This is a genomic window from Campylobacter massiliensis (genome assembly GCF_014253065.1).
Classification (GTDB): domain Bacteria; phylum Campylobacterota; class Campylobacteria; order Campylobacterales; family Campylobacteraceae; genus Campylobacter_A; species Campylobacter_A massiliensis.
Genome location: NZ_JACLZK010000001.1, coordinates 748,848 through 864,190, shown reverse-complemented (window position 1 = coordinate 864,190; position 115,343 = coordinate 748,848). Strand labels below are relative to the sequence as shown.

Here is a 115,343-nt window from a genome sequence, read left to right as displayed (position 1 = left end):
TTTCGTTGTTTATCGATCCGTTTAAGATAAATCAAATAACATATAGCAAAATATTAAAAAGTCGAGAGTATCAAACAATCTGTGTAAATCACCCCTAACCCTATAACCATTCATCTAAATTTTACTCATACTTTTCTAAGGTATCACTAAAATAGATACTAAGCTGTGGATATATCTTATCCCAGCCTCTTATTTTACCTATTGTATGAGTGATCGTTATTTGGCTGATTTTGTAACTAGTATAAATTGTGATAAAAGATTATTTATAGCTAAAATGACAGAGCCAGCCATTGTAGATCAAAGGCTTATTAGATTTTCTAATACGAATCATTTAGATATAGACGTTATTCATGCTCTATTAAATAGTATCGTGAGTTTATTTTTTCTCGAAGCAAATGGATTTGGTAGAGGTCTAGGTGCACTAGATCTAAGCTCAAGTAGAATTCACGATTGCTTTAAAATTTTAAATCCATTAAGTTTAACAACAGAGCAACAAACCATCATAAAAGAAAAGTTTGAGCCTCTTACTAATGAACAGATTATAGACTTACATAGTGAGCTAGAAAAAGACATTAGGATAGAATTCGATAGGGCTATTCTAAATATCTATGGAATCGAACACCTGTATGAAAATATCAAAAATTCACTATTGTTCTTGTACGATATGCGCACAAAAGTTTAATTTTATTAGCTCAATTGAAGTGTATATTGCATCATTTGCATTAAATAAACCTAACATATTTTGTAATAAACTAAAATTTGTCTGAATCTGGTCAAGATTTTTAGGTGTGTTTGCTACATAATATCGGCTTTTTATAAAAATTAACGTATAGCGCACATTTTAAAGTTACTAAAAATAATAAAGATTGTGCTGCTTGAAAAAAGTAGAAATATTAACAAAAGTCATTAAATTTCAAAATCCACAAAAGCTCTATCGGCGAGATGGTCAGGTTTAACAATAAGACTTATTTGTTTACGCCCTCGCCGGATCAAAAATCATTTGAAAGTATCGATATAATGGATACCGTAAAGCAATACTACAAACTATTTAAGGCAGTCGTCCCTAAAGGCGAAACGAATATCTAGCATGATATTTTATTACTACAATTGGCTTCCTGGTTTATGCTAAAGAAAAGTCGTTTTTATCCGATATAGTCTCAAAGTATTAAAATGATAAGCGGCTCAAATTTAAACATTTCTACGGCAAATTTCAAGTCAAATTTAACTCCTGCAGATAAAACCGCTAAGACGAATTTGGCGAACGAGCAAACGGAAATTGCAAAAGAACAAGACAAGGCAAAAGAAAAAAGCCAAATCGACGCCCTTATGCATATACCTATTAAAAATGCGGTAGAAAGCATCATAGATATAGACGAGAGCGAAAAAGGCTGGATAACAAAAACCATAGATAAAATAGACGGCATACTCTCTAAGAAATATACTGCGGACGAGAGGCGAGCGCTGTCGATGAAATATCCACCCGAGACCATGGATGGGGCAAAAGATTTGGTGTTACAGCTTTATGCGAATACTCTCAAAAGGTATTCAAAGGATGGCGAGCCGACTATCCAAGGTAAGCTTTTGGGGCTGGGCACCAAAGAGGAACGAGAGGAATTAATCGCTTTTAAAGACTCTTTACCAGAAGGAGCTACGATGAGCGACGTCGGAGCCAATTTGCTGTTAAGAACCGACATCAGTATAGAAGAATTTAAAAAACTCTATGCGGAAGATATCGAGAAAACCACGAAAGCCCACAAAGAAGCCGTAGCAAAAATCAATCAAGAGATGAGAGAATACAACGAAAATTTAGCTAAGCAAAGAGCCGAAGCCAAATTTAAACCCATACAAGCCACAAGTAAAAGCAAAACATACGTAGATAAAGACATCAGACGAGAATTCTTTGAAAATTTCTTAAAAGCCGAACGCAAAAAGGGGACGGATATAACTGAAATTTTAAATCAACTAGCAAAACTAGGCAAATTTGACGTAAAAGCATAAAGGATTAATATGATAAGCGGCGTAAACGGATTTAACGCAAACGTAAATTATGATTTTAGTAGCGCTCATGAGCGAAATTTAAAAGCACGCGAGGAAAAAGAGGCTATAAATTTAACCTCAAATTCGGCGCCGTCTCGATCAAATTTGACCGAACCTATTGATTATTATGCTCTCGATCCTGACGAACTGGACGAAAACGAGCTTGCCGTTTGGGCGCAAAACGTAGAGTTTTCAAGACTAAACGACAAGCAGCAAAATAGGCTTCTTGCTATAAAAATGGGCTTTAAAAAACCGGTATATAAACCTTATGATCCCGTGGTTGTGCGTAAAGCGTATTCGCTAAGCGGCTATACGGAAGATGATAAAATCAGCGTTTGGGGCAAGATAAACGGGCTTGATCCAAACATGAGCAAGGGCGAGGTCGCAGAGCTAAAGAAATTTATAGATAGCACGAAGGTCTTGCAAAGCAATTCAAGCATGGAAAACGATGTTTTTAGCGTAGACGGGTTTATGAGTGCGTTTAATGTGGATCTAGGAAGCTTTGGCGTTGGCCACACAAAAGGTATCGGACTTAAAATGGCGGTCGATATGGCAAAGCTACTAGACTCCGATATGGATTTGGAAAAATTTAAAGATAAATGGCTTGAGGTTGCCGCCGAAAAGATACTAGGAGAGAATGCAAAGGTTAAAATCTCACTCAAAGACGGTAAGTTAAATTTTGACCGGATATCAGGAAAACGACCTGCGGTCTTTTGGGGACAAGAGATGGTAAAACAGGTGAGCTACGCAGACGAAGCAACTAAAAAAGAGTTTTTAAATTTCTTAAAAGATGCATTTAAAAAAGGCGAGAGCATCGCAGACATACTGCAAAATATAGCCCTAAGAGAAAGTGCAGTAAGCGATCAAGCTCCTAAAGAAACACCCGGAGAGAATAAATTTAAACCTATCCAGGCCACGAGTAAAAGCCAAACCTATGTTTATAAAGATATAAAGCGCGAGTTTTTCGAGAATTTCCTAAAAGCCGAACAGGAAAAGGGGACGGATATAATGGAAATACTGCGCAAAGTGGGCAATATTGGCAAGACGGATATTATCGCATAATGCCCAAAATCCATGCGCGAGTAAGGGTTTAAAAAGCATTTTAAATAAATATTTCGCCGAGTTTGGCGGATCGAGCGCTTACAGGGCAAGTGCCTATACGAACAAAAAGCGGACAACTTGGATGAAGTTACGCAAGCTGGTATAGTAGGTTCTGCAGATCTGCGAAAATGGCAAATTTAGCTTTTTTGTAGGCTTGCATGATTATTATGGTCTTTATGGGCTGTATAATTCTAATCGTATTTGTATTGCAGCTTGATATCGCCTCTAAAATCGCAGCCGCCGATAGCATCTTGTAAATTGTAACCCATTCGTAAAAGCAATATTTCCAAATCTTTTGCGAATTTTATCTTTGTAGGATTATTGTGGTATATTTCATTTCTAGCTTTTCTTATTTGCCCTATTTTGGTTATTAGATGTTGGCGTCCGTAAGCCGGAAGTATTTGGGACTTGTATTCTTTCGTACTTGCAAAGATGTGCTCTACCGTATGCCAATATTCATCGCTTAGCTCTTCTAGGTCTATCATATAAAATTTATCGAATATGCCAAATGTTCCTAGATTTTGTAGGTCTTCATTTTTGCAACGCCTTTTTACTATATTTAATATCCTTCCAAGCTCTGGCTTATCTGTTTTAAAGAACCAATCATCGGCGTCTTGGTTGTATAAATTTGAAAAATTGACGGCTAGAGTGCTACGAAGTCCGCTCTCAAAACAGTGCAGCAAGAGAAACTTGGCCTGATGGGTTCTATGTCTTTTATTGTAGATTGAAATTATTAAATCAAATAGATTGAGGTTGTTTAGGTTTGTTTTTGGCAATACGGCGTTAGCTTCTTTGCAGGCTCCAATTAAATATTTAAAATGCAATACCGATATCGCTCTTTTTATTCTGGCCTCAAATTCCTGATCCATAAAGCTATCGTAGCCTTGTTTAAATATATCGTATATTTTTTCATACAAGCTTTGGACTATGTCAAACATCTGCTTCCTAAGTACTTTTTTATATTGATTGTATTATAATCCGCAGTAGCTTAGGGGGTTCTGACGATAGTTCAGGCTAAAACTACCCTAAAGCTTTTATCCTGCAAACTTCTAAAAAAGTTAATCTAAACCTACAAAATATAAACTGCAAGCCCTTGCATCCATTGTAAAAGTATCATTATGTTTAAAAATAGCCACATAATTTGTCGGTACCAAATAAAACTATTGGATTGCTTGGCTGTGGCAAAATATTTTTATTTTTTGACGTTTTTCATTGTTTATGAAGCAAGAGTGAGATATAATTTTAAACTTTTTTGAGATAGTGTTCCACTTTTTTATACAAGTGTTCCACTCTTAAAGGAAATTTTAAAGAAAGGGAAAGATCGGAAGAAACTTTTCCGATGCCTAAAATACGACGTTTTGGTGTCACGGGGGAGACTTGAACTCCCGACCTCCGGCTTATGAGGGATTATTTAAATTCGCACCAAATTACCTAAAAAACGGTATACAGCCAGTATTTCTTTAAATATTTGCTACAGTTTGCTACAATTTTTATCGTATAACGACGATAATGCAATATCTCGTAAAACGAAACGGCATATATCATTTTAGGATAGCCATTCCGCTATATTTAAAGCCGTATTTTGGCAATAAAACCGAATATACAAACTCTACCCGCACGAAACGCTATGATTTAGCCAAAAATCATGCTAAGATTTACTCTAGAATTTTTAGTATGATTAAAAAGGCGGCTAAGATGAATTTGGGTAGCGAATTTATAGAGCACTTAGTGTTTACGCTTTTGGAAGCCAAGGAAGCTAAAAGCATTAAAGAGCATGACTTGCTCGGCAGATATATAAGCATAGACGGATTATTGTCGCTTAATTTATATCTAAAACAAAGCCTTAAGGAAAACAGCTTGCCCGGCACGATATCAAGAGAGGTTGACGAGATATGCAAAAAGCTATCTTGCGCCGATATATCAATCAAGAAAGCTCTACGTAAAAGACTACTAGAAGCTACTATCGACAACATAAATCATATATCTTATAAAATGTCTAAAAATCAAAAACTGCTAAACGAGAAACAACAAGCCTTCGTGCCACTTAATAAAAAACGTAAAAATATAAATTTAAATGACGACGTTAAAAACGAGATAGCCAAAGTTACCGAAAATATAGATATAAGCACCTACCAAGACGATATAGATCTTTTAAAAGATAGCGATCTGGTGCTTCCTTTTACTAAAAAGTCATTAAAAAACAGCGTTTCGGAACTAACCGATTCGATAAATGCCCTGGCTAGGCAAAAAGGAGCATTGACGACGAACGATATCTTTAGGCTGTTTGGGCATAAATTGCTGCCGGACGGAGACGATAAACCAAGCGGAGATTTAAAATTCGGATACGGCAATCTAGGCGACTCTACTTTAGGAGGTTGCGTTAAAGTGTATAAGGCGAGCGATTATGAGGATAGAGGCATAATTTTAAAAGACCTGGAAGAGAGCGACTTGGATGTGGCGCCAGAGCTTACCAATGCCGACGATACTGAATATATTAACGACATTACGTTAAATCAAGCTATTAAATTATCTCAAGGCATTATCGCAGATAGAGCCAAAGCACTGAGCGAACGGCTAAAATCTAGTAAAACCCTAGCTACCGTAGTAAACGAGCATGAAGCCGGAACGGACATAATTACTCTTAAAGCGGCTTTTAATAATTACGTATCTAACACTAGCGTATCTAGTAGCTGGAGCGATAGCACCCTAGGGCTAGTTAATCACGTAGGAAAGCTTATGTTTATGTACTTTGGCGGCGATTCGGACATCAAAAGCATAAAAAGAGACGATTTGCTCAAATTTAGAAATACCTTGCTTAAGCTCCCGACCAAACTCTCTCAAAACAATCTCTATAAAGGCAAAAACTTAGACGAGATCATAGCTATAGCAAAGGATAAGCCGAAAATTTCCAAGTCTACTATCAAAAAATATATAGTTAGAATCTGCGAATTTTTTAAATATTGCTACGACAGCGATTACTTCGCTAAAAATCCCGCCACGGATATTCAAATAACCTTAACCGCCGATGACGTTATAAATAAAAAGCCATACCGAGATAGCGACGTAAACGCTCTTTTAGCCATCGTCGGCGATATTAAGGAAAACGGCGATACGAAAAGTCAAAGAGTAAATAAAGACGAACTGTTTTTCGTAACCCATATCGCAGCGTATTCTGGAATGAGGCTAAAAGAAATAATACAGCTAAATACGGACGATATAATAACCAAAGACGGCGTAGTTTGTTTTAGCTTAAATATGGAGATTGACGTAAATACCGATAGAAGCAAAACTTTAAAAACTAAAAACTCTATAAGAAACGTACCTGCTCACCCTAAATTAAAAGATATCGGACTTTTTGAACTAATAGATAGTAAAAAGAAATCTGGCGCTAAAAACGGTAAGCCCGTAAGACTATTTAATTGCGACAATAAAGACTTTTCGGAGTATTTTAGAAAAAAGATCAACATGAGAGTAATAAAAGACGATAAAACAAGGACGTTTCATTCTCTTAGGCATACTTTTATAAACAAGCTAATTCAAAGCGGCGAGAGGATAGAGCATATAGCGGCTCTAGTGGGTCACGAGCAACAGTATAAGATTACTATGAATACTTACGCAGAGCCCGTCAATATGAAAATTTTAAAAAACTTAGTCGAAAAGATAAATTTTATAGAAGTTAAGGAAGAAGAGGGGTAAAAACGAGTAATGCCCTTTAAATAGACGGACACAACCTAGTTCTTTGCGTAAGAAGCGAATTTTTTGTTTTTAAAAGCTTATGACAAACACAAACGTAATCGTTTGAGAGATTAAGACGTGCCACGATATGTTATTTTACTCCCTTACCCCTCTTTGCTTTGTTTACGCGCTTGCATACCGCAAGGCGACTTCTTTTTAGGGGATATGGTATAATGCTTTAAATCAAATTTGAGGAGACAAGATGACCTCGATTAACATACGAACCGATAATAGTAACCTAATAGAAGCCATAAAAGCTATTTTGCAGCTAGATCCAAAAGCTCAAGTAACCTACGACGACGACCTTGGAGAATTAAGCCTTGCGGATGCGAAACATTTGCAAGAAATTTCCGACGCAGACGATAGGGGCGAGGTAAAATATTATAGCGTTGATGAAATGAGAGAGCGCTCCAAAGAGCATTTAGGAAAGCTCGTCGCGTCGTTATGAAAATAGTTCTTTCGGATAAATTTGGTAATGAGCTGGAAAGAATGCTAAATTTTATCGCTCAAGATAGCCTTAGCAGAGCGACCGAATTTAACGATGCCTTGTATGGCAAAATCCTAGAAATTCCAAGCAGGCCTTATAGCTTTCGCAAGAACAAGCTACTTAAACGAGAGGATACGAGAGACTTAATTTTTAAAGGCTACGTGATAGTTTTTCGTATTAAACCAGATCACATTAAAATTCTGTCTATATATAAGCATAATTTGCCGAATTATTAACCGACTGGCGTAGGTTTAGCGCATCCTCTTAATTATCGCCTCTTAGATAGGGTTTTTGTGAGAGCGGTGAGTCAACGTCGGACTTTTATAAAGAAATAGGTTGAATTACCCGAGTTTGGTTTGGGTTTTTCTACGTGTATATTGGAAATAATTTGGTTTAAGTACAGCCTGCCGTCATTTGTTGCTTTAAAATCTTTAAGTAGGTTAATGTCCGTTTCTTGGAGTATTGTAGCATAATGGTCATAAATTTCTTTGTAAAGCATGTAATCTTTGAGCTCAACTGATTTTTCCGAAATTTCGTCAGAATATTTTTTGAAATTTAAAAAAATCTCCTCCTGAGCTTGGTTTACGTTGTTTATGTATTCATTAATTTTGGAGTTAATGAAAAAGAGATTGTAAGAAAGTCCAAGAATCGAACAAATAGCAAATCCTATGCCGACCATCATTATATCACGCTTAATAGATAACGTTTTCATTGACTCGGCTGTTTTTTGTAAATTAGGTACGACTTGACTTAAAGATTGATTTAGTTTTTCAAATTTAGAAATGGGCAAGGGAGCTTTTTCAATAAGATTATCTATCGTCGTTTTTAAATTCGTTAAGCTAGCTTCCAAATCGGCTAAATATTGTTTGGCTTGCGAATCCGAAAATTTCTCGCTAAGTAAATTCGATACGTTAATTTCTATTTGCGAAACAGTGCTTTTAATTTTATTGTCAGTATCTACCAAACTTTGAGACTTTTTATTGAAGGATTTAGATAGTTGGATATCAAGCTCTTCGAGTTTTTGTGGCAAGTCTAAGATTTTGTGAATCTCTTTGAGACTTGCAGCCAAGGAAATAAGATTGTTTGATGATAAAGCCTGTTTAAGATCGTCTGTAATTGATTTAATTTTGTCAACTAAGGACTGTAGCTCGGTACAAATTAATTCCATGCTTTGATATTCTGGTTGTTCCTGCATGTTATGCTCCTTGTGTCGCCATAGATTTATTTTATATTTTCAGTACTATTTGCACTAGTTTGTTCATTACCATCAATATCCTGCCCCTGAATATTTTTAACTACCTTGGGTTTCTTATTGCTACTTTTTCTGCGGGGCTCTTCAATTTTGCCGCCGCATTCTACCCATGCAGCGTTAAAATATCTACGCGGGAACGTATAGTTAAAGGTTGTATTTATATATTTATATGCCTTTGTCGGATTGGCTCCTTTTTGAATTAGTTTGGTGAGAATTTTCCTAACTCGATCAAGTTCAAAAAAGGCTTTGGGCGTAAACTTCTCATCCGGAATAAAATTATCAAAAGACTCGTCGAGATTTTTTTCTATTTTAGATAAAGTAGAAAATGTATCTTTAAGCATCTTTGGTTCGGACTGTTTGTTTTTATTTTCTTTCATTTAAGTCTCCTTGTTTTAGTTTTTAATACATGTATTATAGCATTTACGGATAATATTTGCAAGTTATAATAAAAAGTGCTATAATAAGTCGTAGATAAGTATAAAAATATATTGTTTTAGGCACGTCAGCCAAATATCCGACAAATCTTTGCTTCGCAAAGATCGGATTTGGCACGCGCCTAGGGGAAGCCCCCTAGAGCCCCTTATTAAAAACAAAAAGCTATTTTTGTTTTTAATAATACTAACTATTTAAACTATGCACTATCATTTATACTTTTAATAGCTAGTATTTTTTGTCGGTTTATGTAGTAGTAAAGGAGCTATATAATGTCCAAAAGTAATAAAAATAAACGACACCATCTTGATATTATTCTTGATGATATTTTATTAGAAATAGTATCTGAACGAGCAATGAAGCTTGGAATATCCAAGAGCATGTATGCTAGACGGTGTATAGAATTAGAAATACAATCTAGTTTTGGTATAGATAATGATGTAAAAGAGCGTCAAAGAAAGCATCTAATGCTCTTAAATAATATTGCAAATAACGTAAATCAAATAGCTAGAGCTAGTAATAAAGTTGCTAAAGATTTTTCTGGTAATAGTATTAAAGCTGAATCGTTATTAAAGCACATCCATTATCAACTAAGCGCTATTTTAAAGCTAACAATTAAAGAATAAGTCATGATTATACGTATAACTAGCGATGCACAATACGGTATCTCAAACTATCTTAGATACGGTTTAAAAAAGGATTCTACTATGACTAGAATGCAGAAAGATACCATAATACCTCTCGAAGGAAATCTTGATGTTTTTGAACAGATTGAGAATTTTATGCATACTCATAAAGACTATAAGAGTGGAAACTATTACCACTTGACGCTATCTTTTTCGCAACAAGATATGGAAAAAATAGATGATATGTCAGACGAATTTCGCCGAGATTTTATGCGTAAACTTGTTCAAGAGACCTTAGACTTCTATTGTAGCGGATATGATTTTGATGAGATAGTATGCTATGCAGAAGCTCATCTTGCCAAGATTAAAACAAATGAAAAAGGCGAAAAAAGATTAGATCATATTCACCTTGCGGTAGCTAAATATTCTCCCATGCTGGATAAGGCTATCAGGTTTAGACCGTTTAACTTAGGCGTAGATAGCGCATTTCAAACATATCTTTGCCAAAAATACGACCTAGATTTGCCGCAAAATAGCCCAAGATTTAACCGCATAAAACCGTTTAAAACAAAAACGGCTATGACTAGAAAAAATCTAGAAATACTATTCCAAGACGTTAAAAATGAAAAAGATATAATAAATTTATGCTGTTCGCTAGGTTTGGAATATACTAAAGTAAACGGTAAAAACGGCGCATATTATAAGATTAAAGCAAACGATATGAAAAAGTATATAAGGCTTTACGGTAAAGGGTTTGAGACCTGCTTTGCGGCCGTAAACCCAAACTATATACCAAAACCTAGGCAAAGTAATAATCTTGAAGTCGTTATTCAAAGGCTTAAGGATACTATGGCTAAGGACGTAATAGCGCGCAAAGGAAAAAGGCATATCAAGGACGAAAAAGAAATTACTATGAATCAAGTCGAAATTCAAGCCCTGACCGAGAACATAGAAATAGCTCAAATACCGTCAGGTATCGGCGAATCTAAACGACCTACCAATGAGGTAGATGGGCAAAAAGATGGCATAAAGGCTGAGTTTTTTGCTAAAATTTCGGCCATTTCTCCGCTAGAGGCGCTGGAATTTGCGCGTACAAAAGATTGGCTGCCGGCTAATTGCGTCTATAAAGAGAATCTTGAAAATCCTAGTAAATTAACTAAATATAACGAAAGAACCAAAAGAACTTCGTCTCCCAGTTTGTATGATTTTTTCGTAAGGGATTGCAAGCTAAGTTTGCCTGAGTTAAACGACGTAGTTAATTATCTTTTTGATGAAAAATTTAGACCGCAAACCGTGGACTTGCAAGATAAACTTCCCGTTTTTGAAATAGGAGTTCAAAAACTACCGCTCGGAGACTTTGATTTGGCGTCAGGCTTTGTTAGCGAAAAAATCGAATCCATGGACGAGCTTGCAGGCGTAATGAAAAACGAGGTATATTCAAATGCAACGTTTCGCTCTTTAACGCAGACGGATATCGAGAAGAAGTATGAGCAGCAGCAGCAAGAGGTGGAGAATGGATACAGGAAGCAAATATCAAAGTATCTAGTAAATAGCGCGCCCCATCTTAAAAAATACGGCTACCGCGGCGCAGAGTTTATAGAGAGCTTTTCTAGCGCTATGTTTTTTGATATAGGTGGTAGTTTAAACGGTAAAATTCGTGACGTTTCTACTGTCACGCTAGCTGGCCTTACCGAAAAGATAAAAAGCTTGCCTTATAAAGCGATGATTGTAGCGACGCAAAGTCGTCAAAGCGATACGGTGACGGAGTTAGAAAACATCAAACAAAAAACCCTTGAAACATCGGCGCGAGACGAGTTATCGCCTATCTACGAAAAGGAAAACAGGCGATTAAAAAAAGAGGGCGAAACCGATAAGATACGTCTAGTCGTTTTTGGGGATACGAATTTTAAATTCGACGTAAAATACAAAGATATCTCTCGCCAAAAGCAGTACATAAAAAGATGCTATCTTGCCGTCCGCAATAAAATAGCCGAGCTTTTTGGCATATCCGAGTATGTAGATAAATATACGAAAGGAGACGTCGCAAGGCTTTATTATCCTTTGGCGCGAGAGGCTTTGGTTTTTAAATATAACGAACCCGGACGCACCCTTGTTCCATGTCTGAAATTTTTCCAAGAAGTAGAACCTACTATCAAACCCCAAATAGATACGGATATCTCACTGCAAACTCAAAAGCTAGCCAAAAGGCAAACCCAAAACCCACAAACGCAAAAGATTAAAATAGACACTTCCTCGTCTCGTGAGATTGCCGCTTTATGCGCTAAATTTAATATCGACGAAGTCGAATTTGCTCCACTGGCACAAGAAGATAAAGCGCCATACGCAAAAGTCGTCGATTTTACGTCGGTTAATAGCGTAGATTTTAAAACCGCACTAGAAGCTTACGGACTTAATCCCGAGTTTAACGCCTCAAAGCAAATTTGCTTAACAAACCGCGATAATCTTTATTTAATCATACCCGCAAATAGCGGACGAGAGCTAATATACGACTATAAAGAGATGAGCGGTCAAGCGATCGACGTCGCTAGGTTCGTCGAAGAAAACGATCCTGCTTCTAATTTTTTCGATAAATTTAAGAGCTTTGCAAGAAAGATGGGACAAGCGGCCGACTTTTTCATCAAAAAGAACATCTCTATGGTAGCTAACGCAATAAATGAGGCGCTAGATCAAGGTATCGTAAAGCGGGAGGCGTTAGAATCTAAGATAAAATCATATTTTACTACGGGGAATTTCACTCCTACTGTACATATGAATTATGGCGCCATATCCGTTGACGGCGAGAGTTTCGAATACGATAGGGATTTAAATTTCGACGGCGAAAAGATAGAAAAACTAAATGGTATTCTTTTTGCACAAGATAGTAAAATGAACGAGACCGACGATTTGCTCGATCATGAGCCGAGCGCTCCAAGCCGCTACGGTCCGGATTTTTAAAAACAAATTTAGAAACATTAAGCCTTGTAGGCGGAGCGTTTAGACACTATTGTTTTTAAGAACTTTAAGTTTTAATATACAAATTTAAACTCATATGGCGCTTTTGGAACTATAACAGATACCGCCAAAGCATACAATAGCGGGTCTAAAATATTAAGGCTTGCCCCTAAATTTCATACGAATTTAAATAAGCAGATTTATATCAAATTTTAATGATAACTTAAAATACACAATAGTAGAATATCATTATCAAAAAATATTTTTGTATTTTTAGAGATAACATTATGTTTTAGGTGTATAAAAACAGTGACTAACTAGGTCAATACAACAACTCAAAGGAGCAAAATTTGAATACGGCAAACCAACAAACTAAAAATTCAAACAACGACTTTCAAAACTCAAATTTGGCAAATTCGGACTCGGGCAAATTTGCGAGGGATTATGATAAAGAGCCGATAGTTATCAAAAACTATGAAGGATTTTTTGTTAAAACATCCGTGTTATGTCCTATGTTTTTCTGTATCACGATTTTAATTATTTTTGATAAGTACCAGGCAAATACTATTTTTGTTACTCTATGGCTGTGTTTTGTATTTTGCTGGATATTTATTCCATACTATTATTATGTCGTTAGGCATAAATTTGAAGTGAAATTTACAAATAATTTTATTGAGTTTTATAAAGACGGCAAGCTTGAACGTAAATCTGCGCGAAATGATTTGGATAAGATTATCGTAAAGCCGTTTTGGAAGCTTGGGCCGACAAAGTCCGACTCGGGTGATAAAATCTTTTATTTTATTATATTTATGGCATTACTCTATGCGATAGGATGGACGCTAGCGTGGCTTTTGGCGCTTTTATATATCTCAAATATTATTTACAAAATTTGCTCTCAGCTGCTTTTGGTCGGTAGTCTTAAGCGTTTTACATTGTTCCCTAGTATTATAGTGGATTATCCGATATACCCAAAATATTTTCTATACAACGGCATTATACTAGCTGGAGAATATTTTATGTTTCAGATTTTTAGCGATGATGAATATCAAGAAATCAAAACCTACTTTTTGGACAGAAAAAATATAGATATCGACGAAATTAAAAAATATTATTTTACTTAAGGAGCATAAAATGACAAGAGAAGAAGTTGCAAAAGTTGAGCTAGATAAAGCTTATGAGAGGCTTTTGAAAAATACAGGTTTAACTAAGCGAATTGGGAAAGCTAAGGATGCAAAAAAGGAGTAAAATTTGAATACAGCAAACGAACAAACTAAAAATTCAAACAGCGACTTTCAAAACTCAAATTTGACAAATTCCAGCTCGGGCAAATTTTCGAGAGATTATGATAAAGAGCCAATAGTTCTCAAAAACTACGAGGAAGCATATCAGGTTTTATTAGTGATTTCGCCGTTTATGATCGGAATGACTACTGCGATATATATATGCGGCAATAATAATTACACTAGCGGCATAGAGATTGTTACGGGATGTATATATGTGCTTTTATTAATACTATTTTTTGTGCTACTGGAATTTATCGGCTATAAAAAAGAACAACCCATTTTAAAGATAAAAAATAGCAGTGTAGAATTTTACGAAAAAGGCAAAAGGGTTTTTGTCTCAAGTCGCGACGACTTAAGGAAGTTTATTTATAAACCATTTTTTTCCGGCAGTAATAGGCCTAGGAGTTGGATATATTTGCTTGCCATAACTCCCCCAGCTTTTTACTTTATTTACATTATGACGTTATCTTCGTATGTTACGTATTTTGCTCTTTGCTTTGCTGTATTTAATCTTCTGGGGATTTTCCTGACTAAATTTTTCTTCTGCCTTATCTTAGGCGGAAGGAATGCTAAATTTTCACCTTTTTTGGTTATTTGTATAGACGAGCCGCACAATAAACCCGGCAGTTTTTGGGGTGTGCCGCACGGTAATTATTTTACGATCACGATAGTCGATAAAGATACGTATAGAGAAGTAAAAGGATACTTTTTATCCAAACACGGCGTAAATATCGATGAGATAGATAAAGTTTATTTTTAATAGAAAGGATTAACAATGAGTAACGATGTAAGCAGTAGAGAGGCCAAAGCAAAGCATGAGCTTGATAAAGCTTATGAGAGGCTTTTGAAAAATGCGGGTTTAACCAAAACTGATCATAGAAGAATCTGGTAAATAAAACATAGTAAAGGAGTAAAATTTGAATACGGTAAACGAACAAACCTCAAATTTAAACAGCAACCTTCAAAACTCAAATTTGATGAATTCAGGCTCGGGCAAATTTGCGAGAGATTATGATAAAGAGCCGATAGTTCTCAAAAACTACGAGGAAGCGTATCAGATTTTGTTAAAAATGATACCTTTTATACTTGGACTGGTTGGCGCGGCGGCTTTGTGTGCCGATTACGATTATACCGGCAGTGTGGATATTGCCGCGGGATGTATGGCTATACTTTTACTAATACTATTTTTTGTGTTAATAAGTTTTATGTACTACAAAAAGGATAAACCGACCTTAAAGATAAAAAACGGCAGTATAGAATTTTATGAAAAAGGCAAAAGTGTTTTTGTCTCAAAACGCGATGATTTAAGGAAGTTTATTTATAAACCGTTTTTTATCGGCAGTGAAAAACCTACGGATTGGCTTTATTGGCTAGCCGTAGCGCCTATAGCTATTTACGTCATTACGCTATCTTCATATGTTGCATATTTTGCTCTTGGTTTTGTTGTATTTAATATTGTCGGGAATTTACTGACTAAGTTTTTTATGTGCCTTGTCTTGAGCGAAGGAAAGGGTATAAAATTTTCATCTTTTCCGATTATCCGCATAGACAAGCCTTATCACAAACCCGGTAGTTTTTGGGGTGTTTCATATAGCAGCTACTACACGATCACGATAGTCGATAAAGAGGCGTATAAGGAAGTAAAAGGATATTTTTTATCCAAACACGGCATAAATATCGATGAGATAGATAAAGTTTATTTTTAATAGAAAGGATTAACAATGAGTAACGATGTAAGCAGTAGAGAGGCCAAAGCAAAGCATGAGCTTGATAAAGCTTATGAGAGGCTTTTGAAAAATGCGGGTTTAACCAAGCTGATAATAGAAGAGTTTGGTAAAATGAAAGATGTAGCTAAAGTTTATGATATTTTGACATCTTTAACAGCAGCCCCACTAGAAGGAGGAGATGCGCTTAAGGAAGGAATAAGGAAATTGAATAATTCCTTTAAGGGTGTGGGCATAGGTTTTACTGCCGTGCAAGACGGACTGAAAGATGGTCTTGATTCAATGATGATTGGTGCATTAGTAGATGTTGGATTAGATTTTGGTGTAGAATTGGCTATAGGGTTTTTCAATAAGCCATTATCTGGGGCAATTGGTTTATTTACTACTGGCATAGGCATCGGAAATCTAATAAACAAAGCAACCGGCTCTCCAGAGTTAGATATCAATAAATGGCTTAAAGAAAGGATAGAAGAACTTCGAGGTGTAACGACCGACCTGCCTGAAATAAAAAACGGTATGATGTATCTAACTATGCGCGACGGTACTATATACGCAAGATCTCTAACCGAAAACGGAATGCATTTTATATCGGGCTCAGATAAACCCGACGTCCTCTTCGGAGGTGCCAACAAAGACATCCTAATAGGACACGGGGGAGGAGATCTTTTAATAGGAGGAGCCGGAGTAGATGATTATTTCGTAAATAACGGCGATATAATAGACGATAGCGATAAAAGAGGAAGGATATTTGATAGCGCAACCCAAAAACAATATACCGGAGGAACGTTTGATAAAAAATCGGGATACTATATCGGGGAGAACGGTTGGTATAAAATAGAAGGAAACGATCTGATAATAAACAATAAGATCACCGTAAAAGGATTTAATAAAGACAACAACGATCTGGGAATAACGCTACTAGAGGCCGACGATATAGCAATAAGCATAAGGGGCAAAACGGTCTTGTCCGAGCAAGGTAACGGAAAACATAGTGAAGGTTATAAGATAGAGCTGAATAGAAGCTTGGAAAAAAATGAATGGATGATAGTAAAAGTCCTAAACGATAACGGCGAAGAGAGATATGTGTTTTACGGGGACGTCCCGAAGGAGTATTATGATGCGCTTTTTTCAAAGAAAGTATATGGCGATACTACATATCTGAGCTGGAACGGAAATACTACGTCCAATGAAGACATAAATGTCGCCGTTAGCGTGAGCGTATATGCCCACTCGGATAATATAAAGGTAAAGTCCATAACTCCGTTGGGAGTAACCATAAAGGACGATGACCGTGACCCAAAAGAGGATCTTCCCGAAACATACGATCCCATAGTAATAGATTTCAATAAAAACGGTATAACATCTACCAAACTCAATAACACGGTGCATTTCGATCATGATAATAATGGTTTTAAAGAAGCTACGGCTTGGATAGAAAAGGATGACGGACTACTGGTACTGGATAAAAACGGTAACGGTAAGATAGATAACGGAAATGAACTGTTTGGAAATCATACCATCTCAAATACCATATACAGATATACGGATAAAAAAGCTACCAACGGATATGAAGCTTTAAAGGCTTATGATCTAAATAATGACAATGTCATAGATGAAAAGGATGAGATATTTAGTAAGCTTAAAATTTGGAAGGATGCAAATTCAAACGGTATAACAGACGAAGGAGAGCTTAGCTCACTTACCCATAACAATATCAAAAGCATAGATTTAAACTATAAAGAGATAGCTATGGATGAGAATTCAAATACGGTAAAGCAAAGCTCTAAAGTTACTCTTAAAGACGGCTCCGTTTTGAATGCCAATGACGTATGGTTTAAAGTAAATTTGGATAAGACAAAAGAAGAAGATATAAATATCCCGCTTGAAATAAGATCTCTTCCTCAGGTCAAAGCATTCGGAAATCTAAATTCACTTCAGATAGCGGCAAGCAAGAGTGATACTTTAGCCGCTATGATAAATCTATATCTGATGCTAAACCCTGAAGATAGAAAGAAACACATAAACGATATAGTCTATGAATGGGCTGGGGTAAATGATATGGACCCAAACTCCAGAACTATATCCATCGATAGCAGGATGGTAAATGTTTATGAAAAGATTACGGGGAAACCGTTTACTTGGCACGGAAACTTTAATGATGAAAATATCAGAATATCTGCCAATATCATCAAAGAAAGATTTGACGTCTTTAAACACTACGTCTACGCAACGATAGAGCTTCAAACTACATATGCCGATATTGATTTGGATACGGAAACTATGAGCTTGGAAAATAATGTAAAACCAAGCTATAAATTCGACGCTTTAAATTCTAAGCTTACTCAACTATATAAAGACAATCGGCATGACGAAATCAAAAACTTAATGGATATAGTCAGAGAGGCCGGCGCATATAAGCCTGTGTTTCAGGAAACTCTAAAAACAAACTTGATAAGTCTTTGCAGCAGTGATAATAAATTCTTATCTCTATGCTTAAATACCTATATTCAAGGAACCGACGATGACAATACGATCAATGGAAGTTTTGAAAACAATTTTATAGTAGGCGGCAAAGGGAATGATATTCTTTATGGTGGAGGCGGAAATGATATATATGCATTTGCTAAAGGCGACGGTAAAGATACTATCTATGATACGGCAGGTAACGATAAAATAGAATTTAAAGAAGGCATAGCTCCTGGCGATGTGAGCTTTAAAAGAGAGTTAGACAAACTCATAATATCAATAAAGAGCGGTAGCGAAGCAGACGGTGACAGCATAACCGTCCAAAATTTCTTCTCCGTAAACCCTGCGATAGGAAATAACACCGTTAGAACGATAACGTTTGCTGATGGAACCGTTTATGATTTCAATAAAATTCTTGAGCTGACTCCGCTAAATTCTACCGATAAAGACGACAAGCTTTATCTAACGGACGATAACGACACCTTTGATGCGGGATCAGGAAATGATGAAATTTGGGGTGGTAACGGAGATGATACATTAAGTGGTGGCAGAGGCGATGATATTCTTTATGGAAATAACGGTAATGATACGATTTACGGAAACGAAGGCAATGACGTCTTGCATGGGGATCTAGGCAACGATACGCTAATAGGAGGACGAGGAAACGATCAACTATACGGAGAAAGTGGCAATGATACCTATATATTCGGCAGAAATTGGGGAAACGATACTATAATAGAAAACTACTATGACCGCAATAATATAATTAAATTTACTGACAATATTACCAAAAACGATTTGGTATTTAACAGAAATGACCGTGATTTGATTATTTCCGATAAAGCCGGCGCTAATTCTATATGCGTAAAAGATGTTTTTTATCTATCTTACGATTATGCACAATTAAATTCAAAAATATCCAAGATAGTATTTGCGGATGGTAGCGAAATCTTGGAAAAAGACTTTATAGATCCGCTATTAATCAATCCAACCGATAACGATGATAAACTGGTGGGGGCTTTTGACGCCAACTATACTATCGATGGAAAGGGTGGGAATGATACTATTATTACAAACAAAGGCAATGATACATTAATAGGCGGAAAAGGCAATGATACTCTTATGGGAGGAGAAGGCGACGATACTTATATTTACAAAAAAGGAGATGGAAACGATATTATACGAGATCTTAACGGCAATAATATAATATATTTTAAAGATATCGGACGAGACGGGATTGAGTTCTTAAAAAATAATGATGACCTAATTATTAAAATAAAAGAGAGCAATGAGACTATAACCATAAAAGATGTATTGCATAGCTACCAAAGAGATTACGTTAATTTTGCTTTTAAATTTATGGATGAAAGTATTATGAACATCCATGACGTACAATTTTCTTTAACCGGAGACGACGAGAATAATGTTTTAAGGGGTTACACTACTAGCGATACCATATACGGCAAAAAAGGAAACGATACTATCTACGGCGGGGCCGGCAACGATACATATATCTACCATAAAGGCGACGGCAATGACATTATATATGATTTGCAAGGTAGCAATATAGTAGAGTTTAAGGATATTAATAGAGATGAAGTGGCTTTTACGGAAAGCCGCGGCAGTCTATTGGTAACGATAAGGGATACTAATGAACAAATAACTATTATGAATTTTTTTAACTCTGAGTCGTCTAGTATGAGTTTCGGGTTTGCCGACGGAACTACTTTAGACAAAAACGCAGCAAAGGCAGCTGCCCTGATAGGCGACGATAAGGATAATATAATCCAAGGATACTATTCCGACGATATACTAAAAGGTAACGACGGAAACGATACGCTTTACGGCGGAGGAGGTAGCGATACTCTAGAAGGCGGTAAAGGAAATGATATCTTAGTAGGCAATACGGGAGTAGATACTTACGTATTTGGAAGAGGGGACGGACAAGACGTTATCTATGCGCTAGACGCCGATTACGGACGATTTAATATAGACGATAAAGGAAATTATAATATTTCATACTACTACAATCAACAAAACTCCAAAGGCACAGATATCATTAAATTTAAAGAAGGCATAACTAAAAACGACCTAATCTTTGAAAGAGCGGGCGCTAATAGGCATGATCTTTTAATAAAAATAAAAGATACCGACGATTCTATTACCGTAAAAGATATGTTTAGCGACGCCGTAAGTTCAAGAGGCATAGATAAAATAGAGTTTGCGGACGGCTCTTTTATGAGTACCGACGATATATACAAAAATACTCCTCTTGTGATAAATAGAGCTGATCAAGAACGAACAAACGGTTCCGTATACTCAGACACCATAATAGGAAACGATCAGAATAATATCGTATACGCCAATGATGGAGACGACACCCTAACCGGAGGCAAAGGAAACGACTACCTAGATGGAGGAAACGGAAACGACATTTACGTATACAATAAAGGCGACGGAAGCGATACTATCTATGATACCGGAGGAGCAGATACTATCAAATTCGGTCAAGGTATCTCTAAACAAGACATAGTTGTCAAACGAAGCGAACGAGTAAATGCTGACGGCCGCAAAGAGTATAGCGATATAAAGATATCCTTTAAAAACTCCCCAAATGATTCCATAACCATAAAAGACATAATCGCTAGCAATAAAGTAACCGAAGAAAATAAAATAGAAACCTTTGAGTTTGAAAACGGTGAAAAGCTAAGCTTTGAAGATATTAAAAAGCTATCTTTAGTGGGTTCAAATGAGAGCGATACCTTGATAGGCTACGTTCATTTCCATAATATAATGAGCGGCAACGAAGGAAACGATAAGCTCTACGGTCAAGGCTGGAACGATACTATGGACGGCGGAGAAGGAGATGATATAATAGAAAGCGGTAGCGGTAACGATACTTTAATAGGAGGAGCGGGTAACGATACTCTAAACGGAGGCATAGGCGACGACGTATATATCTATAATAAAGGCGACGGCAAAGATACGATAATAGACGGGGGTGGAACGGACGTTATAAAATTCGGGCAAGGCATTAATAAAGAAGATTTGATTGCCACTAAAATCGGCAAAGGTTATTATGGAGACATTGTATTAACTTTTGCTAATTCGCAAAACGACTCTATAACCATAAAAAATATAATCTTAGCCGGAGAAATCAATAACGCCAATAAAATAGAAGCCCTTGAATTTGCCAACGGCGAAAAGTTAAAGATTGAAGACATTAAGTTAAACATAATAGGCACCGAAGAAAATGATAATATGCGAGGCTATGACGGTTTTAGCAATATCATTAAAGGCAATGGCGGAAACAATAATATTCAAGGCGGAGCGCTAAATGATACCGTATACGGCGGAGAAGGTGACGATACTATAGACGGAGGAACCGGCAACGATATACTTATGGGAGGCGAAGGAGACGATAGGATTTACGGCGGAGAAGGTGACGATACTATAGACGGAGGAACCGGCAACGACGCTCTTTACGGCGGCGACGGAGAGGATAAGCTGATGGGAGGAGAGGGCAATGATAATCTTTGGGGTGAAAGCGGTAACGATACGCTAATAGGAGGAGAAGGTAATGACGAGCTTTGGGGCGAAAGCGGCGATGATGTCATAGACGGAGGAAACGGTAACGACAATATTCAAGGCGGAAGCGGTAATGATACGATAACGGGTGGCGATGGCGACGATATTATAAAGGGCGAAGACGGTAATGATATCATAGACGGCGGAACCGGCAACGACGCTCTTTACGGCGGTGGCGGAGAAGATACGTATTTATTCGGTAAAGGCGACGGGCAAGATACCGTATCTGCGGATGGGAACGATATTATTAAATTTAAGGCAGGGATCACTCGAGACGATTTAATACTCAGGAGATCAGAATATCAAAAAGACGGTTTTGATGACGGTTTGATATTAACGATAAAGAACTCGTTAGATTCAATTACAATAAAAGACGTTTTTAAAGACGAGAGTAATAGTCAAGGTATCAAAGGCATAGAATTTAACGATGGCTCATCTATGAATCTTGAAGATATAAAAAAAGGAGTACTTATATCTTCCGACTCGGATCAAAAAACTTTTTACGGCTTTAATTCAGACGACACTATCATAGGCGGGGACGGCAACGAATACCTATATGGAAAAGGCGGCAATGATACCTTAATAGGTAATAAAGGAGATGATATTATATCGGGAGGCGACGGGAACGATATTTTAATCGGCGGAGAGGGAAATGACGAGCTGCAAGGAGGCAGCGGAAACGATACCTACGTGTTTGGACGAGGAGACGGCAATGATAAAATCATAAATTACGATAGCGATTCTGGCCAAAACGATATTATCAAATTTGAAGAGGATATAACTAAGGACGATTTGATATTTAAAAGAGTTAGAACATCGGATGGCGTTGGCGATCTTGTTGTATCTATTAAAGGAACAAAAGATTCGATTTGCGTATCGGGTATGTTTAACGTTGTGGATAATAACCATATATTAAACGAGCAATACAAAATAAATAAGATCGAATTTAGCGACGGTTCTTATATGGATTTAGAAGCCATACAGCTAGCCTTAAAAAATAATAACGTTATAATACATAGTAGCTATTTTTGGCGAAACAATGAGGGTAGCGATGAGGATGACGAAATATACGGCGACGATGATAGCAATTATCTGGCAGGTAATAAAGGTGACGATATTTTAATAGGCGGTAAGGGCGCGGATAGGCTTGACGGCGGAGAAGGGGCGGATACTTACGTCTTTGCTAAAGGAGACGGTAACGATATTATATCTGCGGACGGCAACGATATTATTAAATTTAAAGAGGGAATTTCTAAAGATGATCTTTTAATAACTAGGGAATATAGCAACTTAAAGATAAACTTTAAAAATAGCGACGATTCTATTACGGTTTCTGGTATGCTCTATGAAATAGATAGCAATTCTCAAGGAATAAAAGCTATAGAATTTAGCGACGGCTCGTCTTTGAGTCTTGAGGATATAAGAAAAACCGTTCTTGTTAATAATGATTCGGTGGATGCTTATGAAACGATAAGCGGTTTTAACTCCGACGATTTAATAATTGGCAACTCCAAAGATAATGTCATAATAGCCAGGGGAGGCAACGATACCGTTTACGGCAAAGAGGGAAACGATACGATATCGGGCGATGCGGGCAACGACCTTTTAATAGGCGGAGAAGGCGACGATACGTATGAATACAATATGGGAGACGGTAACGATACCATAGATAACACCGGAGGCGGAAACGATACTATATTGTTCTCTTACGGTATATCTAAAGACGACGTCTCATTTAAAAAAGACGGCAACGATCTAATAGTTACCGTAAATAAAGACTCTAGTCAAACCATAAACGTCAAAAATCACTTCCTGGGAGGAGATTATGCTATAGACCAAATCAAATTTGCAAGTAACGGTAGCGTATTGAGCCGTAAAGATATCTTAAAACTAATGAATACCGTTCATCTTACCTCAGAGGGCGGCAACAATAATCTGGTAGATAAAGGACAAAAAGATAACGTTTATACCTATGCGGGAGGCAGAGTAACCATAAGCGACAACGGAGGATACGATAAAGTTATCTTTAAAAACAAGACTTATAGCGTAAACTACAGTAAAAAGGGCGATAATCTTTTGATAAGCGCAAACAAGATAACAGCTTCTAATAATAACGTCCTTGAAGTAAAAGACTTCTTTAAAGGAGCCAATCATATCATAGAAGACTTTGATCTAAGCGAATACTCTTTGGTGACCGCCAGAAGAATATACGAGGACTTTGGCATAACCTATCCCGTAGCTCAAAGCAAACAAGAGGTTCTTACCGGAGGAAAAGAAGATAACGTATATATCTATACCGGGGGAAGAAAGATTATAGACGATAAGGGAGGAAACGATAGGGTCGTCTTTCAAGGATTAGAAGAGGGGCTATTTTATAGACAAAAAGGAAATAACCTACTAATAAGCACGAAAAAGATGACTACGGATAACGAAGACGTCTTGGAAGTCAAGAATTTCTTCTCCAGTAAAAACTCTATAATAGAGGAATTTCAAATAACTGATTACTGGAGCGTATCGGCTAGAAAGATATACGAAGACTTTGATGAGACTTATCCAGCTAGTACCTCTACGCAAAACGCTCCTTTGGCTTTGTTGGGAACCACAAACAAGAATAACGAGGCCAGTCTGAACGACAGCGCATCCGATATGTAGATATGTAAACTAGAATGCCCAAGCAGAACCAGAGCGGTCGGCTTGGGCTAAAATACTACAAATCCAAACCAATAGTGCCCAAGTGGGATACAAATATTCTTTTTACTTTTGTGAATTTTTTATAAAAAAGATGGTAAAATTACAAACGGCTTAAATTTTTGCTACATAAATTTTAAATTTGCTACAAACTTTAAGCTATATTTTATGAAAGGGAAATGCGATATAAAATCGTAGAAAACCCGTATTTTAGGGCTTGTTGGTGTCACGGGGGAGACTTGAACTCCCGACCTCCGGCTTATGAGACCAGCGCTCTAACCAGCTGAGCTACCGTGACGTTAAAGTTCGCAATTATATTCAACGTTTGCTTATATATTGATAAAATATTTTCATTTTTGCGTAGCAGGGCGCCCAAAAGTCAAATTTTAAAATTTAAATTTGCGATTTTCGGGCGCCAATTTGTCAAATTTAAACCAACAAAAATCCAAATTTGAGGCAAAAACGTCAAAAACCAAAATTCGCATTTTCAAGGCGCGGGTTTTGCCGCTCAAATTTGGAGAGTTCAAATTTACTAAAATAGGTCAAATTTGAAACGGCAAAAGCCGAATTTACTTGATAAAATAATCCCCGTCAAAGCTAACCAGCGAGTACTTGCGCTCGCTGCCGATGCTGCTAACTAGCTCGTCCACGTCCAAAAACTCGAGGCTGTCCGCGCCGATATATTCGCACACCTCTTCGGGTGTCTTGTTTGCGCTGATGAGTTCCTCGAAGCTCGGGGTGTCGATGCCGTAGCGTTCAGGGTATTTTAGCTCGGGGCAAGCAACCTTAAAGTGTATCTCTCTCGCGCCCGCGTGACGAAGTAGCTCGACGATCTTTTTGGAGGTCGTGCCGCGCACGATGCTATCATCCACGACGACCACGCTTTTGCCCTTGAGCAGGCTCGCCATCGGGTTTAGTTTAAGTTTGACCTTGAGGTTGCGCATCTCTTGCGTCGGCTCGATAAATGTGCGGCCGACGTAGTGATTACGCACGATAGCTAGCTCAAACGGTATCCCACTAGCGTTTGCGTAGCCTAGCGCCGCCGGCGTGCCGCTATCTGGTACCGGCACGACGAAGTCCGCGTCGATCTTGCTTTTTTTGGCTAGCGTTTCGCCCATTTTCTTGCGCACTTCGTAGACGCTTTTGCCCTCGATGACGCTATCGGGGCGCGCGAAATAAATATACTCAAACGCACAAACCCTAGGCTCCGCTTCAAAAAGACGCACGCTCTCAAACTCGCTTTTGCCCTGCTCGAAAACCAGCATCTCGCCAGGCTCCACGTCGCGGATAAAAGTCGCGCCTACCAAATCAAACGCGCACGTCTCGCTAGCTACGATGTAGCCGCCGTCTTTTAGACGTCCTAGCGAGAGCGGTCTCACGCCCCAACGGTCGCGGATGGCGAAAATTTTGTGACGCGACTGGATGAGTAGGCAGTAGGCGCCTTTGATTTGTTTTAGCGCCGCAACGATACGGTCTTGTAGGTGTTCGCTGTGGCTTCTAGCGATGAGGTGGACGATGTTTTCGGTGTCCATGTTGGTCTGAAATATCGCGCCCTCGGCGATCAGCGCGTTGCGGACTTCGTCCTTGTTTACGAGGTTGCCGTTGTGTACGACCGAGATCGAACCCAGCGCGTAGTTTGCCGCGATTGGCTGGGCGTCGGCGGCGGAGCTTTTGCCCGCGGTGGCGTAGCGGTTGTGTCCGATCGCCATGTCGCCTTTTAGCGCTTCAAAGCTCTTTTTGTTAAAGACCTCCGTCACGAGCCCGCGACCCTTGACGGTCTCGATATGTCCCTCGTCGCATGCGCTGATGCCGCTTGCCTCCTGGCCTCGGTGTTGCATCGCAAATAGCGCGTAGTATGCCGTTCGCGCAGCGTCTTTAGAATTTATTACTCCAACTATCGCACACATTTTTTTTCCTTTTTTTAGGGCGTTATCTTTTTGCCTTATGCTTCGTTAAAATTTAAATTTCAAGCTCGGCAGACTTTATGTCTAGCCTACGCTTAAAATTTAAATTTCGCCTCGCCTAAGTCAAAAATATCGCCGCCGATTTTCTGTAATTTTCAAGAAAATATCAAAATTTAACATAAAAAATAAGGCGAAATATCGCGAGATGAATTTGAAAGTTGCGCAGAAAATTTGGGCGAGGCTAGACGTGCGGTCTGCCGCAAGCCCGAATTTTCAAGCCCTTTCAAAGGTGCTCGCGAGATAAGCCGTTATTGTCTCACAGCCCAAGGCAATCATCTATCCCGTACAGCCCGCTTTGCTGCCCAGCAACCCAAATAGCCGCCTTTATCGCGCCTTTGGCAAATGTCGCGCGGCTAGTTGCGGTATGATTTAGTTCGATAAACTCGCCCTCGTTGTAAAATCCGACCGTATGCCTGCCTACGACGTCGCCGCCTCGCACGGCCAGGATCGCGATCTCGTCCTTGCTGCGAGCTCCGACCATGCCGTCTCTACCCGTTACTAAAACGTCTTTTAGATTTAGCCCTCGAGCTGCTGCTACGCGCTCACCTAGCGTTAGCGCCGTGCCGCTTGGAGCGTCTTTTTTGTGTCTGTGGTGCTGCTCGACGATCTCGGCGTCAAAATCGCGCAAAGCCTTTGACGCAAGCGCCGCCAATCGGTTTAAAACCGCGACGCCAAGGCTCATGTTGGTAGCGTAAAGTATCGGCATCGCCGCGCTTGCTAGCTTGAGCAGGTTCGCGCCGTCCTCGCCAAGACCCGTCGTGCCGACGACTAGCGGTTTTGGGTCGGTGCGAGCGTAGTTTAGCAGATTTATCGCGCCCTCTTTGATCGTAAAATCGATAACGACGTCGCAGTTTGCGAAAAGCTCGTCAAATTTGTCCGTGAGGATAGCGCCCTGGGGCAACGCAAAGTCAAGCGGCTCTATCGTATATGCCGCGCCGAGTTTCGCGTTTGGCTCGTCTTTTAGGCACTGGGTGATCATGCGTCCCATTTTGCCGCTTGCGCCGTGGATTCCTATTTTTACCAAAATTTATCCTTTAAAATTTGGGCTAAATTTAGCATAAATTTTATAAAAAATAAATTTAGCACGGCCGCCGCCTTCGCCGCGCGCGGGCAAAAATATTAAAAATCGCGCTATATAATCGACTTTTTAAATTTAAAGGACGACGATGAGGAAAATTTTATTTTTATTTCTAGCCGTTTTTGCGGCGAGCGTTTTGGCTAAACAAGCGCCGGTTGCGCAGGCGGCTAAAATGCGGCAGGCGGACGCAAATTTGAGCGCGTCAAATTTGACGGCGAAAGATAAAACCGCGCAAAAGCTCAATTTGACCCAGGATCCAGCTATCATCAGCGGCGAGCTAGCAAACGGGCTAAAATACTACGTCAAGGAAAACAAGCAGCCCGCAAATTCGGCATATTTTTATCTAGTCGTAAACATCGGCTCGACCGACGAGCGCGAAAACGAGCTTGGGCTGGCGCACTTTACCGAGCACATGGCCTTTAACGGTAGCCGCGAGTTTAGCAAAAACGAGCTGGTGAAAAAGCTAGAGAGCCTCGGAGTGGCCTTTGGCGCGGATCTAAATGCGCAGACTAGCTACGATCAGACGAGCTATCTGCTGGAAATCCACGTAAACGAGCAAAATTTAAAGGACGTTTTTCGCGTTTTTCGCGACTGGATCGACGGCGTGAGCTTTGACGCAGCCGAGCTGGACAAAGAGCGGGGCATCATCGTCGAGGAGGAGCGCGCTAGAAACACGCCTGCGTATAGATTTTACATCAAAAACCGCGTGCCAGAGCTATACGGCGATAGCATCTACGCTAAAAGGTCGCCTATCGGCGATATGAATATCGTAAAAAACGTCGACGTAGCGACCATAAAGGGCTTTTACGAACGGACGTATCAGCCTAGATTTATGAAATTTATCGTAGTCGGCGACTTTGATAAAAAGCGCATCGAGGAGATGATAAAGCAAAGCTTTAGCTCGGCTAAAAACACGAACGACTACGCGAGCCCCGATAAAACTATCCCTATAAAAAGCGGCTTTAGCGTAAACAACTACGACTCTGCCGAGATCGGGCTAAACTCTATAAATTTGATCTTCACGCAAAAGTACAAATTTGACGACGAGATCCAAAGGCTCAGGCAAAATTTACTCGCAAACTACATCTCAGATCTAGTCGCGATGATATACGAGCAGCGAAATTTAGCCCTGCGCGGGCGATTTTACTCGCCGATAATCGAAGACCAAAACGTGCTTTACGCCTTTGAGATAAACGCCGTCGAGGATGATTTTAGCGGCGCGCTTAGCGATCTGGCGGGCGTTTTAAAGGGTGTGCAGAAATTTGGCTTTAGCCGGGCTGACTTTGAAAGCGCGAAAAAAGATTTTATAAACTCGGCTAAAAATGCCTATCTGCAAGCGGGCAACAAGCGCTCGAGCGTGGTTGCGGCAAATATCGAGGAGACGACGAGGATCGGCGGCGTGTTGCTAGGCGAAAAGGACCTGCGCGACGTTACCTTGGCGCTGCTTGAGGGCATTAGCCTTGAGGACGTAAACGCAGAATTTAGGCGGATACTAGGCATCGACGCAAAAACTTTAAACGTTATTAGCGCCAAAGGAGAGAAGCTAAACGAGGCTAAATTTGATCAAATTTGGGCGGAAGCAAAGCCCTACGATACGTTAGCCTCAAATCAGGCAAAGAGCGAGCTTTTCGACTACGGCGCGTTAAAGCCAAAAAATTTCGTATCAAAAAAGCATAACGAAAAGCTTGATTTTTATCTTTACGAGCTGCCAAACGGCGCGCGCGTGGCATTTAAGGAGGTAAAAACCAAAAAAGACGTCGTCTGGCTAAGCGCGGTTAGTCGCGGCGGCACGTCAAATTTGCCAAAACCAAAGCAGGGCGCGCTAGCAGTAGAGGTCTCAAACGAGAGCGGGGCGGGGGAGTTTAGCAACTACGATCTGGCTAAAATCCTAAGCGGCAAGCAGCTAAGCTATAGTAAATTTATCGATCAGCTTTCACAAGGATATAGCGCGAGCTCGGCTAGTGCGGACTTTGAGTGGCTTTTGCGCGCGCTGTTTTTGGAGTTTAGCGAGCCTAGATTTGACGAAAACGCGCTAAAAAAGACAAAAATCAACGAGCTTGAAAAGCTGGAAAAAACCAAAAATCTGCCCGAGCGCAAATTTCGCGACGAATTTGCGAGATTTTTCTACGAAAACAATCCGCGAACAAACCCGCTCGAGGCCGCGGACATAAACGAGCTGCAGATGAACGACGTAAAAAAGATAGTGAAAGAGAAATTTACTAACGCGGCTTCGTATGATTTTATCGTGGTCGGCGATCTAAATTTGACCGCAGCCGAGCCGCTTTTGCAAAAATATCTGGCAAATTTACCCGCACGCGCACAGCGTGAAAACTTCGTAGATGACGGCGTAAGGACGATTTTGGGCGAGCGGGAGTTTAAGCGAAGCTACCAAACCACGCAGCGAAGCGACGCCGCGATGATAATGAAAAACGAAAACGTGAAGTATTCGCGCCCAGAGTTACTGCGCGTAAACGCCCTATCTGCGGTGCTTTCGATGATGTTGCGCGAGGACGTGCGCGAGGACCGCGGGCAGGTTTACGGCCTGGGCGTGCATATGAATCTCGCAAAATATCCGTACGAAAGCTTCACCGCGCATTTTGGCTTTACGGCTGCGCCTGATAACGTAAACGCCGTGCTGGGCGAGATAAAATCAAACGTCGCCGAGCTAAAAGGCGGCGCGGACGTCAAACGCTATCTGCAAAATTTCAAAAAATCAGCGCTCGTAAAAATGCGCCAATCCTACGTTCAGGGCGAATTTTGGACGCGCGCGCTCATGCGCGAGCTGGTTTTTGGCGATGAGGTTTTGAGCCTGGACGAGTACGAAAAGGCGGTAAATGCGCTCACCGAGCAGGACGTGAAAGACGCAGCGAAGCTCTATCTGGATGAGAAAAACGTCGTGATAAGCGTAAACGATCCCGCCGCGGCGAAGTAAATTTAAGCCTCGGCGGTAAATTTGATTTGCTGCCCGGGCGACGAGCGAAATTTGGCTTTAGATTTGACTAAGGACTGTTAAATTTGAAGCTAAATTTAACCCTCGTCAAACGAAATTTGAGTTAAATTCGCTCAAATTTAACTCAAATTTTCGCTGACGCCTTATCTCCTTTTATCTATTTGCTTTGTAAATTTGAGTTTGAGTCTGATTTACTTCTGTTGCTATCTACGTAAATCACCTGAGCCATGCCGCTTTCGGCTCTACCTATAGCGCTATTTATCCCCTCTTGCTTTTCCATTTCGTTTGCCCATTTGATAAAAGCCCTAATGTCTTTAAACGTAGCATTTTCATCGGGGCAATGCGGATTATAGAAATTTATATCTTTGTCAAATTCTTCTATCTTTTTCGGGTCTATCGGCTTTGGTTTGTATTGTAAAAGGCCGTCTTCATATAGTAGCGAATAAGGAGCATATTTGTATTTATTATTGGTCCTTTGTATCTTTTCTTCGGCCTCTTCGTCTCTACCTTGATTCATTTTATAGATATAGTTTTCTTTATAATCAATCAATCCCTTGCGCTTTTTATAGCACTCCTCATACGCCTTCTTTAGCTCCTCTTTAGTAGGTTGCCCCACGACGTCGTATTTTAAAAGAAGCTCTAGCATGGGTTCGTAGTTTGGGATAGTATCTAGCAAGATATATAAAGATCGCATAAATTCGGAATCGTCTCTTAGTCCGTGAAAAAACGTATTGTGATGATCGTCTAGTTTCGGTCTATACCCGCTAGCAAGGGCAAGCTCGGTCATCTCTACGTAGTTATGGGTTACTATATATCCTATCGGATCGTTTACGTCTTTGGATTCTTTGTTAACTTGATAGTTGTCTTCAAATATTATCTTTACATCGTCTCCGTCTATGATAAGCTTTTCGATATTGTAGTAAAAAGGAGTTTTTCTATACCACTGCACCGCCTTTACTTCATCAAATTTAACCCCGCTATCAAGTAGCAGCTTAGCGGTCTTTGTAGAGTTGTTTTCTATGGCGTAGGCTAGAGGCGAGAGTTTGTAGTTATCTTGCGTGTGAGCGTTTACGCCCATATCTATCAGCCTTTTTGCCGTGACTTCGTCGTCGTAAAAGCTAGCGTACATCAAAGGAGTAACGCCGTCTATGACGGGAGAGTCTACGCTAATGTTATTATCTTGCATAAATTTTAAAATTTGATCCGTTTGCTTTGATTTTAAAAGCTTGCGGAAATTTTCAGCAAATGCGTCGTCCTTTATCTGTTTATCTATATCCCAGTATCTAAAAGCAAAGTCGTCTATCTCCTCTTGCGTTACGTATTTGCTTAGTTCCGAACCGGGGATTATCTTGGTATCGGCGGTAACGACGAAACGGGTGGGGCCGGATAGTTTTTCGTAAATAAAATTTACGAAAACGATGAGGGAAAGAGCGACGAGGCTAAGTGCGAGTTTGTTCAAATTTATCCCTTAAGTCAAATTTGCGAAATATTAGCCAAAGGGCGGTTAAATTTGAGTGAATTTGGTGGCACGGGATTTGAAAAATGCGGGAAAATTTAAATAAAGGCAAATTTGACTAAATTTGAAAGGATAAGGCAAAACTCGGTAAATTTGGGAAAATTTGAAGTATAAAGAAAAAATTTAGCCGAAAAGCTCGGCTAAATTTGAGAAATCTTAGTGTAGGCTCTCGATGTAGCTAAGCACGCTAAGGGCCGCTACTGCGCCATCTCCTGCGGCCACGATGACTTGTTTTGGCGCGTCTTTTCTGATGTCGCCCGCGGCAAATAACCCCGGCACGCTAGTTTGCATCTTTAGATCGACGCTCACTTGGCCGCCATCCTCGGTCTGGCATACGAATTCGCCGTTTTCTTGACGGAGGACGTCGTTGTTTACGTTAAGCCCGACGAATACGAAAACGCCCGGCACTTTTAGGTCGCGCTCGCCATCTTTCGTGTTTATGATTAGACCTGCTAGGCCTGCTTTGTCGCCATAAGCTTGCTTGATCGTGGCGCTCGTGATAAACTCGATTTTAGCGTTAGCGCGGGCCTTTTCTAGCGTGACGGGAGCGGCGCGAAACTCGTCTCTGCGGTGGATGATATAGACGCGCGAGCAGATGTTGGCTAGATACAAGGCCTCCTCGATCGCCGTATCGCCGCCGCCCAGAACCGCGACTTCTTTGTTTTTATAGAAAAATCCGTCGCAAGTCGCGCACGTGCTCACGCCTCTGCCGAAAAACTCGTCCTCGCCCGCAAAGCCTGCGCGGCGCGGAGTGGAGCCGGTGGCTACGATGACTGCTTTGGCCTGCTCTTCTTTGCCGCCTTCAAGCTTGACCGTGAAGCTGCCGTCGGCGTTTTTTACCACGCGCTCGACGCCCGCCATCTCGTGCTTTAGTCCAAAACGTGTGCACTGTGCGACCCACGTGCTCATGAAGTCTATGCCGCTCTCGCCAGGAGCTTTTTGGCCGGGATAGTTTTCTATCTCAGAGCTGCTCGTGATCTGGCCGCCTGGCATACCTTTTTCAAACATTACGACGTTTTTTAGTCCGCCGCGAGTGGCGTAAAGTCCCGCGCTAAGTCCTGCAGGACCGCCTCCGATGATTGCTAAATCTAACATATTTTTTCCTTTAAATTTTATTTATTTTTGAATCTTGTTTATAAATGCCGCCCTTTTGCGCCTTTAGCTCCACGCTGGCGGGCAAAGACGTGATATTTAGGACGTGCATCAGCTTTAAAATCGTATTTATATCCGACGCGACGAAATTTATATTTCCATCGCTAGGCGCGCGTTTTTGGAGTAAATCCACGGCGACGATTTTTAAATCCTTGCTTGAAGTTTTTAAAATTTCCTTCCAATCTGATTGGTTGGAGCTAAAAACCACGAGTAAAAATTTATCGTCCTGCGGCGCGAAAATTTGAGCCTGCTCATAAAAAACCAGTTCGTTAAAATTTACGAATTTATACTGCGAAAATCTGTAATTATTGTAGGCAAATACGCCTGCTACCAGCGCTGCGCCGATAAAAGACGCAAAAACGGAGGTGAGAGGAAGCAGGCTTCCTCCTCGTCTAAAAACCATTAAAGAAGCGAATTTATCTTATCGGCTATGGCTTGTTTTGATTGTGCGCCGACCATTTGCTCTACGACTTCGCCATTTTTGAAAAATAGAAGCGTAGGGATCGAGCGGATGCCAAATTCTACGGCTAGGTCTTGCACCTCGTCGGTGTTTACTTTGCAAATTTTAGCTTTGCCCTCAAACTCCTCGGCTAGCTCGTCGATGACCGGAGCAAGCATACGGCAAGGTCCGCACCAAGGCGCCCAAAAATCTACTAGCGCGACGCCCTCTTTAGCGACGTCGAAATTCGCAGTCGTTAGTTCTACGTATTTTCCCATTTTATTCTCCTTATTAAAGATAGTTGTAATTATACACGAAAGTATCTAAATTTTAGCTAAATAAGAATTTTTACAAACTAATATTTTCTATCCACTTTATTTCGCCCTTTTTTATCGCGATCAAATCGACCTGAAAATCGGCATTTGCACTGTTTTGTAGCAGATAAAAATCGATAGTTTTTAAAATTTTATTAAATTTAGCGGGCGTGAGGCGATACTCGGCCTCATAGTCGCCCTGCGTGGCTTTGATTTCGACGAAGCGCAAAACGCCGTCTCTTTTGGCGATGACGTCGATCTCGCCGAATTTGGAGCTAAAATTTCTAGCAAGTATCTCGCAGCCGTTTTTTAGTAAAAACTCGCACGCCAGATCCTCCGAGCTCTTGCCGAAAAGATACGCCCTAAGTCCCAAATTTTACTCTTCTATCCTCATCATAAAAGGTTTTTCTTTTACGAACTCTTGCTCTTGTAAAATCTCCATAGTGCGTCTGACGTCCTTTTCCACGCTTGTGTGCGTTGTGAAAAATAGTGTCGCATACGGACTTTCGTCCTTTGGTTTTTGTAGCAGACTATCGATAGAGAGGTTGTTTTCGCTCATTAAATTCGTGATTTTAGCCAGCACGCCAACCTTGTCCTCGACCCTGAGCCTAAAATAATATTTCGTGCGAATTTCGCTCGGATCTAGGAGCTCAAGCGCATTTAGCTCAAACGGCGCCTTGTAGCCTAGCATCGGAGATTTGCCGTCTCTGGCGATGTCGATCAGGTCGCTGATGACCGAGCTCGCCGTCGCCGGACCGCCCGCGCCCGGACCGTAAAACATCGTCTCGCCGACTGCGTCGCCCACTACGCTCACGGCATTTGTCACGCCGTCTGTTTTAGCTATCATTTTATCTTTTGGTACTAGTGCCGGATGCACGCGCAGCTCAACCTTGTCGCCTGTTTTTTTGGCGATAGCTAGTAGCTTGATGACGTACTCGAAATCGTTAGCGAAAAAGATATCCTCTGGCGTTATGCCTTCGATACCTTCTATCAGGATGTCTTCGGGGTTGCCGTGCACGCCGTATGCGATGCTGGCTAGGATTAGTAGCTTGTGCGCCGCGTCAAAGCCTCCGACGTCAAATGTCGGATCGGCCTCGGCATATCCTAGCTCCTGGGCTTTTTTTAGCACGTCCGCGAAATTTGAACCCTTGCTCATCATCGAGGTTAAGATATAGTTGCTCGTGCCGTTTAAAATCCCGTTGATGCTTAGGATGTGGTTTGCACTAAGGCCCTCGCGAAGGGCTCTGATGATAGGTATGCCGCCCGCGACGCTAGCCTCAAAGCCAAACGGCGTGTTTTGCGCTAAATTTTGCAAGGCGTAGCGGTGATAGGCTAGTAGCGCTTTGTTTGCCGTTACGACGGCTTTTTTACGCTCTAAAATTTTACTAACGATCCTAAAAGGCTCCTCGACGCCGCCCATAAGCTCGACGAAAACGTCGATATCCTCGCGCTCTAGCACGCTATCTATATCGTCCGTGAGAGGGATGGCGATGTCTCTTTTTTTGCTTAAATTTCTAACGACGCCGATAACCGGAACTATCTCTTCGCCGCATCTTGCCGCGATCAGTTTTTTGTTTTGGAGTAAAATTTTAGCAACGGCTTCTCCGACCGTGCCGACGCCTAAAATGGCTATATTCATGCAAATTCTTTCAGATATTTCTTGACGTTTCGCGCCGCTTGGCGGATACGATTTTCGTTCTCGATGAGAGCAAGGCGCACGTAGTCGTTGCCGCCCTCGCCAAAGCCGATACCCGGGCTCACCGCGACGCTTGCTTTAGTAAGCAGTTGTTTGGAAAACTCGAGGCTGCCGATGTTTCCGACTTGCGGCGGGATTTTTGCCCAGATAAACATACTCGAGCTTGGCTTATGCATCTCCCAGCCGGCACTTGCAAAGGCTTCTAGCATCACGTCGCGACGTTTTTCGTAAATTTGACGGATATCCTCGACGCAGCTTTGATCGCCGTCTAGTGCGACGGTAGCGGAGACTTGGATCGGGGTAAACATGCCGTAATCGACCCATGATTTTATCTTTTTAAGAGCGGCGCAAAGGCGCTTGTTTCCGCACAAAAATCCGACGCGCCAACCGGCCATATTGTAGCTTTTTGATAGGGTGTAACACTCGACGGCGACGTCTTTTGCGCCTTCTACTTCAAATATACTAGGCGTCTTGTAGCCGTCAAAAGTAAGGTCTGCGTAGGCGATGTCCGAGATCACGTAAAAGCGCTCTTGTTTGCTCATCGCGACTAGCCGCTCGTAGAAGCTCTTTTGCACGGTTACGGTCGTCGGATTGTGTGGGAAATTTACGACGACGTATTTTGGTTTTGGCGAGCTTGAGCGGATAGTGTGAAGTAGGTCTTCGAAAAATTTATTTTCGTCAAGCTCAAATTTGTCGTTGTATTTTAGCGGCATCTTCGCCACGCTACCGCCGGCAAATAAAAACGCCTGCGTGTGGATCGGGTAGGCAGGATCCGGCACTACGGCTACGTCGCCCGGGTTTATCACGGCCTGAGCTAGGTGCACAAAGCCCTCTTTACTGCCCATAACGGCGACAGCCTCGGTGTCGGGGTCTAAATTTACGCCGTATTTGCGCTTGTACCAGTTGCAGATGGCTAGGCGTAGTTTGTAGATGCCAGCGCTCGCCGAGTAGCCGTGGGTTTTATCTTTTTGAGCGCTTTCGCAGAGCTTATCGACGATGTGTTGAGGCGTGCGGCCTTCGGGGTTTCCCATCGAAAAGTCGATGATATCTTCGCCCGCTCGGCGTGCGGCCATTTTTATGGCGTTTACCTCGGCAAATACGTAGTTTGGAAGTCGTTCTATCGTATTAAATCTAATCTCGTCAAACATGAATTTCTCCTTATTCTAGGTAGATTTTGAGTCCCCGTTTGATATTTTCTAGGCTAACCGCATCGTCGATCATTATGTATTTTGCATTTTGAGGAAGCGAGACTTTTAGGCTATTTACGGGCTTGCTAGTTTGCTTTTCGTCAAGCAAATTTAAATTTTTATCCAAAATTCTCATGACGGCGGACCAGCGATCCTCTGCGCTAGCGCTTATAACTGCGCTTTTTGCGCCGCTAGCGTCGATTAGATAGGGCTCGAGCGGCTTTGAGAGCTGAACTTCTTGCAAAAACTGTACCGGAGTTTGATTTATAGAGGAATTTGACGCGTCGATAACGTACTCGTAGGATAGCTCGCCTGGTCTGTTGATGTCGGTTATCTCGGTGCCGCTTTCTTTAAGCGCGGCGTAGAGCGAGCCTGGATCCGGGATAAATTTGGTGTCGATCGTCACGCCCCAAAGCACGCCGCCGGCGTTAGAAAATTCGCTCGTTAGGATGTTGTTGTAGCCTAATCCGTTTAGGGCGTCTTTTGCGATCTTCATGATAAGTAGCGGGTCGTTTTGGCGCGAGATAAATTTGATATTTACCTTGACGTTTTGTTTGTAGGATAGACGCAGGAGCGAATTTGACTTTAAAACGTTTGAAATTTTAGCGATATCGGGCTTGCCGCTTGCGTTTAGATATGCCGAGCCGTCGCCAAAGAGCTGAGTCGCTTTTGCGCTATTTTGACCGAGCAGGCCGCCTGCTATATCTACTACGCTGCCCGCAAGGCAAAGGGCCGCGCTAACGGCTAAAAGTACGAGCTTTTTTACCATGATTTGCCCTTGTTTAGAGCTACAAATTCGTCGTATGTGAGCAGCGAAACCTTGTCTTTTTCTATTAAAAATCTTTTTGGCCTATCGTCGCTAAATTTGATCGTTTGTCCGTCTATTTCGAGGTTTATATTGCCATGCCCGGTTACTGCGAGCTGCTTTTTGCCTATTTCGATTGTGAAGCTATTTGTCGTATCTACGGAGCGCTTTTTATTTTCGTCCAAATTTATAACGCCCAGCCACGTTTTTTTGCGCGGTACGATTTTTATCTCTTTGGTGCTTGCCGTCAGATGCCAAATTTTATCGTCGTTTGCTTGCTTTATCTCTTTAGAAGCATCGCTTGATGTATTTTGCTCTTGATTTTGCGTGATATTTTCTTCTTTATTTGTTTGAGCGGTTTCGTTCTTGTCGGTATTTACGCTTAAATTTACTTCCGGCATAGCTAAGGTTGCGGATGCATTTTCTTCGGTTGGTAAAATCGGCTCGAGATTTTTTATGGCATATAGATTTTCGTCATTTGTAGCGTTTTTGCTCTCTTGTTTTGCTTCGTTTAGGTTTTTGGCCGCTTGTTGGACGGCGACGGCTCCCGTGTAGGTAACGCTTTTATTCTTGTCTTCGAAAATGTTTAAAACATTGCTAAGGTGATTACCTTCGTTAAGTACGTATATTACGCCCGCAAGAACCGCAACAAGCGCTAAACCAAGGAGTTTCACGCCTGTATTAGAGTGTTTGCCGTCTGCGGTGTATGCGGATATCTTAGGCGATACGGATATGCTTTTGTGTTCGTTCTTTTGATTGCGCTCGGACATAAACGCCTCATACTCGCTCATCCATTGTGAAAAGTCGATATTTAGCTCGCGCTCTAAAATTTTAATGAAGCCTTTAACGTTTAAACGTACCAATTTTTCAAAATTTTTATCAGCGATGTAGCCTAGGTGCTCGGCCTCTATATGAGTTCTTCTCGAGACTTCGTTTAGTCCCAGCTCTTTTATCAAACTTATATCATTCATTTATAATCCTATCGCAAAGTATGGCAAACGCGGCCGAGACGTTTAGGCTGTCCCAGTCGTTTTTCATTTTTATTCCTACTATTTCGTCGCTTTTGGCAAGGACTTTTTTGTGCAAACCTTCGCCCTCGCTGCCCATCACGAGCGCGACTTTTTGGTTAAATTTGACCTCGTGGGCATTTTTACCGCCGCTTGCCGTGGCGTAAATTTTAAATCCGACTTGTTTTAGCTCGTTTAGCAAGCTAAGCCCGTCCTCTACGAGAGCGATATTTGCCTCGTAGGCCGCACCGCTACTAGCTCGCAACACGCCTTCCATCGCTAAATTTTTAGCGACGACTACGACGCCTCCGCAGCCGAGTGCATGCGCCGTTCGGACGATGGCACCGATGTTTCCAACGTCGCTAAGTCCGTATAAAACCGCTATAAAATTTTGTTTTTTTATCTCGTCGATGCTCTTAAACTCAAACTCTTCGACCTCGGCTAAAAAACCCTGGTGATTGCCGCCGTGTGCGAGAGCTTGAGCTTTTTGATTATCCACGCGTTTTATCGGCGCGCCGACGCCTACGATCTGCGAAAATAGCGCCTTGTCGCACTCCTTGGCGAGATAGACCGTTTTGACGCTTTTTTTATAGTTTTTTATGATGTGCAAAAATAGCTGTTTTCCGTATATTATCATCGCCTGATAATAGCTAAAAATCGGTAAAATTTAGCTAAATTTCGGATAAATTCGTCGCTTGTTTAAGCGCGCATTTGTGTTTTAGCGAGTGAGTTCGGAGTAAATTTCTTTGGCATTTCTGCCGGTGATTTTGGCTAGGAGTTTGGCCTTGGCTTTGGGGGAAATTTCAAGCTCTAAAATATCGTTTTGAGTGATTTTTTCTGATGTAAAATTTGGATTTTTTTGCACTACGACGCACCACTCGCCGCTTAGATTCGCCTCTAGTAGCTTTTTTGCCAACTCGCTTGCCGTGGCTCTAAATTTGATTTCAAATTTTTTCGTCGCCTCTTTTATGGCAAAAATTTCTCTATTCGGCTCAAGTTTAGCAAAGTCTAAAATGAGCGAAAGTATGCGTTTGGGGCTTTCGTAGATGACTGCGGGAAATGGCGAATTTAGCGCATTTTGTACCGCTGCGGCTCGCTCTTTGCCGTTGTTTGGCAAAAATCCTAAAAAGCAAAATTCTTTTTCGCAAAGACCGCTTGCGACGACGGCTAAGAGCGCGGCGTTTGATCCGCTTAGCACTTCGTATGCGATGTCGTTTTTTATCGCGAAATTTACGAGCGCGGCTCCAGGATCGCTGATGCCCGGCATGCCCGCATCGCTTAAAAACGCGATGTTTTTATCAAAAATTTCAAGCTCGATTTTGGATAAAATTTCATCTTCGTTATGCGTGTGTAGCGGGATAAATTTTTGGATATTTATATTTGCGTCAAAACGCGTATTTAGCAGGTTTACGAGAGATTTTGCGACTCTGGTATCTTCGCAAAAGAGTATCTCGCATTCGCGCAAAACGCTCAAAGCGCGAAGCGAGATATCGCTTAAATTTCCTATCGGAGTAGGAATGAAATATAACAAAGGATTATTTTAAGTTATATTTTTTCTTAAATTTATCGACGCGGCCCGCGCTATCTACGATCTTTTCGCTGCCCGTGAAAAACGGATGGCACTCTGAGCAGATGTCCACTCTGATCTCGTTTTTGTTTGACTTCGTAGTGAAGGTGTTGCCGCAAGCGCAAGTTACTTTGCACTCAACAAATTCCGGATGAATTTCTTTTTTCATTTTTTGTCCTTTTATCGTCTGATTTTTTAATTTTCATTTAAAGTAAGGCGAGATTATACAAAAAACTTCGTAAAAAATCAAATTTAAATTAAAATTTTAGCCGCTATGCCTAAAATCGCCGTTTGCGAGCGCAAAATATTTTTTGCTCTCAGTCCGTATTTTTTCGCGACCGCCTCTCGCTCGCTTCCGCTAAATCCCCCCTCGGGCCCGACCGCTAAAATTTCCTTGCCCGCATAGCCGTCTAGATTTTGGCCCTCAAAGTCGATAAGAGCGATGTTTGGGTAAAATTTGGCTAGCTCGTCCAGGCTTTTATAAATTTCAAATTTCATCAAATCATTTCGTCCGCACTGCTCGCACGAGCTTATCAAAATGCGCTCTAGGCGCGAAAAATCGAGTTTAAAGTTTTTTTGCGAAAACTCGCCGTAAAAAAAGACGATTTTAGCTACGCCCATTTCGTTTAGGCTAGGTAGCGTTTTTTCGATCGTTTTTGGATCGATGACGGCCCAAGCTAGCGTTAGATCGCTATTTCGCACTTCCACGTCGTGCGAAAATATTAAATTTAGCTCCGCGCCCCTTTTGTCTAAATTTACGATTTCATAGATGTGATTTTGTCCATCGGTCAAATTTCGCACGTCGATGCGCTCGCCCACCTTAGCGCGCCGCGCCTTCAGGTGCAAAAACGCCTCGCCCTCAAGCCTGATCTGTTCGTTTTTGGCCTCTTTTGAATATAAAAATTTCATCTCACCCCGCTTGCAATTAGTATCAAAACAAAATCGGCCGCGATTTTTAGGCGCATTTTGGCTCTAAAAGCGGCGAAATTTTTAGTTTTCATCGCCGCTTTTAGCCGCTTAAACTCCATCGCCCCAAGCCCGATAAGCAGCGCCCAAACCGCGATCATAACGAGAGCTTTAAGGCTCGGATAAAAGTAAAAAACGCTCATCAAAAGTAGCCCCGTAAGCATCATCGCGGCCAAAAACGCGTAGTAGGTAGGCAAAAACAGCCTGATGCGCTTAGCGTAGGCTGGCGAGTTTACGCCGAAATTTATCAGGCAAAAGTGCGCCGCGACTAGCGCCAAAAGCGCAAAAGCAAGCCCGATGTGAATGGAGCGCGCTAGCTCGTAGAGTTCTGATAGATGCTCGTTAAATTTCATTTTTCGGGCACCGGCTCTGGCGGCATATTTTCGTCGATACTTACGTTTGCGTCGCTTTGCGCGATGGGTACGTCGCTAGGCACGGTGCCTCCAAGATCCAGTGATGCGGGCTCCTTTTTCTCCTCGCAACCGCTAAAAAACAGCGCCGCTAGCGTCAAAATCGCAAGAATTTTCCTCATTTGCGCTAGACCTCCTTTGGATTTACTATTTTTTTGCCTAGCTTGATCTTCTCAAACAGCTCCGCGTCCTCCCACTCGGCTCTAACGCCCTCGGAAAAGACGATCTCGTTCAAATTTACCTCGCCCATTTTGGCGTTATACGCATCCTCTCTGAAGCACTGCGCGTAGCCCGTGTCGGTCTCGTGGACGATGACGCTGTGAAGCTTCACTTCGCGCTCGCCGTTTTGCATCTGCGTGGTTTTTAAAAGCCTATCGATCATCACGAAAAATATCCTGCAAAACTGCTCTGCGGACGGGTTTAGCGGGATCTCGATCCAGCGCGCGGAGTGCTTTTTGAGGTCGTTTTTGTACTCGGCTCCGTCGCCGCTAAATATCGTCGTGCAGTGATCAAAGCTATCGATGATGCAGCCGATGTCGCGCTTCATCAGGCCAAAATCATACACCATTCCCGCGTTATCGAGGAAATTTGACTCGAGTAAAATTTCTGCCCTGTAAGAGTGCCCGTGGATACTGGTTTTGCAGCGTTTTGAGCTACAAAATCTAACGATATGAGCGTTTTCAAATTTAAACATTTTTCTTATTATCATCTTAGCTCCGTTTATTAAATTTTACCGTTTCGCGCCGTAAAGATACGGGTAACGCCGCCTAAATTTAGGCTTTAAACCCCTTCTTTTGCGCCCCAAAGCCTGATATGCAGGCGATCTGAGTAGCTAAAACCGTGCTTGATCGCAAACTGCGCGACGGCTAAGGCGTTTTGCTCGAGGCTTATTTTATCATAACCTTGCGGCATACAAAAGACTTCCGCGTCGCAAATCTCTAAAATACGCGAAATTTGCGCTATGGCCGAGCCGTCTTCCGCGCTTTTTTTATCAAGGACGAATTTATAAAAACTGCCCGTGGCGTTTTGTTTTATGACTTTTAGAGCGCTAGCGTTGATACGCCTAGCCTCGCTCTCGCCGCTATTCTCGAGCTTGACGCTGACGGCAAAGCGGCATCTTTTATAAATCTCAAATTTGGCAAAATCCACCTCGATCGTACCGTTTGTTTCAAAATGCGCCTCGTAGCCCTCGCTAGTCGCAAAATTTAAAAAATCTAGCAAAATTTGATTTTTGTGATGTAGTAGCGGCTCGCCGCCAGTAATTACGATGATAGGCTTTTGGCGTAAATTTGCGCTCAAATTTTGCGTTATTTTTATGAGTTCGTCCGCGCGCAAGATTTTTTGATACGAAAAATGCCCCGTAAAAACTGCGCGGATCGTGTCGCAGCCTGTTAGCGTTTCGCCGGTTTTGGGCGAGACGGCGCGCACTCCAAAGCCTGCGCAGTTTAGATTGCAGCCAGCAAAACGCAAAAAAATCGCCAAACGGCCGCTGCTTGCGCCTTCGCCTTGGATGCTTAGGAAACTCTCGACTAGGTTTAAACTCAAATTTCGCCTTTTAAATTTTGGTCGATTATAGCAAAATTTGAAGGATAGTTTTATGGAGTTGGGCGGATTTTACGTCAAATTTGAGCGGGTTTTGTTAGAAAAACGGCGTCAAATTTACGGATAAAAATATAAAAATCAAGCGCGGTTAAATTTGGTAAAAAGCAGGCTAAACCTACGGCAAATTTGACGTAAATTTAGCCCTGATTTCAGCCGCCCGTTTGGTAAAAGGCGCGGCTTGAGGTCTCGTTTTGAGCGCCGATCGCCCATTTGTTTTCTTTGGGTTTGTTTTGCAACACTTGGCGCAAGATCTCGCTAGCTCCCGCGATATCGCCCTTTCTTACGGCGTCTTTTATGCTCATCGCATCCTCGAAGTATAGGCACGGGATGAGATGCCCCTCGGCCGTGAGGCGTATGCGGTTGCAGCTCTCGCAAAAGTCGTGTTTGTGCGGGTCGATGACGCCAAAAGTATAGCCGTCCTCTAGCTTGTAGATGCTGGCTGGCCCCGTCGGGATCTTTTCGGCTGCTTCGAAGCGATATTTTTTCGCGATGACGTCTAAAATTTCAGCCGATTTCATGCCTTTTAGTTCATCGTTTGCGTGGATGTTTTCCATGTATTCGATAAAGCGAATTTGACAACCCATAGAGCGCGCAAACTCTAGCAAAGAGACGATCTCATCATCGTTTACGCCTCTTAGCGCGACGGTGTTTAGCTTGACTTTTAGCCCGGCTTCAAGCGCAGCGTCAAGGCCCGCTAAAACCTCGTGCAGGACGCTTTTTTGCGCGAGAAATTTAGCCTTTTCAGTTTTTAAGCTATCAAGCGACATATTTATGCGTTTTAAACCCGCGTTTTTTAGGGCTTTTGCGTAGTGTTTGAGCATAAAGCCGTTTGTAGTGATAGCTAGATCGACGTCCGGGCTGTGATCGTTTATCATCGCGATAAATTTGTCCAAGTCCTTGCGCAGTAGTGGTTCGCCGCCGGTTATGCGGATCTTTTTTACGCCTTCGTCTAGGCAGACTTTGACAAATAAAAACAGCTCCTCAAAGCTCAGTAAATTTTCTCTAGGTTCCCAGCTAAACGGAGTTTTAGGCATGCAGTATTTGCATCTAAAGTTGCATCTTTGCGTGACCGAAATACGCAGATAATCAACCGTCCGTCCGTGCCCGTCTATTAACATTTTTCCGCCCTTAAATTTTATCAAAACCATTTAATTTTGATTTGGTTAAAAGGCATTATAGGAAGTTAAGCTTTAAATTTTTTTAAAATTCGCGTATGAAAATAATGTTATTTTTTTATATTTCGCGCCGGGGTTTTAACGCTATATCAGCTCTCGCAGTTTTAGCGTCAGCTCGACCTTGCCCACGCCCACGCACAGCTCTTTTGCGATGCTTTCGACGCTTTTGCCTTCGCTATACATCTGCACGATGCGCTTTTCGTCGTCCTCGCCGTTTGGTGCGGAGATTTTGCTGATACTTTTGGTGCGCTCCTCAAGCGTAAAAAGTCTATCTTGTTGCTGGCTTTGGAAGCTATCTATCGAGCTTTCGATGCCTTGTAGGGTGTTTATTATCGGGGTTATTTTTTGATTTATTTTTTCATTTAGACGCTGTTCGAGGTTACTTTCTAGCTGCACTACGTCAAATTCGGCAGGCTCGCTTTGATTAAAATTCGCAACCTGTTTTTTTACAGCGTGAAGCTCTTGTATCAGGCTTTCGATCGCTTTTTCGTATCTTGAAAATTTCCTCGAAGCCTCTAAATCTTTTATAAAAACCAGCACGAAAAGCACCGTTAAAATCAGCCCGAAAATGACAAATATTATCAAGTCGTTATTCATCGTTCATCTCCTTTAGTTCTCTTATCATAGCGCGCTCTCTGGCCGTCACGTAGCCGTTGTAGTCGCTCTCGTCGCTCTCGTTTATGCGCGTGATTTTGGCGGTTTTCTCATCTAGCGCTTCAAAAAATATCGCCACGTCTCGCTTCGGAAAGATAGGCATAAAAATGCGTCCGTAGTAGCCGGCGCCGTTTTTAAATTTAGCCTCTTTTATCCTAAAATTTTCAAAATTTATCCCGTCTAGCACGCTGGATTGCGCAAGCTCGAGTTTTATGAATTTTTCATTTTTTATGTAGGCGTTTAGCTCGTCAAATTTGCGGTGAAGCTCGACTAGCAGCGTCAGTATCACCTGATCGCTTTCCTTCGTGTCGCCCTTTGCTTTGGCGCGCTTTATCCACGCTCCTAGCGGATCGTCCTCGTTGCCGCTTAGCTTGTCGAATTCGCGCAAAAACTCACTCTCGCGGTCGCCCACTTCCTCAAAAACTATGTCTAAATTTGCCGGAACCAGTCTCATAAGCTAGCCCAAACGAAAACGAAAAAAAGTATGCCCAGATAGCCGTTTAGCGTGAAAAACGCGCGGTCGATCTTGCTAAAATCCCGCCTAACGATGCGGTGTTCGGCTATTAGGATGCCTCCGCAAAGCAAAATGCCCACAAAGGCCGCCGCGCCAAGCCATCCAGCCCACGCAAAAAGCAACCAAAATATCACGGCTGTGGCGTGAAATATCGCCGAGATAAACATCGTAGCCTTTTCGCCGTAAACGCTAGGGATGCTAAAAAGCCCGTGCTCTCGGTCAAATTCGATATCTTGGAGCGAATAAAGCAGGTCAAATCCCGCCACCCAAAACATCACGCCAAGGCAGAGCAGCACGCTAAAAAGCGGTATCTCGCCGGTAACAGCGACGGCTCCGGCGATTGGTGCAAGCCCCAGCGAGAGGCCTAAAACTAGGTGCGCTAGCTCGCTAAAACGTTTAAAAAGCGAATATCCGCCAAGCACCGCCAGGATCGGAAAGCTCAGCCAAAACGCAAGCTCGTTTACTAGATAGGCGACGAGCACGAAGATGGCGGCGTTTGCCGCGATAAAAATTTGCAAATTCGTCTTGCCGATACGTCCGTCCACGCTCGGGCGATTTGCCGTGCGCGGGTTTAGTTTGTCGATATCCTCGTCCTTGTAGCGGTTAAACGCCATCGCGAAATTTCGCGCCGAAACCGCGCAAAGAACGCCCAAAATAAGCAGCTTCCAGCCAAACCAAGCCGTGCCGTTTACCTGCGTGCTCGCCGTTATCATCGCGGTAAATATAAAAGGTAGTGCGAAAATCGAGTGCTTAAAAACGATCAGTTCGTTAATATCTTTTAAAATATTTATAAATTTTTGCATAATCTTCCTGAAATTTTTGCTTTATTTTATCTTATAAAAGCGTAAATTGTGATAAAATTTGAGCCGATTCACGAATTTTAAGGCATTTTTATGAAAGAACTCGCCATCATCGGCACCACCGCTAGCGGAAAAACAGCACTCGCGTTAAAACTCGCAAGCGAATTTAACGGAGTGATTTTGAGTCTTGATTCGCTTTGCATTTATAAATTCATCGATATCGCAAGCGCTAAGCCGACCGCGGACGAACTAGCCTCGGTGCCGCATTTTGGGGTAAATTTGCTCATGCCTGATGAGCATTTTGACGTCGGGATGTTTTTTGAGGTTTATAAAACGGCTCGCGAATTTGCGCAAAAAAACGGTAAAAATTTATTTATAACCGGCGGCAGCGGATTTTATCTAAAGGCGCTGCTATCGGGTCTCACGCCTAAATTTGAGCGCGTAAAAAGCGGTTTAAGCAACGCTCAAATTTACGAGCTCGTTTCAAGCCTGGATCCGGAGTTTGCCGCCAAATTTAGCGCAAACGATACCTACCGCCTGCAAAAGTGGTTTGATATCTACTCGTTTTTGCGCTCTAGCGGGCGAAATGATGCCGTGAGCGCGTATCTGCGCGAAAATACCCTGGCTCCCGTTGCGTCAAATTTGGCGATTTTTGAGCTTAGCTGGGATAGGGACGAGCTGAGGGAGCGTATCAAAGAGCGCACTAGGGCGATGTTTGAGCAGGGTTTGCTGAATGAGGCGCGGGAGCTTTTTGCGCGGTATCCGAAGCGACCAAAGCCGCTAAACTCGGTCGGTCTAAAAGAGTGCGGCGAGTTTTTGCGAGGCGAGATCAAAACCCAGGCCGAGTTAGAGGAGCTCATCTGCACGCATACGGCGCAGCTGGCCAAGCGCCAGCGGACGTTTAACAGATCGCAGTTTGAGGGTAAATTTAGCGGCAGCGTCGGGGAGTGTGAAGAGAAGATCACAGAATTTTTAAAGGGATAAAGTTGCAAATTTTTCGGCTCGTCTTTTGAGTGCTTTTTGCGGAGCTTGCTAAAATTTAGCTCGGCGGACTATCTGTCCAGCCTACGCTAAATTTTATCTACGCAACCCCAAAAATCATCTCAAAATACTTCGCCTTGACTTTTTACGCTCAAATTTGCAAATTTAACTCGAAATTTTACGCACCGAGACCTGCATCTTGACGGTGCTAAATTTGGTTTAGTCAAAATTTAGCGCGCTGCGCGTTTTTTAAATTTAAGCCGCTAGCTTTAATGAAATTTGCAGTTAAATTTAGTAAAATCGGCAAAAATTATTTAGACACGATAGGCATAGTTTTAATAGATGTTTCTTACTTGCAAAATAGCGGATCGTGGTTGCTATGATAAAATAAAAGGCGAAGTATCGCATGGCTAGACTAGGCGGCTGAAAATTTTGTGACGGGAGTTACCGTGCTGGTAATGACCGAGCGAAATTTTAAGACAACGACGTATAGCGCCGCGAGACGAGCCGTAGAAAGGTAAAATGTTAGTTCATATTTGCTGCTCGGTCGACAGCCACTATTTTCTGCAACGCCTGCGCGCCGACCGTCCGCACGAGCGTCTCATCGGCTATTTCTACGACCCCAACATCCACCCGTACAGCGAGTTTTTGATGAGGTTTCGCGACGTAAAAAGAAGCTGCGAAAAGCTAGGCGTCGAGCTTATTTGCGGCGAATACGAGTACGAGGCGTGGCTTGCGGGCGCAAAGGGACTTGAAAACGAGCCCGAAAAGGGCAAGCGCTGCGCGTATTGCTTTGATTTTCGCGTGGGAAATTCGGCTAAAAAGGCCGTCGAACTCGGCGAAAAAACCATCACCACTACGTTGCTGATGAGTCCGAAAAAGGACTTCTTGCAGCTTGAATCCGCGCTAAATAAAGCCGCCGGCGAATACGGCCTTGAAGCCTTTGCTGTGGACTACCGCGCGGGCGGCGGCACGAACGCGCAGTTTGAGCTTGCTAAAAAAGATAAACTCTATCATCAAAACTACTGCGGCTGTATTTTCGGGCTTAGCAAGCAGCGCGAGGCGCAAAAACTGCCGCTTAGCGAGCTTATGAGCGAGGTTAGCGGGCGCGTGATGCCGGGCGGCATCGAGGAGCGTCTGGAGCTTTATGAAAAGGTGCGAGAGTGCGATGCTGCGGGCGCGCCGTTTCATCTGTCGCGCAAGTATTTTCTAAACTACCGCTTGCTGCGCGCCTACGTCAAATTTGACAAAGCCGCCCTGCCGTCGTATTTTTTGCTCTACTCGCATTTTAAGCGCGAAAACGTCAAATTTAGCGTGAGCGAGTCGGCTCAAATTTGCGACGAGCTGCGAGACGGCGTGACGCTGCTAAATTTGGCTAAATTTAACGAACTTTCGGGCGAAAAATTCGCTAGCGTAAACGAACTCTGCCGCCGGCCTATCGCCGTATCTCGCGAGCTGGAAATCCGCCGCGAGCTGTGCGGAGAATTTAGCCAAAATCCTATAATCGTGCTGGACGAAATTCGCGCCGGCAGATACGAAATTTACGCCAAAGACGAGCTTTATAACGATAGCCGCGAGGTTTTGGTAACGCAAATTTGAGCTAAATTTGGCGCACTCGAGATAAAAAGCGAGCGCGAAAATTTATCCGCTAAATTTTGCCCCGGCCGAATCAATAATCTTTTTCTTAGCAAAATTTGGCTAAAATCGGCTTTAAATTTTACTCACAAGGTTTAAAGTGATCGACATCGTTGAAATCCAAAAAATACTCCCGCATAGGTATCCGTTCCTGCTTATCGACCGAGTGACCGAGCTAGAGCCCGCTAAACATATCGTCGCGTATAAAAACGTAACGATCGGCGAGCCCGTGTTCCAGGGGCACTTCCCGGGTCATCCGATATATCCTGGCGTGATGATCATCGAGGGCATGGCGCAGGCCGGCGGCGTGCTCGCGTTTAAGAGCATGAGCGACGAGCATCAAGCGGGCATCGAAAATAAAGTCGTTTATTTTATGAGCATCGACGGAGCGAAATTTCGCCATCCGATACGCCCAGGCGACAGGCTCGAGTACCGCCTCGAGGTGCTAAAGCACAAAGGTAACATCTGGGTACTAAAAGGCGAAGCCTATGTGGACGGCACGCTAGCGTGCGAAGCCGAGCTAAAAGCAATGATCGTAGATAAATAAGCGAGCCAAAATGAGAAATATCCATCCGCAAGCCGTCGTCGAAGACGGCGCAAAGATCGGCGAGGACGTAACGATCGAGGCCTATGCCTACGTCAGCAAAGACGCCGTGCTAGGCGACGGCGTACTCGTAAAGCAAGGCGCTAGGATCGTGGGCGACACGCATATCGGCGAGGGCGGTAAAATTTACAGCTACGCCATCGTGGGCGACATCCCGCAGGACGTGAGCTACCGCGCCGAGAAAAACACCGGCGTTCGTATCGGCAAAAACGCCACGATCCGCGAGTTTTGCACGATAAACTCGGGCACGCACAAAGGCGACGGGATCACGCGTATCGGCGATAACGCATTTATCATGGCCTACTGCCACGTCGCGCACGACTGTATCATAGGAAACAGCGTCATCCTAGCAAACAACGCGACTCTAGCCGGTCACGTGGAGCTTGGAGACTACAGCGTCGTGGGCGGAATGACGCCTATACATCAGTTCGTGAGAGTCGGCGAGAGCTGCATGATCGCTGGTGCTAGCGCGCTATCTCAGGACGTCGTGCCGTTTTGCCTGGCTGAAGGCAACCGAGCCTACATCAGAAGCTTAAATTTGGTCGGTATCAGGCGCAGGTTCGACAAAGACACGGTCGAAGAGATAAACAGAGCGTATAAATTTTTATTTAGAAAAAGCGGGGATCTAAAGGCCGCGGCTAGCGAGCTTTTAGAGAGAGCACAGATAGAACAGGTGCGAAACATGTGTGAATTTATACTAAGCACCAAGCGCGGTATCCCATTAGCAAAAGGAAGAGAATAATGGCGAGAAAATGTAATTTTTGCGGCGAGGTAGAGTCTGCCGAGAGGAGACTGCTGGCCGATATAAACGGGACTGCGTTTATATGCGAACACTGCATCACTGCCGCTTACAAGGTGCTTTACGGCGAGGAGAGCCGCGAGCAAGAAAAAGAAGAGCGAACTAGAGACTATCAAAATTTGACGCCAAAAGAGCTAAAGGCGGTGCTAGATAACTACGTCATCGGTCAAGATAAGGCCAAAAAGGTCTTTAGCGTCGGCGTTTACAACCACTACAAAAGAATTTTTAGAAAAGGCGAGATCGAGGACGATACGGAGATCTCAAAATCAAATATCTTACTAGTCGGCCCTACCGGTAGCGGCAAGACGCTGATGGCGCAGACTCTGGCTAAATTTCTAGACGTACCTATCGCTATCTGCGACGCTACGAGCCTAACGGAAGCGGGCTACGTTGGCGAAGACGTGGAAAATATCCTGACTCGTCTTTTGCAGGCCGCGGACGGCGATGTAAAGCGCGCCGAGCAGGGCATAGTTTTCGTCGATGAGATAGATAAGATCGCCAGAATGAGCGAAAATCGCTCAATCACTCGCGACGTGAGCGGCGAGGGCGTGCAGCAGGCGCTTTTAAAAATCATCGAGGGTAGCCTCGTAAATATCCCTCCAAAAGGCGGCAGAAAGCATCCTAATCAGGAATTTATCCAGATAGATACTTCAAACATCCTATTTGTTTGCGGGGGCGCGTTTGACGGACTAGCCGACATCATAGAGCGCAGGATCGGTAAAAACGTGCTGGGCTTTGGTCAAGATAAACGCTCAAAAGACGACAAGGAAAATTTGCTAGACGCGCTTGAGAGCGACGATTTGGTGCATTTTGGACTAATCCCGGAGCTAATCGGCAGGCTTCACGTAGTCGCCACGCTAAATAAAATTACCGAGGACGATATGGTGAGAATTTTAACCGAGCCTAAAAATGCGATACTAAAGCAATACCAAAAGCTTTTCGCGATAGATAGGGCAAATTTAAAATTTGACGACGAAGCCCTAAAAGAGGTCGCAAAACTAGCTATCGAGCGAAAAACGGGAGCCAGGGGGCTACGAAGCATAATGGAAGAGGTGATGACCGATATAATGTACGAACTGCCGGAGCTTGCGGGCTACGACGTAGTAATCACCAAAGAGGTCGTGAACGGCAAAGAAAAGCCGATTTTTGTAAAAAACAATAAAATAAGCGCATAAGGATACAGATGATTTTAGACCAGTTAATAGGATTTTTTTCGAGCGATATGGGTATCGACCTAGGCACGGCAAACACGCTAGTTTTGGTAAAAGATAAAGGTATCATCATAAACGAACCGTCGGTCGTCGCGGTACAGCGCGAAAAATACGGCAAGCAAAAAATATTAGCCGTCGGCCACGAAGCAAAAGAGATGGTTGGTAAAACTCCCGGCGATATCGAAGCAATCCGCCCGATGAGAGACGGCGTTATTGCGGATTTTGACATGACGGAAAAGATGATCCGCTATTTCATCGAAAAAACTCACCGCAGAAAGAGCTTCCTGCGCCCTCGTATCATCATCTCAGTACCTTACGGCCTAACTCAAGTCGAGCGAAAAGCCGTACGCGAGAGCGCTCTAAGCGCCGGAGCTAGAGAGGTGTTTTTGATTGAGGAGCCTATGGCTGCGGCTATCGGAGCAAATTTACCTGTGCGCGAACCGCAAGGAAACTTAGTCGTCGATATCGGCGGCGGAACGACTGAGATCGGCGTAGTGTCCCTAGGCGGTCTAGTTATCAGCAAGTCTATCCGTACCGCGGGCGATAAAATCGACATGAGCATCGTAAACTACATAAAAGAAAAATACAATCTCCTAATCGGCGAGCGAGCGGGCGAGGATATCAAAATCTCCGTCGGCTCGGCGATTCAGTTACCTGAGGAGCTTAGCATCGTAGTAAAAGGTCGCGACCAAATCAGCGGCCTACTAAGCCGCGTGGAGCTAACGAGCGAGGATGTGCGCGAGGCTATGCGCGAACCTCTAAAAGAGATCGCAGACGCCTTAAAAACCGTGCTTGAGATGATGCCGCCCGATCTTGCAGGAGATATCGTGGAAAACGGTATCGTACTAACCGGAGGCGGCGCGCTGATCCGCGGTATCGACAAATATCTAAGCGATATCGTCAAGCTTCCTGTTTTTGTCGCGGACGAGCCGTTGCTAGCCGTGGCCACAGGTACGGGCAAAGCGCTTGAGGAGATTAAATTCCTGCAACAACTCGTAAATGAAGAGTAAGATTTTATTTGTCGCTCTCATCGGCGCGCTGATACTATTCTCGCTGGATAAGGGCGCGCTCATCTCGGGATACGTCGTAAATTTAAACAACCGCATAGTAGCCGCCTACGACGACGCGGTCAAATTTGTAAAAGACGGCGTAAACGAGCATTTTAGGCAACGCGAGGAGATAAAGCAGCTTCGCGCTCAAAACGCCGAACTGGAAAAATCGGCGGCTTTGCTTTCAAGCTTCGCAAAGGAGCTAAACGAAATTTTGGTCGATAAAAACTCGACCGCTTACGAGCCTAGAGTGCAGCTCGTGCGCGCCCTTAGCTACGTAAATATAAGCGACTATGACAAGGTCTGGCTGGATAAATTCGGCGGCTACGACGAGTCTAAAATTTACGGACTCATTTACCAAGGCAAGAGCGCTGGTATCGTCGTGAGCAAGGACGGAAATCCAATGGCCTTGCTACAAAACGATCCAAAAAGTATATTCGCCGTTTCAATCGGCGAGGAAAAGATCCCGGGCATAGCGCACGGGAGCAAAGACGGAATAACGGTGAAATTTATCCCCCAGTGGCTCAGCCCAAAGGAGGGCGACGAGGTCGTCACGAGCGGGCTTGACGGGATATTTTTCAGCGGGATTTCAGTGGGCAAGGTCACGGGCGTGATCCAGGAGAGCCTATATAAAAGTGCGGCCGTAAAGCCTTACGTAAGCATAACCATCCCCTCATATCTATACGTCGTAACAAAGGAAAAATAATGCCAAAAAGAACCGACATCAACACCGTTTTACTCATCGGCAGCGGCCCTATCGTCATCGGGCAAGCGTGCGAATTCGACTACAGCGGCACGCAAGCTGCTAAGACGCTAAAGCAGCTGGGTTGCCGCGTCGTACTCATTAACTCAAACCCGGCCACCATCATGACCGATCCGGATTTCGCCGATGCGACCTACGTCGAGCCGATAACCAAAGAGAGCATCAAGCGCATAATAGATAAGGAAAAAGTCGATGCCATACTGCCTACGATGGGCGGTCAGGTCGCGTTAAACGTCGCGATGCAGCTATACGAAGCGGACATGCTGGGCGGCGTCAAATTTCTAGGTGCGAACCCGCAAGCGATCAAAAAGGGCGAGGATAGGCAGGAGTTTAAAAAGGCGATGCAAAAGATCGGCATGGATCTACCGCAAAGCCAGTACGCCTACGACATGGACGAGGCGCTAGCCGCAGCCGCAAACATAGGCTTCCCGCTCATCATCCGCGCTAGCTACACGCTAGGCGGCGCAGGCAGCGGCGTAGCGTATAATATCGACGAATTTAAAGAACTAGCCCAAACCGGCCTGGACGCTAGTCCGATACATGAAATTTTGGTCGAAGAGAGCTTGCTAGGCTGGAAAGAGTACGAGATGGAGGTCATCCGCGACCGCAACGACAACTGCATCATCGTCTGCTCTATCGAAAATTTTGATCCTATGGGCGTGCATACGGGCGACAGCATCACGGTTGCGCCGGCTCTTACGCTAACTGATAAAGAGTATCAGGCTATGCGCGACGCGAGTTTTAAAATTTTACGCGAGATCGGCGTGGATACGGGCGGCAGCAACGTGCAGTTTGCTATAAATCCAAAAACCGGCCGCATGATCGTGATCGAGATGAACCCGCGCGTGAGCCGTAGCTCCGCACTTGCCTCAAAGGCCACGGGCTACCCGATCGCCAAGGTCGCGACACTGCTAGCGGTGGGCTTTAGTCTGGATGAAATCAAAAACGATATCACGGGTACGCCTGCTAGCTTTGAGCCCGTCATCGACTACATCGTGACTAAGATCCCGCGCTTTACGTTTGAGAAATTCCCGGGCGCAAACCCGTATCTAGGCACCGCAATGAAGAGCGTGGGCGAGGTGATGGCGATCGGCAGGACGTTTAAGGAAAGTATCCAAAAGGCGCTTTGCTCGATGGAAAAGGATTATTACGGATTTAACTTCGTAAATTTGGAGAAAAATGTGCTTGTTTACGGCCTTAGAAACGCGAATGAAAGCCGCATTTTATACGTCGCGCAGGCGTTTCGCGACGGCCTTAGCGTCGCTGAAGTGCACGAGATGAGCAAGATCGATCCGTGGTTTTTGGATCAAATTTGGCAGATAGTTAAATTTGAAGAGCGTATCGACATGGATATCCTAAACGACGAGCCGCTACTTCGCGAAGCTAAAACGATGGGCTTTTCGGACAAGATGATCGCGCATCTGATAAATTTAAAAGACAACCTCGACCTCGGTCAAAACGATATTTATTTTGCGCGCGAGAAAATGGGTATAAACCTCGAGTATAACGAAGTAGATACCTGCGCTGGCGAGTTTAAGGCGCTCACGCCTTATCTTTACTCGACGACGAATATCACGAAGCTACCGCATCTTTCGTCAAATTTCGCGGAGCCGAATTTAAACGCAAATTCGGCGCAAAAAGAGAAAAAAGTGATGATCATCGGCGGCGGCCCAAACCGCATAGGTCAGGGCATAGAGTTTGACTACTGCTGCGTGCACGCTAGCTACGCTCTGCGCGATATGGGCATCAAAACCATAATGTACAACTGCAACCCCGAAACCGTCAGCACCGACTATGATACGAGCGATATTTTGTACTTTGAGCCGATTGATTTTGAGCACGTTAGAGCCGTGATCGAGCACGAGAACCCGGACGGCGTGATCGTGCATTTTGGCGGTCAGACTCCGCTAAAATTTGCTAAACGCTTAAGCATAGCGGGTGCAAAAATCATTGGCACCAGCGCGCGCACGATCGACGTCGCCGAGGATCGCAAAAAATTTAGCGAATTTATCTCAAAAATCGGCGTCAAACAGCCGCGAAACGACACTGCGACAAGCGAAAAAGAGGCGCTAGAAAAGGCCGCGGCTATCGGCTATCCGGTGCTCGTGCGTCCTAGCTACGTACTAGGCGGCCGCGCGATGAGACGAGTGCACGATGGCGAGGAACTGCGCCTATACATGAGCGAGGCGGTCAAGGTCAGCAACCACTCGCCAGTACTAATCGATAAATTTTTACAAGACGCCGTAGAGCTCGACGTAGACGCGATCAGCGACGGCAAGGACGTCTATATCGGCGCCGTGATGCAGCACATCGAGGAGGCGGGCATCCACAGCGGCGACAGCGCATGCATACTGCCTCCGCTAAATTTGACCGCGCAGATGATCGAAAAGGTAGAAAACCAAACCCGCGACATCGCGCTAAATTTGGGCGTCGTGGGGCTAATGAATATCCAGTTTGCCATCTACGAGAACGAGCTTTTCATGATCGAGGTAAATCCGCGCGCTAGCCGCACCGTGCCGTTTGTTAGCAAGGCGACGGGCGTGCCGATGGCGAAGGTCGCTACGCGCGTGATGTGGCAGCGCGATTTGCGCGAGGCGCTTAAATTTTACGACAACTACGGCGCGGTTTACGAGGAGCGCGGCATACTCAAGCCTCGCGTGAAAAATCACGTCTGCGTCAAAGAAGCCGTATTTCCGTTTAACAAGCTCTCTGGCGCGGATCTAATCCTGGGCCCTGAGATGAAAAGCACGGGCGAGGTCATGGGCATATCAAGTGATTTTGCAAAGAGCTTTGCAAAAAGCCAGATCGCTGCGAGCAACTCGCTACCTACTAGCGGCCTAGTCTTTTTGACGCTAGCCGATGCGGACAAAAAATACGCCGCAAATTTGGCGCGCGAGCTAATAAGCCTCGGCTTTAAAATCATCGCCACGGGCGGAACGTATAAAATTTTAAATGACGCAGGCGTAGAGAGCGAGTTCGTCTATAAGATCAGCGAAGGTCGCCCAAACGTCGAGGATAAGCTCAAAAACGGCGACATCGCGCTTGTCATCAACACTAGCGATAGCAAGTCAAACAGCGAGGACGGCAAGAAAATCAGACAAAACATCATGCGGTTTAAGATCCCGTATTTCACGACGATGTCGGCGGCTCTAGCGGCGGCTAAATCGCTAAAAAGCGTGCAAGACGGCAGCGCGCTGGAAGTAAGAAGCCTGCAGGAGTATCTGGGCGGGAAGTGAGGTTAAGAAACTAAAACCGTAAATTCGGACGTCAAATTTAGCGTCGGCGAACTTAGCCGACAAATTTGACGTTCGTAAATTCGGCTAAATTTAGAGGTTAAATTTACATTCTAAATTTGGCCGAGCGCTACCATAGACTCTGAAATTTTAAAATCCTACCGCATGGCGCACGGAATTTAAAAACTATTTAGATTCCCGCTTGCGCCGTTTGCGATTAAAATATAAAGCAAGAAAATGATAAGACTAAAAGCAAGATTAAGATTGGTCGCAGGGAGGCTTAAAATCGCCTTTTTCGTTAGCTTGGGCGCTTATGCTTTGGCTGCTTTGAGCCTATTTGCCATACCCGAAGATATCTTGTCCGCTCACGCGATTTTTAGAGACTTTACGGCGTTTATGGCGGGCTTTTACCCAGCTATAGACGTAGCGCGAACCAAAACAACCTTTGGCGACGTAGCGGCGTTTCATCTTAGTTATTTATGCTAGTTTGTTTGGTGCTTGCGGGGCTCAGCGGCGTGGTTAGCGGCATTACCGGTAGACTCAAGGGGAACAAAAGCAACGCCCAAGCGCTTTCGCAAGATATTATTTTATTTGCGCTTATCGTATGCTTTTTAGTCTTTGGCGGGCCACTTGGTGATCTTTTCTCCGGCTATAGGATATGGCACACTTATCGCCTGGCGCGAGAGTTTACGATGCAGATAAGATTTGAGCTATTTTTTTACTATGATATGATCGGCTTTGGTATTGCGAATTTTTGCGTGATGATGTCGACGTATCTTATTATGCAGATTTGTAGGCAACTATGGGCGTTCATTTTGCTTAGGGCTCGCCAAACGGCTACGTTTTTCGGGCGTCGCTAGGCTAGGCGGTAAAGTTTGCTTGAAACGAAGTCAAATTTGACCGCTTTAATGCGTGAAATGCTAAATTTAAACGGCTAAAACCATAAATTTAAGCCGCGCGGCGTATTTGATTTAGTTTTATTCTGATAAAATTTGCTTGTAGCAGTGCTTCTTCCTTATCGGGCGAGTTTGCGAGCCGCTCTAGCGCCTCTTTGGCAAGTTTTTCGGACTCGCTTAAATCATTTTTTGCGCTCAAATCATCTAGCAGCTTTGCGTTTGCTTTCGCCGCGCTCAGGCATAAAAAATCAAAACATACGCAAAATGCGAGTAAAATCTGTGCGCACGGGACGTAAATGCTAAAAATATCCCTTGAAATTATCGCCGTAATAAGCCCGCAAAGTAGCTCCAAAAGCGCCAAGCGAAAGGAAAAAACGTAAAAATATCGCTCCTCTAGCCTTGCAATCAGCGAAAATCCAAAAAGTAGCGCATCTAAAAACAACCCGGAAGCTGGCCCGCCGAAAACATTTGCCGAGGCGCTCCAAGTAAAATCAAAAATCAAATTTTGCGAAATCAGCGCGATATAAAGCGATAAAATGAACGCGGGCGCGAACATGGCGAGGCTAAATTTAGGGTCTTGCAAGCAAAGACGCACGGCAAATTTGATAAAAGCGTAAAATTTCGCCAAAACCCCGAAAGCAAAGTATCTGACGGCCGATAAAAATAGCACGCAAGCGCAGAAAAATACAACCATAAAAGTCGTTTCGCTCAAATTTTCTCCCTTTTTGTTTTTAAATTTTAGAGTTTTCGTCGTTTAATTTTGCTTAATCAAATTTAGCTTCGCCCCGCCAGCCCTCGCCCAAATTTAACCCCAGCTTAAGCATAAGCTTATATACTTTGGCTTTAAATTTAAGGCGGCAAATGAGATCTCAGAGCGAATTTTTTGGCGTTTTCATCACGCTTCTTGGCGGCGTATTATGGGGCTTTAGCGGCGTTTGCGGACAGTATCTGTTCACGCAAAAGGGCGTTAGCGCCGACTGGCTCGTGCCTTATCGCCTGAGCCTTGCGGGGCTCGCGATGGTAGCGTATTACGTCGCTCGCTCGCCGCGCCTAGCCTTTGCGCCGCTAAAAGATCGCGCGCTTTTGCCCCAGCTGCTCATCTATGCCGTATTTGGGCTCATGATGACGCAGTATGCGTATTTTTACAGTATCGAGCTCTCAAATGCCGCCGTCGCGACCGTGATCCAGTACTCCGCGCCCGCGCTCATCCTCGCCGTCGTTTGCTTTTTGGAGCGACGCGCGCCTAAAAAGGTCGAGCTCATCGCGCTTATCTTGGCGGTGCTGGGCGTCATGCTGCTCGCCACTCACGGCGATCTGGGTTCGCTCGTTATCAGCGCGGAGGCGCTGGTTTGGTGCCTGATTAGCGCGCTTGGCGTCGTGATTTACAGCCTCATCCCAGCGAAGCTAAATCAAAAATACCCCGTCCCGTTAAATTTAGGCTGGGGTATGGTCATCGGCGGCGGCGCGCTCGCGCTTTATACGCGGGTTTGGCAGCTAGGCGGCGTGAGCGATGCGGACGGCTTTGCGGCGCTTGCCGCGGTGGTGATTTTAGGCACGATATGCGCGTTTAGCTTTTACATGACGGGACTAAAGATAATAGGCGCGAGCAGGGCGAGCATGATCGCGTGCATCGAGCCGGTGAGCGCGGCAGCGTTTGCCTATTTTTGGTTGGGGACGGAGTTCGTGTTTCTTGATGTTGCGGGCTTTACGCTCATCATCTCGTGCATATTTTTGCTGGCCAAAGATAGGAAAAAAGGCGTAAATTTGGAGGAGAGATGATCTATTTGGCGCAGACGGATACGACGGCGGGATTTTTGAGTAAGGATTTTCGCGAGATAAACGCGCTCAAACGCCGAGCAGCGGACAAACCCTGCCTCATAACGACGGCAAAGCTTAGTGAGCTAAAAAATCTTGCTCGCGTGCCCGCTAAATTTAAAAATTTAGTGCGCCGCGCGAGGAAAACGACGTTTTTATATCCGAACGCCAAGGCTGTGCGCGTCGTAAAAGAGTGCGCTCACGAGGAGTTTTTACGTAAATTTGACTGGCTCTACTCTAGCAGCGCAAATCTAAACGGGCAAAACTTCGACGAAGAGTGGGCGAAAGCTGCGGCGGACGAGGTCGTGGATCAAAATTTCAGCCAAAACGCAAGCTCGAAAATATATAAAATTTCAAAAACGCGCCTAAAACGACTGAGGTAGTTTGTCTAGACCGCGTCTAGCCGTTAATAATTTTCTTTACCGCTAAAGCCGCTAAATTTAACCCAAAACACGCCGTTACGCCCATGAAGCTACCCAGTTTTACGCACCTTGGCAGCTCGGTCGAAAACACGACGTCAAATTTACCTTTAAAGCCCGCTTTTTTAAGCTCGGTGCGTATTTTTTTAGCAAACGGATCGTTGCAGGTCTGCCAGACGGAGGCGACCTTGATCTGCGTCGGGTCTATGCGCTTTGCGCCGCCCATGGAGCTAATTAGCTTTTCGTGCGTTTTTAGCGCGAGCGCGATCTTGGCGGGTACGTCGTCGATAGCGTCGATAACCAGATCAAAGGGCGAGAAATCAAAATTTGCGATAAATTCGGGCGTCATCCGCTCTTGCAGCGCCGTTACGCACTCGTATCTTGCGGCAAATTCGCCGACTTTAACCGCGCCGACCGCTTCGCTGTAAATTTGACGGTTTTGATTGGTTATATCAAAAGTATCCTTGTCGATGACGGTGATTTTGCCTACGCCCGCACGAGCCAGCGCGTCCGCGCAGATGCCGCCCACGCCGCCCACGCCGCAGATTAGGACGTTTGCGTTTTGAAGCTTTTTAAAATCATCGCCGAACAGCCAGCGAGACCTCGTAAATCGGTCGGTTTGATCTAAAATTTCTTCGCTCAAATTTGATCCTTTAGCGCGGTTTTTAGGCTCTGCAAGCTCGCGTGCGCCGTCATATCGAGCATAATCGGAGTGATCGAGGCGAAACTCTCGCTAAGTACGCTGATATCGGACTCGCCGTTTTGCTCGTAGTCTAAATTTGACGGCTGTCCGAGCCAGTAGTACTCGACGCCGCGCGGGTTGCGGTGAAGCATCGCGTGCGTGGCGTAGCTGCGTTTGCCAGCAGGCACAACGCGGTAGCCTCTAAATTCGCGGGGCGAGACGGCGGGGATATTTACGTTTAAAAACTGGCGCGGCGGCAGCGCTATCTCGCCGTTTAGCACTCGAGAAACGATAAATTTAACGACATCTTCGGCGAGTGAAAAGCCCGTTTTTTCGATACCGTCGCTCTTATAAAATTGCGAAAACGCGATGCTTGGAATCCCTTGCAAAACGCCCTCCATAGCCGCTCCGCACGTGCCCGAGTAGGTGATGTCTTCGCCGACGTTGGCGCCGTGGTTTATGCCGCTTACGACTAGGTCGGGCAGCTTTTTATAAAGCGCGTGAAGCGCGAGATAGACGCAATCAGCGGGCGTAGCGTCGTCGAGTTTGTAAAAATCGTCGTCAAGCTTGATAAAACGAAGTGGTCTAGTAAGCGTAAGAGAGTGAGCGCAAGCTGATTTTTCTGTACTCGGCGCGACGATCGTAACGCGCGTATCTGGTAACTCCCTTAGTGCGCTAGCTAAAGCGTGCAAGCCGCTAGCCTCGAATCCGTCGTCGTTTGTGATTAAAATTTCTTTCAAATTTATTCCTTTTTATCACGATTAGCTCAAATTTGACGAGCCCATAGCTTTCAAATTTTTAAAGAAAAGATTTTAGCACAGCTTTTATTATTTAAATTTAAAGTTTTAGGCTATGTTGGATATTGTTTACTTTATATTTTAGTTTTTAAATTTTATTCAAATTTAAGATAGTAAATATACTATAGTATATAACGCCGAAATAGATTGAAATCAATCATAATAAATTGATAACAACTACTGTTATATTTACGCAGTATAAAAATAAGCTTTAGATTTAATTTTAATTATATTAGGAAAATAAATGAGAATTTAAGCGAACTAATAATAAAATACCGACCGATAAATAAAGTTAAGTTTTATTTAAATTTACAAAGGAGGTTAGAAAGCCGATTATGGAAAACGCAAAGAAAAAAGCGTCTAAATGGGTCATAGCTTTGCTGGCGGTTATTGGGCTTACTGGCGGATTTGGGATTTTTACGTTCTTTTTCGCTAATGGTCCTCAGCACCTTACTCGCGATCCCGAAGCCTGTATAAACTGTCACGTCATGAACCAAGTCTATGAAGGCTGGTCTAAGGGCGGACATCAACACGTTACGACATGTATAGATTGTCACATGCCTAAAGAATTCGTAAGCAAATGGCTGGCGAAAGCTAAATACGGCTTCTTGCACGGTTATGCGTTTACTTTCTTGGATAATCCCGTATCGTTTACCGCAAGCGATGAGCAAAAGGAAATCATACAAAACAATTGTATAGAGTGCCATAAGGATTATGCTAGAAATTCAGTCGATCCAAGAGCTATAGGCGATAGCTTGCCGGGCAAACACGGGCAGTATGCTAATGCCAACGAGCCGTTAAAATGCGTATCTTGTCACAGACAAGCCGGACACGCACATAACTTTTAAAACAATTCCAGGAGGAGAATAATGAAAAATAACAAACTGTTATACGCGGTTACTTTTTTGGTGGCCGTTGCACTCGGTGCGGGCGTACTTGCTCTTTATAACGACATAGCTCATAAAAAAGAGGAGTCAAAAGCTTACCCGCTAATGCTAAACAAAGTTAGCGAAACGGAGCCGTCTTTTGAAAAATGGGGTAAAAATTTCCCGTCTCATCTTGACGACTTCAAAAAAATGGAGCATAAAAGCGACGAAAATCCAAACGGAAGCGAGCTAATAGAGACTCCTTTCGGCGGTTCTTTCCCTTATAGTAAAATTATCCGCTGGCCTGCGGCTACGGTATTTTGGAACGGGTATGTATTCGGCGTGGATTACAGTAAGCCTAGAACCCACTTCTATAATCAAATAGACCAAATCGAGACGAAAAGAAACGATAAGGAATATATGAATGCTCACGGCTTGCCTGCGTTTAAGGGTCAAAAAGGTACCTGTGTAAACTGTCACACTGGACACCTTACGGCTATGATGTTAGATACGGACTACAAGCAACTAAGCGAAAATCCGACCGCCGCCGCAACTAAGCCTATGCCGTTTTTCGACGTAAAAGAAAATGGCGCGAAGATGAAGCAAGCTTGGACGAAGATGAACTCTATGCCTTATAAAGAGGTTATGGATATGGTAGCTAGCAAACACGGAAAAGACTCTCACGGCGGTTCGCATATGGGTATGGCTTGCGCCGACTGCCACCACCCTGATGACATGAGCTTAAGAATAACTAGACCTGCTATGGTAAATGCTATGGTTGAGCGAGGCTACGAGGCCGACGCTAAACAAGGCATAAAGGCAACTAGACAAGAGATGAGAACTATGGTGTGCATGCAGTGCCACGTAGAATACTACTTTAATGCGGATTCGACTCCTGTTTTCCCTTGGAGCAAATGGAAAAAAGGCGAGCCGTTTAAAATCGAGAATTTCGACCAATACTACGACGAGCAGCTAGCTAAAGAGGATGGATTTAAATCCGACTATATTCATAAAGATACAGGCGCTAAAATTATCAAAATGCAGCACCCTGAGTCTGAGCTATTCTCGACTAGCGTTCACGCCAGAAGCGGTGTAACGTGCGCAGACTGCCACCTTCCGTATAAGAGAAGCGGATCGGAGAAGATCACGGATCACTTTATGGTAACTCCGTTTAACAACTTAACCGCATCTTGCAAAACTTGCCACCCTCAAAGCGAGCAAGAGTTGAAAGATAGAATTAACTTTATCCAAAATCGCCACGCTTACGAGTTAAGAAACTGTGAAAATGCGTTACTTTCTTTCATCCAAGACGTCAAAGTCGCAAGAGCCGAGCTAGCTAAACACGAGAAGTTTGCTTCGATCGCCGATGAAAAAGAGAGAAAAGAGGCTATCAGCAAAGCTCTTGAAAAAACGCTTCTTTACCACAGAAAAGCTCAAATCCGCTGGGACTTCAGCTTTAGCGAAAACAGCTACGGCTTCCACGGAGACGAAGAGGCGGCTAGAATCCTCGGACAATGTAAAGAGGTTGCTCGCCAAGGACAAATCGAGCTAGTAAACGAGCTTGCTCCTTACGGCATCAGTATCAAGCTAACTCAAGTGGCTACTCCTGTTGCAGCACCTGCTCCTATCGGACACAAATGGCCTATCGGCGCTGTTCCGACAGAGAAGATGAAGCAAACAGACGAGAACGTCAAGAATCTAAATTTTAAATAAAACCCCTAAACCCAAGGCCTGCGGGCTTTGGGTTTTTAAATTTACGCACTTATCCTTCAAATTTTAAAATCCTAATTTACTTATAAATTTAAATTTTATTGTTTATTTAGCCGTTTTAGGCGATAATCTTCATCAAATTTAAAGGAGAAAATATGCTTAAGAAATTTATTTTTGCTGCTCTTGCGGCGAGTTTGGTTTTCGGTGCGCAAGATCTTGCGATCAAAGCAAAACCTGCGTCAAGCATCGAGGAAACTTCGGAAGAGGAATTTGATGAATCGCAAGCGCGTGTAGATGAGTGCATGCAAAAAGATAGCTCGACTGCCGGCATGATTCAGTGCATAGACGCCGAATTTGCTATCCAAGATAAACTCCTAAACCAAAACTACAAAAAAGCCATGAGCGTACTAAACGACGAAAATAAAAAGAAGCTAAAAGATATCCAGCGTAAATGGGTGTCCTATAAAGAGGCCAAATGCCCGTTTGTGCCGCCTATGGGTACGCTTTATGCCGTAACGGCCGCCGATTGTTACCTTCAGATGACTAAGGAGCGCGCAAGAGAGCTTGCAAACTTAGCTGAAGACTTTGAGGGTAATCAGTGAGGCTACTCGTCTCTTGTTTGGAGGCCTCTGCAAATTTGCACTTCGAGCAGGTTTTAGAGCATCTGCCAAAGTGCGAACTAAAGGGTATTTTCGACGAGAAATTCGGCGAGCCTTATATGCGAAGCTCGGAGTTTTCTGCGATGGGCTTCGTGGAGGTTTTGCCGCTTTATTTTAAGGCAAAACGCGCGATAAAAGAGATGACGTGCCTAGCTGCGCAGTGCGACGCCGTGCTACTCATCGACAGCCCAGCCTTTAACCTGCCGCTAGCTAAAGCGATCAAAGAAGCCGGCATCAAAACGCCCTTGACCTACTACATCTTGCCGCAGGTGTGGGCGTGGAAGGCTGGACGCGTGGTGAAGGTTGAGGCGTACTGCGATCATTTGGCTTCGATTTTGCCGTTTGACGGGATGTACTACAACCGTTCGCGCTACGTCGGTCATCCGTTGCTTGACGAGCTGCGAGTGCGAAAAAACGAGCTTTTACAAAGCGGAAAAATCGCTTTTATGCCCGGATCCCGCCGCGCCGAAATTTCGCGGTTGATGCCGATTTTTCGCGAGGTGGCAAGCCAGATAAAAGACAAAGAAAAATTGCTTGTCGTGCCGCCGTTTTTAGCAAACGATATGCAAATTTATGGCGACGTTAGCGGCTTTAGCGTCGTTACGGACGCGCCGCGCGCGCTTTTGCAAAGCGAGTTTGCATTTATCTGCTCGGGCACTGCGACTCTGCAGGCCGCGCTCGTTGGTACGCCGTTTGTGCTAGCCTATAAAGCCAAAGCCATTGACATAATGATCGCGCGGATGTTTGTGAAGCTACGTCACATCGGGCTTGCAAATATAATGTTTGATTTTATGGGCGAAGAGGCGCTACACGAGGAGCTACTACAAGATGAAGTAACGCCGAGCAATCTCATAAAAGCTTACGAGAGCTGCGATAAAGAGAAATTTATCAAAGGCTGCGAGAAACTGCGAAAATACCTAGAACACGGCTCTGCGGCTAGCGTAGCGCAAATTTTAATAACGAACAAAGGATGAAAAATGACCGAACCGATGACGCTTTTTGGATATGAAAAAATTACAAACGAACTAAAAAACCTAAAGACCGTCGAGCGCCCCAATATCGTCGAGGAGATCGACATCGCACGCAGTCACGGCGATCTAAAAGAAAATGCCGAATACCACGCCGCGCGCGAAAAACAGGCGTTTATCGAGAGCCGTATAGCGGAGCTTAGCGACATAGTAAGCCGCGCTAAGGTAATCGACCCCGCAGAATATGAACACGATAAGGTAAAATTCGGCTCCACGGTCGTCATCATGGACGTAGAAACCGAGCTAGAAAAGACCTATACGCTAGTCGGTACGCCCGAGAGCAACCTAGAGCGCGGACTCATCTCGATAAACTCGCCTCTAGCCAAACAGCTAATCGGCAAGAGCGAGGGCGACGAGGTCGCATTAAATTTGCCAAACGGCAGAAGCGACGTCGAGATCGTATCCGTAAGTTACAAACCGATCAAATTTTAGAGCCGATGAGCGCGTTTAAAACTGTTAAATTTATGCACTCGGATGCTAAATTTGAGCCGTCAAATTTAACCATGGCGTTTGCCGAGTTTTTCAAATTCGGCTCGCTAAATTTAAAACTACTAGACGCTAATTCGGCGCTACAAAAAGTAAAATTTGATGCCTGAGCAAATCGTCGTAAAAAGCGGCGCGATCTTTATCGCCGACTCGCACGAAAACGAAAATCGCGAAAATTTATGGCATTTTTTGTGCGCGTTGAAAAGCGGCGAGATAAAGACGCCGCAGCTGTTTTTGATGGGCGATATGTTTGATTTTCTGGCGGGCGAGTGCGAGTTTTTCGTCAAATTTTACGAGCGATACGTCCGCGCGATCGACGAGCTGGGCGAGGAAATGGAAATTTACTATTTCGAAGGAAATCACGATTTTAACCTAGCAAGGCTTTTTAAAAACGTCAAAGCCTATCCTATCGGCGCCCAGCCGGTTAAATTTACCTCTGAGTACGGACAAAGCGTGCTTATCGCGCACGGGGACATATTTTTGCCTTTTGTTGCAAAATACGCTTTGAGATTTTTACGCGTTAAAATTTTTTTAAAAACGATGAATTTTTTCGATAAATTTTTAAATTTTAGGCTCTCGAAACAAATTTTAAATAAGCTTAAACGAAAAATTTTAGATTATAAAATACCGAATTTTAAGAATTTAGCCGAGGCGAAAATGCGCCGATATAACGCATTTTACGAGGCTGATATCATCATCGAGGGGCACTATCACCAAGGCGAACAGTACACGATAGGTAAACAAAAATATATAAATGTTCCATCTTTTGCATGCGAGCAAAGCTATTTTGTAGTAGAATACGGCCAAAATATTAAGTTTGCTCGAAAGAGCGTAAAGGTTTAGAATGCTTAACAACGGCACATTAAAAACCGGTTCAAACGAGATGGAACTTGTTGATTTTCGTATCTTTAAGCAGGCGGGAGACAAGGTATATGAGGGCATATACGGCGTCAACGTCTCCAAGGTGCGCGAGATCATCAAGATGCCGAATTTGACCGAGCTTCCCGGAGTACCCGAGTATATAGAGGGGATTTTTGACCTTCGCGGCGTAGTTATACCCGTGATAAATTTAGCTAAATGGATGCAGATAAACGAGCCTAAAGACTCGGCGATCAAGCCTCGCGTCATCATCGCCGAATTTAGCGAGATTTTGATAGGTTTTATCGTCCACGAGGCAAAACGCATCAGGCGCATAAGCTGGGCGGATATCGAGGCGGCGACTTTTGCCTCAAACGCCGGAACGCTGGATAAAGGTAAGATCACGGGCGTAACCCGCATCGAAAACGACGAAGTTTTGCTAATACTCGATCTTGAAAGCGTCGTCGAAGAGCTTGGCATATATAGCCCGAAAATAGAAGTCGAGATCGATCAAAACAAGCTTTTAAACGGTCTGGCGCTTGTGCTAGACGATAGCTCGACGGCTAGAAAGCTCGTCAAAGATACGCTTGAGAAAATGGGGCTAAAAGTGGTCGAAGCAAAAGACGGCGTAGAGGGGCTTGATAGAATGCAAGATCTTTACGAGATGTACGGCGATAAGCTTGATAGCCATCTAAAGGTGATCTTAAGCGACATCGAGATGCCGCAGATGGACGGATACCGCTTCGCATCGACGATAAAAGACGATCCAAGATATACGGGAATTCCTATTATATTTAACTCTTCTTTGAGCAAAGACTACACCGAAGCTCAAAGCAAAGAGGCCGGAGCCGCCGCGTATCTAACCAAATTTGACGCGACGCTATTTTACAACGAGGTGCTTCGTGTGATCGAAGCGAACAAGAAATAAGGGGGAAATCATGGATGATATGAAAGAAATAATGGAAGACTTCCTAGTTGAAGCCTTCGAACTAGTAGAACAAATAGACCATGACCTCATAGAACTTGAGTCAAATCCCGAAGATTTAGAGCTTTTAAATAGAATTTTCCGAGTCGCTCATACGGTTAAAGGATCGTCTAGCTTTTTAAATTTTGACATCCTTACTAGACTCACCCACCACATGGAGGACGTACTAAACAAAGCCCGCCGCGGCGAGCTAAAGATAACTCCCGATATCATGGACGTGGTGCTAGAGTCTGTGGATATGATGAAGGGGCTGCTACACGGCATCAGAGATAGCGGCAACGATACGGACGTAGGTATCGAGATAGAAGATATCTGCAAAAGACTAACCGCGATATCCGAAGGCGAAGCCCCGAGCGCTGCCGCTAGCGAGCCTGCTCCTGCAGCGCCTGAGCCTGTAGCGCAGATGCCGATAGAGCCTGAGCCTGAACCCGTTAGCGATGAAAATTTATCAAATTTAAGCGACGACGAGGTCGAGGCCGAGATAGAAAGGCTACTAAAAGTAAGAAAGGCCGAGGATCAAGCAAGACGCGCTCAAAAGGCAGCCGGAGGCGAAATGCCAAAACCTGCCGCACCGGCTGCGCCGCAAGCTCCTGCGCCCTCAAATTCTGCGCCGGCTCCAAAACCCGCTCCCGCAAAACCTGCCGATAAAAAAGAGGATAAAAAAGTACCCGCTCCATCAAGCGGAGCTAACGCGGACGAGCAGACTATACGCGTCGAGGTTAAGCGCCTAGATCACCTGATGAACCTGATCGGCGAGCTGGTTCTGGGCAAAAACAGATTACTCAAAATTTACGACGACGTCGAGGAGAGGTACGAGGGCGAGAAATTCCTTGAGGAGCTAAACCAAGTAGTATCTAGCCTAAGCCTAGTGACTACCGACATCCAGCTAGCCGTTATGAAAACGAGGATGCTACCTATCGCGAAGGTGTTTAATAAATTTCCTCGCATGATCCGCGATCTAAGCCGCGAGCTAAATAAGCAAATCGACCTTGAGATCACGGGCGAGGAGACGGAGCTTGATAAATCTATCGTCGAGCAAATCGGCGATCCGCTTGTACACATGATAAGAAACTCGTGCGACCACGGTATCGAAGACGGCGCAACCAGACTAGCCGCCGGCAAACCGGAAAAAGGCACCATCCAGCTAAAAGCCTATAACGAAGGCAACCATATCGTAGTCGAGATCACCGACGACGGTAAGGGGCTAGATGCCGATATGCTAAAATCTAGATCAATAGAAAAAGGTATCATCACCGAGCGCGAAGCCGACGCGATGAGCGATAAAGAGGCGTTCGGACTTATATTTAAACCTGGATTTTCGACTGCGGCGAAGGTAACCAACGTAAGCGGCCGCGGCGTGGGAATGGACGTCGTAAAAACCAACATCGAAAAGCTAAACGGTATAATCGACATCGAAAGCGAAGTGGGCAAGGGCACGACGATGAAGCTAAAGATCCCGCTCACGCTAGCTATCATTCAGTCGCTTTTAGTCGGAGCTCAGGAGGAATTTTTCGCTATCCCTCTAGCAAGCGTCTTAGAGACCGTGCGCGTACCGATCGACGATATCTATACGATCGACGGCAAAAACGTGCTCAGACTACGCGACGAAGTGCTATCGCTAGTTAAGCTCTCAGATATCTTCGGCGTCAAGCAGGTCTTTGACGGCGGAGATCAGACCTATGTGGTCGTTATCGGCGTAGCAGAGGCAAAACTCGGCATCATCGTAGATAGCCTCGTAGGACAAGAAGAGATCGTTATAAAATCAATGGGCGATTATCTCCAAAACATCCCGGGAATCGCAGGCGCCACGATAAGAGGCGACGGCCGGGTAACTCTAATCATCGATGTAGGCATGATGATGGAGATGGCAAAAGATATAAAAGTAGACATAAAAGCCAGTATGGAAGCCTCAAAGAGCGTCAAAGAAAAACCGAGCGATTATAAGGTGTTAATCGTCGACGACTCGAAGATGGATAGAACGATCATGCAAAAATCGCTCGCGCCTCTTGGCGTAACCGTGATAGAGGCTACTAACGGCGTCGAGGCTTTAGCTATCGTAAAATCGGGCGAACATGCGCTTGATGCGATGCTAATTGATATCGAGATGCCGAGAATGGACGGCTATACGCTGGCGGCTGAGATCAGAAAGTATTCAAAATATAGAAATTTGCCGCTCATAGCGGTAACTTCAAGGACGTCAAAGACCGATAGGCTAAGGGGCGTGGAGGTAGGAATGACCGAGTACATCACCAAGCCGTATTCGTCGGATTACCTTGAAAACGTAGTTAGAAAAAATATCAAACTAATAGGATAGAACATGAACGACAAATTAAATCAGGTTCTAAAAAAACAAAAAAGTCAGGTGATGGATCCGAGCGAAAAAGAGCGCGAGGAGATCGTCCAGTTAGTCGGTTTCATCGTGGGCGACGAGGAGTACGCGATACCTATTTTAAATATCCAAGAGATCATTAAGCCGATCGAATACACTCGCGTGCCTAGCGTGCCGGATTATGTTTTAGGCGTGTTTAACCTGCGCGGTAGCGTCATCCCGCTAATCGACTTGAGAAAGAAATTTTCACTAAATGCCGCAAAACCGAGCCCAAGCACGAGGTATATCGTGATGAAAGAGGGCGATAACGTCGCGGGATTTGTGATCGATAGGCTAACGGAAGCTATCAGGATACAGCAAAACAGGATCGATCCGCCGCCTGAAACGCTTTTAAAAGACAAAGGTATGATTTACGGTATCGGAAAAAGAGACAACAATATCCTTACGATTTTAAAAGTCGAAACATTGCTAAAACGCGATTTTTAGGGTCAAATTTGATAAAGCTTTGCGTATTTGATTTTGATTCGACTCTGATGGACGGCGAGACGATAGATTTTCTAGCCGCGGCAAAGGGCGTCGGAGAGGAAGTTAGCGAAATAACGGCAAAGGCGATGGCGGGCGAGCTTGATTTTTTCGAGAGTTTGACGCGCCGCGTATCGCTTTTAAAGGGGCTTGAGCTCGCTAAAGTGGATGAAATTTGCTCAAATTTGCCGCTAATGCCAGGAGCCGCCGAGCTAATCGCGCATCTAAAAAGCAAAGGCATTAAGGTCGTAGTTTTTAGCGGCGGATTTCACTCGGGCACCGATAGAGCGCAAGAGAAGCTCAAATTTGACGCTAGCTTTGCAAACATCCTGCACCACAAAGACGGCATTCTAACCGGACTCGTGGGCGGTGAGATGATGTTTGGCTTTTCAAAGGGCGCGATGCTTGTAAATTTGCAAAAAATGCTCGGTATCTCAAAAGAGCAGACGATGAGCGTGGGCGACGGCGCCAACGACCTGTCTATGTTTGAGCATTCAAATTTGAAAATCGCGTTTTGCGCGAAGCAAATTTTAAGGCAAGCGGCAACTTGTTGCGTGGATAAAAAAGATTTGCGCGAGATCATAAATTTGATATAAAAAGGCGAGAAAAATGTTTAATAACGATATAAATTTTTCACTGTGGTGTGACTTTATCGAGCGCGACTTTTTACAAGACGAGTTTGAAAATTTACTTCAAATAGGCGCTATTAATGGCGTGACCTCAAATCCATCCATCTTTAAGGCCGCGTTTTTGTCGGACTCCTACAAAGACGTCATCGGCCAAATGGGCAAAAAATATCCAAAGGCGCTTTACGAGGCGCTCGCGGTGCAAGATATTAAGATAGCCGCGACCAAGCTTTTGAGGCATTATGCAAACGGCGACGACGGGTTTGTTAGCATCGAGGTCGATCCTAGCTTTTGCGATAACGCCGCAGCTACGGTGGACGAGGGCGCTAGGCTACACGCGGAGATCGGCATGCCAAACGTCATGATCAAAATCCCTGCGACAAAAGCTGGCTTTGAAGCGATGAGCGCTCTAACCGCGCGCGGTATCGCGGTAAATGCTACGCTGATTTTCTCGCCGGAACAAGCTGTAGCGTGTTTGGACGCTTTTGAAGAGGGCGTGAAGGCTTATGAAAAGAAATTTCCGCTAACGCCGCTACCAAAAAGCGTGATTAGCATTTTTGTTAGCAGATTTGATCGCTTGCTAGATGAAAAAATGCGCGAGAACTCGCTACCGACGGGCCAAATCGGCATCATGAACGCGACTAAAATTTACAAAATCATAGAAAATAAAAGCTTGCCGACGACGCGCGCGCTGTTTGCTAGTACGGGCGTAAAGGGCGATGAGCTGGCAAAAGATTATTACGTAAAAGAGCTCATGTATCAAAATGCGGTAAATACGGCTCCGCTTGATACTATCAAAGCCTTTATCGCGGGCAAAAACGAACCAAAAACCGCCGTTAGCGACGATAGTATAGAGAAATTTTTCGGCGTGGTAAAAAGAGCCGACATAGACATGGAGAAGGTTTATAAAGACTTGCTAAACGACGGCTTAAAGCAGTTCGTGACGGCATTTGAAGACATAATGAAAGCACTAAAATAACTAGGAAGCAGCCATGAAGCCTTTAAGATTTACCTCCGTGAACGAAGAGGATGTTAAGGACTACGAGCCTGTCGGTTCTAGCATTAAATTTGATAGCCAGGACGATGCCTTAGAGCGCATTATCAAGCTAAAAGCAAAGGTTTTAAGAAGCGATATAGAACATCATAGAAACAAAAATAAAGAAAACTCGCACGAGGACGAGCAAGAGGTAGTGCCGCTAAAAGCCGACGACGCCGTGCGCGAAGAGGTTGCGCTGCAACCGAAGCCTAAATTTGAAGAGATCGGCGGGTTTGATGATTTGCCAAAGCTAAAGCCAATTGACGACGAGCCTGCAAAAGAAGAGGAGCAAGAAGAGTCGGTTAAGATCGATAAATTTGACGCATTTAGCGAGCCTACCGAGCTAGAATCAAAAAGGCAAGAGCTAAACGAAAATTTGCAAGCTATCAATGAGGCTCTAAATGAAATAGACGCGCTAGACGAGATACCTGAGCAAATAGATGAAATCGACGAAGAAGCTATTTTTGTGGCATGGAAAGAGCCGCAAATAAAAAAAGATGCGCAAGAAATAAGCGAATTTGACGAAGACGGCGAAAAATCGGACCTTTCTTGTTTCGAGCCCGTGCAAGAAACGGTAGCAAAGGAACAGATCCCTAACGAAAAGGATCAGCTTTTGGACTTTTTAAGGGATGAATTTAGCTCGGTAGAGCTTGAAGAAGACGAGCCTGATACCGGCTATAAATTTGACGCAATCCAAAGCGATCAGGATAAATTTGATACTGAGGACGACGAGGACTTTCAGAGTAAATTCGACTCTATCAAAAATGAATTCGATATCGATAAAAACGAGATAAATTCCGAACAAGCACAGTCAAATTTAAGCGCTGACTTTTGGGACGTGCCGCAAAGCAAAGAGCTAGAAGATAAAGATTTTCTAAAGATCGACGAGCATGCTGACTTAAGCAAGCCCGAGGAGCAAATTTTAGAGCTGAATTTAACGCAAACGCAAGAAGAAACAAGCAAAGGAGTAGAGCAGGTGCAAACTATAAACGATACGCAAGAAAACCGAACAAATACGGCAAAAGAGCCGGAAGTAAGACCCGTTAGGCGTAGAGATAGGGCCGCGCTTTTAGCCGAGCTTGGACTAACGATGGAAGAAGAAGCCTTTGGGATGTCTATTAGGCCGCCGATGCCGCAAGATGACGACGAGAGCGAAAAAAGAGCCGCTATGAAGGCGGTTTTGGACGGATATCTGATGAAGCTTATCGAGCTTGGCGGCAGCGACTTGCACGTGAAGTCGGACAGGGTGGTTCGCGGTAGATTTAACGGCGAGATGGTCGTTATGAGCGATACGGTTTTGGATTACGACCGCTCGATACTTATTGCCAAGGAAATTTTAGGAGCGAATTATTATAGCCTAATGAAAAGAAAGAGCGTTGACTTTACCTATAGGCTAAACGACGACTATCGTTTCCGCTCGAACGTCTTTTTGCAGATGGACGGCGTATCTTTCGTATTCAGAACGATTCCGACGAAAATTCCTACGATGTCTGAGCTTTTGTTGCCGCCGGTTATAGAAAAGCTTTGCGATAAAGTAAACAGAGGCATCATTCTAGTAACCGGGCCGACCGGTAGCGGTAAAACGACGACGCTAGCTAGTATGATAAACTACCTAAATCACACTAAAAACTATCACATCGTTACTATAGAGGATCCGATTGAATTTATTTACAGCGACGACAAAAGCGTAATAAATCAGCGCGGTATCGGCCAAGACGTCGATAGTTTCGCCGACGCGCTAAGGGCATCTTTGCGCGAAGACCCGGATGTTATATTTGTAGGCGAGATGAGAGACCTAGAGACTGTTAGAACCGCGATAAACGCTGCAGAAACCGGTCACTTGGTACTTGCTACGCTTCACACGCTTGATGCTAAAGAAACTATCGGCCGCGTCATAAATATGTTCCCCAAAGAAGAGCAAAACCGAGTCAGAATGACCTTTGCTTCGGTTGCGGAGGCTATCATATCTCAGCGCCTAGTCGTAACTACGGGAAATAAACGACGCGTCGCTTGCGAAATAATGATAAAAAACATAAGAATAAGAGATATGATCCTAGAGGATAGAGATAGCGAAATTTACGACGCAATAGAACAGAGCAGAAACACCTATCAGATGCAGACTTTTGAGCAGCATTTGCTTGATATGTATACTTCGGGAATCATTACGAAAGAAGAGGCTCTAAAAAGCGCTGGTAGAAGAGAAAACCTCGATATCAAAATCAAATCCGCCGACCTTGCCAAAAAACGAGCGATGGTCGCTTCTATCGAGGAAGACGCTGCGCTTTTAAGAGAATTTCAAAGCGACGTTATCGCGCTTAAAGATATCAAGTAAGGCGAAATTTATATAAATTTGGGTATTATCGGCTTCTATTTTTTAAGAAAGGAAAACGATGTTAGAAGGTATCGTTAGAGAGAGTATCGGTAAAAAGGCGTCAAAAGCCTTGAGAAGAGATGGTTATCTAATCGCCAACATTTACGGCAAGGGATTAGAGAATGTGCAAGCCGCTTTTAAAATCAACGATTTTATAAAAGAGGTTCGCAAAAAAGAGAGCCTTGCGTTTGACGTAAAAGTAGGCGGAAAAACCTTAAAAGTCGTAGTAGTCGAATATCAAAAAGACCCTGTGACAAACGCGCTAAAACACGTTGATTTAAAGGTTGCGCTTCCAGGCGTCATCTCAAAATATATGATCCCGGTTAAACCTTACGGAACTCCGGTCGGTCTAAAAAATAAAGGCGTTTTGATCATCTCAAAAAGGCGCTTAGCCGTAAAATGCACGGCTGAAAATTTGCCTAATTCATTCGACATAGACGTTAGCGGTCTTGATATAGACGACACCGTCCTGGTGCGCGATATAACCGTTCCTGCGGGCGTCACTATGATCGATGCTGACCGCGTAGCGGTTCTAGGCGTAATAAAAGCTAAATAAGGCTAGCCTTGATACTCATAGTCGGACTGGGGAACCCCGGTCCCGAGTACTCCAAAACAAGACACAATGTCGGCTTTATGCTGATAGATAGACTCAAAAATTCAAATTTCACCGACGTAAGCTCAGCTAAATTTCAAGGCGAGCTGTTTAAATTTCAAAATTTACTTTTTCTAAAACCGACGACCTTTATGAATTTAAGCGGACGAAGCGTAAAAGCCGTTGCTGATTTTTACAAGCCCGAGCGCATTATTGTTATTCATGACGACCTTGATCTAAATTTCGGCGTCGTTAAATTTAAAAAAGGCGGCGGAAACGGCGGACATAACGGGCTAAAATCAATCGATGCCTTAATGGGCCCAGACTACGAGCGCGTACGTATCGGTATCGGCAGAAGCGCGCACAAAGGCGAAAGCGCGGTAGCCGGCCATGTGCTTGGCGAATTTAACGCAGATGAAAAAGAGGGATTGGAAAAAATTTTGGGTTACTGCGAAAACGCGCTAAACGAGCTAATAAAAACCGATATCGATACCGTTTCGCAAAAATTCTCGACAAAAAAAGGCATTTTGTGAGAGGGGTAAATTTGGCATTCGCGACTTTTGCGTTTTCTCAAATTTTGCGGCTTTTTAAAGCGCTCAAAAATCGGTTAAATTTAGAGCCCAAATTTAAAATCTTGCTCCTAATTTTCCTTACCGCAAATTTTATAAGTTTGCTTCAAAACTTTATCCGCAAATTTATAAAATTTACGAAAAAAATACTCAGACAAAAACTTGAATTTGGATTTTTTAAGAGCGTAAAACAAGTCTATTTCCAGTCTAGCCAAAAAGCGGTAAATTTGAGCGTCATTACGGCGGCAAAGGATGCATATTTGCAGCATAGTTCAAATAGTAAATTTGCACGGCAAGTTTGCGGTATTTTTGGTAACGCCGCTTTCGTCCGCCTCTCACCTTGCGCAAAATTTGATTTAAGAGAGCTCAGATGAACCTTTATGCGCGTTACGTCGGCTGGCTTTATTTTAAATATTTCGTGATTATATTCGTCGCGCTCACGCTTTTTTACGTCGGCATCGACATCCTAACCAACCTAAAAGATATGCCTGCAAGCGCAAACCTAAAGCTGCTTTACTTCGGCCTTACCTCGCTCGCGGCGGTAAACTACGTTCTACCTCTCGCGCTCATTTTTGCGCTTATAACTAGCAAATTTAGCATGATCCGCAGTAACGAGCTCGTGAGTTTTTACGCGCTTGGTATAGATAAAAATCGCCTGATAAAACCGCCTTTTTATATCGCGCTTGCCATCACGTTTATCTACGTCGGGCTAAATTTCACGCCATTTGCCTACGCTTACGAGTACGGACGAAATATCGTGAAGCTCTCAAATTTATCGCGCACGAGCTCGGATATTTTCTTAAAATTCGAGGGTAAATTTGTCTACATGGATAGCCTAAATCCTATTAGTGGCGAGGCTAAAGACGTGCGGATATTTGACATAGACAGCAGCAACTTGCGTAGCGCTACCTTTGGCGAAAACGGGAGGTTTGTGGATGATGCGTGGCTTTTAAAAAACGCTAAAATCGTAAATTTGCCGCAAAATATCAAGCTTGGCGAAAAGGGACTCGATATCAAAACGCCAAGCGAGCTAAAAACTCTTGAAAATTTTAAACCAAAGACGATAGAAAGCGCGTCGGCGGAGAGCTCGGCGATCACGATCCCGGATGCCGTGGATTATATTTTGGCGTTTAAGGATGAGGGTATCGGGCTAAATTCGACCAAAACCACGCTCTATAACCTCGCTTTTGCGCCTTTTTTTGCGCCTTTTATGGTGCTTATCATTTACTATTTTTTGCCGGTTACGGGACGTTTTTTTAACCTCGCCTTAAAAAGCTTTATCTTCACGATCGCCTCGCTTTGCGTCTGGGGCGCGCTTTTTGTGATGATGAGGTTTGCTAGAAACGGCGTCGTATCACCCGAGATCGGCGTGCTTTTGCCGATAATTTTACTCGGCGCCTACGCTTTTTATCTGCGTTTTGGGAGTCGTTAAGAGAGATTTAGGCAAAATTTCTGTAAAATCTAACTATTTTTAAACAAGGTCGGTTATGGATTTTACGAATTTAGCGCAAAAATACGGCACCCCTCTTTACGTTTACGATTTTGACTACATGGCGCACCGCTACGAAGCGCTAAAAAACTCGTTTCACGCCAGAAAATCTCTCGTATGCTACGCCGTTAAGGCAAACTCAAATTTAAGCGTTTTGAAATTTTTAGCCGGACTCGGGGCCGGATTTGACTGCGTGAGCGTAGGCGAAGTTAAGCGCGCGCTGCTAGCGGGAGCTAAAAGCTATCAGATCATCCTAAGCGGCGTAGGTAAGCGCGACGACGAGCTCAAATTTGCGCTGGGAAATGAAATCTTGATGATAAATTTAGAAAGCGAAGGCGAGATGAACCGCCTAGAAACGATCGCAAAGCAGCTCGGAAAGTCCGCTCGTATTAGCATCCGCGTAAATCCAGACATCGACGCTAAAACTCATCCATACATTTCGACCGGACTAAACGAAAATAAATTCGGCGTAGATCTGCAAACGGCCAAAAAAATGTATCTACACGCTAAAAACTCTCCGCATCTCGAGCCTGTGGGCATCCACAGCCACATCGGCTCGCAGATAACCGACATCAAGCCCGTTATCGAAGCGGCAAAGATAGTGGCAAATTTGACTCGCGAGCTAAAAGCCGCGCAAATCGACATCAAATTTTTTGACGTCGGCGGCGGCATAGGTATCGTTTACTGCGACGAGAGCGAGCCTGATCTATACGAATACGCGCAGGGCATTTTGGCAAATTTAAGCGGCCTGGACGTCACGGTAGTTTGCGAGCCGGGACGCTTTATCGTCGGCAACGCGGGATATTTTCTAACTAGTGTGCTTTATGAGAAATTTAACAAAGAAAAGCGCTTTGTCGTCGTGGACGGCGCGATGAACGACCTCATACGCCCGAGCCTTTATCAAGCTAGGCATAAAATTTTCGCACTTAGCGGCGGCAATACTCTTTGCGAGTGTAAGATTGAGCAGCTTCGCGAGCTCAAATTTAGCCCTTGCGACGTGGTCGGGCCGATCTGCGAGAGCGGAGATTTCCTCGCAAAAGACCGAAATTTACCGCCTCTAAACCCAGGCGATCTCGTCGTCATCAAATCAGCCGGCGCATACGGCTTTGCTATGAGCAGCAACTACAACACTCGCGGGCGCGCCGCGGAGGTTGCGGTAAAAGGCGGCGAGGACTTTTTGATTAGGCGCCGCGAGAGCTTTGAGGATGTAGTGGCACTGGAGCGCGAATTTCTAGGCTAGGGAGCGAAAATGCAAAACATAAACGACCTTAGAAACGAGATAGATAAGATCGACGACGAGGTGCTAAAGCGCCTAAACGAACGCATGAATTTCGTGCGAAAGATCGGCGAGCTAAAGCAAACCAGCGGCAGCGCGATCTACCGCCCCGAGCGCGAAAGAGCGATCCTAAACCGCCTTGAGGGGCAAGACTCCGCGTTTTTAAACAAGGCCGCGATCGAGGCGATCTATCTTGAGATTTTCGCCGTCAGTAGAAACCTCGAGATGCCCGAAAAAGTCGCCTATCTGGGGCCTGAAGGCACCTACACGCACCAAGCCGCCGAGAGCCGTTTTGGCGCGATGAGCGCGTATCTGCCGCTAGCTAGCATCGAGGCGGTTTTTACGAAACTAAAGCACAAAGAGGCCAAATACGGCGTCGTGCCGATAGAAAATAACACCGAAGGCGCGGTAGGCGCGACGCTAGACTGCCTTGGACGGTTTGATAGCGTCAAGGTCGTAGCCGAAATTTACATGGATATCCACCATATTTTTGCGAGCAAATGCGAAAATTTAAAAGACATTAAGCGCATCTACTCGCACCCGCAAGGCTACAATCAGTGCCGCAAATTTTTAGACGATCATATGCTTTCATCAGTCGAGTTTATCCCGGCAAAATCAACCGCGCAGGCTGCGCAGCTAGCTAGCAGCGAGCCAAACTCCGCAGCCATCTGCTCCAAGATCGCCGCCAAGCTTTACGGCGTGCCGATCTTGTTTGAGACTATCGAGGACAACGCCGCAAACCGCACGAGATTTTTTATATTAAGCGATTTTAAAAACGAGCGCGCGCAAAGAAATAAAACCTCAATCTTAGCAAAGACCGAGCATCGTCCGGGCGGGCTAGTGGAGCTGCTACTAGCCTTTAGAGACGAGGGTATAAACATAACCAAACTAGAGAGCCGCCCGATAAAACAGCGCGAATTTAAGGCGAATTTTTATATAGATTTCGAGGGGCACATCGACGACGACAACGTCCAAAAAGCGATACAAAAAGCGATAAGCTACGGCCACGAGATCGCGTGGCTGGGAAGCTACGTCGCGTGGGAGGAGTGAGATGAAATTTAACGAAAATTTGGCAAATTTAGTAAGCTACGAAGCGGGCAAACCTATCGAGCTAGTCGTGCGCGAATACGGCATCGACGCAAAAGACGTCATCAAGCTAGCCAGCAACGAAAATCCATACGGTACGAGCCCTGCGGTAGTAAAAGCAGTCGGCGAGATAGTAAATAAAATGCATCTCTACCCCGATGATAGTTACTTCGAGTTAAAGGCTGCGCTAGCGAGTAAATTCGGTGTTAGCGAAAAATCTATCGTAATAGGCTCGGGAAGCGATCAGATAATAGAATTTGCCGTGCACGCAAAGGCGAACGCAAAGAGGGGAATTTTAACCGCGGGCATAACATTTGCTATGTATGAAATTTACGCTAAAGCAGCGGGTGCAAAGGCCTTTAAAACAAAGAGTAAAGAGCATGATCTAGGCGAGTTTTTGCAAATTTACAAGGCTAAAAAAGACGAGATCGGCGTGATATTTTTGTGTGTACCGAATAATCCGCTAGGGGGCTGCCTAGACGCCGAGGAAATTTATAAATTTCTAGAGCAGATTGACGCCGATACGCTCGTGGTTATCGACGGTGCGTATCAGGAGTTTGCTAAATTTAAAGATGCGAAAAAAGAGATAAAGCCGAAGGGGCTCATAGCTAAATTTCCAAACGCGATATATCTGGGCACGTTTTCTAAGGCTTACGGTCTTGGCGGTATGCGCGTAGGATACGGCATCGGCGAAGAAAGCGTGATGAGCGAGCTGGGCAAACTAAGAGCACCTTTTAATATAACGACGCTTAGCTTAAAAGCGGCTATCGAGGCGCTAAAAGACGAAGAGTTCGTAAAAATGACGCTTGAAACAAATTTTAAAGAGATGAAAAAGTATGAAAAATTTGCCGAGCTTCATGGTATAAAGCATTTGCCGAGCTTTACGAATTTTATCGTTTTTGAGTTTGAGCGTCAAAACGCGAGCGAGCTTGCTCAAAATCTATTAAAAAAAGGTATAATTTTACGTGATCTAAAAGGTTACGGATTAAACGCGGTTCGCATAACGATCGGACTGCCTAGTCAAAACGACGTAGTTTTAAAACAAATCGAGGAAAATTTAAAATAAATGGATTTTAAAACCGCAGTTCAGCAAATCGGCCAGGTCTATCACAATCTCTCGTTAAGGCAGCGCCTAGTCGCCGCGGGCTCGATCATACTCGTGGTCGGTTTTTTGGTGTTTTTGAGCATTTACAAAAGCTCAAACGAAAACTACGACGGTTATAGCGTACTATTTGAAAACACCTCAGCCGCGGACTCTGCGTTAATTATTCAGCAGCTTGAAAAAGATAAGGTAAAGTATAAAATTGTAAACGAGGGCACGATTTTGGTGCCAAACTCGGACGTTTACCGTGAGAGGATTTCAATCGCATCGCTTGGGATTTTAAAGGACGGTAAGGTTGGATTTGAGATTTTCGATAAGCAAGAATTTGGCGCGACGGATGCCGAGCAAAAGGTTAAATTTCAGCGTGCTTTAGAGGGTGAGCTAGCCCGCACGATCGAAAGCCTGGCGCCGATAAACAAAGCCATCGTGCGTATCGCGATACCCAAAGAAACTCTTTTTACCGAGAGAGCTACGCCTCCAAGCGCCTCTATCGTGTTAAATTTGAAAGACGGGCAGAGTTTAAATTTAAAACAAATCACGGGCATTAAAAATTTAGTCGCGGCCGCGGTGGCAAATTTAAAACCCGAGCAGGTAAAAATCGTGAGCCAAGACGGGGTGCCGCTTGGCGAGGAGGACGGCGAATACGATAGCGATCAGATCACGCAACAAATCCGCTATAAACGCGACGCCGAGCACAATCTCGAAGAAAAGATCATAAACGTCCTATCGCCTATCGTGGGCGGCTCGGATAAGGTCGTAGCCAAAGTCACCATAGATTTCGACTTTGCTAGAAAAGATAGCCAAAGCGAGACCTTTGATCCAAATTCCGTAGCTAGAAGCGAGCAAAATGTCGAAGAAAAGCGTCAAGGCAGTAAAGAAGCCGAAGTGCAAGGCGTGCCCGGAGCTGTTAGCAATATCGGTCCGGTCGAAGGCTTGCAAGACGGTAAAATGAAAGAGCTATACTCAAAAAGCTCATCCACGACAAACTATGAAATCTCAAAAAAAGTCGAGCGCGTCAAGGATCAGTTTGCTAAGATAAACCGCCTAAGCGCCGCTGTCGTGGTGGACGGAAAGTACGAAAATAAAAAAGACGAAAACGGAAATCCGACCAAAGAGGTAGCCTACGTGCCGCTTGATAAAGAGCAGCTGGCGCGCATCGACGCTCTCATCCGTCAGTCTATCGGCTTTGATCAAAACAGAGGCGACGAGGTTACGGTTAGCAACTTTGAGTTCCAGCGTCAAGACGGACAGACGCCTGCGGGCAAGGTTCAGTCCTTTTTCGATCTTTACGTAGTGCCGTTTTTACCGATCCTAAAGTATATTTTCGCCGCGATTTTGCTTTATATATTCTACAAAAAAGTCATCGTGCCGTTTATGGCTAAGATGCTTGAGGAGATCAAAGAGGAAGAGCCCGAGATACCTGATAACGACATTCAGCTTGACGACAGCGAAGATACGCTGGAGAAATTTCAAGCCGCTAGGAAAAAGGTCGAGGAGCAGCTGGGTATCGGCGATAACTTTAACGAGGACGATCTACGCTACGACGTATTGCTAGAGAAGATGAAACTAATCGTGCAAGAGCGAAGCGAGGAGATCGCCGTCTTGCTACAAGACCTAGTCAAAAACGACTCGGATTTTAGCAACCGTAAGGACTTTTAATGGCAACAAAGCTAAACGAACAGCAAAAGATGGTGTATGACGATCTTTCTATGCCCGAAAAGATCGCTATTTTGCTTATTCAGCTGGGCGAGGACGTCACGACTCTACTCTTTTCTCATATGGAAGTTGACGTCATAACCGAAATTTCGCGCTACATAGCTACCGCAAAAAGTATGGATAAAAACGTGGCAGCCGCTGTTTTAGAAGAATTTTACGCTCTCATGCAGTCAAATCAATACATGAGAAGCGGCGGCTTAGAGTACGCGAAAGAAATTTTATACCGCACCTTCGGTCCTGAAACCGCGCAAAAGATCCTCGATAAGCTCGCAAAAAGTATGGAAAACTCAAAAAGCTTCGGCTATCTTACTAAGGTCAAGCCTCAGCAGCTTGCGGACTTTATCATGACCGAGCACCCTCAGACTATCGCGCTTATTTTGGCGCATATGGATTCAACCAGCGCAGCCGAGACGCTTTCGTTTTTTAACGACGAGCTTAGAAGCGAGGTCGTCGTTAGGATGGCAAATTTAGGCGATATCAGCCCGTCCATCATCAAGCGCGTTTCAACCGTGCTTGAGGGCAAGCTAGAGAGCCTCACGTCCTACAAGGTCGAAGTCGGCGGACCAAGAGCCGTGGCAGAGGTGTTAAACCGCCTCGGTCAAAAGGCGTCCAAAGCAACGATCGAATACATCGAAGATATCGACGACAAACTCGCTACGACGATCAAAGAGCTTATGTTTACGTTTGAGGATATCAACACTCTCAACCAAGCCGCTATCCGCGAGATACTTAAGAACGTCGATAAAAAAGACCTCATGGTCGCGCTAAAAGGCAGTGGAGACGCGCTTAAAGAGAAATTCCTCTCAAGTATGTCTCAGCGCGCCAGCGAAGCATTTAAAGAGGAGATGCAGTTTTTGGGCGCGGTGCGCGTAAAAGATGTCGAAGAGGCGCAGCGCCGCATCGTAGAACAGGTCCAAGCCCTAGCCGAGGGCGGGGCATTCCAAATAGGCGAAGCCGATGAGATGATAGAATGAAAAGCAGCGTAATAACAAATGAGCGCTCAAAAGAGCACTTCGTAGAAAACTATCGATTTAAAATTTTAGGCCAGGAAAAAAGAAGCGAGGATGCGCACGTAGCTCACGAGAGCGAAACTCGGCGCGCGTCAGAACATCAACACGAGCGAGCTTTAAGCGGCGAGCAAGATGGCTTAAATTTAAGCGAAGAAAAAGAGCAAGGCGCGCATTTTAAGCCCGAGCCAAGCTTTATCGAGGAGCTACTAAAGCGCACCGACGAGATGAGCGGCAGTATGATAAAGCTGCAAATGCAAATCGAACATCAAGAAAGCGAATTCGCCAAGCGTTTAGAGAGCGAAGTCCAGCGCGCCAAAGAGGACGGCATAAAACAGGGTAGAGACGATGCGGCGGCTAAATTCGACGAGGAGCTAAAAGCGCTTGAGAGCAGGTATCTGGGATCTATAAATAAGCTAGAAGAGCAGGCGGCTAAATTTGAAAGCCTCATCGCATCTAGCGAAGCGCAGCTGCCTACCACCGCAGTCGAGGTCGCAAAAGAGGTCGTGAAAAAAGAGATTTCGCTAAATTCGGCAAACATCGCCGCGGCTATCTGCAAAGAGCTTTTTAGCGAGATAAGAGACGCTAAAGAGGTGCAGGTTAAAGTAAATCCGAAAGATTACGAGTTTATCAAAGAAAATTTCTCCGGACAAAACGTCAAAATCTCCGCCGACGAGGCTATCAGCGCGGGCGGAGCGATCGTGCTCAGCGATGCGGGCAACCTCGAGGGCACGATCGAAGCTAGACTAGAAAAAATCAAAAAGATAATAGGACAATGATAGACGTAAAATCTATGAACGTGCAGGAGCTCGAGGCGCTTTGCGGGAAGCTCCGGGATAAAATTTTACAAACCGTCAGCGCAAACGGCGGGCATCTGAGCTCAAACATCGGCGCAGTCGAGCTTATCGTCGCGATGCACTATGTTTTTGATGCTGCAAAAGATCCGTTTATATTTGATGTTAGCCACCAAAGCTACGCGCACAAGCTAATCACCGGACGCTGGGATAATTTTGATACGCTTAGAAAATTCGGCGGTATCAGCGGCTACACCAAGCCTTCCGAGAGCAAATACGACTACTTTATCGCGGGGCACAGCTCTACCTCTATCTCGCTAGCAGTGGGCGCGTCAAAGGCGATCAAGCTAAAGGGCGAGGATCGCATCCCCGTGGCCTTTATCGGCGACGGCTCGATGAGCGCGGGCATCGCATACGAGGCGCTAAATGAACTGGGCGATATCAAAAACCCTTGCGTAGTCGTTCTAAACGACAATGAAATGAGCATCAGCAAGCCCATCGGCGCCTTTAGCAACTACCTCTCGCAGATGATGGCCGGGCCGCTGTATCAGAAGTTTAAAAGCCGCGTAGAGAAATTTTTGAGCTATATGCCCGACGGCGCCGCATACATGGCGCGTAGGATGGAGGAGGGCATCAGGATATTTACGCCCGGGATGTTTTTCGAGGAGCTAGGACTCGAGTATATTGGCCCCGTAAACGGCCACGACGTGGGGGCGCTCATCGAGGCTTTTAGCGTCGCAAAAGGTATGAAAAAGCCCGTCGTCGTGCACGCGCAGACGCTAAAAGGCAAAGGCTACGAAAAGGCCGAGGGGCATCTGGCCAGCTGGCACGGCGTGAGTCCGTTTGATTTGCAAAGCGGCGAAGCCATCAAAAAATCAGCCGCCAAATCGGCCACCGCGCTCTTTGCGGAAAATTTGACCGAGCTAGCTAGCGAGCATAAAAATATCGTCGGAGTGACCGCCGCGATGCCTACGGGCACGGGCATAGACGCTTTGATGGAGAGGTTTCCGGATAGATTTTGGGACGTCGCGATCGCTGAGCAGCACGCCGTCGCCTCTATGGCCGCGATGGCCAAGGAGGGCTTTAAGCCGTTTATCGCGATTTATTCGACCTTTTTGCAGCGGGCGTTTGACCAGGTCGTGCACGACTGCGCGATCATGAACCTAAACGTCGTCTTTGCGATGGACCGCGCGGGTATCGTCGGCGAGGACGGCGAGACGCATCAGGGCGCGTTTGACGTGAGCTATCTAAATTTGATCCCGAATTTGACGATTTTCGCGCCTCGCTGTGCCGATAGTTTTAGGCTTACGATGCGCTACGCTTACGCTCACGAGGGGCCTTGCGCTTTTCGCTATCCGCGCGGAGCTTTTGCGCTGGCGCAGGGCGAATTTGAGGCGCGAGAGCTAAAGCTCGGAAAGGGCGAAATCTTGGTCGAGGGCGGCGGTAAAGCGGCCTTTATCGCTTATGGCAACGCCGTTGGCAAAGCAAACGCCGCGCGCAAAATTTTACTAGAAAAAACGAACGGCAAATTTGACCCGAGCCTCGTTGATCTAGTGTTTGTTAAGCCGCTTGACGGCGAACTTTTGCAAGAGCTCGCGCGCAAGCATAAAATTTGGTACGTCTTTTCCGATACCGCAAAAAAAGGCGGCGTAGGCGAGATTTTGGCCGCGTTTTTGCAGGATCGGCGCATTTTTGACGTGCGCATCGTTAGCTTTGAGTTTGACGACGCGTTTATCCCGCACGGCGCTACGGCTGATGTCGAGAAGGCTCTTGGTATCGATGCGGCAAGCGTTTGCGAGAAAATTTTAGCCGAAACGGCGGATTAAATTTGAGCTGAAGCGTTCTTGTGCGTTTTGGCGAGCGTATTTTGGCGGAAAAGGCGAACAATTTGAGCGAAACAAACCTTTTTATACTTTCTCGCCGCTCTTACTTTGATTTACCGTGTCTTAAACGGCACGGGCAAATTTGCGCGCATCAAGCCGGTTTTATTGATTTTTATCTTCGTTTATCTTTTTTACGGGCTGGCTTGCGAGTGAATTTTGGGTTAAATTTGAGCCGCGATAGGCTTTTGCGATAAGGTTTGTTTTGCTCGCTGCGCCCTAGGATAAAATCGCTAAAAAACATTGCAGACTTTCGTTTTTACCGTCTATAAAACGCTTAAATTTGGCGCCAGTGCTTGACTGGACGCTGATTTTATCAAAAAGGTAAAATTTAAGCAGATTTTTGCTCATAAATTTAGCCGTGCGGCAAGGCATAGAAATTTAAAATCGCAATTAGCGAAAACTCAAAAATGCGAAAAAAAACGTAGCCGTATCTAAAACGCTGCTGTATCGCCGCAACCGACAAAAATAAATTTTACGGCGGCGATTATAAGCGGCGATCGGTTGCAACGATCGATAGCAAAATTTACGCCGTATTAAAAAGCCGGATTTTTATTTAAATTCGGCGAGCAAAACGTCAAATTTAAGTCGCCTTCAAATTTATGCCCCAAAACGCTAAATTCGGTAGGGTAAATTTAAAACCAAACGTCTAAAATTTACCTTGAGTATAGCGCTTAAACTCGCAAAAAGCATAAATTTGACTACAAATGACACAAATTTTAGTAAATAATAATTTATATTACCAACTATAAAGAAGTTTTAAATAAAATTTTTGTATATTTAGCTAAAAAATATCAGGAAAAACGATGAACTATATGGAACTTCTCAAAAATCACGGCCTCAAAGCCACCCCGCAGCGCCTCAGCGTGCTCAAGATCCTCGATCGCCACACGCACCCGACGATCGATGAGCTTTACGAGGAGATCTGCGCCGAAAACCCGTCCGTATCGCTCGCGACGGTGTATAAAAACCTAAATATGCTCAAAGACGAGGGGCTCGTCGTCGAGGTCAATATGCCGAACCAAAAGGCGCGCTACGATATCTTTAGCTACCCGCACATCCACGTCGTATGCGAGAGCTGCGGACACGTCGAGGACTATAACTTCTGCGAGGCGCTGAGCGAGTACAAGGAAAGTTTGGAGAGAAAGCTCGGAAATTTTATCGAAAAGATGAATGTGCTAGTGACCGTAAAGGACTGCAAAAACTGCCGCCATTAGGCTTTTGGCTCGCTTTTTTTGATCGGCAAGTTAAAATTTCTCTGTTTTTATGTGCCACAAAGTTGTCGCGAGCAAAGATTGCGTTTGGCTTGCTAAACCAAGATCGTTTTTTGCTTGCGACTCTAAAATTTAATGCTATTATATGGCAAATTTGAAATAGATTTAAATCCGCAGCGCTTATTTTTATAAAATCTACATTATTTGGCGGACGGGCGAAATTTCGTCTAAATTCCTAGCTCAGCCCTCACGAGCGCTTCGTTTTGCGGCGTCAAAAAGCCCGCGATATCCTGCCACATGGAGTGAAAGCCGTATCCGCCCTCTATCATCTCGCTACGCGCGGCATCCAGGCTCCAGCCCTGATAGATCACGCGGTACATCGCCACCACAAGTCCAGTGCGATCGGCTCCGTGATAGCAGTGCACGAGCACGGCGCCCTCCTTTTGGCGCTCGCGAATGGTGCGCAAGACGTCCGCTATCTGCGCGGGCTTACTCCTGGCTTTGAAGCGGCTTATTTGCGAGCCAAAATTGATCCCCAAACGCCCTTTTGTCGCCGCCTCTGCTGAAATGGCGCAGATTTACGATGCTTTTGATGCCTAGCTCATGCAGCTTTGCGGCGTAGCTTCCGTCAAGCTGAGCGCTGCGAAACAGCAGCTCGTCCACGCGGTAGAAATTTTTCGCTTCGTCGATGAGGGTCGTTTTTTGCGATGAGTTCGAGTTTGTGCCGCGCGCTGCGATATCTGCGCTTTGAAATCGTGCGTTTTGAAATTTGGCGTCTTTTGCGTCCGCGAGATTTAGCTCCGTGCTGCTCGTTTTTCTAAAATTTATGGAATTCGCTTCTATCGCAAGCTCCGCATGTATGCCGGTTGCAAAGCAAAACGCGGCCGCCAGCGCAAAGGTTTTAAATTTCAAATTTCATCCTTTAAATTTGGCTAAATTTTATGATTTTTGTAAAATTTGACGCTCGCAGCTAAAATGCAAAATGGCAAGCGCGCCTAAATTTAACGCAAAATTTGAGCGTCAAACCCGCCAAAATCGCCGCTAAATTTTGCCGCGTGCCCACAAATCGCGCCGTTAAAATCAAAATTTCGTTTTTAAATTTCCCCGTTCCCGCCCTCGGTATCGCTAGATCAGTACGCGGTAGTTACATTGCGTAGTCACATTGCCCTTGTAAATTTACTGAAAATAAATCGTAAAAGGGGTGCGCCCGTTTCCGCGAGCGCTGCCATAAACCTGCTTCGCAGGTGAGTTTTGTACTCGCCTCTTGCGATACTTACCCGAAATTTTTCTAAATTTTACGCTTTTAGCTTTCGATCAGATCGGTCTGCCAGTTCGCGCCTTGCAGCGTCGTATCAAGCTGCCTGATCTGCTTTGCTAGCTCGTCCACCTGCTTTTGCAACGCCGCGACGTCGACCGTGCTTAAAATTTTAATCTCACTGCGCGAATAAATTTCCACTTTTTGCGCGGCAGCTTGTGCGAAAGCCCGCAGCGCGCCTGCTTTTAGCGTGAGTATGTCGCGCTTGGCGATTAGCTAGGTTAGGCTTTTGCCGTCCGCTTTTGCGGTGCAGTTGGTTAAATTTATCCGAACGATTAGGCGCTCAAGCTCACCCGTGAGTGCGTCTAGCTCGGCTAGCAGCACCTTTGGCTCCTCGCTGGGATTTTCGCCCTCTTGCACCTTTGCGTTGTCCGCGAGCCTTGATTTTAGCTGCTCGATGCGTTTTTGTATGTCGGCGCGCAGTATCAGCGCCTCGGCTAGTTTCATTTTCGTCCTTTTTAAAATTTATTTGCCGCCGCCAAGCTGTCTATCCTGGCCGTAGCGCGGCGAATACGGGCCGTAGAGCAAGCAGTCTCGGCAGTCGGTGCTAAACAAAATCGCGTCCGCGCGCGCCGAGAGGTCAAAGCTAGCGTCCGAGACCGAGTCGGCGATCTGTTTAACTAGCGCGGAGACTAGCATGCCGATGAGGTTGCCGCCGCCGTCGCCGGAGTCGTTTGCCGCAGTGGCACTTTTTTGCCAGAGCACGGCGCCCGTGTTTAGGTCTACTAGAGTCGCCGCTACGCTCACGCGCGTGACGCTGCTAATCAGCATATACGAGGTGCCGTAGTCCGCGACGTTGAGGTAGAGCGCGGCGTCGGCGCCAAATATCTGCTTTAGCTTGTACGTAGAGATCTGCGCGATCTCTCCAGCGTCGTAGATGCCGTTGTTTTTAAAGGTCTCGTTTACGAGCGCGGGGGAAAATACGTAATACCCCGCCTCGCTAAGCGGATAAAGCGCGTTTGCCAGCACCGCTGCGGAGGCCTTAATCTCGGCTGAGTCGCTGGTAGGCATCATGACGACGATCGAGCGAGGCTTAGTCTGTAAAAACGCAGAATAGTCGTAAACCTCGGGCTGCGAGCCTGCGCACGCTCCCAAAAACAGCACCGCAAATGCGCAAAGAAGCGCCGATTTTATTTTATTTTTCATTTTGGCTTCCTTTTGCGCTCTTACTCGTTTTGGCTAGTTTTGCTTGCTTGTTTTTTAAATTTTGCTTGCTCGTTTGCTCGCCTAAATTTGAGCCTTTGTCGCTTAAATTCGGCTCGCTTGCGCCTGGTTTTTCCTTCGTCTGCTCGCTTAAATTTGCCTCGGTTTTGCCCGCCGCGCCCCGAGTTTTGCTATTTTGATTTAGCAAAAACATCGCGTAGTCGCGCGACTCGGGATAGAGCTCGGCTTCTTTTTCGACGTAGGCTTTAAATTTAGCCCCGTTTCCCTGCGAAAGATAGAGCAAACCTAGATGCGCGTGTAGTCCGGGCGGAGCTTTGGCGGCTCTTTGATAAGCTTTTTGCAGGCTCTCCTCGAGCGCGGCGATCTGCGCGCCCGCGTCGCTTTCTTCGGTTAGGTACTCGTAGACCGAGCTCGTGTAGGCGCCGTCCCAGTAGTATAGCTGTCTAGGCGAGTCGTCCGCGCAGCCAGAGAGCAGCAGGGCGGCGGCGGAGGCGAGCGCGAAATTTGCTAGAGTTTTAAAGCGCAAAATTTATCCTTATTTCGCGTTAAAAGCGCCGCTTTCAAGCCCGCGCGTTAGGTTGTTTACGGCTTCGATGATGGCTAGGCTTAGCACCTTGCCGTTTAGCGTCGAATCATACCCGGCACTTCCGCCAAATCCCAGCACCTCGCGGTTTGATAGTTCATACTCGCCCGCGCCCTGAGTGGAGTAGATCACCTCGGAGTTTTTCACGTCCACGACGTTAAGATTTACCTTCGCATAGGCGGTTTGCGTTTTGCCTTTGCCAAGTATCCCGAAAAGCTGGTGATCGCCCGTAGTTTTGCGGCCAAACTCCGTCACGTCGCCCGTGATGACGTATCTTGCGCCCTTGATGTTTTGCGCCTCTTTGTTTAGCGCGCTTTCTTCTTTGATGGCGCGCATGTTGCTGCGGTCAAGCACCGAGAAGCGCCCGCTTTGCTGTAAATTTGAGATGAGGATGGTCTGGGCTTGGTTGCCTAGTCTGTCCTCGCCGTCTGAAAATACGCCGTTTTGGTATGAGGACTGGTTGCTAAATCGGCCGATTGAAACGGCTATCTTTTGTCCTTGATAGTTAGTGTTTAGGGTTTGGACTTTTGGTGTTTCAACCACGCGCGATCTCTCCGTTGCGCAGCCGGTTATTAGCATCGCGGCGCACGCGGCTAGTAAAAATTTTACATTCGTTTTCATATCGCTCCTTTAAATTTTGATTTGCGTTATTATCTTACTATTTTTAGCTTAAAAATTTTTAACTCGCCCAAAAACTTAAGTCGCTGCGTCCGCGGATCAAATTTAGCTATAAAATTTCCGCCTCTTTGGTTGCGTTTACCGAGCTTAGCGCGATGCGGTCGCCGGGTTTTAGCTCGCTTAGATTTACGGTTTTGCCGTCCTTTTGCACTCGGACGAAATTTGAAATTTGCGCGAAAAACAATTCTTGCTGCGCGTATGCGGCGTGAGCTAGTTTTAGCGCGTTTTCAAATTTGAGGAGCTTAGTCTGCGCGGCAGCGTCTAAAACCTGCCTTAAATTTAGCAAAATTTGCTCTTTTCGAGCGATTTTTTGCGTGAGGCTCGCCTGAGAAAATCTCGCTCTCATCATCGCTAGAGCGTTAAATTTATGCTCCCAAACGCGCAAGTAAGCCGCGTCCGCCGCCTCGCTTAGCCTGTCTATGCTTTGCATTAGCTCGCCGGCATCGGGCAGTAGCGCAGCCATCGCCGCGCTTGGGGTCGGAGCGCGAAAATCAGCCGCAAAGTCGCTGATCACGTAATCAATCTCGTGTCCGACGGCCGATATCACGGGCGTGCGCGCCGCGTAGATCTCGCGGGCTAGATTTTCGTCGTTAAAGCACCACAGATCCTCTCTACTGCCGCCTCCGCGCGCTAGCACGATCGCATCCGCGCCGCTATCATCGGCTCTTTTTAGGGCGCGTATGAGCGAGGCGGGCGCGGTTTCGCCCTGCGTTAGCGAGTCAAAAACTAAAATTTCAGCTAGCGCCCAGCGCTGCGAAGCGATACGCAGCATGTCTTGCAGCGCGGCCGAGGTTTTTGACGTAACTAGCGCGATCTTGCGGGGAAATTTAGGCAGCGGTTTTTTGCGCGAGATATCAAAAAGCCCTTCACTCTCAAGCCGCGCTTTTAGCTGTTTAAATGCAAGCTCGAGCTCGCCTTCGCCGCTGGGACGTATGAGTGTTGCTATAAACTGATAGCTGCCGCTTGGCGAGTAGAGCGAAATTTTGCCGTAGAGAGCGACTTTCATACCGTCTGCGACGTCAAATTTGAGCTTGGCGGCGTTAAATTTATAAATGACCGCCGAGATAGCGGCCTTTTCGTCTTTTAGCGTGAAGTACCAGTGGCCCGAGCCGTGTTTAACGAGCCGCGAGATCTCGCCCTCTACCTCTACGTAGGAAAACGTCGTCTCAAGCAGCGTTTTAGCCTGCTCGTTTAGCTCGCTGACGCTTAGCACTCACACGCCTTTTGCGCGATGAAAAGGGTAGAAATATCCATCGAAAAACTCTTGCAAAGGCGCATCTCAAAGCCAGCGCTAGCAAGTTCGTCCGCAAAGCTTTTGGCGTCTAAAAAGCCCTCGATCGAGCTTGGCAGGTACTCGTAGGCTTCTTGATTTTTGGAGATAAAGCCGCCTATTTTAGGCAAAATTTTACCTAGATAAAAGTCGCGAGCACCAGTTAAAATCCCGCTTTTTTTACGTTTGGTAAACTCAAGCACCACGACATACCCGCCCATTTTTAGCACTCTGTTAAACTCTCTTAGCGCGGCTTCTCGCTCGACTACGTTTCTGATGCCGTAGCTGATGCTTAGCACGTCCATCGAGCCGCTATCAAGCGTCGTTTGCGTCGCTAGCGCCTCGATAAATTTAAACTCGGGGAATTTTTGCTTAGCGACTGCTAGCATGCCGCTTGAGGGATCGACGCCGATTAGATTTTCTATTTTTACGTTAAACTCGCCCGCCGTCTTTTGCCAAAAGCCCATCATATCGCCCGTGCCGCATGCGACGTCTACGATATTTACGCTAGAGTCTTTGAAATTTGACAGAACCGTTTTGCACGCGATCTTACGCCAGCTCACGTCCGCGCCCATGCTCAGCACGCGGTTTGCCAGGTCGTAGGTAGGCGCGATGTCGTTAAACATCTGAACTATTTTTTCTTGTTTTTCCATTTTTTCTCTTTAGATGTAGTAGATTTTTAAGCCGTGCGAAAGCTTTGTGAGGCTTTTTAAAATTTTAGGCTTTGAGTCCAAAATTTCGCTTCGTAGCTCGTAGATTTTTTTGTAAATTTTAGCTTGGAGTTTGTCTATGCGCTTTTGCTCGGCGCCGCTTTTTACGTGCGCTAGCAGGCCTAGCCAGATGTCGGCGTCTTGCAGCGAGCCAAAGGTTTCTTGTAAAATTTTGCTCTTTTTAAAGCATTTTTTAGCCGCAGGGAAGCCAAAACCGCTGCCGAAAATCTCACTTAAGTATCTCAGTCTTTTTATCTCGATACGGCACTTATGAAACTGCGCGTTTTCGGTAGTTTGGCTCAAATTTGAGAGAGATTTTTTAAGGCGTAAAATTTGAGCTCGCATGGATTTTGCGACGATTTTTTTTATCGGCGCGTCTCCTAGCTCGCCTTTAAAAAAGTCGCTTCCCTCGCGTAAAAATACCTCCCAGTCGCGCAAAATTTCGTTCGCTTCCTCGCTTTGTAGCTCGGCTTGGACACTCTTGGCTAGGGTTTTGCTTAAAATTTCTAGCTCGCTAGCTAGCCCTTCAAAGCCCTTTTGCTTTTGCAAAAACTCGCAAAATACGTCTATATCGCGCTTTTGGTTAGTTAGCTCGGCTAGTTTTTTAAAATTTAGCAGAAAATGCCGCGCCGTTTTGCAGTCGAAAACGGGAGCGAAAATTTTGAGCAAAGATCGGGTTTTGCGCAAATTTATGCGGATCTGATGTAGCGCCTCGGCATCGCTAGAGCTTGCGTACTCGTTTAGGTGCCTGCCAAGCAGCGTAAATATCTGAAAAAACACCGTCCGCATCGCATCCATCGCGCCGATGTAGCTTGGTAAATTTAGCTCTAGCCCCGGGCTGTTTCGTAAAATCTCAATGCACTTTTGCGCATCGAAACTGCCCTGCGGTAAGCCAAAAAGCGCTAAATTTTTATTTTTATAGCGTTCGTCTTCCGTAACCTCGCCGGTTACGTGCGCAGCGATAAACTCAGGCAGGCTAAACTCCGCCGCCTCGCGCTCGCTAGCAAACTCGGCCTCGAAAGTTACAAGCCCCTCTAAAGCGCCGTGAAAAATGTCTACGTTGCAAGCGGCGCCGTCAAGCTTAAATAAAAATCTCGTCTTTTTTATAGGAGCGGCGACTGCGCTTTTTAGGGCTTTTTTAAAGCTTTTGGCGTCCGTTTCGCTCTCATTTTCCTCACGCGCTAGGCCGATGCCTGATTTTTGCGTGATCGTAAAAACGCCCGAAGCCTCGCGAAATCTAATCTCCTCAAGCGGAGTGATTTTGACGTAAATTTGCGTCACCTCTTTTTGCTGGACGTCGATGTCGCGGGCTTTTAGCTCGTTTATGACGGCGGCGTCACGCAGGATAAATTTACGCTCGATCTCTATCAAATTTCGCTCCTTAATATGAAAAATTGTATCAAAAGGTAGCTTAAAGTGTAAAATTTGCGTCCTTTTGCCGCCGACCTTGCGACGCGAAATGATTTTTTAACGCAAATAACGCTAAAATCAGCTCAAATTTGAAAGGAGTTTGGATGAATAGAAAGCTAAATTTTAGCGCGGGCCCTTCGGCTCTGCCTCTTAGCGTGCTGGAGCGCGCGCAAAGTGAGCTCACCGACTATCAGGGCAAGGGCTTTTCGATAATGGAAATCAGCCACCGAAGCAAAATTTTTGAAGAGGTGCACTACGGCGCGATGGCGAAGGCGCGCGAGCTATACGGCATCGGCGAGGAGTACGACGTGCTATTTTTGCAAGGCGGCGCGCATTTGCAGTTTGCGATGATACCGCTAAATTTAGCCGCCAAAGGCGTCGCGCAGTACGCAGATACAGGCGTCTGGACGAGCAAGGCTATCAAAGAGGCCGCAAACATCGGCGTTGCCTACGAAGTAGTCGCTAGTAGCAAGGAAACCTCCTACGATCGCATCCCCGAGGTTAAATTTAGCGATGACGCCGCATACGGCTACCTCTGCACAAACAACACCATCTACGGCACGCAGTACCGCGAGCTGCCTCGCTCCAAAGCTCCGCTAGTAGTCGATGCGTCGAGCGATTTTTTCTCGCGGCCGGTTGATTTCACGGACGTGGGGCTGCTCTACGGCGGTGCGCAGAAAAATGCCGGCCCAAGCGGCGTAACCGTCGTCATCATCCGCAAGGACCTGCTAGAGCGAGCCTGCATGGAGCGCACTCCGACGATGCTTCGCTACGATACGCACGCCGGTGCCGCGTCGCTATACAACACGCCGCCGACGTTTGGCATATATCTGCTAAATTTGACGCTGGGCTGGGTGCAAGAGCAGGGCGGTCTAGCAGCGATAAACCGGATCAACGAGCAAAAGGCGGCGCTGCTTTACGGTGCGATCGACGGTTCGGACGGCTTTTACAATGGTCACGCGCAAAAGGATAGCCGCTCGCTAATGAACGTTAGCTTTACCATCGCAAACCGCGAGCTAGAGGCGGCCTTTATCTCCGAGTCCGAAAATGCGGGCATGCTGGGTCTAAAAGGACACCGTCACGTAGGCGGCATCAGAGCCTCGATATATAACGCCGTAAGTATCGAAAACGTGCGGACTTTGGCTGAGTTTATGAAAGAATTTGCTAGGAAAAACGGGTAAGTCAGAGTAAATTTGACGAGGCGCGCCGCGCGAGTTTGGCTTTGCTTCGGGTAAATTTATTAAGCCCGAGGCTAAATTCGGCGGTGCGTCAAATTTTGCTTTTTACTCAAATTTAAGCGGCTTTGGCTTGGGAGCGGCCGCTTAAATTCGCTTCGATTTTACGGCGAGCCGATTTTAAATTTGCCTAGTTAAATTTGGCTCTTGCCCGCCTTTTGTTATACATTTTAAATTTGACTGCATGAAGCGAAATTTGGAGAAAATTTGAGGAACTACGACGAAAATCCGATAATCATAAACGATTACGGCGCGCTGTTTTTGGCGGGATGTTATATTATTCTTTACTCGATTTTTGTTTTTGTATATGCTTTTAGCGACTATGAGCTTTTACACCGTATTTATCTTATTGCTTTGCCCGCATGTCTTTTATTATCCGACCTGCACAATACTTATATTTTCGCGCCGCGAGTTTTTAAACAAAAACCGAGCTTTTTTAGATTTTCTAGCGAGCAAATTTATCATATAGAGTATGTCTACGTAAACAAAGTAGAGAGCAAGGAGAAAATCACCCTCGTAAAAGACGTGGAAAGGGTCTATTTTTGCGTTATTAGCGAACTTGATAGCAGATACGGCAGATTTCACTTTTTACCCCGTATCAGCTCTATAAAAAGTCCTCTATCGGCGTGCATTTTAACAAAACTAGAGACTTTATAAGATATCTTTTGGTTTATTTGATATTTGCGCTACCGTTTAAAATCTATAAACTCAAAAAATCGGGCGAACCGCTATGGCTACTGCGTAAAAATTTCGTCATCAGGATGAAAAATAGAAATTATTTTTTGGTAAATTGCTATAGCAAGGATGATTATTTTGAGCTGTTGCGGTACTTTGGGGCAAACAAAATTCCCGTGGAGGACAAGACGAAATTTATGCCGCAAGCTCAAAGGTCTGCGATATTTTTCGAAGACAAACACGAGGTCTGGAGCGACGATCCAAACGATACGGAAATACCAAAAGACGACTGGAAGCGCAAGATGAGGCGGTTTTTTAGTTTGGAGTAAATTAGGCTTGAGTTTTTTGTCAAATTTACGTATAAATTTGCTTTTAGTTCGCCGCGCGGCTTTTTGCGTTTTAAATTTATATCGTTTCTCAAATTTGCCGCTAAACCTGCCCCTCCTTTTTTCAGTAAATGCAAATTTATAAATAAAATTATCTTTTTATCTCCAAATTTATCTTACCGTTTTTCTCTGAAAATTTATATTCCAGATCGTCCGAGCGATAGGCTATGCTTTTGTTTTTGCAAATTCGCTTCTCGCGGGACGCTATCTTTTCTAGCATCGGCGGTAGCTCCTTAGCGATCAAAAGCTTGATAGACATATCCAGGCCGTGCGTTAGTTTTTTGAGAAATCTACTGTCAAGCTCGCTCTCGTCTTTTATCATATGCAAGGTCGCGTCAAAGCCGAGCTTTCGCAGCTCCTCGTAGAGTTGCGCTTTTTCTTCGGGCGATGCGCAGTGGTCGTTTGCGGCGCAGTGATAGCCGACGTAAATAGGCTTTGGATACTCGCTTTGGACTTTTAGGTGCGCGGCGTCTAGGATGTTTCGTATATCCTCGCGCGCCTGCGAGAAATAGCAAGGCGATGAGCTATTTAGCAGCGTCCACATGGTTTTGGTAAAGACGTAAATGCTGATATTGCGAAAATATATATCGGTGGAGTATTCGCGAAATTTGAGATAATCTATCTCCTTGCCTAGGCCTATGAGCTCCCAGTTTAGCTTCGCGTAGCTGCTGTTGTCTATGAGGCCGTCTATCAGCCACGGCGCAAATTTTGCCGCCAAGGCATTTATGTAGGCGCCGTGCGAACTGCCGACTAGGACTACGGGCAGCTCGTTTATATCGGTCGCGGATTTAAACGGCGGATTTGCCTTGATAAAAAGCGCGGCATTTATCACGTCTTGGGCTTGCATAACGCCGAAATTTTGATATTCGTTTTTAGTGGGTTGCAACGTGACGGATATTTGTAATCTAAAATCGCCGGGCAAACCGCCGCTCGCTTTTATCTCGCTTATATGCGCATCTAGCGCCGAAAGCGCGCCGTAGCCGATATCGCCTGAGATTTCTATGCCTATTTTAGAGCATTTATTTTTAAGGATTATTTTGTCTGAATCGTTTAAAAAATAGGTCGCTCCCGTTTGCGGCCTGTTGCCGATGCAGTGGTAGTTTGGACTCGCCACGGCTACGTTAAATTCGCTAGCCACGAACTGCGCTAAATGCTCTCTATAGTTTTCATTCGCATCGCCGCCAAGACCGGGTACTATAAAAACTAGGGCTCTGGCGGGCTTTTCGTCGTCGTAACAGAGCTTAAATTCGAGCAAAGAATCGCGCCTTATACCAAGCTCTACGTCGTCATATGATGGGATTTTGTATTGTTATGATCTGGCATCTGGAAGCAATTTGTCTATTATATGCGCGTTTGATAAATTTTAATGGTCGAGAGATATTGTTGGATTGGTTGCTAACGCCAGCTTATTAAATTTATCAAAATTTGACAAATAGTCTATTTACTAAAAAATTATTTTTTGTAACTTTCGCCGCCGAATTTCAGTAGTGCCGAACCCCACGTAAAGCCGCCGCCGAATGCATCTAATAAAAGCAAATTGCCCTTTTTAAGCCTGCCCGCTTCATATGCGTCATTCATTGCCATCGGTATGGAGGCCGAGCTTGTGTTGCCGTATTTTCCGACGGTTACAACGCACTGGTCATTTGTAAAATTTAAGCGCTGCTTGACTGCCTCAATGATGCGTAAATTTGCCTGATGAGGTATAAAAAGATCTATTTTATCGCTTGGAATTTGATTTTTTTCTAGGATATCTACGACATCTTTGGTTAGCGTCTGGACTGCAATTTTAAAGACTTCATTACCCGACATTTTGATAAATTTTTCTTCGCCGCCTGGGGTTATGAGTAGATTTGCGTAGTTGCCGTCGGCTGCGGTATGAACGTCGATGATCTCGTTTTCTTCGCCTGCGCTTACGACCGCCGCACCTGCTCCGTCGCCAAATAGTATGCAAGTCGTTCTATCGGTCCAATCTACGATTTTACTTAGCTTTTCGGCTCCGATTATCAATACGTTTTTTTTGCTTCCGCTCTCAATTAGCGATTTTGCAAGCTCAAGCAGATAAATAAAACCAGTGCATGCCGCGCTTATATCAAATGCGGTAATGGCATTTATGCCTAAATTTTTAGCGATCTTGCACGCCGTCGAAGGCATACAAAAGTGATCGGGCGAGATAGTCGCGCAGATAACCGCATCGATATCTTTTGCCGTCAAATTTGCCCTTTCAAGCGCTATTTTTGCCGCTTTCGTGCCAAGCTCGTTTGTGTCCTCATCCTGCGCTATGCGTCTTTGGCTGATGCCGGTGCGTTTAACTATCCATTCGTCGTTGGTTTCCACCATTTTTTCAAGGTCGAAATTCGTTAAAATTTTAGGCGGAGCGTATGCGGCTATGGATATTAGCGAGGCTTTTGGCATTAAATTTTTCTTTGTAATTTCATTTTGCGAAGTGCGACAGCTCGTCTTCGATAACTTTGTTTATATCGGAGTTTGCGAATTTTAGAGCTTGAAATATCGCATTTTTTATAGCTTTTGGTGTGCTTTTACCGTGGCTTATTATGACACAGCCGCTCACGCCAAGTAGCGGTGCGCCGCCATATTCGTCGTAATCAACTTGCTGTTTTAGAGTTTTAAAAACTTTTTTCATGAGAAGCGAGCCTGCTATAGCGACCGGGGATTTTTTAACATGTTTTTTGATGATTTTAGTTATCGCGTCAGCTACGCCTTCGCTTGTTTTTAGTAGGATATTTCCGACGAATCCATCGCAAATAACGACATCGACGCTTCCGTCAAAAACCTGATTTCCTTCGGCGTTGCCAACAAAGCTGTCGAGTTTTGAGATCATTTCAAAGGCTTCTTTGGTCGCCTCGTTGCCCTTACTGCTCTCTTCGCCGTTAGATAAAAGTCCTAGTTTAGGGGATTTTATTTTTAAAATTTCTTTTGCGTAGGCTTCGCCCATTATCGCAAATTGAAATAGATGCTCCGGCCTGCAGTCTACGTTTGCGCCGACGTCCAAAACTAGCGTATTGCCGCCGGTTACGTTTGGCATTAGCGTCGCTATCGCCGGACGCGAGACGTTTTTAAGCCGTCCGACTCGAAGCGTGGCAAGACTCATCGTAGCTCCGCTGTGCCCTGCCGAAACTACGGCCATAGTTTGTTTATTTTTAAGTAGATCGATAGCCTTAAAAATACTGCTTTCTTTTCGCTTTAACGCATCGGTGGCGCCGTCACTCATAGAAACGACCTCGTCGGCTTGAATAAATTTTACGTATTGTTTTAAATTTTGCGGAACGAGGCTTTCTAAAATTTTCGTATCGCCTACCAAAACGGCTTCAAATTTTACTTCTTTTAAAGCCTCGATCACGCCGCCGATAATAGGTTGCGGACCGAAGTCGCCGCCCATCGCGTCAATGCAAATGCTGGTCATTTGTATTAATACTCTCCGGTAGTTTTATTTACGCGGTGAGGCATTTTCCATGAGCCGTCTTTATCTTTTACGGGAACCGGAAGCGTTACTTTGTAGTGCGTTCTTCTCTTTGCCGCGCGAGTATGACTTACTCTTCGTTTAGGTACTGCCATTTTATTCTCCTTTATAGATTTTTACATTTTTCACAATAAAAATAATCGCTCTTAAAAGCTTCTATTTCGCTTGTTAATACTTCTTCCAAATTTATAAAACCGTCGAAAAACTCAACTACATCGTCGAGATTTTCTTCTTTATCCTTATAAATTCCGTCGCTTAATATCAAATTTACGTCTTCATCAAGCTTTAAATTTATGTCTTCGCCGCATCGGTCGCAGTTATAGGCTATCTCGCCTACGATTTTTCCTTTACAGCTAACTAAATTTTGGTTTATTTTTTTGAGCTCGCCATTAAAATTTACTCCGTCCGAGTTTAGCTCGAACGGCATTTGATTATTTGTGATTTTGGCGAAAGATATTTTCAAAATTTAACCCAAATTTAGCAAATTTCTCTTGTCGCAAAGAAAAACGCAATCTCGTTTTTGGCATTTTCTAGGCTGTCGCTGCCATGAACGGCATTTGCGTCGATACTCTCGGCAAAGTCGGCTCTAATTGTGCCGGGCTTTGCTTCTTTTGGGTTTGTCGCACCCATTAGATCGCGGTTTTTAGCTACTGCATCGTCGCCTTCAAGCACCATAACTACGACCGGTCCGCTCACCATAAAATCAACCAAATCGTTAAAGAAAGGTCTGTCTTTGTGAACTGCATAGAAAGCTTTTGCGTCGCATGTGCTTAGTTTGACTTTTTTCATAGCGGCGATTCTTAGTCCGTTGCTTTCGAATCTATCCACGATTTTTCCGATAACGCCCTTTTTTACGGCATCAGGCTTAATAATAGAAAGCGTTTGCTGCATAAAATTTCCTTTTTGTGGTTTTTATAAGGCGGTGATTATATCAAAAAAAAATTAAATTTCAAAATAAGCCCCGCAAAAGGGCTTAAGTGCGGAGTTTACGAGATGACGGCCGTGGCGCCAGTCCTCATATCGGCGGTTATCTCGGTGCGAGACGGCTGTCCTGCATAAGGAGCGTCCCAAACGATGCAGCCGTCGGTTGGGCAGGCTGAGGCGCATGCAGGCTCGTCGTTAAATCCTACGCACTCGACGCATTTATCGGCATAGACGTAGTATGCGTCCTCGCCAGTCGGGTTATCCGCGTCGTCTACGATAGCGCTCGTCGGACACTCGTCGATGCATGAGCCACAACTTATGCAAATGTCTGTTATTTTTACTGCCATTTTTTATCCTTTTTGGTCAAAATTTTCGCAAGAATATCAAAAACTAAGTAAATTTGATATTAAATTTTTGTGTTAAATTTTAAAACGAAAACGTTAAATTTTTAGCTCTTTTTAATCTTTAGATGATATAATTTCGCTACAAATAAAAATTATTAAGGAGAAAAAATGTTAGTAACAAAAAAAGCACCTGATTTTACAGCTGCAGCAGTTTTAGGAAGCAATCAGATCGTAAATGATTTCAACCTATATAAAAATATCGGCGAGAAGGGCGCAGTAGTATTTTTCTACCCTATGGACTTTACATTTGTTTGCCCTAGCGAGATCATCGCGTTTGATAAAAGATACGATGAGTTTAAAGCTCGCGGTATCGAAGTTATCGGCGTTTCGACAGATAACCAATTCTCTCACTTTGCGTGGAAAGAAACTCCGGTAAACAAGGGCGGTATCGGCCAAGTTCGCTTCCCGCTAGTAGCTGATATGACGAAGTCTATCGCTCGCGGTTTTGACGTACTTTTAGAAGACGCTGGCGTCGCTCTTCGCGGTAGCTTCTTACTTGATAAAGACGGCACCGTTCGCCATGCGGTTATCAACGACCTTCCGCTTGGCAGAAACATCGACGAGATGATAAGAATGGTAGATACCATGCTATTTACGAACGAGCACGGAGAGGTTTGCCCTGCCGGCTGGAACAAAGGCGATAAAGGCATGAAAGCTGATACCGCAGGCGTCGCAGACTACCTATCTCACAACGCAGACAAACTATAATCATCCAAATTTAAGGGCGAGCTCTCGCCCTTTTCTTCCCTCTTTTTACTCACTTCACAAAATTTTTAACGAAATACGCAAAAAATTTAAACTAAAAACAAAATAAATTTACTATAATAGAGGCAATTTCTAAAATCTCGCAGAAGGGAAACCTCTAAATGATCAACACTGATAACAGCGGTTCTATGATCTTAGAAGGCGCTATTAGCGTATTTTCAAGGGCTCTAAAAGACAACCATCAAATTCACTTTTTAAATTTATATAACGGCGTAAAGGTCGAGTGTCAAGGTAGCGTTATAGCCGTCGAGGATGAGACCGTGGTTTGCAAGGTAACGCTAGAGCAGATTTTGGCCATGAAAGAGGAAAAAAACGCCTACATCGTGTGCGATGAGTATTTTATCGAAAATTTAAGAGCCGATATCGCGGGATTTGATTTGTCAAATTTGACCGTGACGCTTAGAGATTTTATCTACATGCACAACCTGCATGCAAATTTGCGAAAATATCAGCGCGTCTATCCAAACCGCTACACCAAGGTCTCTCTTGCTCAAAACGGCAGCGCAGTGCAGGGGAATTTATACGATATCTCCGAGGGTGGACTCGGCGTCGTTAGCGCCGATGACGGAGAGTTTAGGGACGGCGAGCAGGTAAACGCTAAATTTGAGCTTGGACTTTCCGACTGCGAAAACGGATCTTGCGAAAAAGTGGACGTCGATATCGATCTAAAGCTTGTTACGGCGCTAAAATATAAAGGCGCTATGAGATACTGCTGCCAAGTGATGAACAAACAAAGCGCGCATCAAAATATCGTAAAATTTACCGACAAGCGCGTAAAAGAAACTCTCGAAGAGCTCAAAGAGCAGCTAAAAACCTACCAATAAATTTAACCCAAAATTAAAAGGCGAGCCTCGCGCTTGCCTTTTTTAAATTTTACCCGCCTCGATTTCAAATTTACCCTCCCGGCTTCACCCGAAATTTAATCAAAAATCAGTAAAATAGCCCAAAATTTACAAGGAAGCACATGAAAACCATCCAAGAAAATTTAAAGCTGTTTTACGTCGGACTCAAAAACAAAGAGCCGTTTTTTTATAAAAACAAAGATCTCACGACGCATGCAGCCATCATCGGAATGACCGGTAGCGGCAAAACAGGCCTTGGCATCAGTATCCTAGAAGAAGCCTGCATCGATAATATCCCGACCTTTATAATCGACCCAAAAGGCGATATGACCAACCTCGCCTTAGCGTTCCCGCAGATGAGCGCGCAGGATTTTGTGCCCTACGTCGATGAAAATGAAGCGCAAAATAAAGGCATGAGCGTAGATGAGTTTGCCGCGAGCGAAGCGCAGATGTGGACAAAAGGTATCGAGGGCTCGTTTCAGAGCCTAGAGCGCGTGGGGCTTTTTAAAGATAGCGCCGAGCTAAAAATTTATACTCCAAAGAGCAGTAGCGGCGTCGGCGTAGCGCTGCTCGGGGATTTTGCCCGTCCGAATTTAGACGTTGGCAGCGAGGAGTTTAGCGAGTACGTCGGCTCTCTGGCTAGCTCGGTGCTATCGCTTGTGGGCATAGAAAACGACGTAAACTCAAAAGAACACCTGCTCATCTCAAACATTTTTATCGATAAATTTAGCCAGGGCGCGGACGTGAGCCTAGAGGAGCTCATCGGCTTTATCGCGACGCCTCCATTTACCAAGATCGGCGTGTTTGACGTGGAGAAATTTTACCCAAGCTCCGAGCGCATGAAGCTAGCCGTCAAGATCAACACGCTGCTAGCAAGCCCTGATTTTCGTGCGTGGCTAAGCGGCGAGCGACTCGACATCTCAAAGATGCTTTTTAACGCAAACGGCAAGGCAAAGTGTAATATCTTTACCATCTCGCACCTAAAAGACAGCGAGAGGATGTTTTTCGTGACGCTGCTACTAAACGAGATCATCGCGTGGATGCGCAAAACCGAGGGTACGAGCTCGCTTCGCGCGGTGCTTTATATGGACGAGATTTTCGGATTTTTCCCGCCAAACGGCAACCCACCGTCTAAAACCCCGATGCTAACCCTACTCAAGCAAGCCCGTGCGCACGGCCTTGGCGTGATACTGAGCACTCAAAACCCGGTGGATCTTGATTACAAAGGCCTTAGCAACATCGGCACGTGGTTTATCGGGCGCTTGCAAACCGCGCAAGATAAAGCGCGCGTGATCGACGGTATGACGGGGCTTGCGGGCTCTGCGATGGATAAGGGCGAGATAGAAAATCTCATCTCAAATTTGCAAAAGCGCAACTTCCTACTAAAAAACATCCACGAGGACGGGCTGTCCGTCATCTCGACGCGCTGGGCTCTGAGCTACCTAAAAGGACCTCTTAGTCGCGAGCAAATTTCAAATTTGATGAAAGAGCAAAAGAGCGGGTCGAATTTGAGCGGATCAAGCTCGGCAAAAAGCTCAAATTTCGCCGCCAAACCGGTGCTGTCGCCGGATATCACTCAAATTTACGCTGCAAGCTCAAATTTGCAGGAGGGCGGCGAGCTGGAGGGGTATCTTTACGGCGAAGCCAAAGTGCGATTTTACGATGCTAAAAAGGGGCTTGACGAGGTGCGCGAGGTAAATTTCACGCTAAGGCTGGATGAAGCTCAAAAAAGCGCCGACTGGAGCGAAGCTAGCGAAAATATGCATTTTACCGCAGTTTCGGAGCCAAATTTTAAACTCTCCTACGCGCCGCTGCCGGGCTTTGTCGCGGGAGCTAAAAATTTCAAAGAGCTAACTAAAAATTTCAAAGAATTTATCTATAGAAACTACAAGCTTAGGCTCTTTAGCGCGCTAAATTTAAGCTCGGCGCCGGGCGAGAGCAAGGAGGAGTTTTACGTCCGTTTGGCCGATAAATGCAATGAAATTTTAGAGGCGCAAACGGCTAAGCTCACGGCTGAGTTTGACAAACAAAAAGCGCGCCTAGAAGAGAAACTAAACCGCTCGGTCGCAAAGCTGGAAAAGGAGCAGCGAGACTTCAAAAGCAAAGGCATCGAGACGGCGATCTCAGTGGGAGCTAGCATTTTGGGTGCGATATTTGGCAAGGGGCTGCTAAGTAGTGGCAACATCGGCAAGGTCGCGACCTCCGCGCGCTCGGCAAACAGCGTGCTAAAAGAGCGTAGCGACGTCAAACTAAGCGAGCAAGAAGTCGCCCAGCTAAACGCGCAGATCGAGGAGCTGATGGCAAAATTTGAAGAAGACGCGAGCGCGCTAAAAGCCAAAAACGACGTGCAAAACGTGGAAGTGACGGAGGTGGAGGTTAGTCCGAAGAGTAGCGATATATACGACGAAAAGGTCTATCTTCTTTGGAAGTAAATTTAGCGGCTTGTCTCGCGAGTGCTTTTAAATGATTTCGTAAATTTCGCCCTGCGACAGACTATATGTCTAGTCTTGGGACGAAATTTACTTCAAAACATTTAAAATCATCTCACGATACTTCGCCTTGACTTTTTACGTTCAAATTTGAAGTTAAATTTTACTCGCCGAGACCCGCACCGCGAAAATGCTAAATATTAAACTTGTGACGCAATAGCGTCAAATCTAAATCTGCGCACAGCGCAGCAACTTCTCACGTGCAGTGGGGTTAGAGAGGGCTTGGGAGAGGAAGGGGCGACGCTTCGTAAGTAGAAACCCCTTCCGCCACCCAAGAAAAAGAGAAAGGCGGATACAAAAGGGGGCTCTTTTGCTTCGGCTTTGCCTCGCCTTGTGCTTGCACTTTCTTTGAGAGCTGCAAAGCAGAGCGCAATTCAAGCCCCCACCCCCTTTACATAAAGTAAAAAACAACCTTAAACGGTTGTTTTTTACTCAAAGAACACAATCTGCAACGCTAAATTTGACAAAACCAAATTTAGCATTTTCAAGGTGCGGGTCTCGGCGTGTCAAATTTACAAATTTACCGCCCTTTAAAACGACCGATTTATCAAAAAATCAGCCGAATTTAATTAATATTGCGAGATCGAAACAAAAATCAGGATAAAAAATGAACGAAAATTTGATAGCTTACGCCGCGGCGTATCTGCTAGGCGGCATCCCCTCGGGCGTGATTTTGGCTTATATCTTCGGCGGAGTGAACATCAGAAGCGAAGGTAGCGGCAGCATCGGCGCGACCAACGTTTTGCGCGTGCTAAAGCAAAAAGACCCTAAACTCGCTAAAAAGATCGCGATTTTGACCGTCGTTTGCGACGTTTTAAAGGGCGTTTTGCCGATATTAATCGCGAAATTTTTAGGCCTTGCTCCCGCGACGCTTTGGGCGATGGCGGTACTTTCGGTGCTCGGGCACTGCTATTCGCCGTTTTTGAAATTTGAAGGCGGTAAGGGTATAGCCACGGGAGCGGGTGTTTTGGCGGTCTTTTTGCCGCTTGAGATCGCTATCGCGCTTGGGGTTTGGTTTGTCGTGGGCAAACTGCTTAAAATCTCATCGCTCGCCTCGCTAGCCGCGCTTGTGGCGTTTATCGTAGCGACTTTTGCGTTGCAGCCGCAGATCCCTGATATCGACTCTTATGCGCCGATATTTTTGATCGCGTTTTTGGTCGTTTACAAGCACCTGCCAAACATAAAACGCCTGATAACAGGGCAAGAAAAGCGCGTAATTTGACGACCATTATCAAAGATTACGAATTTAGCACGATTATCGGACTGCTTGATTTTGAGCGAGTGACGCCGCAAAAGGTAAGAGTGAGCGCAGAGTTTGAAAGCGGCGAGTTTATAGACTACGTGGAAATGATAAATTCGATAGAGGAAATTTATGCGCGGGAGAAATTTGGCACCGTGGAGAGCTCGCTTGAAATTTGCGCGAAAAAGTTGAAAGAAAAATTTAGCTCGCTTAGCTTTTTGAAAATGGAAATTTTAAAAATCGAGATCGTCAAAAATGCGACGGTTGGCGCAAGAGCCGAGTTTAAATATTAAATTTTTTTTAAAGTATCTTGAAATCTCGCTTAATTTATGCTACAATCGCGTCAAATTTCACAAAAGGGAAAAAATGAGAATTTTAATAGTTGAAGATGAGGTAACTCTAAACAAAACTATCGCCGAAGGCTTGCAAGAGTTCGGTTATCAAACCGACAGCTCGGAGAATTTCAAGGATGCCGAATACTACATCGGTATTAGAAATTACGACTTGGTTTTGACTGACTGGATGCTCCCGGACGGCGACGGCGTGGATCTAATCAACATCATCAAACACAAATCTCCGCGCACTGCAGTAGTCGTACTGTCTGCGAAAGACGATAAAGATAGCGAAGTTAAGGCGTTTAGAGCAGGCGCGGACGACTATATCAAAAAGCCATTTGATTTTGACGTTTTGGTAGCTAGAATCGAAGCGAGACTTCGCTTTGGCGGTACGAACGTTATCAAAATAGACGACCTTATCATCGATCCGGATGAGGAGAAAATCACATATCTAGGTCAAGAAATCGAGCTAAAAGGCAAGCCGTTTGAGGTACTAACTCACCTTGCGCGCCACAGCGATCAGATCGTCAGCAAAGAGCAACTACTAGACGCGATCTGGGAGGAGCCTGAGCTCGTAACTCCAAACGTAATCGAAGTAGCAATCAATCAAATCCGCCAAAAAATGGATAAACCGTTAAATATCTCGACTATCGAGACGGTCAGAAGACGCGGGTATAGGTTTTGCTTTCCCAAAAAAGCCTAAGATTTAGGTTTATAGTGCAATTAGCATCGGCTTCTACGATGCTAATTCTCATCATTTCCGTTCTTTTATACCAGTATATCAAGGTCACGATATACGAGGGCATCTCGCAATCGCTCGCATACGAAGCTAAAATTTTATCCACGAGCGCAAATTTATCTAAAGTAGAAAAACCGTTTGAGTACTTCACGCTAAACGATAGTCCCACTAGAGCAAAGCTAGTCGAGGGCAAAACCGTATCGCCTTATTTCGTCACGGAAAGGGTCGGACAAAAGACTCATTTGACGTTATTTTATCCGTATATGGACGATATTAGCGTAGCGCTAACTAAAGAAACCACTCACCAAAGCAAGCTCATAGATCAAATTTTAATCGACATCATCATGGTAAACGCCACATCGATACTTTTGGTCATTTTTTACGTGCTATTTTTATCGCGGATGCTGCTTGTGCCGATCAAAATTTTAAGCAGAAAAATGACGAATTTAAATGAGCGGTTTTTGCAGGCGGTGAGTCTTGACGAGTTGCCGCCCGAATTTAAACCGCTAGGCAAAAGCCTAAACCGCCTGATAGAGCGTATTCAGACCTTCGTGCTTTATCAAAAAGAACTTTTCGTCGGCGTCGCTCACGAGCTAAAAACGCCGCTTGCGGTAATGAAAACCAAAAACGAAGTCACGCTAATAAAGCCGCGCGAGAGCGAAAAATACATCGAAGCGCTCAAAAACAACAACGAAGCCATCAATCAAATGAACAAAATGATCGGCTCTATCCTGGAGATCGGGCGACAGGAGGGCGCGCAGTTTGAGGAGGCCGTGCGTATCGACATCATCGAGTTTTTAAATCAATCTGCGAATAATTTTAAAATTTTAGCTCGCGGCGAGGGCAAGGATATCGCGACTGATTTTGCGCCAAACAGACTTGAAATGACGCTGCAAACGACGCTTTTAACGCACGTTATCCAAAATTTCGTCCAAAACGCGATCAAATTTTCTCCTCGCGGCGCCGTGGTTACTCTACGCTCGCGCCTTAGCGAAAACGAATTTATCATCGAGGTCGTAGACGAGGGCTGCGGCATCGACGAGAGCAAGGACCTTTTTGCGCCGTTTAAGCGTTTCGGCGATAAGGGTGGAGCAGGACTCGGGCTATTTCTAGCTAAGGGCGCAGCTCAGGCTCTTGGCGGCTCGGTGTCTATCAAAAACCGAACCGACGGGCACAGCGGCGCGATCTCGACCCTCACCCTAGCGATAAATAAAAATAACAAAGGCAAATAAATGGCAAAACGAACCGCCGTCATAGATCTGGGCTCAAATTCGATGCGAATGGCGATTTTTGAGAAGACTTCGCGTTACGCGTTTCACATCATCGGCGAATTTAAGATGAAGGTGCGTCTGGGTGAGGGCGCGTACGAGCACGGCGGCGAGATCGCTCAAAGGTCGATGCAAAAGGCTTGCGAGGCGCTTAGCGAGTTTAAAAATATCGCACAAAACTACAAATGCTCGAAAATTTTCGCCATGGGCACCTCGGCTCTGCGCGACGCTCCGAATGCCGGCCTGCTCATAAGCATGGCGCGCAAAGAGCTCGGGATAAATTTAAAGGTCGTTAGCGGCAAGGAAGAGGCGACGTTTGGCGGAGTGGCGGCGCTAAATTTGCTAGAACCCCTAGACGAGTTTGTCACGCTTGATATCGGCGGAGGCTCTGCGGAGCTAGCGCTTGTTAGCGGCGGCAAGATAATAGACGCCGTGTCGTTAAATTTAGGCACAGTGCGGCTAAAAGAGCTATTTTTTGATAAGAAAAATTTAAACGCCGCAGCGCCTTTTATCAAAGAGGCGTTTAAAAGCTTGCCTAAAAATTTTAAAAGCAAAAACCTAGTCGCCATCGGCGGCAGTCTGCGCGCGATATCTTCGGCTATCATGTCGGCGCAAGACTACCCGCTAAAAACTGTGCACAACTTTGCTTACAAATTTCAAAACCATAAAAATTTCATCGAAAATTTAGCCCGGGCGAGCGTACTAGAGCTTGGAAAATTCGGCATCAAAAAAGACCGATTCGATACGATTAGAGAGGGCGCACTCATCTTTTTAGGTGCGGTGGATGCGGTAGGCGCGCAAAACATCTATACTAGCGGCGCAGGCTTTAGAGAGGGCGTGTTTTTGAGCGATATATTGCGTCCGACGCGTAAATTTCCGCCAAATTTTAACCCGAGCGTGAGGAGCTTGCAGGATAGATTTTTACTGGATGACAATAAAACTATCGTAAAATACGCAAAAGACCTCTTTGTAGCGCTAGAGCCGCTGCATGGGCTTGAGGGGCGATACGAGAGCGAACTGGCGGTGGCTGCTAGGCTGCATAGCGTGGCGCAGTGTTTGGGATTTTACGGTGAGCACGCTAGCTCAGCATTTTTCGTGCTAAATGCCCTAAACTATGGCTTTTCACATGCGCAAAAATGTCTAGTCGCTGCGATCATCGCGCAAAACGGTAAGAAAACCTCGAGCGAATTTGAGCGCTTTAAAAACTTGCTGCCTAGCGAAGAGGTCGTGCGCTGGTTGAGTTTTATCCTCGCGCTTGCTAAAAACCTCGATGCAAACTGCGCGCATAAGAAGCTGGAGTTTGAGTTTATCAATCACACTTTGCAAATTTACGGCGCTAAGGAGCTGTTTATGGCGAAGGAAAATATCAAAAAGATGACCAAACCGGATACTTTTGCTATTTGTTTTGCGTGAAATTTGATGGAGTAATTTGATGAAATTTGCGGTAAATTTCATCAAATTTTAAAAAGGCAAATTTAATCTATACTTGCCTTATCCTTGTATGCGTCCAGCGTTTGGCGGTTTTCGATGTAGGCGTTTAGTTTTTTCTGATTTTCTTCAAAAAAGCTCTGAAAGTCCTGCTCGCTCGTCATCTTTTCTTCGCCGAATTTATCCAAAAGCACGTTTGACGTACCTGTTAGCACGAGGTAGCGTCTGTCAAGGTGCTGAAAAAGAACGACTTTGTTTGTATCGTCAAGCGGTTTTTCGTAGATTATCTCCACGCCATCGTCGCTTTCTACCTTTTCAAACCAGCCGTTTTCGCGCTTTGTTTTTATTGTTTTTTGCTTGTTTTTTAGCTTTGCCTTGACGAACAAAAGCACGACTAAAAGTAGCGCCAAAACGCCCAAAACCGAGTAATATCTATAATCGATCATGTCACTCATACCCTGCGTCATAAAATTTACGTCGCCGCTTTGCATGCCTAAATTTAGGCCCGCACCTTGAGCGGACGAGGTTAAATTTGATGCATTTTGATCGCCGGATAAATTCGTCGTTTCGGTTATATTTTCTCTGGTTTCTTGCGGCGAGAGCGCGGTTGCGGCGGCTGAGTTTGCCGCATTTTCAGGCGTCACGCGTATGCGCAAGCCAAAGCCGTCAGTGGTTTTTGACGCGCTAACGGCTACTTGCGCGTCGCTTTTTATCACGAGGGCTAAATTTTGACCCCTGGGTTCAAACAAAAGCTCTTGCAGTATGCTTGAATTTACGCTTTTTTCGATATTTTGATCGTTTTGTAGGTCTTTAAAGAGCAGGGTTATCGCGCCGTCTTTGCGCTCTTGCAAGATCGCTCCGCTATAAGGAGCGTCAAAACTAAGCATGATATCGACGCGGTCGCTACGCTCGTAAATGTTGTAAGTAGATAAATTTGACCCCCAAAGCGCGGCGAAAAACAGTAAAAGCGCGGCGAAAATCCTCATAACTGCTCTCGTTTAAAGTACTGGATGACGGATTTTGAGTCTAGGATTTCATTTATCCTGATGGCGAGGTTTTTTTCGTAAACCATCACTTCGCCCTTGCCGAAAATTCGGTTGTTTATAAAAAGCTCCACGCTCTCGCCGGCAGGCTTTTCTAGGTCGATTACAGAGCCAACTTCGAGCTTTAAAAGCTGCTTTACGCTAATAGTCGTGGTACCGAGCTCTGAGATAAAATCCACTCCGATATCCATCAGCTCGTCGTAGCTTTTAAAAAGCCCGCCGCGCTCTTGCAACATCTCCTGAACCCCTTGCAGCGCCGTTTCTACGGCGGTTACTTCTTGTAGTTCTTCGCTCATGCTTTTTTGTACCCTACTTGAAATGTTCTATTTTTGATTTTATAGACGCGTTTATCGTCTAGTTTGACGTGAAAGCTCGTTCTGCCTAGATACTCGGGAGTGCCTAGTTTATAGGCGTTTGCTTCGCGTTCGTTGAGTAGATTTTTGGCGTAGCCGATCGTGAGATTTGCCACCTCTTTGCAGATATCGCTTAGCTCGTCTTCGGCTAGTTTATCGACGCCAAGAAGCACGCTAGCAAAGCGATTTAGCGTATCTTTTTTAAAATAAAGATAAAAGTGAAACTCCTCTTTGCCCTTAAATATCGGCAAACTAGAGCCGTAAAATTCGCCCTCCGCGCTCTTTGCGCTCTCTACTTTGTAGCCTAGAGTATTCTCGCACAGATGCTTGATCCCAAGCTCCGCAACGTCCATCATCGCGCCGTCCTTTAAACGAAATTTTTTGATTATACTTAAATTTAACGCAAACGCGGCTAAATTTAAAAAAGTTTATTGATTTGCTTTATCAGCTCTTCGCCCTCAAATTTGGCCGTGAGCTTTACTATCTCGGTGCCGATTATCGCGCCGTCGGCATAGGTTTTTACCTCGTCAGCGTCGTTTTTATTTTTCACGCCAAAGCCCACTGCGACAGGCAGATCGCTTCTTTTTTTTAGACCCTCTACGAGCGCTTTTAGTCTCTCCTCGCTGGCTCGCTGCGACCCGCTCACGCCGATAGCGCCGAGCGCATAGATAAAGCCCGAGCCGAATTTTAAAATTTTATCCGCGCGGTTTTGCGACGTGACGCTGATTAGCGGGATGAGATCAAGATCAAATTTAGCGCATAGGCCCGCTACCTCCTCGCTCTCCTCAAACGGCAGATCGGGGATGATGAAGCCAGCGATACCGACATCTTTTGAACGGGCGATAAATCTCTCTACGCCGTAGGCAAACACGATGTTAAAATACACGAGAAACACGACCGGTTTATGTATCTTGCCTTTGCACTCTTCTAGCATGGAAAATATTGCGTCGGTGTTTACGCCCTTTGCAGCTGTTTCAAAGCTAGCCTGCGCGATGAGCTTACCGTCTGCGAGCGGATCGGAGTATGGGATGCCAAGCTCTAGTAGATCCAGGCAACTGCCGTCTAAATTTAATAAAAACTCCTTCGTCGCTTCGACGCTAGGATATCCCGCCACGACGTAGCCGATGTTTGCTTTTTTGCCCGCGAACGCGTCTTTTACCTTAGCCATAAATTTTTCCTTTCTCGTAGCTCATCACGGTGTTTATGTCTTTGTCGCCGCGTCCCGAGACGTTTACGACGATGACGCTTTTTTTCGTCAAATTTGGACATAGCTTTTCTAAGTACGCTAACGCGTGCGAGCTCTCGATCGCAGGGATGATGCCCTCTAGGCGGCTGGTTAGATATAGCGCGTTTATGCACTCGTCGTCGGTGACGCCGTAGTAGGCGGCTCGTTTGCTCTCGTGCAGGTGCGCATGCTCTGGTCCTACGCCCGGATAGTCAAGTCCCGCCGAGATACTATGTACCGGCTCGATCATGCCGTACTCGTCTTGTAAAACGATCGTTTTCATACCGTGGATGATGCCTGTGCGGCCCTTGGTTAGCGTTGCGGCGTGATAGGGCGTGTGCGCGCCAAGCCCTGCGGCCTCGACTCCGATCAAATTTACGTCCGCGTCGCCCAAAAACGCGCTAAAGATACCGATCGCGTTGCTACCGCCGCCGACGCAGGCGATGACGTAGTCCGGATGCACGCCGTATTCTTTTAGCTGCGCCTTGGTCTCGCGGCCGATGATGCTCTGAAAGTCGCGCACGATCCTAGGATAGGGGTGCGGGCCGACCGCCGAGCCGATGACGTAAAAGGCGCTTTCTATCTCGTTTACCCATGCTTGGATCGCTGCGGTGGTGGCCTCTTTTAGAGTTTTTAGACCCTCTTCTACGCTCACGACTCTGGCGCCTAAAAGCTGCATGCGAAACGCGTTTAGCTGCTGGCGCTCTATGTCGGTCGCGCCCATATACACGTCGCACTCAAGGCCGAGCAATGCCGCCGCGGTCGCAGTCGCCACGCCGTGCTGACCCGCGCCTGTTTCGGCTAAAACCTTCTTTTTGCCCATTTTTTTGGCAAGTAGCGCCTGGGCTAGGGCATTGTTTATCTTATGTGCGCCGGTGTGGTTTAGATCCTCGCGTTTGAGGTAAATTTCATGCCCGTAGTGCTCGCTTAGGCGTTTTGCGTGATATAGCGGGCTCGGGCGTCCGACGTAGTTTTTTAGTAGGTCGTCTAGTTCGGCCTCAAATTCAGCCGTTTTTGCGATACTCTCGTATGCAGCCTCGAGTTCGTCTAGCGCGAACATCACGGTTTCTGGCACGAACTGTCCGCCGAATTTGCCAAAATATGCTTTAGTGTTCATCGGTATCCTTTAAATTTTCGTTCTATTTTAGCATTTTAAGTTTTTATTAGGCTTATTTTGGGTGCGGTATAACAGCGTTAGCCGGCAAGTGGGCAAAATGAGTAAATTTAAAACATGCGATATTATATTTAGGCAAGGCGGGAAAGGCGTAAATTTGCCCGACGTCGTAAACAATTTTACGCCTTTAAGAGCTCTAAAATTTTCTTTATTTTTTCGGCCGATTTTATACCGTTTTCGTCCTCGACTTTTGAGTTTAGATCAAGCACTCGCGGGTTAAATTTGATCGCTTCGCGCGCGTTATGCTCGCCGATACCGCCCGCCATGCCGAAGTCAAATTTGACCTCACGCAAAATTTCCCAATCAAAGCTGATGCCGTTGCCGCCGGCATTTTGCCCCTTGCAGTCAAACAGCGGCATATCGCAAAGCGCGGTATCTACGGCGGGCAGCTCGTCTAGCACGCTATAAACGCGCCAAACCTCTAGCTCCATCGCCTTTAAATTTGCGTATAAATTTGAGCTAACCTCTCCGTGGATCTGCGCCGCGTCAAGCGGGACAAATTCGCAGATTTCCATTATCTCGCAGTCGCTTTGCCCGGCAAAAACGCCGACGCATTTTTTACCCGCTGCATGCGCGATGTTTGATATCTCGCGCGCCGTCTGTGCACTCACCTGCCGCTTGCTTTTAGCAAATATAGCGCCCAAAAAATCAACGTCTAAACTTGCTATGTCGCGCGCCTCCGCAGGCGTTTTAATGCCGCAAATTTTAACCAGCGTCACGCTTCGCCTCGCACGTAGTCCTCGAAGTAGCGATAAACTTTACCGCTTTTTATCGCGTCCAGGATGACCTCTTTTGCCTGCGCGGGGCTATCCGCGACGCCTGCCGCATATAGCGCAAACATCGCGTTTAGCACGACGACGTCAAATTTCGGTCCATCCAGCTCGCCTTTTAAAATTTGCTTTAACGCTTCGGCGTTTTGCTCAGGCGTGCCGCCCTCGATCTCGCTATGAAACGCCCG

Annotated in this window: 110 protein-coding genes, 1 tRNA gene and 1 pseudogene (1 of these 112 only partly in view); 59 read left to right on the top strand and 53 right to left on the bottom strand. The window is 45.0% G+C overall.

The genetic code is table 11. The features are described from left to right. Nucleotides 1–220 precede the first annotated feature (220 nt). The 3 genes from H7R39_RS04030 (at nucleotide 221) to H7R39_RS04020 (ending at nucleotide 3,099) form a co-directional block, all read left to right on the top strand. On the top strand, nucleotides 221–682 hold the full coding sequence (locus tag H7R39_RS04030) for a hypothetical protein (protein ID WP_185898067.1): 462 nt from the start codon (nucleotides 221–223) through the stop codon (nucleotides 680–682). Between the two features lie 488 nt (nucleotides 683–1,170). Next, nucleotides 1,171–1,998, top strand: a complete 828-nt coding sequence (locus H7R39_RS04025) for a cell surface protein (protein ID WP_185898066.1) — start codon at nucleotides 1,171–1,173, stop codon at nucleotides 1,996–1,998. A 9-nt stretch (nucleotides 1,999–2,007) separates the two neighbouring features. Then, nucleotides 2,008–3,099 (top strand): hypothetical protein, encoded by a 1,092-nt coding sequence (locus tag H7R39_RS04020; RefSeq protein WP_185898065.1) that lies wholly within the window; start codon nucleotides 2,008–2,010, stop codon nucleotides 3,097–3,099. Between the two features lie 230 nt (nucleotides 3,100–3,329). Here the strand turns inward: H7R39_RS04020 and H7R39_RS04015 are convergent, their stop codons facing one another. Further along, a complete protein-coding gene (locus H7R39_RS04015; protein ID WP_185898064.1) occupies nucleotides 3,330–4,076 on the bottom strand; it encodes a CAAX protease in 747 nt (248 codons plus the stop codon). 571 nt (nucleotides 4,077–4,647) lie between these two features. Between H7R39_RS04015 and H7R39_RS04010 the strand changes: the two genes are divergently transcribed. The 3 genes from H7R39_RS04010 to H7R39_RS04000 all read left to right on the top strand — a co-directional run bounded on the left by H7R39_RS04010 (nucleotide 4,648) and on the right by H7R39_RS04000 (nucleotide 7,596). Beyond that, nucleotides 4,648–6,834: a tyrosine-type recombinase/integrase gene (locus tag H7R39_RS04010; protein WP_185898063.1), complete on the top strand. Its 2,187-nt coding sequence runs from the start codon at nucleotides 4,648–4,650 to the stop codon at nucleotides 6,832–6,834. Nucleotides 6,835–7,075: 241 nt separating this feature from the next. Further along, the gene (locus H7R39_RS04005) at nucleotides 7,076–7,321 is read left to right on the top strand and encodes a hypothetical protein (RefSeq protein WP_185898062.1); all 246 of its coding nucleotides are present in this window, start codon (nucleotides 7,076–7,078) and stop codon (nucleotides 7,319–7,321) included. After that, entirely contained in the window at nucleotides 7,318–7,596 is a 279-nt protein-coding gene (locus tag H7R39_RS04000) for a type II toxin-antitoxin system RelE/ParE family toxin (protein ID WP_185898061.1), read from the top strand. Before H7R39_RS04005 ends, H7R39_RS04000 begins: the two co-directional genes overlap by 4 nt. A gap of 71 nt (nucleotides 7,597–7,667) precedes the next feature. On the opposite strand, the gene H7R39_RS03995 is transcribed toward H7R39_RS04000, so the two are convergent. Both H7R39_RS03995 and H7R39_RS03990 read right to left on the bottom strand, forming a co-directional pair. Further along, nucleotides 7,668–8,555, bottom strand: a complete 888-nt coding sequence (locus tag H7R39_RS03995; RefSeq protein ID WP_185898060.1) for a hypothetical protein — start codon at nucleotides 8,553–8,555, stop codon at nucleotides 7,668–7,670. A 26-nt stretch (nucleotides 8,556–8,581) separates the two neighbouring features. Beyond that, nucleotides 8,582–8,989: a hypothetical protein gene (locus H7R39_RS03990; protein ID WP_185898059.1), complete on the bottom strand. Its 408-nt coding sequence runs from the start codon at nucleotides 8,987–8,989 to the stop codon at nucleotides 8,582–8,584. 327 nt (nucleotides 8,990–9,316) lie between these two features. On the opposite strand from H7R39_RS03990, the gene H7R39_RS03985 reads away from it, so the two are divergent. From H7R39_RS03985 to H7R39_RS03960, 6 genes are all read left to right on the top strand, one after another. Next, nucleotides 9,317–9,670, top strand: coding sequence for a plasmid mobilization relaxosome protein MobC (locus H7R39_RS03985; protein WP_185898058.1), 354 nt, complete (start codon nucleotides 9,317–9,319; stop codon nucleotides 9,668–9,670). Between the two features lie 3 nt (nucleotides 9,671–9,673). Further along, entirely contained in the window at nucleotides 9,674–12,625 is a 2,952-nt protein-coding gene (locus H7R39_RS03980) for a hypothetical protein (protein ID WP_185898057.1), read from the top strand. Nucleotides 12,626–12,972: 347 nt separating this feature from the next. Further along, nucleotides 12,973–13,743, top strand: coding sequence for a hypothetical protein (locus H7R39_RS03975; RefSeq protein WP_185898056.1), 771 nt, complete (start codon nucleotides 12,973–12,975; stop codon nucleotides 13,741–13,743). 127 nt (nucleotides 13,744–13,870) lie between these two features. Then, nucleotides 13,871–14,665, top strand: a complete 795-nt coding sequence (locus H7R39_RS03970; protein ID WP_185898055.1) for a hypothetical protein — start codon at nucleotides 13,871–13,873, stop codon at nucleotides 14,663–14,665. A gap of 157 nt (nucleotides 14,666–14,822) precedes the next feature. Continuing rightward, nucleotides 14,823–15,611 (top strand): hypothetical protein, encoded by a 789-nt coding sequence (locus H7R39_RS03965; protein ID WP_185898054.1) that lies wholly within the window; start codon nucleotides 14,823–14,825, stop codon nucleotides 15,609–15,611. Between the two features lie 15 nt (nucleotides 15,612–15,626). Continuing rightward, on the top strand, nucleotides 15,627–24,335 hold the full coding sequence (locus H7R39_RS03960; RefSeq protein WP_185898053.1) for a calcium-binding protein: 8,709 nt from the start codon (nucleotides 15,627–15,629) through the stop codon (nucleotides 24,333–24,335). Nucleotides 24,336–24,592: 257 nt separating this feature from the next. Here the strand turns inward: H7R39_RS03960 and H7R39_RS03955 are convergent. The 3 genes from H7R39_RS03955 to dapB all read right to left on the bottom strand — a co-directional run bounded on the left by H7R39_RS03955 (nucleotide 24,593) and on the right by dapB (nucleotide 27,359). Then, nucleotides 24,593–24,669: transfer RNA gene (locus H7R39_RS03955), tRNA-Met, on the bottom strand. Nucleotides 24,670–24,940: 271 nt separating this feature from the next. Further along, the gene (purF, locus tag H7R39_RS03950) at nucleotides 24,941–26,278 is read right to left on the bottom strand and encodes an amidophosphoribosyltransferase (RefSeq protein ID WP_185898052.1); all 1,338 of its coding nucleotides are present in this window, start codon (nucleotides 26,276–26,278) and stop codon (nucleotides 24,941–24,943) included. 313 nt (nucleotides 26,279–26,591) lie between these two features. After that, nucleotides 26,592–27,359 carry a 4-hydroxy-tetrahydrodipicolinate reductase gene (gene dapB / locus H7R39_RS03945; protein WP_185898051.1) on the bottom strand — a complete coding sequence of 256 codons (768 nt, stop codon included), beginning with the start codon at nucleotides 27,357–27,359 and terminating at the stop codon, nucleotides 26,592–26,594. Between the two features lie 142 nt (nucleotides 27,360–27,501). Between dapB and H7R39_RS03940 the strand changes: the two genes are divergently transcribed. Further along, entirely contained in the window at nucleotides 27,502–30,345 is a 2,844-nt protein-coding gene (locus tag H7R39_RS03940) for a M16 family metallopeptidase (RefSeq protein WP_185898050.1), read from the top strand. Between the two features lie 175 nt (nucleotides 30,346–30,520). Here H7R39_RS03940 and H7R39_RS03935 read toward each other — a convergent pair whose 3' ends face one another. The 21 genes from H7R39_RS03935 to mqnP all read right to left on the bottom strand — a co-directional run bounded on the left by H7R39_RS03935 (nucleotide 30,521) and on the right by mqnP (nucleotide 46,170). Further along, complete coding sequence (locus tag H7R39_RS03935; RefSeq protein ID WP_185898049.1) at nucleotides 30,521–31,822, bottom strand: ankyrin repeat domain-containing protein; 1,302 nt, start codon at nucleotides 31,820–31,822, stop codon at nucleotides 30,521–30,523. Nucleotides 31,823–32,035: 213 nt separating this feature from the next. Then, a complete protein-coding gene (locus H7R39_RS03930) occupies nucleotides 32,036–32,974 on the bottom strand; it encodes an NAD(P)/FAD-dependent oxidoreductase (protein WP_185898048.1) in 939 nt (312 codons plus the stop codon). Between the two features lie 10 nt (nucleotides 32,975–32,984). Continuing rightward, the gene (locus tag H7R39_RS03925) at nucleotides 32,985–33,434 is read right to left on the bottom strand and encodes a hypothetical protein (RefSeq protein ID WP_185898047.1); all 450 of its coding nucleotides are present in this window, start codon (nucleotides 33,432–33,434) and stop codon (nucleotides 32,985–32,987) included. Then, on the bottom strand, nucleotides 33,434–33,748 hold the full coding sequence (gene trxA / locus H7R39_RS03920; protein ID WP_009495082.1) for a thioredoxin: 315 nt from the start codon (nucleotides 33,746–33,748) through the stop codon (nucleotides 33,434–33,436). Before trxA ends, H7R39_RS03925 begins: the two co-directional genes overlap by 1 nt. 70 nt (nucleotides 33,749–33,818) lie before the next feature. Next, nucleotides 33,819–34,157 (bottom strand): YraN family protein, encoded by a 339-nt coding sequence (locus H7R39_RS03915; RefSeq protein WP_185898046.1) that lies wholly within the window; start codon nucleotides 34,155–34,157, stop codon nucleotides 33,819–33,821. Between the two features lie 3 nt (nucleotides 34,158–34,160). Further along, a complete protein-coding gene (locus H7R39_RS03910) occupies nucleotides 34,161–35,423 on the bottom strand; it encodes a homoserine dehydrogenase (RefSeq protein ID WP_185898045.1) in 1,263 nt (420 codons plus the stop codon). Then, nucleotides 35,420–36,628, bottom strand: a complete 1,209-nt coding sequence (locus tag H7R39_RS03905; protein ID WP_185898044.1) for an LL-diaminopimelate aminotransferase — start codon at nucleotides 36,626–36,628, stop codon at nucleotides 35,420–35,422. Before H7R39_RS03905 ends, H7R39_RS03910 begins: the two co-directional genes overlap by 4 nt. A gap of 10 nt (nucleotides 36,629–36,638) precedes the next feature. After that, complete coding sequence (locus H7R39_RS03900) at nucleotides 36,639–37,436, bottom strand: hypothetical protein (RefSeq protein ID WP_185898043.1); 798 nt, start codon at nucleotides 37,434–37,436, stop codon at nucleotides 36,639–36,641. Then, a complete protein-coding gene (locus tag H7R39_RS03895) occupies nucleotides 37,430–38,443 on the bottom strand; it encodes a phosphatidylglycerophosphate synthase (protein WP_185898042.1) in 1,014 nt (337 codons plus the stop codon). Before H7R39_RS03895 ends, H7R39_RS03900 begins: the two co-directional genes overlap by 7 nt. Beyond that, nucleotides 38,436–39,116, bottom strand: coding sequence for a 23S rRNA (guanosine(2251)-2'-O)-methyltransferase RlmB (rlmB, locus tag H7R39_RS03890; protein ID WP_185898041.1), 681 nt, complete (start codon nucleotides 39,114–39,116; stop codon nucleotides 38,436–38,438). The genes H7R39_RS03895 and rlmB overlap by 8 nt, the downstream gene beginning before the upstream one ends. Nucleotides 39,117–39,197: 81 nt before the next feature. Beyond that, entirely contained in the window at nucleotides 39,198–40,010 is an 813-nt protein-coding gene (gene rsmI / locus H7R39_RS03885; RefSeq protein WP_185898040.1) for a 16S rRNA (cytidine(1402)-2'-O)-methyltransferase, read from the bottom strand. A gap of 4 nt (nucleotides 40,011–40,014) precedes the next feature. After that, nucleotides 40,015–40,215 (bottom strand): 50S ribosomal protein L31, encoded by a 201-nt coding sequence (gene rpmE, locus H7R39_RS03880; RefSeq protein ID WP_002947184.1) that lies wholly within the window; start codon nucleotides 40,213–40,215, stop codon nucleotides 40,015–40,017. 83 nt (nucleotides 40,216–40,298) lie between these two features. Continuing rightward, entirely contained in the window at nucleotides 40,299–40,955 is a 657-nt protein-coding gene (locus H7R39_RS03875; protein ID WP_185898039.1) for a 16S rRNA (uracil(1498)-N(3))-methyltransferase, read from the bottom strand. Then, nucleotides 40,952–41,365 (bottom strand): hypothetical protein, encoded by a 414-nt coding sequence (locus tag H7R39_RS03870; protein ID WP_185898038.1) that lies wholly within the window; start codon nucleotides 41,363–41,365, stop codon nucleotides 40,952–40,954. Before H7R39_RS03870 ends, H7R39_RS03875 begins: the two co-directional genes overlap by 4 nt. Then, nucleotides 41,362–41,544: a hypothetical protein gene (locus H7R39_RS03865; protein WP_185898037.1), complete on the bottom strand. Its 183-nt coding sequence runs from the start codon at nucleotides 41,542–41,544 to the stop codon at nucleotides 41,362–41,364. Before H7R39_RS03865 ends, H7R39_RS03870 begins: the two co-directional genes overlap by 4 nt. 5 nt (nucleotides 41,545–41,549) lie before the next feature. After that, on the bottom strand, nucleotides 41,550–42,131 hold the full coding sequence (locus H7R39_RS03860) for a 6-pyruvoyl trahydropterin synthase family protein (RefSeq protein WP_122872840.1): 582 nt from the start codon (nucleotides 42,129–42,131) through the stop codon (nucleotides 41,550–41,552). Between the two features lie 71 nt (nucleotides 42,132–42,202). Further along, nucleotides 42,203–42,967 (bottom strand): 7-carboxy-7-deazaguanine synthase QueE, encoded by a 765-nt coding sequence (locus H7R39_RS03855; protein ID WP_185898036.1) that lies wholly within the window; start codon nucleotides 42,965–42,967, stop codon nucleotides 42,203–42,205. A gap of 206 nt (nucleotides 42,968–43,173) precedes the next feature. Then, the gene (gene moaA, locus H7R39_RS03850; RefSeq protein ID WP_185898035.1) at nucleotides 43,174–44,142 is read right to left on the bottom strand and encodes a GTP 3',8-cyclase MoaA; all 969 of its coding nucleotides are present in this window, start codon (nucleotides 44,140–44,142) and stop codon (nucleotides 43,174–43,176) included. Nucleotides 44,143–44,283: 141 nt separating this feature from the next. Further along, complete coding sequence (locus H7R39_RS03845) at nucleotides 44,284–44,796, bottom strand: DUF6115 domain-containing protein (RefSeq protein WP_185898034.1); 513 nt, start codon at nucleotides 44,794–44,796, stop codon at nucleotides 44,284–44,286. Further along, nucleotides 44,789–45,307: a hypothetical protein gene (locus tag H7R39_RS03840; RefSeq protein WP_185898033.1), complete on the bottom strand. Its 519-nt coding sequence runs from the start codon at nucleotides 45,305–45,307 to the stop codon at nucleotides 44,789–44,791. The genes H7R39_RS03845 and H7R39_RS03840 overlap by 8 nt, the downstream gene beginning before the upstream one ends. Continuing rightward, entirely contained in the window at nucleotides 45,304–46,170 is an 867-nt protein-coding gene (gene mqnP / locus H7R39_RS03835) for a menaquinone biosynthesis prenyltransferase MqnP (RefSeq protein WP_185898032.1), read from the bottom strand. Before mqnP ends, H7R39_RS03840 begins: the two co-directional genes overlap by 4 nt. A 90-nt stretch (nucleotides 46,171–46,260) precedes the next feature. Between mqnP and miaA the strand changes: the two genes are divergently transcribed. The 9 genes from miaA to H7R39_RS03790 all read left to right on the top strand — a co-directional run bounded on the left by miaA (nucleotide 46,261) and on the right by H7R39_RS03790 (nucleotide 56,928). Next, the gene (miaA, locus tag H7R39_RS03830; protein ID WP_185898031.1) at nucleotides 46,261–47,151 is read left to right on the top strand and encodes a tRNA (adenosine(37)-N6)-dimethylallyltransferase MiaA; all 891 of its coding nucleotides are present in this window, start codon (nucleotides 46,261–46,263) and stop codon (nucleotides 47,149–47,151) included. A gap of 519 nt (nucleotides 47,152–47,670) precedes the next feature. Further along, on the top strand, nucleotides 47,671–48,747 hold the full coding sequence (locus tag H7R39_RS03825) for an epoxyqueuosine reductase QueH (RefSeq protein ID WP_185898030.1): 1,077 nt from the start codon (nucleotides 47,671–47,673) through the stop codon (nucleotides 48,745–48,747). A gap of 136 nt (nucleotides 48,748–48,883) precedes the next feature. Beyond that, nucleotides 48,884–49,330 carry a 3-hydroxyacyl-ACP dehydratase FabZ gene (gene fabZ, locus H7R39_RS03820; protein WP_122863228.1) on the top strand — a complete coding sequence of 149 codons (447 nt, stop codon included), beginning with the start codon at nucleotides 48,884–48,886 and terminating at the stop codon, nucleotides 49,328–49,330. 10 nt (nucleotides 49,331–49,340) lie between these two features. Further along, nucleotides 49,341–50,129 carry an acyl-ACP--UDP-N-acetylglucosamine O-acyltransferase gene (gene lpxA / locus H7R39_RS03815; RefSeq protein WP_185898029.1) on the top strand — a complete coding sequence of 263 codons (789 nt, stop codon included), beginning with the start codon at nucleotides 49,341–49,343 and terminating at the stop codon, nucleotides 50,127–50,129. Further along, nucleotides 50,129–51,361, top strand: a complete 1,233-nt coding sequence (gene clpX, locus H7R39_RS03810; protein WP_185898028.1) for an ATP-dependent Clp protease ATP-binding subunit ClpX — start codon at nucleotides 50,129–50,131, stop codon at nucleotides 51,359–51,361. Before lpxA ends, clpX begins: the two co-directional genes overlap by 1 nt. A gap of 8 nt (nucleotides 51,362–51,369) precedes the next feature. Further along, nucleotides 51,370–52,407: a rod shape-determining protein gene (locus H7R39_RS03805; RefSeq protein WP_185898027.1), complete on the top strand. Its 1,038-nt coding sequence runs from the start codon at nucleotides 51,370–51,372 to the stop codon at nucleotides 52,405–52,407. After that, nucleotides 52,397–53,152 carry a rod shape-determining protein MreC gene (gene mreC / locus H7R39_RS03800; protein ID WP_185898026.1) on the top strand — a complete coding sequence of 252 codons (756 nt, stop codon included), beginning with the start codon at nucleotides 52,397–52,399 and terminating at the stop codon, nucleotides 53,150–53,152. The genes H7R39_RS03805 and mreC overlap by 11 nt, the downstream gene beginning before the upstream one ends. Beyond that, nucleotides 53,152–56,445 (top strand): carbamoyl-phosphate synthase large subunit, encoded by a 3,294-nt coding sequence (gene carB, locus H7R39_RS03795; protein ID WP_185898025.1) that lies wholly within the window; start codon nucleotides 53,152–53,154, stop codon nucleotides 56,443–56,445. Before mreC ends, carB begins: the two co-directional genes overlap by 1 nt. Before the next feature lie 234 nt (nucleotides 56,446–56,679). After that, nucleotides 56,680–56,928, top strand: a complete 249-nt coding sequence (locus H7R39_RS03790; RefSeq protein WP_185898024.1) for a hypothetical protein — start codon at nucleotides 56,680–56,682, stop codon at nucleotides 56,926–56,928. A gap of 462 nt (nucleotides 56,929–57,390) precedes the next feature. Here H7R39_RS03790 and H7R39_RS03785 read toward each other — a convergent pair whose 3' ends face one another. Then, nucleotides 57,391–58,050, bottom strand: coding sequence for a hypothetical protein (locus H7R39_RS03785; RefSeq protein WP_185898023.1), 660 nt, complete (start codon nucleotides 58,048–58,050; stop codon nucleotides 57,391–57,393). Between the two features lie 149 nt (nucleotides 58,051–58,199). On the opposite strand from H7R39_RS03785, the gene H7R39_RS03780 reads away from it, so the two are divergent. Together H7R39_RS03780 and H7R39_RS03775 are read left to right on the top strand one after the other, a co-directional pair. Continuing rightward, on the top strand, nucleotides 58,200–59,117 hold the full coding sequence (locus H7R39_RS03780) for a DMT family transporter (protein ID WP_185898022.1): 918 nt from the start codon (nucleotides 58,200–58,202) through the stop codon (nucleotides 59,115–59,117). Next, a complete protein-coding gene (locus H7R39_RS03775) occupies nucleotides 59,114–59,536 on the top strand; it encodes a Sua5/YciO/YrdC/YwlC family protein (RefSeq protein ID WP_185898021.1) in 423 nt (140 codons plus the stop codon). The genes H7R39_RS03780 and H7R39_RS03775 overlap by 4 nt, the downstream gene beginning before the upstream one ends. 16 nt (nucleotides 59,537–59,552) lie before the next feature. Here H7R39_RS03775 and H7R39_RS03770 read toward each other — a convergent pair whose 3' ends face one another. Both H7R39_RS03770 and surE read right to left on the bottom strand, forming a co-directional pair. After that, nucleotides 59,553–60,215, bottom strand: coding sequence for a tRNA threonylcarbamoyladenosine dehydratase (locus H7R39_RS03770; protein WP_185898020.1), 663 nt, complete (start codon nucleotides 60,213–60,215; stop codon nucleotides 59,553–59,555). Then, the gene (surE, locus tag H7R39_RS03765; protein ID WP_185898019.1) at nucleotides 60,212–60,994 is read right to left on the bottom strand and encodes a 5'/3'-nucleotidase SurE; all 783 of its coding nucleotides are present in this window, start codon (nucleotides 60,992–60,994) and stop codon (nucleotides 60,212–60,214) included. Before surE ends, H7R39_RS03770 begins: the two co-directional genes overlap by 4 nt. A gap of 392 nt (nucleotides 60,995–61,386) precedes the next feature. On the opposite strand from surE, the gene nrfH reads away from it, so the two are divergent. The 24 genes from nrfH to H7R39_RS03645 all read left to right on the top strand — a co-directional run bounded on the left by nrfH (nucleotide 61,387) and on the right by H7R39_RS03645 (nucleotide 87,255). Next, a complete protein-coding gene (nrfH, locus tag H7R39_RS03760) occupies nucleotides 61,387–61,899 on the top strand; it encodes a cytochrome c nitrite reductase small subunit (RefSeq protein ID WP_002950715.1) in 513 nt (170 codons plus the stop codon). A gap of 21 nt (nucleotides 61,900–61,920) precedes the next feature. Further along, nucleotides 61,921–63,630 (top strand): ammonia-forming cytochrome c nitrite reductase subunit c552, encoded by a 1,710-nt coding sequence (locus tag H7R39_RS03755; protein ID WP_002950717.1) that lies wholly within the window; start codon nucleotides 61,921–61,923, stop codon nucleotides 63,628–63,630. A 152-nt stretch (nucleotides 63,631–63,782) separates the two neighbouring features. Next, on the top strand, nucleotides 63,783–64,229 hold the full coding sequence (locus H7R39_RS03750) for a lysozyme inhibitor LprI family protein (protein ID WP_185898018.1): 447 nt from the start codon (nucleotides 63,783–63,785) through the stop codon (nucleotides 64,227–64,229). After that, complete coding sequence (gene lpxB / locus H7R39_RS03745; protein ID WP_185898017.1) at nucleotides 64,226–65,260, top strand: lipid-A-disaccharide synthase; 1,035 nt, start codon at nucleotides 64,226–64,228, stop codon at nucleotides 65,258–65,260. Before H7R39_RS03750 ends, lpxB begins: the two co-directional genes overlap by 4 nt. Nucleotides 65,261–65,263: 3 nt before the next feature. Then, entirely contained in the window at nucleotides 65,264–65,746 is a 483-nt protein-coding gene (greA, locus tag H7R39_RS03740; protein WP_122868651.1) for a transcription elongation factor GreA, read from the top strand. A 5-nt stretch (nucleotides 65,747–65,751) separates the two neighbouring features. Beyond that, on the top strand, nucleotides 65,752–65,910 hold the full coding sequence (locus H7R39_RS03735; RefSeq protein WP_185898016.1) for a hypothetical protein: 159 nt from the start codon (nucleotides 65,752–65,754) through the stop codon (nucleotides 65,908–65,910). Then, complete coding sequence (locus H7R39_RS03730) at nucleotides 65,903–66,643, top strand: UDP-2,3-diacylglucosamine diphosphatase (RefSeq protein ID WP_185898015.1); 741 nt, start codon at nucleotides 65,903–65,905, stop codon at nucleotides 66,641–66,643. Before H7R39_RS03735 ends, H7R39_RS03730 begins: the two co-directional genes overlap by 8 nt. Nucleotide 66,644: 1 nt before the next feature. Beyond that, on the top strand, nucleotides 66,645–67,586 hold the full coding sequence (locus tag H7R39_RS03725) for a chemotaxis protein (protein ID WP_185898014.1): 942 nt from the start codon (nucleotides 66,645–66,647) through the stop codon (nucleotides 67,584–67,586). Nucleotides 67,587–67,596: 10 nt separating this feature from the next. Then, nucleotides 67,597–69,957, top strand: coding sequence for a hybrid sensor histidine kinase/response regulator (locus tag H7R39_RS03720; RefSeq protein WP_185898013.1), 2,361 nt, complete (start codon nucleotides 67,597–67,599; stop codon nucleotides 69,955–69,957). Between the two features lie 3 nt (nucleotides 69,958–69,960). Next, nucleotides 69,961–70,458, top strand: a complete 498-nt coding sequence (locus H7R39_RS03715) for a chemotaxis protein CheW (protein WP_122863207.1) — start codon at nucleotides 69,961–69,963, stop codon at nucleotides 70,456–70,458. 8 nt (nucleotides 70,459–70,466) lie between these two features. Next, nucleotides 70,467–71,090 (top strand): phosphoserine phosphatase SerB, encoded by a 624-nt coding sequence (gene serB / locus H7R39_RS03710; protein WP_185898012.1) that lies wholly within the window; start codon nucleotides 70,467–70,469, stop codon nucleotides 71,088–71,090. Between the two features lie 13 nt (nucleotides 71,091–71,103). Next, nucleotides 71,104–72,099, top strand: a complete 996-nt coding sequence (locus H7R39_RS03705) for a transaldolase (protein ID WP_185898011.1) — start codon at nucleotides 71,104–71,106, stop codon at nucleotides 72,097–72,099. 13 nt (nucleotides 72,100–72,112) lie between these two features. Beyond that, entirely contained in the window at nucleotides 72,113–74,488 is a 2,376-nt protein-coding gene (locus tag H7R39_RS03700) for a type IV pilus twitching motility protein PilT (protein WP_185898010.1), read from the top strand. Between the two features lie 58 nt (nucleotides 74,489–74,546). Beyond that, complete coding sequence (locus H7R39_RS03695) at nucleotides 74,547–75,083, top strand: 50S ribosomal protein L25/general stress protein Ctc (RefSeq protein WP_185898009.1); 537 nt, start codon at nucleotides 74,547–74,549, stop codon at nucleotides 75,081–75,083. A gap of 8 nt (nucleotides 75,084–75,091) precedes the next feature. Then, nucleotides 75,092–75,652 carry an aminoacyl-tRNA hydrolase gene (gene pth / locus H7R39_RS03690; RefSeq protein ID WP_185898008.1) on the top strand — a complete coding sequence of 187 codons (561 nt, stop codon included), beginning with the start codon at nucleotides 75,092–75,094 and terminating at the stop codon, nucleotides 75,650–75,652. 406 nt (nucleotides 75,653–76,058) lie between these two features. Next, the gene (locus tag H7R39_RS03685) at nucleotides 76,059–77,120 is read left to right on the top strand and encodes an LptF/LptG family permease (protein ID WP_185898007.1); all 1,062 of its coding nucleotides are present in this window, start codon (nucleotides 76,059–76,061) and stop codon (nucleotides 77,118–77,120) included. Nucleotides 77,121–77,175: 55 nt separating this feature from the next. Beyond that, nucleotides 77,176–78,417: a diaminopimelate decarboxylase gene (lysA, locus tag H7R39_RS03680; RefSeq protein WP_185898006.1), complete on the top strand. Its 1,242-nt coding sequence runs from the start codon at nucleotides 77,176–77,178 to the stop codon at nucleotides 78,415–78,417. Nucleotides 78,418–78,426: 9 nt separating this feature from the next. Beyond that, nucleotides 78,427–79,503 carry a prephenate dehydratase gene (gene pheA, locus H7R39_RS03675; RefSeq protein WP_185898005.1) on the top strand — a complete coding sequence of 359 codons (1,077 nt, stop codon included), beginning with the start codon at nucleotides 78,427–78,429 and terminating at the stop codon, nucleotides 79,501–79,503. Between the two features lies 1 nt (nucleotide 79,504). Beyond that, nucleotides 79,505–80,605, top strand: coding sequence for a histidinol-phosphate transaminase (gene hisC / locus H7R39_RS03670; RefSeq protein ID WP_185898004.1), 1,101 nt, complete (start codon nucleotides 79,505–79,507; stop codon nucleotides 80,603–80,605). After that, nucleotides 80,606–82,300 (top strand): flagellar basal-body MS-ring/collar protein FliF, encoded by a 1,695-nt coding sequence (fliF, locus tag H7R39_RS03665; RefSeq protein WP_185898003.1) that lies wholly within the window; start codon nucleotides 80,606–80,608, stop codon nucleotides 82,298–82,300. After that, a complete protein-coding gene (fliG, locus tag H7R39_RS03660) occupies nucleotides 82,300–83,331 on the top strand; it encodes a flagellar motor switch protein FliG (RefSeq protein WP_002952357.1) in 1,032 nt (343 codons plus the stop codon). The genes fliF and fliG overlap by 1 nt, the downstream gene beginning before the upstream one ends. Further along, entirely contained in the window at nucleotides 83,328–84,143 is an 816-nt protein-coding gene (gene fliH, locus H7R39_RS03655; RefSeq protein WP_185898002.1) for a flagellar assembly protein FliH, read from the top strand. The genes fliG and fliH overlap by 4 nt, the downstream gene beginning before the upstream one ends. Continuing rightward, nucleotides 84,143–85,984 (top strand): 1-deoxy-D-xylulose-5-phosphate synthase, encoded by a 1,842-nt coding sequence (dxs, locus tag H7R39_RS03650; RefSeq protein ID WP_185898484.1) that lies wholly within the window; start codon nucleotides 84,143–84,145, stop codon nucleotides 85,982–85,984. Before fliH ends, dxs begins: the two co-directional genes overlap by 1 nt. 860 nt (nucleotides 85,985–86,844) lie before the next feature. Continuing rightward, the gene (locus H7R39_RS03645; protein ID WP_002952362.1) at nucleotides 86,845–87,255 is read left to right on the top strand and encodes a Fur family transcriptional regulator; all 411 of its coding nucleotides are present in this window, start codon (nucleotides 86,845–86,847) and stop codon (nucleotides 87,253–87,255) included. A gap of 224 nt (nucleotides 87,256–87,479) precedes the next feature. On the opposite strand, the gene H7R39_RS11230 is transcribed toward H7R39_RS03645, so the two are convergent. The 9 genes and pseudogenes from H7R39_RS11230 to H7R39_RS03605 form a co-directional block, all read right to left on the bottom strand. Further along, the gene (locus H7R39_RS11230) at nucleotides 87,480–87,719 is read right to left on the bottom strand and encodes a tyrosine-protein phosphatase (RefSeq protein WP_267454667.1); all 240 of its coding nucleotides are present in this window, start codon (nucleotides 87,717–87,719) and stop codon (nucleotides 87,480–87,482) included. A 22-nt stretch (nucleotides 87,720–87,741) separates the two neighbouring features. Continuing rightward, nucleotides 87,742–88,164, bottom strand: a complete 423-nt coding sequence (locus H7R39_RS11225) for a protein-tyrosine phosphatase family protein (protein ID WP_228724715.1) — start codon at nucleotides 88,162–88,164, stop codon at nucleotides 87,742–87,744. Between the two features lie 391 nt (nucleotides 88,165–88,555). Then, nucleotides 88,556–89,014, bottom strand: a pseudogene (locus tag H7R39_RS03635) (DIP1984 family protein). An 18-nt stretch (nucleotides 89,015–89,032) separates the two neighbouring features. After that, nucleotides 89,033–89,713, bottom strand: a complete 681-nt coding sequence (locus H7R39_RS03630) for a DUF799 domain-containing protein (protein ID WP_185898001.1) — start codon at nucleotides 89,711–89,713, stop codon at nucleotides 89,033–89,035. Then, nucleotides 89,703–90,257: a DUF4810 domain-containing protein gene (locus tag H7R39_RS03625; RefSeq protein WP_185898000.1), complete on the bottom strand. Its 555-nt coding sequence runs from the start codon at nucleotides 90,255–90,257 to the stop codon at nucleotides 89,703–89,705. The genes H7R39_RS03630 and H7R39_RS03625 overlap by 11 nt, the downstream gene beginning before the upstream one ends. Nucleotides 90,258–90,266: 9 nt before the next feature. After that, complete coding sequence (locus H7R39_RS03620) at nucleotides 90,267–90,935, bottom strand: CsgG/HfaB family protein (protein ID WP_009495029.1); 669 nt, start codon at nucleotides 90,933–90,935, stop codon at nucleotides 90,267–90,269. Nucleotides 90,936–91,041: 106 nt separating this feature from the next. Then, nucleotides 91,042–92,205 (bottom strand): exodeoxyribonuclease VII large subunit, encoded by a 1,164-nt coding sequence (gene xseA, locus H7R39_RS03615; RefSeq protein ID WP_185897999.1) that lies wholly within the window; start codon nucleotides 92,203–92,205, stop codon nucleotides 91,042–91,044. Continuing rightward, the gene (gene ubiE / locus H7R39_RS03610) at nucleotides 92,199–92,915 is read right to left on the bottom strand and encodes a bifunctional demethylmenaquinone methyltransferase/2-methoxy-6-polyprenyl-1,4-benzoquinol methylase UbiE (protein ID WP_185897998.1); all 717 of its coding nucleotides are present in this window, start codon (nucleotides 92,913–92,915) and stop codon (nucleotides 92,199–92,201) included. The genes xseA and ubiE overlap by 7 nt, the downstream gene beginning before the upstream one ends. Nucleotides 92,916–92,924: 9 nt before the next feature. Next, a complete protein-coding gene (locus H7R39_RS03605; protein WP_185897997.1) occupies nucleotides 92,925–94,343 on the bottom strand; it encodes a CYTH and CHAD domain-containing protein in 1,419 nt (472 codons plus the stop codon). A 143-nt stretch (nucleotides 94,344–94,486) separates the two neighbouring features. On the opposite strand from H7R39_RS03605, the gene serC reads away from it, so the two are divergent. The 3 genes from serC (at nucleotide 94,487) to H7R39_RS03590 (ending at nucleotide 96,621) form a co-directional block, all read left to right on the top strand. Next, nucleotides 94,487–95,563 (top strand): 3-phosphoserine/phosphohydroxythreonine transaminase, encoded by a 1,077-nt coding sequence (serC, locus tag H7R39_RS03600; RefSeq protein WP_185897996.1) that lies wholly within the window; start codon nucleotides 94,487–94,489, stop codon nucleotides 95,561–95,563. Between the two features lie 261 nt (nucleotides 95,564–95,824). Continuing rightward, complete coding sequence (locus H7R39_RS03595; protein WP_185897995.1) at nucleotides 95,825–96,274, top strand: hypothetical protein; 450 nt, start codon at nucleotides 95,825–95,827, stop codon at nucleotides 96,272–96,274. 8 nt (nucleotides 96,275–96,282) lie between these two features. Further along, on the top strand, nucleotides 96,283–96,621 hold the full coding sequence (locus H7R39_RS03590) for a hypothetical protein (RefSeq protein WP_185897994.1): 339 nt from the start codon (nucleotides 96,283–96,285) through the stop codon (nucleotides 96,619–96,621). Nucleotides 96,622–96,769: 148 nt separating this feature from the next. Here H7R39_RS03590 and H7R39_RS03585 read toward each other — a convergent pair whose 3' ends face one another. From H7R39_RS03585 to H7R39_RS03555, 7 genes are all read right to left on the bottom strand, one after another. Continuing rightward, on the bottom strand, nucleotides 96,770–97,933 hold the full coding sequence (locus H7R39_RS03585; protein ID WP_228724714.1) for a DUF2920 family protein: 1,164 nt from the start codon (nucleotides 97,931–97,933) through the stop codon (nucleotides 96,770–96,772). A 197-nt stretch (nucleotides 97,934–98,130) separates the two neighbouring features. After that, entirely contained in the window at nucleotides 98,131–99,090 is a 960-nt protein-coding gene (locus tag H7R39_RS03580; protein WP_185897993.1) for a beta-ketoacyl-ACP synthase III, read from the bottom strand. 19 nt (nucleotides 99,091–99,109) lie between these two features. After that, nucleotides 99,110–100,099: a phosphate acyltransferase PlsX gene (gene plsX, locus H7R39_RS03575; protein ID WP_185897992.1), complete on the bottom strand. Its 990-nt coding sequence runs from the start codon at nucleotides 100,097–100,099 to the stop codon at nucleotides 99,110–99,112. Nucleotides 100,100–100,104: 5 nt separating this feature from the next. Next, nucleotides 100,105–100,251, bottom strand: coding sequence for a 50S ribosomal protein L32 (rpmF, locus tag H7R39_RS03570; RefSeq protein WP_002943740.1), 147 nt, complete (start codon nucleotides 100,249–100,251; stop codon nucleotides 100,105–100,107). An 11-nt stretch (nucleotides 100,252–100,262) separates the two neighbouring features. After that, nucleotides 100,263–100,619: a YceD family protein gene (locus H7R39_RS03565; RefSeq protein ID WP_185897991.1), complete on the bottom strand. Its 357-nt coding sequence runs from the start codon at nucleotides 100,617–100,619 to the stop codon at nucleotides 100,263–100,265. Nucleotides 100,620–100,633: 14 nt separating this feature from the next. Then, nucleotides 100,634–101,047 carry a nucleoside-diphosphate kinase gene (gene ndk / locus H7R39_RS03560; RefSeq protein ID WP_002952387.1) on the bottom strand — a complete coding sequence of 138 codons (414 nt, stop codon included), beginning with the start codon at nucleotides 101,045–101,047 and terminating at the stop codon, nucleotides 100,634–100,636. 95 nt (nucleotides 101,048–101,142) lie between these two features. Further along, a complete protein-coding gene (locus H7R39_RS03555; protein WP_185897990.1) occupies nucleotides 101,143–101,427 on the bottom strand; it encodes a DUF362 domain-containing protein in 285 nt (94 codons plus the stop codon). Nucleotides 101,428–101,592: 165 nt separating this feature from the next. Between H7R39_RS03555 and H7R39_RS03550 the strand changes: the two genes are divergently transcribed. The 8 genes from H7R39_RS03550 to H7R39_RS03515 all read left to right on the top strand — a co-directional run bounded on the left by H7R39_RS03550 (nucleotide 101,593) and on the right by H7R39_RS03515 (nucleotide 110,575). Then, nucleotides 101,593–102,192 carry a peroxiredoxin gene (locus H7R39_RS03550; protein WP_002947343.1) on the top strand — a complete coding sequence of 200 codons (600 nt, stop codon included), beginning with the start codon at nucleotides 101,593–101,595 and terminating at the stop codon, nucleotides 102,190–102,192. Between the two features lie 158 nt (nucleotides 102,193–102,350). Continuing rightward, a complete protein-coding gene (locus H7R39_RS03545) occupies nucleotides 102,351–103,073 on the top strand; it encodes a PilZ domain-containing protein (protein ID WP_185897989.1) in 723 nt (240 codons plus the stop codon). A gap of 140 nt (nucleotides 103,074–103,213) precedes the next feature. Next, nucleotides 103,214–105,523 (top strand): ATP-binding protein, encoded by a 2,310-nt coding sequence (locus H7R39_RS03540; protein ID WP_185897988.1) that lies wholly within the window; start codon nucleotides 103,214–103,216, stop codon nucleotides 105,521–105,523. 664 nt (nucleotides 105,524–106,187) lie between these two features. Further along, nucleotides 106,188–106,802, top strand: coding sequence for a glycerol-3-phosphate 1-O-acyltransferase PlsY (plsY, locus tag H7R39_RS03535; RefSeq protein WP_122872772.1), 615 nt, complete (start codon nucleotides 106,188–106,190; stop codon nucleotides 106,800–106,802). After that, the gene (locus H7R39_RS03530) at nucleotides 106,799–107,113 is read left to right on the top strand and encodes a dihydroneopterin aldolase (RefSeq protein ID WP_185897987.1); all 315 of its coding nucleotides are present in this window, start codon (nucleotides 106,799–106,801) and stop codon (nucleotides 107,111–107,113) included. Before plsY ends, H7R39_RS03530 begins: the two co-directional genes overlap by 4 nt. Before the next feature lie 73 nt (nucleotides 107,114–107,186). Continuing rightward, on the top strand, nucleotides 107,187–107,858 hold the full coding sequence (gene hsrA, locus H7R39_RS03525) for a homeostatic response regulator transcription factor HsrA (protein ID WP_185897986.1): 672 nt from the start codon (nucleotides 107,187–107,189) through the stop codon (nucleotides 107,856–107,858). Nucleotides 107,859–107,896: 38 nt separating this feature from the next. Then, entirely contained in the window at nucleotides 107,897–109,126 is a 1,230-nt protein-coding gene (locus H7R39_RS03520) for a sensor histidine kinase (RefSeq protein WP_185898482.1), read from the top strand. Next, entirely contained in the window at nucleotides 109,127–110,575 is a 1,449-nt protein-coding gene (locus tag H7R39_RS03515; protein ID WP_185897985.1) for a Ppx/GppA phosphatase family protein, read from the top strand. Between the two features lie 62 nt (nucleotides 110,576–110,637). On the opposite strand, the gene H7R39_RS03510 is transcribed toward H7R39_RS03515, so the two are convergent. The 7 genes from H7R39_RS03510 to trpD form a co-directional block, all read right to left on the bottom strand. Next, nucleotides 110,638–111,576: an excinuclease ABC subunit A gene (locus tag H7R39_RS03510; RefSeq protein ID WP_185897984.1), complete on the bottom strand. Its 939-nt coding sequence runs from the start codon at nucleotides 111,574–111,576 to the stop codon at nucleotides 110,638–110,640. Continuing rightward, entirely contained in the window at nucleotides 111,573–111,869 is a 297-nt protein-coding gene (gene fliN / locus H7R39_RS03505) for a flagellar motor switch protein FliN (RefSeq protein WP_034957998.1), read from the bottom strand. Before fliN ends, H7R39_RS03510 begins: the two co-directional genes overlap by 4 nt. A 56-nt stretch (nucleotides 111,870–111,925) precedes the next feature. Beyond that, a complete protein-coding gene (locus H7R39_RS03500; protein WP_185898481.1) occupies nucleotides 111,926–112,339 on the bottom strand; it encodes a chemotaxis protein CheX in 414 nt (137 codons plus the stop codon). Nucleotides 112,340–112,404: 65 nt separating this feature from the next. Beyond that, nucleotides 112,405–113,154, bottom strand: a complete 750-nt coding sequence (gene trpA, locus H7R39_RS03495; protein ID WP_185897983.1) for a tryptophan synthase subunit alpha — start codon at nucleotides 113,152–113,154, stop codon at nucleotides 112,405–112,407. Next, nucleotides 113,147–114,328 carry a tryptophan synthase subunit beta gene (gene trpB / locus H7R39_RS03490; RefSeq protein ID WP_185897982.1) on the bottom strand — a complete coding sequence of 394 codons (1,182 nt, stop codon included), beginning with the start codon at nucleotides 114,326–114,328 and terminating at the stop codon, nucleotides 113,147–113,149. Before trpB ends, trpA begins: the two co-directional genes overlap by 8 nt. A 176-nt stretch (nucleotides 114,329–114,504) precedes the next feature. Further along, nucleotides 114,505–115,104, bottom strand: a complete 600-nt coding sequence (locus tag H7R39_RS03485; protein ID WP_185897981.1) for a phosphoribosylanthranilate isomerase — start codon at nucleotides 115,102–115,104, stop codon at nucleotides 114,505–114,507. After that, nucleotides 115,101–115,343 carry the 3' end of an anthranilate phosphoribosyltransferase gene (trpD, locus tag H7R39_RS03480; RefSeq protein ID WP_185897980.1) on the bottom strand. 1,371 nt of this gene lie beyond the right edge of the window, so only the last 243 of its 1,614 coding nucleotides appear in the window; its start codon lies off the right edge, out of view; its stop codon occupies nucleotides 115,101–115,103. Before trpD ends, H7R39_RS03485 begins: the two co-directional genes overlap by 4 nt.

Excerpts from the sequence above, each read along its gene's own strand:
- H7R39_RS04025 (WP_185898066.1), top strand. The coding sequence starts at position 1,171 with ATGATAAGCGGCTCAAATTTAAACATTTCTACGGCAAATTTCAAGTCA.
- H7R39_RS04020 (WP_185898065.1), top strand. The coding sequence starts at position 2,008 with ATGATAAGCGGCGTAAACGGATTTAACGCAAACGTAAATTATGATTTT.
- H7R39_RS04015 (WP_185898064.1), bottom strand. The coding sequence starts at position 4,076 with ATGTTTGACATAGTCCAAAGCTTGTATGAAAAAATATACGATATATTT.
- H7R39_RS04010 (WP_185898063.1), top strand. The coding sequence starts at position 4,648 with ATGCAATATCTCGTAAAACGAAACGGCATATATCATTTTAGGATAGCC.
- H7R39_RS04005 (WP_185898062.1), top strand. The coding sequence starts at position 7,076 with ATGACCTCGATTAACATACGAACCGATAATAGTAACCTAATAGAAGCC.
- H7R39_RS04000 (WP_185898061.1), top strand. The coding sequence starts at position 7,318 with ATGAAAATAGTTCTTTCGGATAAATTTGGTAATGAGCTGGAAAGAATG.
- H7R39_RS03995 (WP_185898060.1), bottom strand. The coding sequence starts at position 8,555 with ATGCAGGAACAACCAGAATATCAAAGCATGGAATTAATTTGTACCGAG.
- H7R39_RS03990 (WP_185898059.1), bottom strand. The coding sequence starts at position 8,989 with ATGAAAGAAAATAAAAACAAACAGTCCGAACCAAAGATGCTTAAAGAT.
- H7R39_RS03985 (WP_185898058.1), top strand. The coding sequence starts at position 9,317 with ATGTCCAAAAGTAATAAAAATAAACGACACCATCTTGATATTATTCTT.
- H7R39_RS03980 (WP_185898057.1), top strand. The coding sequence starts at position 9,674 with ATGATTATACGTATAACTAGCGATGCACAATACGGTATCTCAAACTAT.
- H7R39_RS03960 (WP_185898053.1), top strand. The coding sequence starts at position 15,627 with ATGAGTAACGATGTAAGCAGTAGAGAGGCCAAAGCAAAGCATGAGCTT.
- purF (WP_185898052.1), bottom strand. The coding sequence starts at position 26,278 with ATGTGTGCGATAGTTGGAGTAATAAATTCTAAAGACGCTGCGCGAACG.
- H7R39_RS03940 (WP_185898050.1), top strand. The coding sequence starts at position 27,502 with ATGAGGAAAATTTTATTTTTATTTCTAGCCGTTTTTGCGGCGAGCGTT.
- H7R39_RS03930 (WP_185898048.1), bottom strand. The coding sequence starts at position 32,974 with ATGTTAGATTTAGCAATCATCGGAGGCGGTCCTGCAGGACTTAGCGCG.
- H7R39_RS03925 (WP_185898047.1), bottom strand. The coding sequence starts at position 33,434 with ATGGTTTTTAGACGAGGAGGAAGCCTGCTTCCTCTCACCTCCGTTTTT.
- trxA (WP_009495082.1), bottom strand. The coding sequence starts at position 33,748 with ATGGGAAAATACGTAGAACTAACGACTGCGAATTTCGACGTCGCTAAA.
- H7R39_RS03910 (WP_185898045.1), bottom strand. The coding sequence starts at position 35,423 with ATGAATATAGCCATTTTAGGCGTCGGCACGGTCGGAGAAGCCGTTGCT.
- H7R39_RS03905 (WP_185898044.1), bottom strand. The coding sequence starts at position 36,628 with ATGTTTGACGAGATTAGATTTAATACGATAGAACGACTTCCAAACTAC.
- H7R39_RS03900 (WP_185898043.1), bottom strand. The coding sequence starts at position 37,436 with ATGGTAAAAAAGCTCGTACTTTTAGCCGTTAGCGCGGCCCTTTGCCTT.
- H7R39_RS03895 (WP_185898042.1), bottom strand. The coding sequence starts at position 38,443 with ATGAATGATATAAGTTTGATAAAAGAGCTGGGACTAAACGAAGTCTCG.
- rlmB (WP_185898041.1), bottom strand. The coding sequence starts at position 39,116 with ATGATAATATACGGAAAACAGCTATTTTTGCACATCATAAAAAACTAT.
- rpmE (WP_002947184.1), bottom strand. The coding sequence starts at position 40,215 with ATGAAAAAAGAAATTCATCCGGAATTTGTTGAGTGCAAAGTAACTTGC.
- H7R39_RS03875 (WP_185898039.1), bottom strand. The coding sequence starts at position 40,955 with ATGAAATTTTTATATTCAAAAGAGGCCAAAAACGAACAGATCAGGCTT.
- H7R39_RS03870 (WP_185898038.1), bottom strand. The coding sequence starts at position 41,365 with ATGAAATTTAACGAGCATCTATCAGAACTCTACGAGCTAGCGCGCTCC.
- H7R39_RS03865 (WP_185898037.1), bottom strand. The coding sequence starts at position 41,544 with ATGAGGAAAATTCTTGCGATTTTGACGCTAGCGGCGCTGTTTTTTAGC.
- H7R39_RS03860 (WP_122872840.1), bottom strand. The coding sequence starts at position 42,131 with ATGATAATAAGAAAAATGTTTAAATTTGAAAACGCTCATATCGTTAGA.
- moaA (WP_185898035.1), bottom strand. The coding sequence starts at position 44,142 with ATGTTAATAGACGGGCACGGACGGACGGTTGATTATCTGCGTATTTCG.
- H7R39_RS03845 (WP_185898034.1), bottom strand. The coding sequence starts at position 44,796 with ATGAATAACGACTTGATAATATTTGTCATTTTCGGGCTGATTTTAACG.
- H7R39_RS03840 (WP_185898033.1), bottom strand. The coding sequence starts at position 45,307 with ATGAGACTGGTTCCGGCAAATTTAGACATAGTTTTTGAGGAAGTGGGC.
- mqnP (WP_185898032.1), bottom strand. The coding sequence starts at position 46,170 with ATGCAAAAATTTATAAATATTTTAAAAGATATTAACGAACTGATCGTT.
- miaA (WP_185898031.1), top strand. The coding sequence starts at position 46,261 with ATGAAAGAACTCGCCATCATCGGCACCACCGCTAGCGGAAAAACAGCA.
- H7R39_RS03825 (WP_185898030.1), top strand. The coding sequence starts at position 47,671 with ATGTTAGTTCATATTTGCTGCTCGGTCGACAGCCACTATTTTCTGCAA.
- lpxA (WP_185898029.1), top strand. The coding sequence starts at position 49,341 with ATGAGAAATATCCATCCGCAAGCCGTCGTCGAAGACGGCGCAAAGATC.
- clpX (WP_185898028.1), top strand. The coding sequence starts at position 50,129 with ATGGCGAGAAAATGTAATTTTTGCGGCGAGGTAGAGTCTGCCGAGAGG.
- H7R39_RS03805 (WP_185898027.1), top strand. The coding sequence starts at position 51,370 with ATGATTTTAGACCAGTTAATAGGATTTTTTTCGAGCGATATGGGTATC.
- mreC (WP_185898026.1), top strand. The coding sequence starts at position 52,397 with ATGAAGAGTAAGATTTTATTTGTCGCTCTCATCGGCGCGCTGATACTA.
- carB (WP_185898025.1), top strand. The coding sequence starts at position 53,152 with ATGCCAAAAAGAACCGACATCAACACCGTTTTACTCATCGGCAGCGGC.
- H7R39_RS03790 (WP_185898024.1), top strand. The coding sequence starts at position 56,680 with ATGATAAGACTAAAAGCAAGATTAAGATTGGTCGCAGGGAGGCTTAAA.
- H7R39_RS03780 (WP_185898022.1), top strand. The coding sequence starts at position 58,200 with ATGAGATCTCAGAGCGAATTTTTTGGCGTTTTCATCACGCTTCTTGGC.
- H7R39_RS03775 (WP_185898021.1), top strand. The coding sequence starts at position 59,114 with ATGATCTATTTGGCGCAGACGGATACGACGGCGGGATTTTTGAGTAAG.
- nrfH (WP_002950715.1), top strand. The coding sequence starts at position 61,387 with ATGGAAAACGCAAAGAAAAAAGCGTCTAAATGGGTCATAGCTTTGCTG.
- H7R39_RS03755 (WP_002950717.1), top strand. The coding sequence starts at position 61,921 with ATGAAAAATAACAAACTGTTATACGCGGTTACTTTTTTGGTGGCCGTT.
- H7R39_RS03750 (WP_185898018.1), top strand. The coding sequence starts at position 63,783 with ATGCTTAAGAAATTTATTTTTGCTGCTCTTGCGGCGAGTTTGGTTTTC.
- greA (WP_122868651.1), top strand. The coding sequence starts at position 65,264 with ATGACCGAACCGATGACGCTTTTTGGATATGAAAAAATTACAAACGAA.
- H7R39_RS03735 (WP_185898016.1), top strand. The coding sequence starts at position 65,752 with ATGAGCGCGTTTAAAACTGTTAAATTTATGCACTCGGATGCTAAATTT.
- H7R39_RS03730 (WP_185898015.1), top strand. The coding sequence starts at position 65,903 with ATGCCTGAGCAAATCGTCGTAAAAAGCGGCGCGATCTTTATCGCCGAC.
- H7R39_RS03725 (WP_185898014.1), top strand. The coding sequence starts at position 66,645 with ATGCTTAACAACGGCACATTAAAAACCGGTTCAAACGAGATGGAACTT.
- H7R39_RS03720 (WP_185898013.1), top strand. The coding sequence starts at position 67,597 with ATGGATGATATGAAAGAAATAATGGAAGACTTCCTAGTTGAAGCCTTC.
- H7R39_RS03715 (WP_122863207.1), top strand. The coding sequence starts at position 69,961 with ATGAACGACAAATTAAATCAGGTTCTAAAAAAACAAAAAAGTCAGGTG.
- H7R39_RS03705 (WP_185898011.1), top strand. The coding sequence starts at position 71,104 with ATGTTTAATAACGATATAAATTTTTCACTGTGGTGTGACTTTATCGAG.
- H7R39_RS03700 (WP_185898010.1), top strand. The coding sequence starts at position 72,113 with ATGAAGCCTTTAAGATTTACCTCCGTGAACGAAGAGGATGTTAAGGAC.
- H7R39_RS03695 (WP_185898009.1), top strand. The coding sequence starts at position 74,547 with ATGTTAGAAGGTATCGTTAGAGAGAGTATCGGTAAAAAGGCGTCAAAA.
- H7R39_RS03685 (WP_185898007.1), top strand. The coding sequence starts at position 76,059 with ATGAACCTTTATGCGCGTTACGTCGGCTGGCTTTATTTTAAATATTTC.
- lysA (WP_185898006.1), top strand. The coding sequence starts at position 77,176 with ATGGATTTTACGAATTTAGCGCAAAAATACGGCACCCCTCTTTACGTT.
- pheA (WP_185898005.1), top strand. The coding sequence starts at position 78,427 with ATGCAAAACATAAACGACCTTAGAAACGAGATAGATAAGATCGACGAC.
- hisC (WP_185898004.1), top strand. The coding sequence starts at position 79,505 with ATGAAATTTAACGAAAATTTGGCAAATTTAGTAAGCTACGAAGCGGGC.
- fliF (WP_185898003.1), top strand. The coding sequence starts at position 80,606 with ATGGATTTTAAAACCGCAGTTCAGCAAATCGGCCAGGTCTATCACAAT.
- fliG (WP_002952357.1), top strand. The coding sequence starts at position 82,300 with ATGGCAACAAAGCTAAACGAACAGCAAAAGATGGTGTATGACGATCTT.
- fliH (WP_185898002.1), top strand. The coding sequence starts at position 83,328 with ATGAAAAGCAGCGTAATAACAAATGAGCGCTCAAAAGAGCACTTCGTA.
- H7R39_RS03645 (WP_002952362.1), top strand. The coding sequence starts at position 86,845 with ATGAACTATATGGAACTTCTCAAAAATCACGGCCTCAAAGCCACCCCG.
- H7R39_RS03630 (WP_185898001.1), bottom strand. The coding sequence starts at position 89,713 with ATGAAAAATAAAATAAAATCGGCGCTTCTTTGCGCATTTGCGGTGCTG.
- H7R39_RS03620 (WP_009495029.1), bottom strand. The coding sequence starts at position 90,935 with ATGAAAACGAATGTAAAATTTTTACTAGCCGCGTGCGCCGCGATGCTA.
- ubiE (WP_185897998.1), bottom strand. The coding sequence starts at position 92,915 with ATGGAAAAACAAGAAAAAATAGTTCAGATGTTTAACGACATCGCGCCT.
- serC (WP_185897996.1), top strand. The coding sequence starts at position 94,487 with ATGAATAGAAAGCTAAATTTTAGCGCGGGCCCTTCGGCTCTGCCTCTT.
- H7R39_RS03580 (WP_185897993.1), bottom strand. The coding sequence starts at position 99,090 with ATGCCAAAAGCCTCGCTAATATCCATAGCCGCATACGCTCCGCCTAAA.
- plsX (WP_185897992.1), bottom strand. The coding sequence starts at position 100,099 with ATGACCAGCATTTGCATTGACGCGATGGGCGGCGACTTCGGTCCGCAA.
- rpmF (WP_002943740.1), bottom strand. The coding sequence starts at position 100,251 with ATGGCAGTACCTAAACGAAGAGTAAGTCATACTCGCGCGGCAAAGAGA.
- ndk (WP_002952387.1), bottom strand. The coding sequence starts at position 101,047 with ATGCAGCAAACGCTTTCTATTATTAAGCCTGATGCCGTAAAAAAGGGC.
- H7R39_RS03555 (WP_185897990.1), bottom strand. The coding sequence starts at position 101,427 with ATGGCAGTAAAAATAACAGACATTTGCATAAGTTGTGGCTCATGCATC.
- H7R39_RS03550 (WP_002947343.1), top strand. The coding sequence starts at position 101,593 with ATGTTAGTAACAAAAAAAGCACCTGATTTTACAGCTGCAGCAGTTTTA.
- H7R39_RS03545 (WP_185897989.1), top strand. The coding sequence starts at position 102,351 with ATGATCAACACTGATAACAGCGGTTCTATGATCTTAGAAGGCGCTATT.
- H7R39_RS03540 (WP_185897988.1), top strand. The coding sequence starts at position 103,214 with ATGAAAACCATCCAAGAAAATTTAAAGCTGTTTTACGTCGGACTCAAA.
- plsY (WP_122872772.1), top strand. The coding sequence starts at position 106,188 with ATGAACGAAAATTTGATAGCTTACGCCGCGGCGTATCTGCTAGGCGGC.
- hsrA (WP_185897986.1), top strand. The coding sequence starts at position 107,187 with ATGAGAATTTTAATAGTTGAAGATGAGGTAACTCTAAACAAAACTATC.
- H7R39_RS03520 (WP_185898482.1), top strand. The coding sequence starts at position 107,897 with ATGCTAATTCTCATCATTTCCGTTCTTTTATACCAGTATATCAAGGTC.
- H7R39_RS03515 (WP_185897985.1), top strand. The coding sequence starts at position 109,127 with ATGGCAAAACGAACCGCCGTCATAGATCTGGGCTCAAATTCGATGCGA.
- H7R39_RS03510 (WP_185897984.1), bottom strand. The coding sequence starts at position 111,576 with ATGAGGATTTTCGCCGCGCTTTTACTGTTTTTCGCCGCGCTTTGGGGG.
- fliN (WP_034957998.1), bottom strand. The coding sequence starts at position 111,869 with ATGTTGCAAGAGCGCGGCGGGCTTTTTAAAAGCTACGACGAGCTGATG.
- H7R39_RS03500 (WP_185898481.1), bottom strand. The coding sequence starts at position 112,339 with ATGGACGTTGCGGAGCTTGGGATCAAGCATCTGTGCGAGAATACTCTA.
- trpA (WP_185897983.1), bottom strand. The coding sequence starts at position 113,154 with ATGGCTAAGGTAAAAGACGCGTTCGCGGGCAAAAAAGCAAACATCGGC.
- trpB (WP_185897982.1), bottom strand. The coding sequence starts at position 114,328 with ATGAACACTAAAGCATATTTTGGCAAATTCGGCGGACAGTTCGTGCCA.